The 115,343-nt window shown below is 54.2% G+C and carries 98 protein-coding genes (1 of these 98 running past the window's edge); 36 read left to right on the top strand and 62 right to left on the bottom strand.

Features of this window, described 5'->3' with window-relative positions; all coding sequences use genetic code 11:
- Positions 1-55: 55 nt before the first annotated feature.
- From P8T57_RS00040 to P8T57_RS00050, 3 genes are all read right to left on the bottom strand, one after another.
- A complete protein-coding gene (locus P8T57_RS00040; protein WP_037988694.1) occupies positions 56-1,057 on the bottom strand; it encodes a 4-hydroxyproline epimerase in 1,002 nt (333 codons plus the stop codon).
- Positions 1,058-1,068: 11 nt separating this feature from the next.
- The gene (locus P8T57_RS00045; RefSeq protein WP_341364198.1) at positions 1,069-2,358 is read right to left on the bottom strand and encodes an FAD-binding oxidoreductase; all 1,290 of its coding nucleotides are present in this window, start codon (positions 2,356-2,358) and stop codon (positions 1,069-1,071) included.
- Between the two features lie 178 nt (positions 2,359-2,536).
- A complete protein-coding gene (locus tag P8T57_RS00050; RefSeq protein WP_341364199.1) occupies positions 2,537-3,433 on the bottom strand; it encodes a dihydrodipicolinate synthase family protein in 897 nt (298 codons plus the stop codon).
- Between the two features lie 264 nt (positions 3,434-3,697).
- Between P8T57_RS00050 and P8T57_RS00055 the strand changes: the two genes are divergently transcribed.
- Entirely contained in the window at positions 3,698-5,809 is a 2,112-nt protein-coding gene (locus tag P8T57_RS00055; protein WP_341364200.1) for a bi-domain-containing oxidoreductase, read from the top strand.
- Here the strand turns inward: P8T57_RS00055 and P8T57_RS00060 are convergent.
- Positions 5,791-6,732 (bottom strand): AEC family transporter, encoded by a 942-nt coding sequence (locus P8T57_RS00060; RefSeq protein WP_007091517.1) that lies wholly within the window; start codon positions 6,730-6,732, stop codon positions 5,791-5,793. The two genes, P8T57_RS00055 and P8T57_RS00060, sit on opposite strands and share 19 nt — an antisense overlap.
- Positions 6,733-6,920: 188 nt before the next feature.
- Positions 6,921-8,414, bottom strand: a complete 1,494-nt coding sequence (glpK, locus tag P8T57_RS00065) for a glycerol kinase GlpK (RefSeq protein ID WP_114095366.1) — start codon at positions 8,412-8,414, stop codon at positions 6,921-6,923.
- Between the two features lie 272 nt (positions 8,415-8,686).
- Between glpK and P8T57_RS00070 the strand changes: the two genes are divergently transcribed.
- A complete protein-coding gene (locus P8T57_RS00070) occupies positions 8,687-9,781 on the top strand; it encodes a UDP-N-acetylglucosamine 2-epimerase (protein WP_341364201.1) in 1,095 nt (364 codons plus the stop codon).
- Between the two features lie 88 nt (positions 9,782-9,869).
- The gene (locus tag P8T57_RS00075; RefSeq protein ID WP_341364202.1) at positions 9,870-10,382 is read left to right on the top strand and encodes a hypothetical protein; all 513 of its coding nucleotides are present in this window, start codon (positions 9,870-9,872) and stop codon (positions 10,380-10,382) included.
- Positions 10,383-10,459: 77 nt separating this feature from the next.
- On the opposite strand, the gene P8T57_RS00080 is transcribed toward P8T57_RS00075, so the two are convergent.
- Positions 10,460-11,920: an NAD-dependent succinate-semialdehyde dehydrogenase gene (locus tag P8T57_RS00080; protein ID WP_341364203.1), complete on the bottom strand. Its 1,461-nt coding sequence runs from the start codon at positions 11,918-11,920 to the stop codon at positions 10,460-10,462.
- A gap of 553 nt (positions 11,921-12,473) precedes the next feature.
- Between P8T57_RS00080 and glpD the strand changes: the two genes are divergently transcribed.
- From glpD to P8T57_RS00125, 9 genes are all read left to right on the top strand, one after another.
- Positions 12,474-14,015: a glycerol-3-phosphate dehydrogenase gene (gene glpD, locus P8T57_RS00085; RefSeq protein ID WP_341364204.1), complete on the top strand. Its 1,542-nt coding sequence runs from the start codon at positions 12,474-12,476 to the stop codon at positions 14,013-14,015.
- Positions 14,012-15,112 carry an ABC transporter ATP-binding protein gene (locus P8T57_RS00090; RefSeq protein WP_341364205.1) on the top strand — a complete coding sequence of 367 codons (1,101 nt, stop codon included), beginning with the start codon at positions 14,012-14,014 and terminating at the stop codon, positions 15,110-15,112. Before glpD ends, P8T57_RS00090 begins: the two co-directional genes overlap by 4 nt.
- 15 nt (positions 15,113-15,127) lie before the next feature.
- Positions 15,128-16,222 carry an ABC transporter ATP-binding protein gene (locus P8T57_RS00095; protein WP_063094670.1) on the top strand — a complete coding sequence of 365 codons (1,095 nt, stop codon included), beginning with the start codon at positions 15,128-15,130 and terminating at the stop codon, positions 16,220-16,222.
- Positions 16,223-16,235: 13 nt separating this feature from the next.
- Positions 16,236-17,108 carry a sugar ABC transporter permease gene (locus P8T57_RS00100; RefSeq protein WP_007091526.1) on the top strand — a complete coding sequence of 291 codons (873 nt, stop codon included), beginning with the start codon at positions 16,236-16,238 and terminating at the stop codon, positions 17,106-17,108.
- Position 17,109: 1 nt separating this feature from the next.
- The gene (locus tag P8T57_RS00105) at positions 17,110-17,913 is read left to right on the top strand and encodes a carbohydrate ABC transporter permease (protein ID WP_007091527.1); all 804 of its coding nucleotides are present in this window, start codon (positions 17,110-17,112) and stop codon (positions 17,911-17,913) included.
- Positions 17,914-17,938: 25 nt separating this feature from the next.
- Positions 17,939-18,211, top strand: coding sequence for a DUF2160 domain-containing protein (locus P8T57_RS00110; RefSeq protein ID WP_007091528.1), 273 nt, complete (start codon positions 17,939-17,941; stop codon positions 18,209-18,211).
- Positions 18,212-18,348: 137 nt separating this feature from the next.
- On the top strand, positions 18,349-20,100 hold the full coding sequence (locus P8T57_RS00115; protein ID WP_110252839.1) for an ABC transporter substrate-binding protein: 1,752 nt from the start codon (positions 18,349-18,351) through the stop codon (positions 20,098-20,100).
- Positions 20,101-20,361: 261 nt separating this feature from the next.
- A complete protein-coding gene (locus P8T57_RS00120) occupies positions 20,362-22,611 on the top strand; it encodes a methyl-accepting chemotaxis protein (RefSeq protein ID WP_341364206.1) in 2,250 nt (749 codons plus the stop codon).
- 112 nt (positions 22,612-22,723) lie between these two features.
- Entirely contained in the window at positions 22,724-23,572 is an 849-nt protein-coding gene (locus P8T57_RS00125; RefSeq protein WP_341364207.1) for a sel1 repeat family protein, read from the top strand.
- Positions 23,573-23,631: 59 nt separating this feature from the next.
- Here P8T57_RS00125 and P8T57_RS00130 read toward each other — a convergent pair whose 3' ends face one another.
- The 3 genes from P8T57_RS00130 to P8T57_RS00140 all read right to left on the bottom strand — a co-directional run bounded on the left by P8T57_RS00130 (position 23,632) and on the right by P8T57_RS00140 (position 25,896).
- Positions 23,632-24,102, bottom strand: coding sequence for an NfeD family protein (locus tag P8T57_RS00130; protein WP_341364208.1), 471 nt, complete (start codon positions 24,100-24,102; stop codon positions 23,632-23,634).
- A 21-nt stretch (positions 24,103-24,123) separates the two neighbouring features.
- Positions 24,124-25,050 (bottom strand): SPFH domain-containing protein, encoded by a 927-nt coding sequence (locus P8T57_RS00135; RefSeq protein WP_341364209.1) that lies wholly within the window; start codon positions 25,048-25,050, stop codon positions 24,124-24,126.
- Positions 25,051-25,245: 195 nt separating this feature from the next.
- A complete protein-coding gene (locus P8T57_RS00140; protein WP_341364210.1) occupies positions 25,246-25,896 on the bottom strand; it encodes an NTP transferase domain-containing protein in 651 nt (216 codons plus the stop codon).
- Positions 25,897-26,085: 189 nt separating this feature from the next.
- Here P8T57_RS00140 and sugE point away from each other — a divergent pair, with 189 nt between their 5' ends.
- Entirely contained in the window at positions 26,086-26,406 is a 321-nt protein-coding gene (sugE, locus tag P8T57_RS00145; RefSeq protein ID WP_341364211.1) for a quaternary ammonium compound efflux SMR transporter SugE, read from the top strand.
- Positions 26,407-26,474: 68 nt separating this feature from the next.
- On the opposite strand, the gene hydA is transcribed toward sugE, so the two are convergent.
- The 7 genes from hydA to P8T57_RS00180 form a co-directional block, all read right to left on the bottom strand.
- Positions 26,475-27,926: a dihydropyrimidinase gene (gene hydA, locus P8T57_RS00150; protein ID WP_341364212.1), complete on the bottom strand. Its 1,452-nt coding sequence runs from the start codon at positions 27,924-27,926 to the stop codon at positions 26,475-26,477.
- Positions 27,927-28,067: 141 nt separating this feature from the next.
- Positions 28,068-29,054, bottom strand: a complete 987-nt coding sequence (locus P8T57_RS00155) for an ABC transporter substrate-binding protein (protein ID WP_037988652.1) — start codon at positions 29,052-29,054, stop codon at positions 28,068-28,070.
- Between the two features lie 59 nt (positions 29,055-29,113).
- On the bottom strand, positions 29,114-30,271 hold the full coding sequence (locus tag P8T57_RS00160; RefSeq protein ID WP_341364213.1) for an ABC transporter permease: 1,158 nt from the start codon (positions 30,269-30,271) through the stop codon (positions 29,114-29,116).
- Positions 30,268-31,197, bottom strand: a complete 930-nt coding sequence (locus P8T57_RS00165; protein ID WP_051682156.1) for an ABC transporter permease — start codon at positions 31,195-31,197, stop codon at positions 30,268-30,270. The genes P8T57_RS00160 and P8T57_RS00165 overlap by 4 nt, the downstream gene beginning before the upstream one ends.
- The gene (locus P8T57_RS00170; protein ID WP_071240760.1) at positions 31,187-31,978 is read right to left on the bottom strand and encodes an ABC transporter ATP-binding protein; all 792 of its coding nucleotides are present in this window, start codon (positions 31,976-31,978) and stop codon (positions 31,187-31,189) included. Before P8T57_RS00170 ends, P8T57_RS00165 begins: the two co-directional genes overlap by 11 nt.
- A 195-nt stretch (positions 31,979-32,173) precedes the next feature.
- Entirely contained in the window at positions 32,174-33,040 is an 867-nt protein-coding gene (locus tag P8T57_RS00175) for a nitrilase-related carbon-nitrogen hydrolase (protein WP_341364214.1), read from the bottom strand.
- Between the two features lie 176 nt (positions 33,041-33,216).
- The gene (locus P8T57_RS00180; RefSeq protein WP_341364215.1) at positions 33,217-34,548 is read right to left on the bottom strand and encodes an aspartate aminotransferase family protein; all 1,332 of its coding nucleotides are present in this window, start codon (positions 34,546-34,548) and stop codon (positions 33,217-33,219) included.
- Between the two features lie 436 nt (positions 34,549-34,984).
- On the opposite strand from P8T57_RS00180, the gene P8T57_RS00185 reads away from it, so the two are divergent.
- Entirely contained in the window at positions 34,985-35,626 is a 642-nt protein-coding gene (locus tag P8T57_RS00185; protein ID WP_037988647.1) for a TetR/AcrR family transcriptional regulator, read from the top strand.
- 158 nt (positions 35,627-35,784) lie between these two features.
- Positions 35,785-36,555 carry a transporter substrate-binding domain-containing protein gene (locus tag P8T57_RS00190; protein ID WP_341364216.1) on the top strand — a complete coding sequence of 257 codons (771 nt, stop codon included), beginning with the start codon at positions 35,785-35,787 and terminating at the stop codon, positions 36,553-36,555.
- A 64-nt stretch (positions 36,556-36,619) separates the two neighbouring features.
- Here P8T57_RS00190 and P8T57_RS00195 read toward each other — a convergent pair whose 3' ends face one another.
- The 8 genes from P8T57_RS00195 to P8T57_RS00230 all read right to left on the bottom strand — a co-directional run bounded on the left by P8T57_RS00195 (position 36,620) and on the right by P8T57_RS00230 (position 45,613).
- Complete coding sequence (locus P8T57_RS00195) at positions 36,620-37,897, bottom strand: Zn-dependent hydrolase (protein ID WP_114093907.1); 1,278 nt, start codon at positions 37,895-37,897, stop codon at positions 36,620-36,622.
- Between the two features lie 35 nt (positions 37,898-37,932).
- Entirely contained in the window at positions 37,933-39,210 is a 1,278-nt protein-coding gene (gene preA, locus P8T57_RS00200; protein WP_063094646.1) for an NAD-dependent dihydropyrimidine dehydrogenase subunit PreA, read from the bottom strand.
- 20 nt (positions 39,211-39,230) lie between these two features.
- Entirely contained in the window at positions 39,231-40,595 is a 1,365-nt protein-coding gene (locus P8T57_RS00205) for an NAD(P)-dependent oxidoreductase (protein ID WP_037988639.1), read from the bottom strand.
- A gap of 380 nt (positions 40,596-40,975) precedes the next feature.
- The gene (locus P8T57_RS00210; protein ID WP_037988713.1) at positions 40,976-41,812 is read right to left on the bottom strand and encodes an ABC transporter permease subunit; all 837 of its coding nucleotides are present in this window, start codon (positions 41,810-41,812) and stop codon (positions 40,976-40,978) included.
- Between the two features lie 49 nt (positions 41,813-41,861).
- Positions 41,862-42,932 (bottom strand): extracellular solute-binding protein, encoded by a 1,071-nt coding sequence (locus tag P8T57_RS00215; RefSeq protein WP_063094642.1) that lies wholly within the window; start codon positions 42,930-42,932, stop codon positions 41,862-41,864.
- Between the two features lie 35 nt (positions 42,933-42,967).
- The gene (locus P8T57_RS00220) at positions 42,968-44,020 is read right to left on the bottom strand and encodes an ABC transporter ATP-binding protein (RefSeq protein WP_341364217.1); all 1,053 of its coding nucleotides are present in this window, start codon (positions 44,018-44,020) and stop codon (positions 42,968-42,970) included.
- Positions 44,017-44,802, bottom strand: coding sequence for an ABC transporter permease subunit (locus P8T57_RS00225; protein WP_037988631.1), 786 nt, complete (start codon positions 44,800-44,802; stop codon positions 44,017-44,019). The genes P8T57_RS00220 and P8T57_RS00225 overlap by 4 nt, the downstream gene beginning before the upstream one ends.
- Positions 44,803-44,959: 157 nt before the next feature.
- Positions 44,960-45,613 carry a TIGR00725 family protein gene (locus tag P8T57_RS00230; RefSeq protein WP_063094638.1) on the bottom strand — a complete coding sequence of 218 codons (654 nt, stop codon included), beginning with the start codon at positions 45,611-45,613 and terminating at the stop codon, positions 44,960-44,962.
- Positions 45,614-45,703: 90 nt separating this feature from the next.
- Here P8T57_RS00230 and P8T57_RS00235 point away from each other — a divergent pair, with 90 nt between their 5' ends.
- Both P8T57_RS00235 and P8T57_RS00240 read left to right on the top strand, forming a co-directional pair.
- On the top strand, positions 45,704-46,492 hold the full coding sequence (locus P8T57_RS00235; protein WP_341364218.1) for a DeoR/GlpR family DNA-binding transcription regulator: 789 nt from the start codon (positions 45,704-45,706) through the stop codon (positions 46,490-46,492).
- A 170-nt stretch (positions 46,493-46,662) separates the two neighbouring features.
- Positions 46,663-48,309, top strand: coding sequence for a U32 family peptidase (locus P8T57_RS00240; protein ID WP_341364219.1), 1,647 nt, complete (start codon positions 46,663-46,665; stop codon positions 48,307-48,309).
- Between the two features lie 148 nt (positions 48,310-48,457).
- Here the strand turns inward: P8T57_RS00240 and P8T57_RS00245 are convergent, their stop codons facing one another.
- The 4 genes from P8T57_RS00245 to P8T57_RS00260 form a co-directional block, all read right to left on the bottom strand.
- Complete coding sequence (locus P8T57_RS00245) at positions 48,458-49,051, bottom strand: VTT domain-containing protein (protein WP_341364220.1); 594 nt, start codon at positions 49,049-49,051, stop codon at positions 48,458-48,460.
- 93 nt (positions 49,052-49,144) lie between these two features.
- Positions 49,145-49,729 (bottom strand): hypothetical protein, encoded by a 585-nt coding sequence (locus P8T57_RS00250; RefSeq protein ID WP_341364221.1) that lies wholly within the window; start codon positions 49,727-49,729, stop codon positions 49,145-49,147.
- Between the two features lie 13 nt (positions 49,730-49,742).
- A complete protein-coding gene (locus tag P8T57_RS00255) occupies positions 49,743-50,156 on the bottom strand; it encodes a DUF3830 family protein (RefSeq protein ID WP_341364222.1) in 414 nt (137 codons plus the stop codon).
- An 11-nt stretch (positions 50,157-50,167) separates the two neighbouring features.
- Positions 50,168-51,394 carry an SLC13 family permease gene (locus P8T57_RS00260; RefSeq protein WP_341364223.1) on the bottom strand — a complete coding sequence of 409 codons (1,227 nt, stop codon included), beginning with the start codon at positions 51,392-51,394 and terminating at the stop codon, positions 50,168-50,170.
- Between the two features lie 600 nt (positions 51,395-51,994).
- On the opposite strand from P8T57_RS00260, the gene P8T57_RS00265 reads away from it, so the two are divergent.
- Together P8T57_RS00265 and P8T57_RS00270 are read left to right on the top strand one after the other, a co-directional pair.
- The gene (locus P8T57_RS00265; protein ID WP_341364224.1) at positions 51,995-53,128 is read left to right on the top strand and encodes a type III PLP-dependent enzyme; all 1,134 of its coding nucleotides are present in this window, start codon (positions 51,995-51,997) and stop codon (positions 53,126-53,128) included.
- 11 nt (positions 53,129-53,139) lie between these two features.
- A complete protein-coding gene (locus tag P8T57_RS00270) occupies positions 53,140-53,646 on the top strand; it encodes an N-acetyltransferase (RefSeq protein ID WP_063094624.1) in 507 nt (168 codons plus the stop codon).
- Positions 53,647-53,735: 89 nt separating this feature from the next.
- Here the strand turns inward: P8T57_RS00270 and P8T57_RS00275 are convergent, their stop codons facing one another.
- Positions 53,736-55,301: a YbaY family lipoprotein gene (locus P8T57_RS00275; RefSeq protein WP_341364225.1), complete on the bottom strand. Its 1,566-nt coding sequence runs from the start codon at positions 55,299-55,301 to the stop codon at positions 53,736-53,738.
- Positions 55,302-55,476: 175 nt separating this feature from the next.
- Positions 55,477-56,367, bottom strand: a complete 891-nt coding sequence (locus P8T57_RS00280; RefSeq protein ID WP_063094620.1) for an SMP-30/gluconolactonase/LRE family protein — start codon at positions 56,365-56,367, stop codon at positions 55,477-55,479.
- A gap of 297 nt (positions 56,368-56,664) precedes the next feature.
- Here P8T57_RS00280 and P8T57_RS00285 point away from each other — a divergent pair, with 297 nt between their 5' ends.
- From P8T57_RS00285 to fhuB, 4 genes are read left to right on the top strand one after another with little or no spacing between them, the layout of a single operon-like run.
- Positions 56,665-57,441 carry an ABC transporter ATP-binding protein gene (locus tag P8T57_RS00285; RefSeq protein WP_063094618.1) on the top strand — a complete coding sequence of 259 codons (777 nt, stop codon included), beginning with the start codon at positions 56,665-56,667 and terminating at the stop codon, positions 57,439-57,441.
- Positions 57,442-57,451: 10 nt separating this feature from the next.
- Entirely contained in the window at positions 57,452-58,399 is a 948-nt protein-coding gene (locus P8T57_RS00290; protein ID WP_341364226.1) for an iron-siderophore ABC transporter substrate-binding protein, read from the top strand.
- 6 nt (positions 58,400-58,405) lie between these two features.
- Complete coding sequence (locus tag P8T57_RS00295; protein ID WP_341364227.1) at positions 58,406-59,338, top strand: iron-siderophore ABC transporter substrate-binding protein; 933 nt, start codon at positions 58,406-58,408, stop codon at positions 59,336-59,338.
- Positions 59,339-59,370: 32 nt separating this feature from the next.
- The gene (gene fhuB / locus P8T57_RS00300) at positions 59,371-61,380 is read left to right on the top strand and encodes a Fe(3+)-hydroxamate ABC transporter permease FhuB (RefSeq protein WP_341364228.1); all 2,010 of its coding nucleotides are present in this window, start codon (positions 59,371-59,373) and stop codon (positions 61,378-61,380) included.
- On the opposite strand, the gene P8T57_RS00305 is transcribed toward fhuB, so the two are convergent.
- The 9 genes from P8T57_RS00305 to kdgD form a co-directional block, all read right to left on the bottom strand.
- Positions 61,377-61,760, bottom strand: a complete 384-nt coding sequence (locus P8T57_RS00305) for a hypothetical protein (protein ID WP_341364229.1) — start codon at positions 61,758-61,760, stop codon at positions 61,377-61,379. The two genes, fhuB and P8T57_RS00305, sit on opposite strands and share 4 nt — an antisense overlap.
- Positions 61,761-61,829: 69 nt before the next feature.
- A complete protein-coding gene (locus tag P8T57_RS00310) occupies positions 61,830-64,244 on the bottom strand; it encodes a TonB-dependent receptor (protein ID WP_341364230.1) in 2,415 nt (804 codons plus the stop codon).
- 83 nt (positions 64,245-64,327) lie between these two features.
- Positions 64,328-65,380 carry a FecR domain-containing protein gene (locus P8T57_RS00315; protein ID WP_341364231.1) on the bottom strand — a complete coding sequence of 351 codons (1,053 nt, stop codon included), beginning with the start codon at positions 65,378-65,380 and terminating at the stop codon, positions 64,328-64,330.
- 75 nt (positions 65,381-65,455) lie between these two features.
- Positions 65,456-65,980, bottom strand: a complete 525-nt coding sequence (locus P8T57_RS00320) for a sigma-70 family RNA polymerase sigma factor (protein WP_063094605.1) — start codon at positions 65,978-65,980, stop codon at positions 65,456-65,458.
- Positions 65,981-66,119: 139 nt separating this feature from the next.
- On the bottom strand, positions 66,120-66,914 hold the full coding sequence (locus P8T57_RS00325; protein WP_341364232.1) for an NAD(P)-dependent oxidoreductase: 795 nt from the start codon (positions 66,912-66,914) through the stop codon (positions 66,120-66,122).
- A gap of 33 nt (positions 66,915-66,947) precedes the next feature.
- Positions 66,948-68,237, bottom strand: coding sequence for a TRAP transporter large permease (locus P8T57_RS00330; protein WP_007091572.1), 1,290 nt, complete (start codon positions 68,235-68,237; stop codon positions 66,948-66,950).
- Positions 68,238-68,783, bottom strand: a complete 546-nt coding sequence (locus P8T57_RS00335; RefSeq protein ID WP_007091573.1) for a TRAP transporter small permease — start codon at positions 68,781-68,783, stop codon at positions 68,238-68,240. It lies immediately after the preceding gene.
- A gap of 94 nt (positions 68,784-68,877) precedes the next feature.
- Entirely contained in the window at positions 68,878-69,870 is a 993-nt protein-coding gene (locus tag P8T57_RS00340; RefSeq protein ID WP_007091574.1) for a TRAP transporter substrate-binding protein, read from the bottom strand.
- 202 nt (positions 69,871-70,072) lie between these two features.
- Complete coding sequence (gene kdgD, locus P8T57_RS00345) at positions 70,073-70,999, bottom strand: 5-dehydro-4-deoxyglucarate dehydratase (protein WP_341364233.1); 927 nt, start codon at positions 70,997-70,999, stop codon at positions 70,073-70,075.
- 289 nt (positions 71,000-71,288) lie between these two features.
- Between kdgD and P8T57_RS00350 the strand changes: the two genes are divergently transcribed.
- Positions 71,289-72,053, top strand: a complete 765-nt coding sequence (locus tag P8T57_RS00350) for a fumarylacetoacetate hydrolase family protein (protein ID WP_341364234.1) — start codon at positions 71,289-71,291, stop codon at positions 72,051-72,053.
- Between the two features lie 65 nt (positions 72,054-72,118).
- On the opposite strand, the gene P8T57_RS00355 is transcribed toward P8T57_RS00350, so the two are convergent.
- The 3 genes from P8T57_RS00355 to P8T57_RS00365 form a co-directional block, all read right to left on the bottom strand.
- Entirely contained in the window at positions 72,119-73,021 is a 903-nt protein-coding gene (locus P8T57_RS00355; RefSeq protein WP_341364235.1) for an SMP-30/gluconolactonase/LRE family protein, read from the bottom strand.
- 124 nt (positions 73,022-73,145) lie between these two features.
- On the bottom strand, positions 73,146-73,862 hold the full coding sequence (locus tag P8T57_RS00360) for a FadR/GntR family transcriptional regulator (RefSeq protein WP_007091578.1): 717 nt from the start codon (positions 73,860-73,862) through the stop codon (positions 73,146-73,148).
- An 85-nt stretch (positions 73,863-73,947) separates the two neighbouring features.
- Positions 73,948-74,931 carry an aldose 1-epimerase gene (locus P8T57_RS00365; protein ID WP_341364236.1) on the bottom strand — a complete coding sequence of 328 codons (984 nt, stop codon included), beginning with the start codon at positions 74,929-74,931 and terminating at the stop codon, positions 73,948-73,950.
- 133 nt (positions 74,932-75,064) lie between these two features.
- Here P8T57_RS00365 and P8T57_RS00370 point away from each other — a divergent pair, with 133 nt between their 5' ends.
- Positions 75,065-75,796: a FadR/GntR family transcriptional regulator gene (locus P8T57_RS00370; protein WP_037988586.1), complete on the top strand. Its 732-nt coding sequence runs from the start codon at positions 75,065-75,067 to the stop codon at positions 75,794-75,796.
- Between the two features lie 7 nt (positions 75,797-75,803).
- Here the strand turns inward: P8T57_RS00370 and P8T57_RS00375 are convergent, their stop codons facing one another.
- Complete coding sequence (locus P8T57_RS00375) at positions 75,804-76,538, bottom strand: HAD family phosphatase (RefSeq protein ID WP_341364237.1); 735 nt, start codon at positions 76,536-76,538, stop codon at positions 75,804-75,806.
- Positions 76,539-76,760: 222 nt separating this feature from the next.
- Here P8T57_RS00375 and P8T57_RS00380 point away from each other — a divergent pair, with 222 nt between their 5' ends.
- Complete coding sequence (locus P8T57_RS00380; RefSeq protein WP_341364238.1) at positions 76,761-78,350, top strand: FGGY-family carbohydrate kinase; 1,590 nt, start codon at positions 76,761-76,763, stop codon at positions 78,348-78,350.
- 60 nt (positions 78,351-78,410) lie between these two features.
- On the opposite strand, the gene P8T57_RS00385 is transcribed toward P8T57_RS00380, so the two are convergent.
- The 4 genes from P8T57_RS00385 to P8T57_RS00400 all read right to left on the bottom strand — a co-directional run bounded on the left by P8T57_RS00385 (position 78,411) and on the right by P8T57_RS00400 (position 83,203).
- The gene (locus P8T57_RS00385; RefSeq protein ID WP_341364239.1) at positions 78,411-79,253 is read right to left on the bottom strand and encodes a fumarylacetoacetate hydrolase family protein; all 843 of its coding nucleotides are present in this window, start codon (positions 79,251-79,253) and stop codon (positions 78,411-78,413) included.
- 137 nt (positions 79,254-79,390) lie between these two features.
- Positions 79,391-80,086 (bottom strand): dienelactone hydrolase family protein, encoded by a 696-nt coding sequence (locus P8T57_RS00390; RefSeq protein ID WP_341364240.1) that lies wholly within the window; start codon positions 80,084-80,086, stop codon positions 79,391-79,393.
- Between the two features lie 112 nt (positions 80,087-80,198).
- Positions 80,199-82,364 carry a dihydroxy-acid dehydratase gene (locus P8T57_RS00395; protein WP_341364241.1) on the bottom strand — a complete coding sequence of 722 codons (2,166 nt, stop codon included), beginning with the start codon at positions 82,362-82,364 and terminating at the stop codon, positions 80,199-80,201.
- Between the two features lie 77 nt (positions 82,365-82,441).
- A complete protein-coding gene (locus P8T57_RS00400) occupies positions 82,442-83,203 on the bottom strand; it encodes an SDR family NAD(P)-dependent oxidoreductase (protein WP_341364242.1) in 762 nt (253 codons plus the stop codon).
- Between the two features lie 244 nt (positions 83,204-83,447).
- On the opposite strand from P8T57_RS00400, the gene xylF reads away from it, so the two are divergent.
- The 5 genes from xylF to P8T57_RS00425 all read left to right on the top strand — a co-directional run bounded on the left by xylF (position 83,448) and on the right by P8T57_RS00425 (position 89,188).
- Positions 83,448-84,479: a D-xylose ABC transporter substrate-binding protein gene (gene xylF / locus P8T57_RS00405; RefSeq protein WP_114093878.1), complete on the top strand. Its 1,032-nt coding sequence runs from the start codon at positions 83,448-83,450 to the stop codon at positions 84,477-84,479.
- An 84-nt stretch (positions 84,480-84,563) separates the two neighbouring features.
- Entirely contained in the window at positions 84,564-85,829 is a 1,266-nt protein-coding gene (locus tag P8T57_RS00410) for a sugar ABC transporter permease (RefSeq protein WP_202965941.1), read from the top strand.
- Between the two features lie 12 nt (positions 85,830-85,841).
- Positions 85,842-86,660 (top strand): ATP-binding cassette domain-containing protein, encoded by an 819-nt coding sequence (locus P8T57_RS00415; RefSeq protein WP_071240612.1) that lies wholly within the window; start codon positions 85,842-85,844, stop codon positions 86,658-86,660.
- Complete coding sequence (locus P8T57_RS00420) at positions 86,657-87,838, top strand: fumarylacetoacetate hydrolase family protein (protein WP_071240613.1); 1,182 nt, start codon at positions 86,657-86,659, stop codon at positions 87,836-87,838. The genes P8T57_RS00415 and P8T57_RS00420 overlap by 4 nt, the downstream gene beginning before the upstream one ends.
- Positions 87,839-87,943: 105 nt before the next feature.
- Complete coding sequence (locus P8T57_RS00425; RefSeq protein WP_037988569.1) at positions 87,944-89,188, top strand: ROK family transcriptional regulator; 1,245 nt, start codon at positions 87,944-87,946, stop codon at positions 89,186-89,188.
- 84 nt (positions 89,189-89,272) lie between these two features.
- On the opposite strand, the gene P8T57_RS00430 is transcribed toward P8T57_RS00425, so the two are convergent.
- From P8T57_RS00430 to araD, 4 genes are all read right to left on the bottom strand, one after another.
- Positions 89,273-89,998: a ribonuclease activity regulator RraA gene (locus tag P8T57_RS00430; protein ID WP_071240614.1), complete on the bottom strand. Its 726-nt coding sequence runs from the start codon at positions 89,996-89,998 to the stop codon at positions 89,273-89,275.
- 59 nt (positions 89,999-90,057) lie between these two features.
- Complete coding sequence (locus tag P8T57_RS00435) at positions 90,058-91,572, bottom strand: aldehyde dehydrogenase (NADP(+)) (RefSeq protein WP_341364243.1); 1,515 nt, start codon at positions 91,570-91,572, stop codon at positions 90,058-90,060.
- Between the two features lie 33 nt (positions 91,573-91,605).
- The gene (locus tag P8T57_RS00440; protein ID WP_341364244.1) at positions 91,606-92,517 is read right to left on the bottom strand and encodes a dihydrodipicolinate synthase family protein; all 912 of its coding nucleotides are present in this window, start codon (positions 92,515-92,517) and stop codon (positions 91,606-91,608) included.
- Positions 92,518-92,607: 90 nt separating this feature from the next.
- Complete coding sequence (gene araD / locus P8T57_RS00445) at positions 92,608-94,353, bottom strand: L-arabinonate dehydratase (RefSeq protein ID WP_341364245.1); 1,746 nt, start codon at positions 94,351-94,353, stop codon at positions 92,608-92,610.
- A 346-nt stretch (positions 94,354-94,699) separates the two neighbouring features.
- On the opposite strand from araD, the gene P8T57_RS00450 reads away from it, so the two are divergent.
- The 4 genes from P8T57_RS00450 (at position 94,700) to P8T57_RS00465 (ending at position 98,986) form a co-directional block, all read left to right on the top strand.
- Entirely contained in the window at positions 94,700-95,746 is a 1,047-nt protein-coding gene (locus P8T57_RS00450) for a hypothetical protein (protein WP_341364246.1), read from the top strand.
- A gap of 138 nt (positions 95,747-95,884) precedes the next feature.
- The gene (locus P8T57_RS00455) at positions 95,885-96,310 is read left to right on the top strand and encodes a tripartite tricarboxylate transporter TctB family protein (protein ID WP_007090598.1); all 426 of its coding nucleotides are present in this window, start codon (positions 95,885-95,887) and stop codon (positions 96,308-96,310) included.
- 26 nt (positions 96,311-96,336) lie between these two features.
- Complete coding sequence (locus P8T57_RS00460) at positions 96,337-97,842, top strand: tripartite tricarboxylate transporter permease (protein WP_037992668.1); 1,506 nt, start codon at positions 96,337-96,339, stop codon at positions 97,840-97,842.
- A 130-nt stretch (positions 97,843-97,972) separates the two neighbouring features.
- Positions 97,973-98,986 (top strand): LacI family DNA-binding transcriptional regulator, encoded by a 1,014-nt coding sequence (locus P8T57_RS00465; RefSeq protein WP_341364247.1) that lies wholly within the window; start codon positions 97,973-97,975, stop codon positions 98,984-98,986.
- Positions 98,987-98,992: 6 nt separating this feature from the next.
- Here P8T57_RS00465 and fdhD read toward each other — a convergent pair whose 3' ends face one another.
- The 11 genes from fdhD to fhuF form a co-directional block, all read right to left on the bottom strand.
- Positions 98,993-99,793, bottom strand: coding sequence for a formate dehydrogenase accessory sulfurtransferase FdhD (fdhD, locus tag P8T57_RS00470; RefSeq protein ID WP_341364248.1), 801 nt, complete (start codon positions 99,791-99,793; stop codon positions 98,993-98,995).
- Between the two features lie 8 nt (positions 99,794-99,801).
- The gene (locus tag P8T57_RS00475; RefSeq protein ID WP_037992672.1) at positions 99,802-100,026 is read right to left on the bottom strand and encodes a formate dehydrogenase subunit delta; all 225 of its coding nucleotides are present in this window, start codon (positions 100,024-100,026) and stop codon (positions 99,802-99,804) included.
- Positions 100,027-100,122: 96 nt separating this feature from the next.
- Positions 100,123-103,002: a formate dehydrogenase subunit alpha gene (gene fdhF / locus P8T57_RS00480; RefSeq protein ID WP_341364249.1), complete on the bottom strand. Its 2,880-nt coding sequence runs from the start codon at positions 103,000-103,002 to the stop codon at positions 100,123-100,125.
- A gap of 5 nt (positions 103,003-103,007) precedes the next feature.
- Positions 103,008-104,564, bottom strand: a complete 1,557-nt coding sequence (locus P8T57_RS00485) for an NADH-quinone oxidoreductase subunit NuoF (RefSeq protein WP_037992673.1) — start codon at positions 104,562-104,564, stop codon at positions 103,008-103,010.
- Complete coding sequence (locus tag P8T57_RS00490) at positions 104,561-105,040, bottom strand: formate dehydrogenase subunit gamma (RefSeq protein ID WP_007090605.1); 480 nt, start codon at positions 105,038-105,040, stop codon at positions 104,561-104,563. Before P8T57_RS00490 ends, P8T57_RS00485 begins: the two co-directional genes overlap by 4 nt.
- Positions 105,041-105,162: 122 nt before the next feature.
- On the bottom strand, positions 105,163-106,056 hold the full coding sequence (locus tag P8T57_RS00495; RefSeq protein ID WP_007090606.1) for a LysR family transcriptional regulator: 894 nt from the start codon (positions 106,054-106,056) through the stop codon (positions 105,163-105,165).
- Positions 106,057-106,310: 254 nt separating this feature from the next.
- Complete coding sequence (locus P8T57_RS00500; RefSeq protein WP_007090607.1) at positions 106,311-108,053, bottom strand: OFA family MFS transporter; 1,743 nt, start codon at positions 108,051-108,053, stop codon at positions 106,311-106,313.
- 259 nt (positions 108,054-108,312) lie between these two features.
- Positions 108,313-110,340 (bottom strand): cache domain-containing protein, encoded by a 2,028-nt coding sequence (locus tag P8T57_RS00505; RefSeq protein WP_341364250.1) that lies wholly within the window; start codon positions 110,338-110,340, stop codon positions 108,313-108,315.
- Positions 110,340-111,767 carry a sigma-54 dependent transcriptional regulator gene (locus P8T57_RS00510; RefSeq protein WP_341364251.1) on the bottom strand — a complete coding sequence of 476 codons (1,428 nt, stop codon included), beginning with the start codon at positions 111,765-111,767 and terminating at the stop codon, positions 110,340-110,342. Before P8T57_RS00510 ends, P8T57_RS00505 begins: the two co-directional genes overlap by 1 nt.
- 203 nt (positions 111,768-111,970) lie before the next feature.
- Positions 111,971-114,046, bottom strand: coding sequence for a TonB-dependent receptor (locus P8T57_RS00515; protein WP_341364252.1), 2,076 nt, complete (start codon positions 114,044-114,046; stop codon positions 111,971-111,973).
- Between the two features lie 260 nt (positions 114,047-114,306).
- Entirely contained in the window at positions 114,307-114,963 is a 657-nt protein-coding gene (gene fhuF / locus P8T57_RS00520; RefSeq protein WP_007090611.1) for a siderophore-iron reductase FhuF, read from the bottom strand.
- A 233-nt stretch (positions 114,964-115,196) separates the two neighbouring features.
- Between fhuF and P8T57_RS00525 the strand changes: the two genes are divergently transcribed.
- Positions 115,197-115,343, top strand: partial view of an ABC transporter ATP-binding protein/permease gene (locus P8T57_RS00525; RefSeq protein WP_063093459.1) — the 5' portion only. 1,563 nt of this gene lie beyond the right edge of the window; only the first 147 of its 1,710 coding nucleotides appear in the window; its start codon is at positions 115,197-115,199; its stop codon lies off the right edge, out of view.

Below are 115,343 nucleotides of genomic sequence, written 5' to 3' on the forward strand. Positions count from 1 at the left end.
TCACGCCGCTACGGTATCAGGAGCTTGAGAACAGAAACCGGCCCCGATCAAACGCCTATTTCACGATAAATCCATGCGCGTAAGGATCACGGTCATCAATGAAAATCGTGTTGTAACCATGCTTGCGTGCCCAGCCCTCGATCCCGGGCACGACCGCGTCATAGTCGCCGACCTTTGTCTGTTCGACGACGGAGACACGGAACTGCGATCCGATAATGCTTTCATGAACCAGCTCATGCGCTGGGTCCCACTGCCCCTTGCCAACCAATTGTGCCAGACGCGCAGAAGAGCCCGTCCCGCAGGGAGATCGATCAATCCCCTTATCACCGTAAAACACTGCATTGCGATGGGTGCTGTCAGGCTGGGTCGGTTTTCCAGTCCACTGGATATGTGACAGGCCCTTGATATCCGGGTGAAGTGGGTGAATGAACTCGCCAACCTCGTTCAGGCGACGACGAAGTTCCGGACTGATGCGCTGAAAATCGCCAACCGCGTATTCGGCCATGTCAAGGAAGTTTTCCTGTGGCTCGACAATCGCATAGAAATTGCCGCCATAAGCAACATCAACCTTGATCGGGCCAAGATCGGGACAATCGACCTCGATATCCGTTTTATACAGGAAGGACGGTACATTGGTCAGCTTGACCGATTCCACGTAATCGCCAACCTGTTTGTATTCGGCAATCACCAGCCCGGCAGGCGTTTCAAGACGCAGTACTCCCGGGGTTTTCGGCTTTACCAGACCTTCCTCGATTGCCATGGTGACCGTCCCAATTGTGCCGTGACCGCACATCGGTAGGCAGCCAGACGTCTCGATAAACAGGATGGCTACATCGCAATCATCGCGGGTCGGTTCATAAAGGATCGAGCCCGACATGATGTCATGGCCACGCGGCTCGAACATCAGTCCGGTTCGTATCCAGTCATATTCCGCCAGAAAATGCGCACGCTTTTCAAGCATATTTGCACCTTCAAGCTTTGGTCCGCCACCGGCAACCACACGCACCGGATTACCGCAGGTATGTCCATCAATACAGAAGAAGCTGTGTTTTGCCATTTGGGGCGGCCTTATCCTTGGAAACGATCAATACGATACGGGGTCATGTTAATAGGCGGAGTCGCTTCACTCATCAGGTCGGCGATCAGCCGTCCGGTGGTGGCCGCCATGGTCAGGCCAAGATGGCCGTGACCGAATGCGAAGAAGACATTTTCATGTTTGGGGCTTGCCGAAATCACAGGCTTGGAATCCGGCATTGAGGGGCGGAATCCCATCCATTCTGTACCCCCTTCTGCACTGAGTTTCGGAAGAACTTCCTTGCCTTTGGCAAACAGGGCCTTGGCGCGATCATAATTGGGGGCAGCAACCAGACCGCCAAGCTCAACCGCCCCGCCCACACGAATACCCATTTCCATCGGCGTCAGAACAAAGCTGTCATCGGCACAAATAATCATGCGTGATAGTTTCACACCATTATAAGGGACTGTTGTGTTATACCCCCGTTCGGTATCAAGAGGCACCGATGAACCAAGTCGCGTGGCCAGCGTTTTTGACCATGCACCGCATGCAACAACAACCTTGTCGAAGGTAATCTGTTCACCTTGTGCCGTCATCGCGGCACGCGGTTTGCCATCGCGGTAAACGAAATCGATAACCTCGGCATTCTGAAACTTCCCACCGCGTTCCAGAAAATGCTTGTAAAGGCCGTTAACAATTCTGAACGGATCCAGAACCCGGCCCCAATCCTCCTCCATCACACCACACGTGAAGATCGGGGCCAGATCGGGCTCAATATCCCTGACCTCATCCTTGGTCAGATCACGAATTTTGACCCCGTTACGACGGCGAAGATCAATTCCGTATTCGGCATCCCGGCGTGTTTTCTCGCTGCGATAAACACCCATAGCGCCTTCTTTTTTAAACACCGCACCGGAAAGGCCTGCTTCTGCGATCACCGGATCGTAATCTTCCCAAGCGCGGTTGAGGATGGCTGCTAATTCGGTTGCAATCTGCTCTACCCGGCTTTTCGAACTGGCGGCCAGGAAACGGATCAGCCACGGCATCATTTTGGGCAAATAGGACCAGCGCACCGAAAGCGGCCCCAGCGGATCCATCAGCCAGCCTGGCACATTTGTCCAGACCCCCGGCATGGCAATAGGCGCGCATTCCGTGACGGCAATTCCCCCAGCATTACCAAAGGATGCCCCCATCCCCGGTTCTCCGCGATCCAGAAGGGTGACGTCATAGCCCTTCTTCAAAAGAGCCAAACCGACATTGACCCCGACTATCCCGGAGCCGACAACGACGGCATGCTGTTTTGACTGTGAGGGGGACTTTGAAGCGGAAGAAGGTTTTGGCATGTTCCGGGCCCTGACTGCTTTGGTGTGCGCGTTTTATCTTGATCTCTCGTCTCGTGCCAGATGGCAGCAAACTCCCCTGCGAAAATCACAGGAGAGCTCACACTTGCCATCAAATCATACGCAAATGCAATCACGCCTTACGGAGCTGATGCGATGAATGCGTTGATTGCAAAGCGAATTAAAGTTTCGGGCGTGTGTCGATGGCTTTCTGGATGGTTGCGCGGATGCGTTCCATCTCCTCGCCAACCAGCGGAAGACGCGGAGCACGGACATGGGCCTTACCCACGCCGGTCATCTCCTGTGCCAGTTTGATATACTGAACAAGCTTGGCATGAACATCCATATGCAGGACCGGGGTAAACCAGCGATAGATTTCAAGCGCTTCCTTGTATTTCCCCTCAGACAGCAGCTTCCAAAGTGCGACCGATTCCTGCGGGAAAGCATCGGTAAAGCCCGAAATCCAGCCAACCGCACCCAGAACCTGGGTTTCCATGACAAGGTCATCCATGCCGCAGAACAGAACGAAACGATCACCACAGGCATTATAGATGTCGGTAATACGGCGCGGGTCGCCGGAGCTTTCCTTGATCGCAACCAGGTTCTTCACATCGGCAAGCTGGTTGAATTCTTCAGGCTTGATATCGATGCGATAGGCACCGGGGTTGTTATAGATCATGATCGGTAGCTTGGTCTTGGCAGCAACCGACCGGAAATGCTCGATATTTTCGCGCGGATCGGCGGTATAGATCATGCCCGGCAGAAGCATCAGGCCATCAGCGCCAAGTTCTTCGCATTTCTGCACGTAGCGAATGGCAGCCTGGGTCGAGTTTTCGGCAACGCCCGACAGAACCGGTATGCGACCGTTGGTAACTTCGACAGCAAGCTTGAGAACCGCGATTTTTTCTTCCGGCTCAAGGGCTGCGTTCTCGCCGACCGAGCCCAGCATGACAAGGCCGTCAACACCGGCCTTGATCAGGGCTTCGATCTGATGAGCGGTCATATCGAAATCGATTGAACCATCTTCATTCATCTGGGTGGCAACGGCGGGGAATACGCCAGTCCAGTTCACCTGCATGGAAAGTAACCTCCTGATTTGGTCGCGCGCCCATTAGTGGGTTAGACCGCTTAATCGTTAAAACCCGGATATTTTCGAGCCTAAATTACTTATATGTATATTGTATACAAATTTTAGAATTCGATAGCAACAACAAATTTGAAGCGAAGCCCAAAGGCACCTAACCAGTTTAAGACACCACTTCAACAGTATCGACCTGCACATACTGATATGATTTAATTCCTGTTCCATATTTCATCCATAACGTGCATCAAGGACGATATCATGACGGATATGCGGGCATTATTAAGGTTTCCCGGTGAAAGACGGCTTGCCGTGGCCAATTGCCCCGTTCCCGCCCTATTGCCCGGTACCATTCTGGTCCGCACAGAGATATCTGTCATCAGCAATGGCACGGAAAGACAGCAATCTAGCGAAACCAAAGCGTCCCTTATTAGAAAGGCATGGCAGCGGCCGGATCTGGTAGCGTTGACAATTGAAAAGTTTCGGCGCGACGGCGCGCAGGCAACCCTCACTGCCGTTAAAGGACGCCTTGGCAGACCAATGGCGACCGGATACGCCAATTGCGGAACTGTCGAGGCAATGGCCCCGGATGTCACCGACTTTGATATTGGTCAGCGCGTTGCCTGTGCGGGTATGGAGCATGCCAATCATGCAGAATATAACATTGTCCCACGCAATCTGGCTTGCCCCGTCCCCAACACTGTATCAGACGAGATGGCAGCCTTTGCCACCCTTTACGCCATCGGACTTCATGCCGCCCACCAAGGAGAACTTGAGATCGGGCAGAAGGTCGCCGTGATTGGATGCGGCCTAATCGGTCAAATAGTCACTCAAATCACAATCGCAGCCGGTGCGATTGTGACCGTGATTGAACCGTTTTCAGAGCGCAGAAAAAAAGCAGAAGAAAGCGGGGTAAAGTATGCTTATGCAGATATCAGCACCGCCCCTGTTGATCAGTTCGATGCTGTGCTTGTTTGCAGTAACAATAACAAAGAAGCACGCACCGTGATTGAATCGGCCGCAAAGCTTTGCCGTGACCGTGGCATCATTGTCTGCGTTGGAGACGTTGCTGTAAACGCACCGCGCAATATCCTGTATCGCAAGGAAATTACCATCCGGCAGGTGCGGTCCTATGGACCGGGCCGTTATGACACGAACTACGAGCAACTGGGACAGGACTACCCGATCGGCCATGCCCGATGGACGGTAAAACGGAACATGGCGGCAGCACTATCCCTGATGGAAAGTGGAAAGCTCGACCCGGCCTCGCTTATCTCCCATCGGGTTAACCTGCACGAAGCTTCTGATTTTCTATCAGGAGGTGATGACCCGACCATAATGGCGACGGTCATTAAATATCATCGAACCGATAGCAAACCGCAACCACCAGCCCCAGTCAAAAAGATCAGCAAGCCTAATGTCATGCCGGTCCGGATCGGATTGATAGGCGCGGGAAATTACATGAACAGCGTTTTGCTCCCTCGATTAAAGCTGCGCAAAAAGGTCGCATTGAATGCGGCCGTCTCGGGCAAAGGTCTTTCGGCACTGGCCATCTGCCGGCATATGCCGGATATAACTACCGCGTCCGATCCGGATGAAATTCTGTCAAATCACGATATCAATACGGTGTTTATTGCCACCCGGCACGATAGCCATGCGGACCTCGCCAGTAAGGCCTTGGGCGCAGGGAAACATGTCTGGCTGGAGAAGCCGCTTTGCATCCATCCGAAACAGATCGGCGCACTCAAACAGGCCGTAGGATTGAGTCAAACACAGGTATTCATGGTTGGACATAATCGTCGCTTTGCGCCGATGACAGCCCGCCTGAAACAGCATCTAGTCAAAGGCAAAAAGCAATTCCGCTATCAGGTACGTCCCAATCCACTCCCTTCCGATCACTGGCTGTACCGTCCTGATCAAGGTGGCAGAACAATCGGAGAAATCAGTCATTTCATTGATCTGATTGGCTATCTGACAGGAGCTGAAATGATCAGCCTTTCATGTGACTGGATTGATCGCAAGGCCGGTGACAGCGTTTGGTACATGCACTTTGCCGACGGATCACGAGGCGAAGTTTCTTACATGCATGCCGCCCGACGCAATATGCCAAAGGAAACTCTTGAGGTCCTTGCACCGGGATTTTCTGCCACGATCCAAGATTGGCGGAAGCTTGTGATCAATGGCAACACTGTCATGCGAAAAGGCATTTTTAAAAGCCCTGACAAAGGGCATGACAACGCCATTGATTGCTTCATTGATGCCCTAAGCTCAGGCATCCACGACCATCGAATGCAAGGGATCGCAGCAGAAATAAGCTTGATGGACCAAATTCTGTCCGCGGCCGAAGGCAGCCGTCATGATGCCCCGGCATAAAGCACAATAAGCGGCAAAGTGATCACACTGATCAGCGTCGTGATCAGAATGGTCGTGGAAGACCGATCGATACAAACACTGTAGCTACCAGCAATGATTGCCACATTCGCCCCCGCAGGAAGAGCTGCAATCAGAACCACGATGGTCAACCACAGCGGTTGCAAGTCAAAAATAAAATGAGCGATCAGGAACACAAGAACCGGCTGCACAAACATTTTCGCAACAGTGCACAGCATGCTTGCGGACATATTGCCACGAACGGACTGCCCATAAAGCCCAGCCCCGACCAGAAGCAACGCGATTGTGGGCCCTGCCGTCCGAAACCGTTCGAGTGTTCCATCAATCATTTCGGGCAATCGAAGATCAATCAGGGACGCCAGTACACCAAGGATAATCGCAATGATAATCGGATTGCGCAAAACCCGAATGACACTGCGAACGACATTGGGCAACCAATGCCCGCCGCCAGAACGCGAACCTTCCACGATCATCACCGTAAGCCCCAACAAGGTCAGCGGATGGATCGACAGGATAATCAGAAGCGGTACCAGACCTTCTTCACCGTATACCGCCTGAACCAGAGGAATACCGAGCAGCACAATATTGGAGAAAACCCCGCCCATGGCGGTTACAGCCGCCTCGTCCGTTCTCGCCTTAAGCCACGCCCGTGCCACCATAAACACCAGTAAAAAGTTCAGAAGTGCGCCCGCATAGTAGCTACCCCACAAGCGCAAATCGAAATGCGCACTGATGTCGGATTGCGACAGGGTTTGAAACAACATAGCCGGAATAAAGGCATTCATCGCAAGGCGGGCAAGGAACGGAATGCCTTCGCGGCTGATAACGCGGAAACGGGTTAAAAGATAACCACACAGGATCGTCAAAAAAACAGGTCCAACTTTTCCAACGATCAGATCAAGCATCTTCCCCCCTGGCCGCCCGGTGACGGCCCCCAAACGGTCGCACCCTGTATCCAATAGCAGCAGTTCTATGAAAATACGGACGAATATCCGCAAAAAGAAAGGACGGTACCACGTGGTACCGTCCCGATCTTACAAAGCAATTTATGCGATGACCAGTCTGTAAAGCCATCGGACAACAGCGAAACTATTCAGCCCTGCTCTGTCATGGTTCGCTTGACCGCACTCTTCCAGCCGCCCAAAAGATGTTTCCGGCGACCAGCTTCAAGTTCTGGTTTGAATTCAGCATCCATATGCCAGTTTTCGGCGATATGATGGAGGTCGCGGTAAACCCCCGCCTGCAACCCCGCAAGATAGGCGGCACCAAGTGCAGTTGTTTCCGTCACAACCGGGCGCTGAACCGGAATATCGAGAATATCTGAAAGGTTCTGACACAACCAGTCATTGGCAACCATACCACCGTCAACCCGAACGGCCTTGGGCGAAACACCGTCTGCCGCCATCGCTTCGAATAGATCAAAGGTCTGATAACAAACGCTTTCAAGTGCGGCACGAACGAATTCACGTGGCCCCGTGTCACGGGTCAATCCGAAAATGGCACCGCGCGCATCCGGGTCCCAATAAGGCGCACCAAGTCCGGTAAAGGCCGGAACAAGATAAACGCCGTGATTATCGTCAAGCGATTTGGCCAAACCTTCGCTTTCGGCGGCCGATTTGATGATGCCAAGACCATCCCGCAGCCACTGCACCGCCGCTCCGGCAACAAAAATCGCCCCTTCAATGGCATAGCTGGTTTTGCCATTCAAACGATAACCGATCGTGGTCAGCAAACGATGTTGCGATGTCACAGCATCATCCCCGGTATTGAGAATCACAAAACAACCGGTGCCATAGGTGCTTTTGATGTCGCCTGGCTCAAAGCAGCACTGACCGAATGCGGCTGCTTGCTGGTCGCCTGCCATACCCAGGACAGGAATTTCACGCCCAAAGATATCGGCATCCACCATTCCGAAATCGGCAGCACAATCCTTGACTTCCGGCAACATGCGCTTGGGAACACGGAAGATTTCGCACAACCTGTCATCCCAGACATTGTCGCGAATATTGAAAAGATTGGTGCGTGCGGCATTTGTGGCATCCGTCGCGTGCGATTTTCCGCCGGTCAAACGCCACAGCAGGAATGAGTCGACCGTACCAAACGCTAGGTCACCCTGTTCGGCCAGCGCCCGTGCACCGGTGACATGATCGAGTATCCACGCAGCCTTGGTTGCCGAGAAATACGGATCGATCAAAAGCCCGCTTCGATTATTGACATCAGTTTCAAGGTCCGGATCACGCTTTTTCAAATCATGGCACAAAGCCGCAGTCCGACGATCCTGCCAAACGATGGCATTATAAACGGCTTTGCCCGTCTTGCGGTCCCAAACCACGGTGGTTTCACGCTGGTTGGTGATGCCTATTGCCACAACGTTGGCAATATCGATCCGCGACAATGCTTCGCGACAAACCGCAACAACCGTTTCCCAAAGGTCTTCAGGATCATGTTCCACCCAGCCACTATTGGGAAAATGTTGGGGAAATTCCTGTTGCGCGACCGCCACGGATCGGCCGGTGGCATCGAAAACGATGGCGCGTGAGCTGGTCGTACCCTGATCAATTGCCAGAATGTAACGTGTATCGGTCATTTCTGTTTCCTCCCGAGCCGACAGTTGGTCTGCCGTACCGTTCCGGTCCTTTGCGGCGGCTGATTTTTACCGTGCATCCGACTGGTTCAACTGATTTTCTGTTTCTATTTAGAAAAGAATCATACCAAAAAACAATTCGTTTTCGAAAATTTTATCACATTTATTGACAAACCACCTATCCCGTTTGGCAGCTGATCAGCCAAAATGATATAAAAGACAACACGTTATCATACGCTCATCCAGCTTGAGCATTCATCAGGAAAAACGCCGCAATGATCATCGATCTGGTCTATGGCACCCGCCCCAACCTGATCAAGGCTGCCGCCCTCTATCTGACGTGGTGGGAAAGGCGCGATGATTTACCTTTTACCCTTCGTCTGATCGATACCGGCCAACACTGGGACCCGGCCCTTTCCGAAGGTTTGCGTTTTTCGCTTGGCATACCTGCTCCTGAAATCCGACTTGGAATCGGGCAACCGGGAAATAACCGGAGCACACTCGTTCAGAATGCAGACGATGCCTATTGCCGGGTGCTAGACCAATCACTGCCGCAGGCAACGATCGTCATCGGTGATGTTAACGGCTCTTTGGGTGTCGCGCGCGCGGCAAGAAGACATTCGATTTTTCTGATCCACCTCGAAGCCGGCTTGCGAGGCGGGTTTGATGCCGTCGCCGAAGAAGCCAACCGGACTGAAATTGACATCCTTTGCGACATGCATTGGGCCCCGGATGAAACTGCGGCCAACAACCTGCGCAAAGAAGGCATCGACGCAAAGGGAATCCAAAATGTCGGTAATATCATAATTGATGCGATGCTCCGCTTTGGTGGAACGAGCATACCAATTGATCCTTCTTCGCCCGGTACCGGGCCTGTATTACTGACACTACATCGGGCTGAAAATATTGATAACCTTGTTCGACTATCATCAATCGTGAATGCGATTGTTGACCTTGCCCGGGAAACTCAAATCGTCTGGCCGCTTCACCACCGCGCACAAGAATCCCTTGTAAAAAGCGGTCTTTGGCGCCGTATTCGGGATGCCGAAAACATCAAGGTCACATCCCCCATGCTCTATCCCGATTTCCTGTCAGTTCTTTTTCACGCCCGCTATGTGATAACGGATTCTGGCGGTATGATTGATGAATGCTCCTGGCTTGGAAAAGCTGGATGTATTTTGCGACCGACAACAGAACGTCCGACTGCATTGAGTGCTTCCGCACTGGAAATTTGTGAACCGGAAGACCTGGTCAAAAAAGCCGCCAGCCTGTTCGAGGTAAAAATGCCCCCGTCCCCTTTCCGGCCTGCCGGCTGGGATGGCAAGGCAGCCGGGCGAATGCTTGATACGCTAATTCCGTTTGTTCGGTGAAGCTTACCGATAAATCGCGGCACGGGATTTGCAACCTTAAGTCCCATGACAGGATTTTACCGGCATTATTTTCCCATGGAGGATCGGGATGGCAATATATGACACCCTGATGAGCATCACCAACACGGCGTCCAACGTCAAAAGCACCTATGCGGCGGCAAAAACCATTGCGTCGAACAGTCGACCGCTGCCCGAAGAGAACAAGGAAAAAAATGCCGATATCGCGTATATCAAGGAACACGGCTTCACGACTTATGTGAAGGAGCTTGAAGAACGCAAGATCGAAGAGATGCGCCGCAAGATCCTTCAATCGATGGGCCTTGATGAGGAAAGTCTGGCCAAGATGGGCGCAACCGAACGTCAAGCCATCGAAAAAGCGATTGCTGATGCGATCGAGGAAAAGCTGAACGGCGCGTCACTCGCCAACAAGCAAAACAACGACGATGAAACACCGTCAGAACGACGTGATCGCATGCAGGCTGAAATTGCATTCAACCCGAATATGTTCGACGTTTTCACAGCACTTCAGTCTGAACTTTCGGATGGCTCGGTCCAGTCGATCACATCCGATAACAAGAAAAAGAACGAGAACGCAGCATAACATTGTGATTGCGTGTAAAAACCAAAGGCGCTGTCATTTCGACAGCGCCTTTTTCGTTTCGGAAGTCCGAAAATGCCTTAATCGTCAATGCCTGCCATGCAGACATATTTGACTTCAAGGTAATCCTCTACCCCGTATTTTGAACCTTCGCGGCCGACACCGGATTGCTTGTAGCCGCCAAACGGGGCAACTTCGGTTGCGATCACACCAGCATTGACACCGACCAGACCGGTTTCAAGGCCCTCGGCCAGCTTCCAAATGCGGCTAATGTCGCGTGAATAGAAGTAAGAGGCCAGACCGAACTCTGAATCATTGGCCATTTCCAGCACTTCATCATCACTGTGGAAGCGGATCAGCGGTGCCATCGGACCGAAAGTTTCCTCGCGGAAGACCAGCATATCCCGGTTGGCATCGGCAATCACGGTTGGCTCAAAGAAGCTGCCGCCTTTTGCGTGGCGCTTGCCACCGGTCAGAACCCGGCCACCTTTGGAAACGGCGTCGGCAATCTGGTTTTCAACCTTCTCGACAGCCTTTTCCGTGATCAGCGGGCCAAGGACAACACCTTCTTCGGTGCCATCGCCAACTTTCATCGCCGATGCCTTTGCGGCATATTTTTCGGCAAATTCGTCATAGACAGCATCATGAACAAAGATACGGTTTGCGCAAACACAGGTCTGGCCACTGTTGCGGTATTTCGAGGCAATCGCCCCTTCGACTGCGGCATCAATATCGGCATCTTCACAGACAATGAACGGAGCATTACCACCGAGCTCGAGGCTGATTTTTTTGACCGTGTCGGCACATTGACGCATCAGCAAACGTCCAACTGCGGTTGAACCGGTAAAAGTCAATTTGCGAACCGTCGGGTTTTCGGTCATTTCGGCACCGATGGTTTTGGCATCACCGGTCACAATAGATAGAAGCCCCTTTGGCAAACCGGCGCGTTCGGCCAGAACTGCCATGGCCAGAGCCGAATATGGAGTTTCTATTGCCGGTTTGACGACCATCGCACAGCCCACTGCCAAAGCCGGTGCCGCCTTGCGCGTGATCATCGCGGTGGGGAAGTTCCACGGCGTGATTGCCGCACAAACGCCAACCGGCTCTTTCAGAACAACAACCCGGCGCCCCTGTGCAAAAGTCGGAATAACATCGCCATAGATGCGTTTGCCTTCCTCGGCAAACCATTGGAGGAAAGACGACGCATAGGCTATTTCACCGCGCGCCTCTGCAAGCGGCTTGCCCTGTTCGGCCGTCATCAGGCGTGCCAGGTCTTCCTGATTTTCCATCATTAGGTCGTACCATTTCATCAAAATGGTCGAGCGTTCCTTGGCAGTCCGTTTCTTCCACTGCTTTTGCGCCTTTTCGGCGACTTCAATCGCGTGGGCAACGACATCGCGGCCCAAAACAGGCACAGTGCCAAGCACTTCGCCATTCGCGGGATTGGTGACCTGTTCGGTTTTGCCGTCTGGGGCGTCGACCCATTCACCGCCAATATAGGCTTGCTGGGTGAACAAGGACGGGTCTTTTAAAGAAATCATAGGAATGCCTCCGGAGTTTTGCTTTGGGATCGAAGCATGAAAGTCATGAACATCATCTAGTTCGATCCGTGGTGGTTGCCACATCTTCGCAAGTTAAAAGACCATTTGGCAATCGCAAACACCTCGACCGCCGCGCTTTGCAACAAGATTGCGTTGCCCATCAGCCATGGCTGGCATTTTCGCATAGTGGGCTGGCAAAACCGTAAGCTTCCGCGCCCGGGGGCAAATTGCACCGGGGTGACGTTGCAATCTTATGCAATTAGGGAACAGGTGATCTGTTTTATTTTTTTCGGATTCAAACGATTCTGATCAACTTTCCAGATCAAACCGGATCATCCCGTCATCGAACGGAAAGCCGAAACAAATCGTGCAGAATCGAAGATCTCAATTATAACAATACACTACAACCCCACATTCTTATTTCGTTATCGAAAATTAAAATTCTTCATAATTTTCGCTTGCAATTATTTTGGGTGGTTCGTAACGTTTTTGACATAACAGAATGACAGTTGAGAACATCTGTCACAAATCAGGGCAATCAGGGAGGAAGCGGTTGCTCACTTCAGAAACATACGACATTGCCATTATCGGCGGTGGCATCAACGGTGCAGGCATTGCGCGCGATGCGTCCGGCCGCGGCCTTAAAGTCTTTCTTTGCGAGAAGAACGACCTTGCAAGTGCGACTTCATCGGCCAGCACAAAGCTGATCCATGGCGGGTTGCGTTATCTGGAACATTACGAATTCCGTCTGGTGCGAGAGGCCCTGATCGAGCGCGAAGTGCTTTTGAACGCTGCCCCGCACATCATCTGGCCGCTTCGCTTTGTTCTCCCCCACGTTAAAGGATTACGTCCGGCCTGGATGATTCGACTGGGCCTGTTCCTGTATGATCATCTGGGGGGGCGCGAAAAACTTCCTGGCTCCGAAGGCATCCACCTTGATCATCATGTCGCCGGTGCCCCACTGGTAACTGGCATGAAAAAGGCGTTCATCTATTCCGATTGCTGGGTGCAGGATGCGCGCCTTGTTGTGCTTAATGCCATGGATGCCCGAAATCGCGGCGCAGTTATCCGTGTCGGCACCGAATGCGTATCGGCACGTCGCGAGGGCCATCTTTGGTCTGTTGCGGTTCGCGACAGTGCGGGTGAACACACGATCAAGGCCCGCTCGCTGGTCAATGCTGCCGGTCCATGGTGTGCCGAAATCCTTGAAAAACGCGTCGAAGCGAAAAAGAAGCAAGGTATCCGCATGGTGCAGGGCAGTCACATCGTGGTGCCAAAACTGTTTGACCATGATTACTGCTATATCTTCCAGAATCCCGATGGCCGCATCGTATTTGCCATCCCCTATGAACAGGATTTTACTCTGATCGGCACTACGGACCGCGATTACGAAGGCGACCCGTCCAAAGTCGCGATCAGCAGCGATGAAATCAGCTATCTGTGCGAATTGGCCAACACCTATTTCGCTCACAAGATCGCACCGGCCGATGTCGTCTGGTCCTATTCCGGTGTTCGCCCGCTTTATGGCGATGGCTCCGAAGACGCATCCCAGGTCACGCGCGACTACGTTCTTGAAATCGATAATGGTGACAAAGGTGCGCCACTTCTGAACATTTACGGCGGCAAAATCACCACCTATCGCAAACTGGCCGAATCAGCGATGAGCAAACTTTCGCCCTATTTCGGGTTTGCGGATGATCGCTGGACCGATAACGCTCCCCTTCCAGAGGGCGACATGCCTAATGGCGATTTCGAAAGCTATCTTGCTGCAACGCAAAAGAAATTTCCGTGGATTCCGGCGGCTCAACTCTACCGCTATGTGCGAAACTACGGCACACTGACCCACACCATCATTGGCGATGCATCCGACCTTTCGGGGCTGGGCACGCATCTTGGCGATGATATTTACGAATGCGAACTGCGCTATCTGGCGGCTCAGGAATGGGCGCGTACTGCCGATGACGTTCTGTGGCGCCGATCCAAACTCGGCCTGCATCTGTCAAAGGACACCCAGACCGCCATTGCGCAATGGTTTGCGACTGAAACCAAATCGAATAACGCCGTGAAAACGGGCGAAGGAACAAATGTGAAATGACCCTTACGCTTGAAAACATAACCAAGACCGTGGAAGGGGAAACCCACGTCGACGATGTGTCGATGTCGCTGGAGCCGGGATCATTTAACGTCCTGCTCGGGCGGACACTGGCTGGCAAAACGACGCTTATGCGCATTATGGCCGGTCTTGAACCACCAACCGGCGGACGCATTCTGGTCAATGGCAAGGATGTCACCGGCATGCCGGTTCAGAAACGCAACGTCGCCATGGTCTATCAGCAGTTCATCAACTACCCGTCGATGAGCGTCTATGACAATATCGCATCACCGCTTAAATTGCAGGGCGTTGATGCTGCTGAAATTGAACGCCGTGTGAAATCCACCGCCGAACTGATGCATATCGAACATCTGCTAGATCGACTGCCACAGGAACTGTCGGGTGGTCAGCAGCAGCGCACCGCCATGGCGCGCGCCATGGTCAAGGATTGCACTCTGCTGCTGCTTGATGAACCACTGGTCAACCTTGACTATAAACTGCGCGAAGAACTGCGCGAAGAAATCCCGAACCTTCTGGCGAAACGCGACACAATTGTCGTTTACGCCACCACCGAGCCGATGGAGGCCCTTTTGCTGGGCGGCAAATGCGCGGTGATGCATGAAGGTCGCGTAACCCAGTTCGGCCCGACGACGCAGGTCTATCACAACCCGGCATTTGTCGAGACGGGTCTGATCTTTTCCGATCCGCCGATCAATCTGGTCAAGGCCGAAGTCAGCGATGGCGCACTTTATCTGGCAAGCGGCCATCAGGTCCCGCTGACCGGCCATCTTTCGGTACTCGCGAATGGCCAATACACCATCGGGGTTCGTGCCAATCATTTGTCGGTCGATCAGACCAGTACGGAATGCGTTGCGATGCAGGGCCAGGTTGAACTTGCTGAAATCACTGGCTCCGAGACTTTTGTCCATGTCCATTTCAATGATGTTTCCTGGGTGATCCAGGAAGAAGGTGTGCACAACCCGCGGCTTGGCGAGGCAGCCACCTTCTATGTCGATCCCAAACGTCTGTTTGCCTATGACGCCAATGATCGCCTTGTGGCGGCACCGCCCGTTGAAATTCAAAACGGCAAGGCCGCCTGAGGTTGGAGAATTAAAATGGCACGTATCGATCTTAAAAGCCTTGCGCACTCTTATTTCCCAGACCCGAAAGGGGACGAGGACTACGCCCTTCGCCGCATGGAACATGTTTGGGAAGATGGCGGGGCCTATGCCCTTCTTGGCCCGTCGGGCTGTGGCAAGACCACTTTGCTTAACATCATTTCCGGTCTTCTAACCCCGTCCGAGGGACAGGTCCTTTTTGATGGCAAGGACGTCACCAGACTGGCCCCGGAAGAACGCAATATTGCGCAGGTTTTCCAGTTCCCGGTAATTTACGACACCATGACCGTTTACGAAAACCTTGCCTTCCCGCTGCGCAATCGTGGCGTTGATTCAAAACGGGTTGACGAACGTGTTCGCGAAATTGCCGGAATGCTCGACCTGACCGGCAAGCTAAAGCAAAAAGCACGCGGTCTGGGTGCGGACGAAAAACAGACGATTTCGCTTGGCCGCGGACTGGTTCGCGACGATGTTTCGGCGATCCTGTTTGACGAACCGCTAACCGTGATTGACCCGCATCTGAAATGGGTCCTGCGTCGCAAGCTTAAGGAAATTCACAACAAACTGCGCCCCACCATGGTCTATGTGACCCATGACCAGGTCGAAGCCCTGACTTTCGCCGACAAAGTCGTTGTCATGTATGGCGGCAAGGTCGTGCAGCTTGGAACCCCGCAGGAACTGTTTGAAAATCCGGCCCATACCTTTGTCGGTTACTTCATCGGAAGCCCCGGCATGAACATCATGCCCTGCAATATCGATGCAGGTGCGGCATGGATTGATGGCAAACGCATCGCGCTTTCGGATCGCCACATCGAAGCCGTTGCCAAGGCATCAGGCCCGATTGAACTTGGCATCCGTCCCGAATTCCTGCGCATCGAAACCGGAAACGGTTCCGAAGGCGACAACGGGATCGAGGTCAATATCGTCAAGGTCGAAGACCTTGGCCAATACAAGATCGCAACCACCCGTTTCGGATCATCCGAAATGAAGGTCAAGGTTAGCGAAGATCAGCAGATCACAGGCCAAAGTGGCATCCTCCGGTTTGCACCGGAATGGACCAAGCTTTACGCCGACAGTCAGCTGGTCGCGTGAGGGGGATGGGGAAATGAACAAGATTACCAACAATAAGGCATGGTTCCTCGTCCTGCCGGTCTTCTTTATCGTCGCCATCAGCGCGATCATTCCTTTGATGACGGTCGTGAACTATTCGGTTCAGGATATTTTTGATCCGCAAACCCGTTTCTTTGTCGGTGCCGACTGGTTCCGTCAGGTCCTTGAAGACAGCCGTCTGCATGATGCCCTGATCCGCCAGATCATTTATACCGGCAGCGTGCTGTTCATCGAAATTCCGCTGGGTATCGGCATTGCGTTAACCCTGCCACGCAAAGGCTGGGGTGTTTCGGCCTGCATGGTTCTTCTGGCTTTGCCATTGCTTATTCCATGGAACGTGGTTGGCACCATCTGGCAGATTTTTGGCCGTGCCGATATCGGTCTTGGTGGTTATGCGCTTAACATGATTGGCATGGACTACAACTACAGCCAGAACCCGATGGATGCGTGGGTGACCGTCCTTGTGATGGATATCTGGCACTGGACCAGCCTGATTGTTCTGCTGTGCTATGCCGGTCTTCGGTCGATCCCGGATGCCTATTATCAGGCCGCCAAGATTGACGGTGCTTCGAACTGGGCCGTGTTCCGGTTTATCCAGCTTCCGAAAATGCAGTCGGTCCTCGTGATCGGTGTCCTGCTGCGCTTCATGGACAGTTTCATGATCTATACCGAACCCTTCGTGCTTACGGGCGGCGGGCCCGGTACGGCCACCACATTCCTCAGCCAGTTTCTGGTCACGATTGCAGTGGGTCAGTTCGACCTTGGTCCGGCTGCGGCATTCTCGCTGATCTACTTCCTGATCATTCTGCTGGTTTGCTGGGTTTTCTATACCGTCGTAATGAACGCCGGAAAGCGGGAGGAACAATAAAATGCGGTTCCAGAAACGTCATATCGCACTTCTTCTTTATATCGTGTTCCTGTTGCTGCCGATTTATTGGCTGTTCAACATGTCGATCAAGACCAATTCGGAAATCCTGGGCGCAATGACCCTGTTCCCGGATAATCCGACGCTGGCGAACTATGCGACCATCCTGACCGATCCGGCATGGTATTCTGGCTATATCAACTCGATGATCTATGTCGGGATCAACGTCGTGATCTCGCTTCTGGTTGCTCTGCCTGCGGCATATGCTTTTTCCCGCTATAACTTTACCGGTGACAAGCATCTGTTCTTCTGGCTCCTAACCAACCGCATGGCACCGCCTGCCGTGTTCCTGCTGCCGTTCTTCCAACTTTATTCAAGTGTTGGCCTGTTTGACACACACATTGCTGTGGCACTTGCACACTGCCTGTTCAACGTGCCGCTGGCCGTCTGGATACTCGAAGGTTTCATGTCGGGCATTCCAAAGGAAATCGACGAAACCGCCTATATCGACGGTTATTCCTTCCCGCGCTTCTTCACCACGATCTTCATTCCGCTGATCCGTTCGGGTATCGGTGTGACGGCCTTCTTCTGCTTCATGTTCAGCTGGGTTGAATTGTTGCTGGCCCGCACCCTGACGTCGGTCGATGCCAAACCGATCGTGGCCACCATGACCCGTACCGTTTCGGCATCGGGGCTTGATTGGGGGGTTCTGGCGGCGGCGGGTGTTTTGACAATCGTGCCGGGCGCTTTGGTGATCTGGTTCGTTCGCAACTACATCGCCAAGGGCTTCGCGATGGGCCGCGTGTAATCGGAAAACAGGAAGGAATAAAACAATGACTTGGATGGCCTGGACCCCGATTACCGCCGTGTTCTTTTCCTGCATCATTTTGATGCTGATCGGAATGGGAATATGGCAGGCGGTTTCACCAACCGTTCCGCGCCGTGGCTTCCTGCCACTCGAAACAACCCGCGGGGATCGCCTTTTCATCAGTTTGCTTGGTGCAGCCTACATCCATCTCGGCTTTATGGCATTTAGCGATGCCGCCATCTGGATCGCATCAATCGTTGCCCTTTTCTGGCTCATCATCGTGATGCGATGGGGCTGAACAATCCGGAACGGGTACTGTTTCCTGCAACGGTGCCGTTCCTGTCGTCATTCATCGCGGCGGGTACTGTCTTCCCCCGTCACGGGTGAACCGGATTTTTCCGGAAGTGCAATGGAAGACAACCAGGGAGGAACGACATGATCGTCAAAGCCAAAGGCTCCTCTGCCATTCTTAAAGGCAGTGCAGTTGCGGTCGCACTCGGTCTTGCGGTATTTGCCAATCCGGCAGCAGCAGACCAGTACACCGACGCGGCAAAAAAATGGATCGATAGCGAATTCCAGCCGTCGAGCCTTGATAAAGATGCCCAGATGGCCGAACTTGAATGGTTCATCAAAGCAGCCGAGCCGTTCCGCGGCATGGAAATCAACGTGGTATCCGAAACCATCACCACGCACGAATATGAATCAAAGGTTCTGGCCAAAGCCTTCTCGGAAATCACCGGGATCAAGCTGACCCATGACCTGATCGGTGAAGGCGACGTGATCGAAAAACTGCAGACCCAAATGCAGTCCGGTCGTAACATTTATGACGCCTACATCAATGACTCCGACCTGATCGGTACGCATTCGCGTTACGATGCGGTCGTTCCGCTGACCGACTTCATGGCAGGCGAAGGCAAGGACGTTACCTCGCCGACGCTCGACCTTGAAGACTTCATCGGCCTGTCCTTCACCACCGGTCCGGATGGCAAACTTTACCAGCTTCCCGACCAGCAGTTCGCGAACCTTTACTGGTTCCGCTATGACTGGTTCCAGCGCGAAGACCTGCAAAAGCAGTTCAAGGACAAATACGGCTATGACCTGGGTGTTCCGGTCAACTGGTCGGCATACGAAGACATCGCCGAATTCTTCACCAACGACGTGAAGGAAATCGACGGTAAAAAAGTCTATGGTCACATGGACTACGGCAAAAAAGACCCGTCTCTGGGTTGGCGCTTCACCGACGCATGGCTTTCGATGGCTGGCGCTGGTGACAAGGGCATCCCGAACGGTCTTCCGGTTGATGAATGGGGTATCCGCGTTGAAGGCTGCGCACCTGCAGGCTCCAGCGTCACCCGTGGTGGTGCGGCCAACGGCCCGGCGGCTGTTTACGCTCTGACCAAATACATCGACTGGCTTAAAGCCTATGCTCCGGCAGAAGCCGCTGGCATGACCTTTGGCGAAGCCGGTCCGGTTCCGGCACAGGGCCAGATCGCCCAGCAGATATTCTGGTACACCGCCTTCACCGCCGATATGGCGAAAAAAGGCACCCCGGTAGTGAACGAAGATGGCACGCCGAAATGGCGTATGGCACCTTCGCCGCACGGCCCGTACTGGGAAGAAGGCATGAAGCTTGGTTATCAGGATGTGGGTTCCTGGACCTTGATGAAGTCCACCCCGCCTGAGCGTCGTAAAGCTGCATGGCTTTATGCGCAGTTCGTCACGGCGAAAACCACCTCGCTCAAAAAGACCCTTACCGGTCTGACTCCGATCCGTCAGTCTGACCTTGATACCCAGGCGATGACCGACATCGCACCGAACTGGGGTGGTCTGGTTGAATTCTATCGTTCCCCGGCTCGCGTCCAGTGGTCGCCGACCGGCACCAACGTTCCGGATTACCCGAAACTGGCTCAGCTCTGGTGGCAGAACGTTGCCGAAGCTGTAACCGGCGAACGCACCCCGCAGGAAGCAATGGATAACCTTGCAACCGCGATGGACCGTGTTTTGGAACGTCTGGAACGTGCAGGTATCGGTGGCGAATGCGCACCGAAACTGAACGAGGAACAGGATGCCCAGTACTGGTTCGACCAGCCCGGTGCTCCGAAACCGAAACTTGATAACGAAAAACCGCAGGGTGAGACCGTCAAATACGACGATCTGATCGCGGAATGGAGTGCGGCCCAGAAATAATCCAGGCCTCACAACTGGGGGTGCCGGGGGTGATTTATCATCCCCGGCCGTCCCAACAATTTCTCTAACAACTTATTTGTTCGTACCGATTTCAAAACACGATCCGGCTTTTATGGATCGATAAAAACCGAAGACATCCGGCAAACCGGATGCAAGGTCCCATACAGGGAATGTCTGGCTCATGGCGGGCACGACAGGGAGGAAACAGTGAATACCGCGATTAAAAAACGTCGCGCTGGCCTTGGTATTCAAGGTCGGCTCATGGCTTCTTTTGCCCTGATTCTGGTGCTGGCCGGTATTTCATCGGTGGTTTCCTGGATCTCGTTTGGCAACAGTCGGGCGCTTGTCGCCGACATAACTAATGATAGCCTACCCTCGATCATCCGGCAGATGGAACTTGCCATGGATGGTGTCGGACTGGCGGCTCAGGCACCGGCACTGGCAACATCGCGCAATGCCGATGAACTGGCTGAAACCGAGGCACGCCTTGATGCCCTGATAGGCGATGCCCGCACCCGGCTTGGCGAAATTGCCGCGACCAATCCGGAACCTTTGATGTTGCCGGTTGCCCCGACCAATTCCGAAACGAACGCAAATGCGGGTGACGCCGAAACACCGGATCAGGTACCGGACCAGACCGTGGAACCGGAACAAACCGTTGCTGTCGACGCAATTGAAACCCTGACCGCACAGCTTGACGATATTGTTGCACGCCGCAACACACTGCATGAATTGACCATGCAGCGGCTTGAACTTGAAAAGCAGCGCGGTGATCTGACCCTTGATATGGTCTTTGCCTATAGCGATCTTTCAGAATTCATCAATCCGCTGGTCGAGGTTGTTGATATCGATGTCTCGCGCGGTATATCGCGTGTTGTAGATGGCAATAGCGATACGGTGGCTGAGCTGGAAGAAGCCATCAGATTTTCCCAACTGATTTCCGAAATCCGCGCCAACATGAATCTTGCATTTGGCATGTTGACCGCCGCCATCGCCGTGCCAGAAGGCGATGCCATGGACGAGGTCCGCAATCAATGGAGTTGGGCGGAACTTCGCATTTCAGACGCGCTGGAAAAATTGCCCAATAACAACGATGGCACCCAGATAAAAAAACTGGCCGAGGCATTGCTGGTTTATGGCGCAGGTAAAGACAGCGTTTTTGATCTTCGCGAAACCGAATGGGACAATCAGTACAAGACAGAACAAACTCTTGATGCGACCCTGACCAGCGCCGAAGCACTGAGTACATCCATCACACAACTCGTTGACACCAAACGTCTTGAGGTTGACGACAGTGCAGCCAATGCGCTGACACAGGTGGTCCGTGATCAGCAGCTAATTGCCCTGATTGGTGTTACGGTGCTGGTGATCTCGCTTCTGATCCTGATTTTCTATGTCCGTGGTAACCTTATCAAACGCCTGCTGCATGTGATTGACGGTATGCGTCGTGTTGCAAACGGCGATCTTTCGACAGAAGTTCGCGATACTGGCCGCGATGAAATCGGTCGCATGGCCGAAATTCTAGGACAGTTCCGCGAGACCAGCCTTGCCGCCCAGCGGGCCGAGGAAAATGTCGCCCGCGAACGCGAGACTGCCGAAACCGAACGCCGCCGCGCCATGCTGGAACTGGCCGACGCGTTCGAAGCATCGGTAATGCAGGTTGCAAAGGATGTCTCACGCGAGGCCGAAAACATCCAGATAACCTCCAATCAGGTGCGCGAGCAGGCCGAAGTCGCATCCAGTAACGCCACAGGCGTTGCCGGTGCGTCCGAGGAAATATCGATCAATATGGCATCTGTTTCCGATGCGGCAAAGTCGCTGTCTGAGCGAGTCCGTGATACAGGCCTTCGCGCCCAGCAATCCGTGAATGCCGCCACCAACGCGGTCGATGCCGCCCGCCAGACCAGCGAAACCATACACGAACTAGAAACCGGTGCGCAGGAAATCGGCGAAATCCTTAACCTTATTCAGGATATCGCCGCCCAGACCAACCTTCTGGCTCTGAATGCAACAATCGAAGCCGCCCGTGCAGGCGACGCAGGCAAAGGCTTTGCAGTTGTCGCGCAAGAAGTCAAAAACCTTGCCAATCAGACCGGCACGGCAACCGACCGGATTGCCCAGCGCATCACCGGGATCCAGACAACAACCGGTATCGCGGTACAAGCCATTGCCACCATCCGCGACAGCATCACCGGCATTCACGAAACGGTCGGCGAAATGTCGGCAGCAGTTGACGAACAACAGGAATTCGTCGCCGAAATCGCCAGCAACGTCGAACAATCCGCCATCGCCGCCAACGAAATGAACACAACAATTGCACAGGTCAGCACAGCAGCAGATGACAATCTAAAGGCCGTCGATGGCCTGCGACAGGCAACAGATCGTCTGCGCCATCAATCCGACGATCTCGGAAAGCGCGTGCGTGATTTCCTTGCCTCCATCCGGTCCGAGCAAGCAACGACAACCCGCCAGCAAAACAACAAAACCATAGATGAAGCCTCCCTCCCGTGAGAGCACTTGTCTGGGGCCCGATGAGGATGCCCTTCCCCCGAACGTCACAGTCGGGTCCCGGATTTTTCACCCGGTTTCGTTGGTTGGCAAAAAGCGATACACAGGAAACAGCATGAAAAATCCAATCGCACATATCCTGAAATCCTCGACCGTGACGGCAGGCATCACGCTTTGCCTGATGGCGACGGCAACCGCCGCATCCCCGCTTGATGAAGGGATAAATTCGTATCGTCACGGCAATTTCGAAGCCTCGGCCAAAACATTTGCGCCGCTTGCCGAACAGGGCAACGCCACCGCGCAGTACCTTCTGGCCTGTCAGATGATTAACGGGTTTGGCGTCAATGCCGATGAAAAACGTGGCTGGGAGTTGATGAAAGCATCAGCCGACAATCACAATCCGGATGCCAGCATGGTCATCGCCCGAAGACTGGAAGTAACCGGTGCGAAAACCGACAATATCAGACCGCTTTATCGACAGGCTGCAGATCAGAACCAGACACAGGCAATGCTGTGGCTTGCCCTTGATGCCATGGATCAGGGCAAGCCTAATCAGGCAAAACAGCATCTGGGCACTGCATGGGAAGCTGGCGATCCGCGGGCGGCAACCTTGCTTGCCAATCGATTTGCAGACAGTGACACCGCCCGTTATCAATATCTGCGTCAAGCCGCCGAACGTGGTGAAATGCGTGCAGCTGCCTATCTTGCTGAAGAAGCCCGCACCCTTGGTGACCCCGTCGAAGCTATTGGTTGGTGCGCCATCGCGACAGGCCTTCCAGGCCATGATCAGCATGCGGACTGGAAATCGATTGGCGATGCCGTAGAAAAAAACTGCAGTCAGTATGACAAGGATCTCTCCTCAGCTGACCGCGCCACAAACCGCGAAAAGGTCGATCAGTTCCTTGCAAGATTCTTTGACGGCTACAAACCCTGGAAGCCATGGCGACCCTGCGCCGTGAACTAGCCAAATGAAAAAATCCCCGATCTTGCTGATAGGGGATTTTAACTTGCAGGCCACATTAATTAATCTGGATCGTCGGCTTTGACCGCCTCGACAAGAAGCGTACTTCCTTCAATCCCGCAGACACGGACTTTCTGACCTTCAACAAGTTCCTCATCCGACTTCAGGACCCAGCTTGATCCATAGACGTTTTGACGAACGCGGCCATTGGTCGTCTTTTCAGTCAGAACAGTCGTTTTTCCGAGCAGCGATGACCGCGTGCTGCTGACATCTTCCTCTTGCGCCCCCGAACGCGCGGGGCGAAAGAACCGCCGCCCGATTACAAATGACAGCACACTGAACACGCCAAATGCGATCAGTTGTAGTTCCACCGAGACATCGGGAACCAACAGAACAACAAAACCCGCTGCTGCTGCCGCAACTGACAACCACAGGAAAATGATCCCCGGCAGCAACATTTCAAGCACCAGCATAAGGCAGGCCAGAATCCACCAATGCCAGAACTCGATGCCCAGTTCAGAAAATAAATTCATTTTGGCAATCCCGAGATCGTTTTAGCTTTTGTCTGTCTGAGAAATCGTTTTGATCAATTCGGTTACACCGCCAATCGATCCAACAATACCAGACGCATCCAGCGGCATGAAGACAAGTTTGCTGTTAGGGCTTGATGCGATCTGGCCAAGCGATTCAACATATTTCTGGGCAACAAAGTAGTTGATTGCCTGAACATCGCCTTCGCGGATGGCCTTGGAAACCGTTTCGGTTGCTTTGGCTTCTGCCTCGGCGGTGCGTTCGCGTGCCCGCGCATCAAGCTCGGCAGCGGCCATGCGTCCTTCGGCAGCCAGGATCGCCGCAGATTTTTCACCTTCGGCGCGCTTGATGTTGGCTTCTCTTTCGCCATCGGCCTCAAGGATCAGCGCGCGCTTCTCGCGCTCGGCCTTCATCTGACGGTTCATCGCTTCCGTAAGATCCTCGGGCGGCTGTACATCCTTGATTTCAACCCGGGTGATCTTAACCCCCCAATCACTGGTCGCTTCATCAAGAACAGCCAGAAGCAGCAGGCTGATTTTCTCCCGATTTGACAGCATTTCATCAAGTTCCATGGAACCAAGAACACTGCGCAAATTGGTCATGGCCAAATTCTGTACGGCATAATCAAGGCGCTCGACCTTATAGGCGGCATCTTTGGTATTGGTTACCCGGATAAAGACCACACCGTCGACCACAACGGATGCGTTATCGCGCGAAATCACTTCCTGGCTGGGGATATCAAGCACACGTTCCATGAGGCTCATGCGCTGTCCGACACGATCAAAAACCGGGATCAGGATATGCATTCCAGGATCAAGTGTCCGCAAATACCGACCAAGCCGTTCGACGGTAATTTCGTAACCCTGCGGCACGATCTTGACGCTCAAAAACGTCAGAACAACAGCCAGAAAGACAAAAGCGACAGAAAATATTGCAAAGGTCGAATGCATGATAAGCCCTAATTATTTAAGCTGGACGCCGAATAAACGGCATCAACAAGGTACGTTTTATTCAAAACCTCAGCGAAGCGATACGTTTAAAACAAAACAGATTTAATCATAGGGATAATATGCATTTGCTATGCAAGAAAATTGTGTGAATGCCTTATCGTAAAACCACCAGATACTTGCAGTACACGTCGAAACTCAAAGACGCTTTTCATCGATATATCCCGACAGCATTTCATCAAGCGCACTGAGATCTTCGGGCGCGTTGACATTGACAAACGGAACCATGTCGCCAGACCGCACCGGAAACGCCACATTCGCGGCCGCCATCGCACGCAGGGCCCCGCCAACGCGACGGTCTTCATCACGAAGTTGGTTGCCAATGATACCAGCCCCGGCGCGATGCCAGATAGCAGACAGGTAGTGATCCCGTCCGGCATGGCTGGCAAAGGCTGCTTTTTTACCGCCCTCTGTCGCCGCCTTAAGCAATTGGACGACCATATCATCGGGTACAATCGGGCAATCGACGGGAAAGGAAACCAGCCAGTCGACACCATCGGGCAAGCTCAATAGTCCGCCCAGAATCCCGCCCAACGGCCCCAGCCCCGATTGGGGACTGTCTGGAACGACCGGCAGATTGAATTCAGCAAAAAATGCCCCGCCTTCGTTGCTGGAAATCAACAGGTGATTGCATTGCGCGGATGCCGCGCTGATCACATGCGCAATCAAGGGTTTGCCTGCCAGTTCACGAAACGGCTTGTTTCCACCCATACGTCGCCCCTCGCCCCCGGCAAGAATCAATCCGGCGACTTTGGGATGATCGGACAGGCTGTTTGCATTGGCTGACATCGGCAGGATAACGTCCGTTTATTTTGATCAGGATGGCATGGCAGCATTGCTGGGCAGGCATTTGCCAGTGGGGCATTTTGCCCCTATATCAAGGTAGAAGGCAATGACAGCGTGCTGTCACGTGATCGGACGACCGAATACGCTTGATGATGACGACCGGGGACGGCCCCTTTGAACAAGGAGGCCGTTATGGCTTGGGTTGCATTACTTTTGGCCGGAATTCTGGAAGTTTGCTGGGCTGCGGGCCTTAAATATTCCAACGGTTTTACCAATCCTCTTCCGACAATTTTCACCGTGACGACCATGACCGGAAGTTTCTGGCTGTTGACCTTTGCCATGCGCAGCATCCCGCTTGGTACCGCCTATGCGATCTGGACCGGTATCGGTGCGGTTGGTGCGGTGATATTTGGCGTGGTGGCACTTGGTGAAATGCTGAGTGTCGCAAGGATATTGTCCATTTCCCTGATCCTTGCCGGAATTGTCGGACTTAAGCTTTTCAGTCCGGCATGATCACTATCAAATGGAAACGGGCGATCCCAAAACACCCGTTTCCCTGATTTTATTTGAATGAGGATAAATCACACCCCGGCAGGAATACCGCTGCGCTCTACTTTACGCGGAGACGTCAGCTCTTTCCATTTCGAAAGCGCCTTGTTCACTGCTGGATAAGCATCCCGCCGCACGAATTCACCATCGCCGCATTTGCCAATCACGACGCCTTCTTCAGCGGCAATCCGACCGCGGCTGATGGTGTAGCGTGGCAATCCGGTGACTTCATGGCCTTCGAACACGTTGTAATCAATTGCCGATTGCTGATGTTCGGCGGTGATGGTTTTCGATGCCTTCGGGTCCCAGACCACAAGGTCCGCATCCGCACCGACAAGAACCGCGCCCTTGCGGGGATAGACGTTCAGGATTTTGGCGATATTGGTCGAGGTCACGGCAACGAATTCGTTCATCGTCAAACGACCGGTATTGACCCCATAGGTCCACAGCAGCGGCATGCGGTCTTCAAGACCGCCGGTGCCGTTCGGGATTTTGGTAAAATCACCAACTCCCATGCGTTTCTGCTTTGTCGTGAAAGCACAATGGTCGGTCGCAACAACCTGCAAGCTGCCCGATGCCAGACCATTCCAAAGACCGTCCTGATGCAGTTTGCTGCGGAAAGGCGGCGACATGACGCGATGGGCCGCGTGATCCCAGTCCGCGTTGGCATATTCACTTTCATCCAGAATCAGATGCTGAATCAGCGGCTCACCAAACACGCGTTTGCCATTGGCACGCGCACGGCGGATGGCTTCGTGCGCCGGTTCGCAGGACACATGCACGATATAAAGCGGCACATTGGCCATATCTGCAATCATGATCGCACGGTTACACGCCTCGCCCTCGACATCGACAGGCCGGGAATAGGCATGTGCTTCGGGCCCGTTATTACCAGCATCAAGCAAACGTTGCTGAAGTGTCGCGACCACATCGCCGTTTTCGGCATGAACCAGCGGCATCGCGCCGAGTTCCGAACAGCGAGAGAAGGATGCAAACATTTCATCATCATCGACCATCAACGCGCCCTTATAGGCCATGAAATGCTTGAAGGTGTTGATGCCCTTTTCCTCGACAACGATTTTCATCTCGTCAAAGACCTGCTCGCCCCACCATGTGATCGCCATGTGGAAAGAATAATCGCAAACCGCCTTGGTCGATTTGTTGTCCCACGCCTGAAGCGCTTCAAGCAGCGACTGATTGGGGGCAGGCAGGCAGAAATCGACAACCATCGTTGTGCCACCTGCAACGGCGGCCTTGGTGCCGCTTTCAAAATCGTCTTCGGAATAGGTGCCCATAAAAGGCATTTCAAGATGGGTGTGCGGGTCAATCCCACCGGGCATGACATAGCAGCCGTCGGCATCAACAACCTTGTCCCCGGTCAGGTTCTGACCGATCGCGGCAATCTTGCCATCTTCAATCAGGATATCGGATTTATATGTCAGATCGGCGGTAACGATTGTTCCGCCACGAATAACCATGGACATGGGTGGCTCCTTGTCTGTCAGTCTATCGTAAGGCCCGGAAAGTTGCGGGAAAGCCCCGGCATCCCTGCCCGTTTTCAGTTTCGTAAGATGGCTTGTCACCCGGCAGGTCAGTTACACCTGTCGGGTGACAGGATCGGATCGTTACATCGACGCCTTGTCGGTAACGGCGTGGCTCCACGCACCCTCCGGCTTTTTGGTGATAACCGGGTCGGAACCGCCCGACAGAAGGCTATCAACGGTGCGCTGATAGGCCGCTTCGTCAAGCTTTCCGTCGTCATCCAGCAGCTTGGCAATTTCCTGCATCATGCGTATCTGATGCTTTTCTGTCTGGGCACCGGTTGCGTCGTTATCCAGAACGATCATTGCGGCGTCTTCCGGGTTTTCCTTTGCCCACTGCCAGCCTTTCATGCTCGCAGCAACGAAGCGGCCCATCTTCTCGACAAATGCCTCGTCCTTCAGATTGTCTTCAAGAACATAAAGGCCGTCTTCAAGCGTCGCGACACCCTGATCTTCGTATTTGAAGACGTTCAACTGATCTTCGGTGATACCGGCATCAATGACCTGCCAGTATTCGTTATAGGTCATTGTTGAAATGCAATCGGCCTGCTTTTGCAACAGCGGATCAACGTTAAAGCCCTGTTTCAGAACCGTAACACCCTTTTCGCTGCCATCGGTCGGAATGCCAAGCTTCGACATCCAGCTCAGGAACGGATATTCGTTGCCAAAGAACCAGACGCCAAGCGTACGACCCGGGAAATCATCCGGGCTTTCAACACCGGTCTCCTTAAGGCAGGTCAGCATCATGCCTGACTTGGCAAAGGGCTGCGCAATGTTGACCAATGCAACACCCTTTTCTCGCGACGCCAGTGCGGATGGCATCCAGTCGACGATCACATCGGCACCACCACCGGCAATAACCTGTGGCGGGGCAATGTCCGGGCCGCCCGGATTGATCGTGACGTCAAGACCGGCTTCTTCATAGAACCCCTTGTCCTGCGCCACATAGTAACCGGCGAACTGTGCCTGGGTTACCCATTTAAGCTGCAGGGTGACTTCGTCCGCTGCCATCGCCGAAAACGATGCCATACCGACACTTAACCCTAACGCAGTCGCAAATATTTTCTTCATTCGTCGATGTCTCCTCAGGTTATTGTCAAGTCCTCCCGACGGGCCGTCTTTTGATGCCTTTAATGGCGACGTACCCGAAATGACGGATGCCATGACGTCGCCTTTCTTTCGACGTAGGCCACAGCTCCGTAAAAGGCGGTCCCCGCCAGGGCCGCCAATGCAATTTCCGCCCAGACCATATCGACATTCATCCGCCCGACTTCTGTCGATATCCGGAATCCCATGCCTACAATCGGGGTGCCGAAAAATTCGGCAACGATGGCGCCAATCAGCGCCAGCGTGGAGTTGATTTTAAGTGCATTAAAGACAAACGGCATTGCGGCCGGTAGCCGCAACCGAAACAGGGTCGACCAGTAACCCGACGCATAAGTCGCCATCAGGTCCTTCTCAAGCGCGCCTGCAGCATTCAACCCGGTCACGGTATTCACCAGCATCGGGAAAAACGTCATGATCACGATCACTGCCGCCTTGGATTGCCAGTCAAACCCGAACCACATCACCATGATCGGTGCCACACCGATGATCGGCAGGGCAGACACCATATTGCCCAGCGGCAAAAGCCCCCGTTTCAGAAACGGTACCCGATCCACCGCAATCGCCACGATAAAGGCACTGCCGCAACCGATCACATAGCCGCTGATCACGGCCTTGATGAAGGTCTGATGGAAATCGGCAGCCAGAATGTCGGTCGAATTGACAAAGCGAACGCCAATGGCACTTGGCGCAGGCAGCAAAACCTGCGGCACGCCAAAACCGGCCACGATCACTTCCCAAAGGAACAGCAACCAGACACCAAACGCGATTGGCACCAGAATATTCGCCGATTGCTGTTTGGCAGTTTCAAGGCTGCGATAGCGCGCAACAACATCAATCCCCCGCCAGACAAACGCCCAAAGCGACAGGATAAACAACCAGAACCCGGTTCCAGCATGACCGGCAATACCATAATCATAAAGTGCTTCAATCGCCTGCCAGCAGCCAAACACCGCCACCGCAAGAATGATCGCCGCATACTGAATGTGCCCCACACCAAGCCACGTAAATGCAGCACCGGCAATCACGCATAGTGCCATCGCCACCGCAATACCGGAAATGTCGCTGACAAAGGCGATCTGTTTGCCGCTTTCCGGATCAACCCCGCTCAGCGGAAAGATCAAAGCCAGCAAAGCCGCGATTGCCGCAACCAGACAGAATTTATCAAGTTTCACGTCGGTCATCCGCGTACTCCCATCCGGGCAAGAACGCGACGTTCACACCAGCCGACCAACACCACCATAATCGCGGCAACAAAGGCCGCCGTCAGTAATGCCGACCAGATCTGGATCGTCTGCCCGTAGTAGGACCCGGCCAAAAGGCGTGCGCCCAGCCCTGCCTGTGCCCCCGTCGGCAATTCACCGACAATTGCCCCCACCAGACTGATCGCAATCGCGACCTTCAGGCTGGCAAACAGATAGGGCATCGCCGATGGCAATCGCAACGCCCAGAAGGTCTGCCATTTCGAGGCATTATAGGTACGCATCAGATCAAGCTGGATCACCTGAGGCGACCGCAGTCCCTTGACCATGCTGATCGTCACCGGGAAGAAACACAGATAGGTCGAAATAATCGCCTTTGGCACCAGTCCCTTAAGGCCAATCGCACCCAGCACAACCACAATCATCGGTGCGATGGCAAGGATCGGAATGGTCTGGGATGAAATCACCCACGGCATCAGACTTTTTTCAAGTGTGATCACATGAACAATTCCGACCGCCAGCAGAATGCCAAGTGCGGTTCCGATCACAAACCCCAGCAGAGTCGATGAAAGCGTCACCCAGGTATGGTAAACCAGCGACCGTTTCGACGTGATCGCAGTCGCAAAAATGGTTTTATACATTTCCTGCGCGACCTGATGCGGGGCCGGAAGGATCGGTCGTTCCTGCGCCAGTGTATCTTCGATCAAACGCGTCGTTGTCCAGGTTTCCCCGGCACGGTTATAGCGGTCAATCTGGGTCGGCGCGTTCATGAACACCGCCCCGATATACCAGATGACAAACAGCGCAATCAGCACCACTGTCACCGGACCAGCCTGCCCGGACATCAAACGCGACCACAGCGATTCTCCGCCAATCGCGCCATTCATCGTTGCGGCATTACTCGTCATAGCTATGCCCCGCCCGCAGCCCTTCGCGCACACGATGGGCGACTTCCAAGAATTCTGGCGTTTCGCGGATGTCAAGGCCTCGATCCTTCGGGAAATCGGTTTTGATCACATCAATGATCCGGCCCGGCCTTGGCGACATCACAACGATCTTGGTCGACAGGTAAACCGCCTCGGGGATCGAATGGGTGACAAAGGCCACCGTCTTGTTGGTCCGCGCCCACAATTTCAGAAGCTGTTCGTTCAGATGATCGCGCACAATCTCATCCAGCGCCCCGAACGGCTCATCCATCAGAAGCAGATCGGCATCGAAGCTCAGCGCACGCGCAATTGATGCACGTTGCTGCATCCCGCCCGAAAGTTGCCACGGGAATTTCTTTTCAAACCCGTTCAGTTCGACAAGTTTAAGTGCCTCGTGCCCCCGCTTGATGCGTTCTTCGCGGGGAATTTCCATAATTTCCAGCGGCAGGGTCACATTGCGTTCAATCGAGCGCCACGGCAGCAATGCCGGTGCCTGAAACACATAGCCATAGGCACGATTTTCACGCGCTTCCTGCGGGGAAACGCCATTGATCGAAATATCGCCACCCGTGGCCTTTTCCAGATCGGCAATCACACGTAACAGCGTGGTCTTGCCGCAGCCCGACGGGCCGATAAAGGAAACGAACTCGCCGCGTTCGATTTTCAGATCAACATCAGACAGGGCATAGACCGGCCCGTCAGCGGTTTGAAAAGTCAACGACAGTTTTTGAATATCAACAACTGCGTCGGCGGATGCGGGCATTTGCGCCACATTATTGACGACTGCTTTTAACGTCATGGGGTATCCCCTGATCGAATGTCTCTCTAAAGCCTCCCTCAGGGTCGTTGCCCTGAACCTTGCCGACTTGTCTTTTGCCCGGTCATTTGGCGCCGGAATATAAAATGTCGGTCAAAGCAAAACGGCGAGCGGATTAAGTGCTCCGTTAGCCGTTAAATCTCAGTTGCCGTCGGTCAGGCGGGTATAGGTCGAAGGCCGACGGTCGCGGAAAAACTGCCATGTGTTCCGCACTTCACGTACCATGGACATATCCATGTCATGCACGATCAGTTCGTCCTGATCGCGCGATGCTTCCTTTTCAATCACGCCACGCGGATTGACAAAATAGCTCTGGCCGTAAAACTCGCCAATGTTCCACGGCATTTCCCGGCCAACCCGGTTGATCGCCCCGATATAACATCCGTTGGCAACTGCCGATGCGGGTTGTTCCAGCTTCCACAGATGTTCCGAAAGCCCGGCCACCGTTGCCGACGGATTGACGATATATTCCGCACCATTTAACGCCAGCGCACGCCAACCTTCCGGGAAGTGTCGGTCATAGCAGATATAAACGCCAAGCTTGCAATATTGGGTATCAAAAACCGGCCAGTCCGAAACGCCGGGCTTGAAGAAAAACTTCTCCCAGAAACCGGCAACCTGCGGGATATGGGTTTTGCGATATTTGCCAAGATAGGTCCCGTCGGCATCAATCACGGCGGCGGTGTTGTAATATACACCGGTAATTTCCTGCTCGTAGATCGGAACGACGATGACCATTTTATGCTTTTTGGCCAGTTCGCACATCAACTGCGTGGTCGGGCCATTCGGGATTTCTTCGGCCGCGGCGTACCATTTCGCATCCTGGCTCGGACAGAAATAGGGTTGTGTGAAAACTTCCTGAAAACACAAAACCTGCACGCCCTTTCGCCCTGCCTCTTCGATATAGGGCAGATGCGCGTCGATCATGGCCTGACGAATTTCGTCTGGCGACTGTTCGGTTGAACCCTTAAGGCTCATCTGAATCAGTCCGCCTCTCAGCATAGACATCCGAGATACCTCCTTGATCTGATATGTGCCATATGCCGGCTTTTGCCGATCTTGTGGCTTAGTCCGGTTTGCGTCCCCAATTCCCATGATGGGACGCAAACCGGCAAATAGTGAAACGTAACGTCTCCCTCGGGCTTTCGCACACCCTGCCCGCAGCGGGACAGGGAAAAAAATCCCTAGTCGATTTCTTTCAGCACATCGCGCAGCGTGCCAAACAGCTGATCGATATGTGATTTTTCAATGATCAGCGGCGGCGAAAGCGCAATGATATCGCCCGTCGTGCGGATCAGAATGCCCTTCTCGAACGCCTTCAGGAACGCGCTGAAGGCGCGCTTGGTCGGGAAGCCTTCGATCCCTTCAAGCTCGATCGCGCCGATCAGGCCAAGGTTACGGATATCCTTGACCTTCGGCAGATCAATCAGGCTGTGAACCGCATCTTCCCAATATTGACCAAGTTCCTGCCCTCTGGTGTAAAGGCCGTCCTCTTCATAGGTCTCAAGCGTCGCAAGGCCCGCCGCACAGGCAACCGGATTGCCCGAATAGGTGTAACCATGGAACAGCTCGATCATGTTTTCCGGGCCGGACATAAAGGTATCATGGATGTCGTCGGTCGCGAAAACAGCCCCCATCGGGATTGTCCCGTTGGTAAGCCCCTTTGCCGTTGTCACCAGATCCGGCTGAACACCGAAATAATCAACGGCAAACGGCGCGCCAAGACGACCAAAACCGGTAATGACTTCATCAAAGATAAGAAGAATACCATGCTTGGTGCAAATCTCGCGCAGGCGTTCCAGATAGCCTTTTGGCGGGATCAGAACACCGGTCGACCCAGCAACCGGTTCGACAATCACAGCCGCGATGGTCGACGGATCATGAAGCGCGCAAATACGTTCCAGATCATCGGCCAGAAACGCACCATGTTCCGGCTGGCCACGGGTAACACCATTTTCATCAGGCAGATAGGTATGACGGATATGATCAACCCCGCCCAGCATCTGGCCAAAGGTCTTGCGGTTGCCCGAAATACCACCAACCGAAATACCGCCAAAGTTAACACCGTGATAGCCGCGTTCACGACCGATCAAACGGGTCCGCTGCCCATCCCCGCGTGCCCGGTGATAGGCAATCGCGATCTTAAGCGCGGTTTCAACCGATTCAGAACCGGAATTGGTATAAAAAACATGGTTCAAATCGCCCGGCATAAGCTGCGCCAGACGGCTGGCAAGCTCGAACGCCTTGGGATGGCCCATCTGGAATGCCGGGGCATAGTCCAGCTCGTCCATCTGTGCCTTGACCGCCTCGACGATCTTGCGACGCTTGTGACCTGCGTTGCAGCACCAAAGCCCGGCAGTACCGTCCAGAATCTGGCGGTTGTCATCGGTCTGGTAATACATGCCTTCAGCACTGACAAGCATGCGTGGGGCCTGCTTGAACTGACGGTTTGCCGTAAACGGCATCCAGAATGCCGAAAGATCGTTCGGCCGGCTGATTTTCGTGGTGGCTGTCATAAAAAGGTCTCCCGTACCTTTCTTGTGCTTCCCTGACATCGTTCTGACGGACAGAATCCGTGACCAAACCAATGTCCGACTTTATTTAATATCCCTCACACCCCGGATGCGTGATATGTCGCACACAGGATGATCAGAACTGCACCGCATGGCGGCACAGGAAAAAATCGTTAGCACGGGAATCTCCCATGCACTAGCGCTTTAAAGTCACCGGGAACTGGTTTCGAATTTTCGACTGCCAAATGCCATTTCAGCGACCCTGATTTTTGTTTACGGCACCGAATTTCTGTTTATCTTTCACCGGAGTTGTTCAAAATTCTGGACACCTCTGGTTGGCTCGGCGCGTATTTTAGACTTGCTTTTTAGTATCTAAAGTAGAGATTATTTTAACCTGACCAAACGGTCAAGATAAATGACGCAATTTCGGGGAACGTCGATGAGTGCAGTCAAATCCGGGCAAAACGGCGCACATAAAGCCGCCATTCGCCAGGAAAACGAAGAGCAAATTCTTGCCGCTGCCGAGCTGGTTTTTGCCGATTACGGCTTCAAGGGCGCAACCACCGCGCGGATTGCCGAAATTGCCAAAGTGCCCAAGGCCAATGTGCATTACTATTTCAGCACCAAGGAAGCCCTTTATCGCAGGATCATGGAAGACATTTGCGATCATTGGCTTGAAGCGGCAATGACATTTGAAAACAGTTCCGACCCGGCCGAAATTCTGCGCGGCTATATCGAAGCCAAGATGGATCTGTCGCGTGCCCGCCCGCACGGTTCGCGCGTCTGGGCGCACGAAATCATCCGTGGTGCAAAGTTCTCGTCCGACTACATTTCAACCACAGTCAAAAACTGGCTTGATAGCCGCGTGGTGGTAATCAATCGCTGGATCACAGAAGGCAAGATGGACAAGGTCGAACCCTACTCGCTAATGTATATGATCTTTGCCACAACCCAGCATTACGCCGACTTTGCCCGTCAGATCGAAATCTTCAATAACGATCACCCGTTATCGGATACCCAATTCGCCGAGGCCAAGGAAAATGTCGTGCGCATCATCCTGAAAGGCGTCGGGCTGTCTTAAAGACAACCACCGCAACAAAGCTGCCTGCCCCACACTAACGAATAGTTGAAAAAGATACCCATCCCCCAAATTTGAAATCGACAAACACTGATCTATTTTCAACGGGGGCCAGCATGCATTTTCAACGCGTATTCATGTACGCGATCGGATTTGGCATCATGCCTATGCTTATTCTGACGTGCCTGGTCCTGTCCGCAATCACTAATCATGCCCATGCCGCATCTGATACCTGCAAACAGATTGTCGTTGGTGGTGCGGCAGGATGGGAACCGATTTCTTACTTCGACAACAATGGCCATGCACAAGGCATTTCGATTGATATCCTGCGTCGATACACGCAGGAAAACAATATCAGTCTGAAAGTACATTTTGAAATCCCGTGGAACCGGTCGATCCAGATGCTAGAAGCCGGTGAAATCGATGTGATGGCAGGCGCCTATTCCACGGCCGAACGGGCGATGACTTTCATCTATTCCCTTCCGTATGCATCCGATGATGTCATGGTCTTTCAGCATGTTGACCGACAATTTTCCGTGCAAAACATAGAAAGCCTGATCGGTCACAGCGGTGCCCGTCCCCAAGGCGGAAGCTATGGCGATTTCATTGACCGGTATGCCAATGATCGGCTCGACATGATTTATTCACCAACCGGCAACCGCATATTCGATATCCTGATGAACGGGCGGGTCGAATATGTGTTGCTCGGGCGGTATGACGGCATGGCCAATGTCGCGATTGATGGTATCGAGCAACAGGTGATTGCCATTGAACCACCACTGGCAGTGAATGAAGTTCAATTCATGTTTTCGCGCAGCAGCCCGTGCGTTCCACACATCGCCCGGATCAACGACTTGATCACGGAACTGGACAGAAACGGGCAACTTTCCGAATGGGTCGCCCTTCACCTGCCCAAATCCAACAGCAACTGACAAAAAAAGACCGGCACAAAGGCCGGTCCAGTCTGGAGTATTCAGGGGAGGTTCTCGATATCGCTTAAACCGACTGTGTCATGACCGTTTCATCGGCTTTGGCCAGAACGGCATGCAGCAAAACCTGCCCGCCTGCATCCGACCAGTGCTTATGAACTTCTTCAATCTCGTTATGTGAAATGCCATCAACACACGGGATAAAGATCATCGCCGTCGGAGTCACTTGCGCCAGGTAGCACGCATCATGACCGGCACCCGACACAATCTCGCGCGCGGAATATCCGCCGATTTCGACCGCATTGCGGACCGCATCGACACAGGTTTTGTCAAACGGGACCGGGGCGTAATAGAAAATCTGTTCCAACTCGGTTTTCAGGCCGATGTCGGATGCGATTTTCTCCACCCCTTCGCGAAGCGCCTTATCCATATCGGCCAGGACCGCGTCGTCAGGATGGCGAAAATCGACAGTAAAGAACACCTCGCCCGGGATCACGTTGCGTGAATTGGGGTGAATCTGCATCATCCCAACCGTCGCACAGGCAAGCGGCGAACGATCCAGACCGATCCTGTTGACCAGATCAACCACCCGTGCTGCCCCCAGCAACGCATCCTTGCGGGTTTTCATCGGTGTCGGTCCGGCATGGGCCTCAACACCGGTGAACTTGATTTCATACCAGCGCTGCCCCTGTGCATCGGTGACTATACCGATATCCTTGCCTTCATCCTCAAGGATCGGGCCCTGTTCGATATGTGCCTCGAAATACGCGCCCATCGGATGGGCATCAATTGTTGCCTCGTCATCGCCAAGATAGCCGATGCGTTTCAATTCCTCGCCCATCGTCTTGCCATCGACATCAGCACGCGAATGGCCGTAATCAAGATCGAACACCTTGGCAAAAACGCCTGATGCAACCATCGCCGGGGCAAAGCGCGATCCTTCTTCGTTGGTCCAGCAAACGACTTCAAGCGGTGCTTCGGTTTCATATTTGGCTTCATTGAGCGTCCGGATCACTTCAAGGCCCGAAAGCACACCATAAACGCCATCATATTTTCCACCCGTCGGCTGACTATCAAGGTGGCTTCCCATAACGACAGGGGGCAGTTCAGGATTACGACCTTCACGGCGAGCAAAGATATTGCCCATCTTGTCGATACGGATAGTGCATCCCTCGGCCTTGCACCATTTGATGAACAAATCGCGGCTTTCACGATCCAGATCGGTCAGCGCCAATCGGCAAACGCCATCCTTGGCAGTTTTGCCAATCTTTGCCATCTCCATCAGGCTGCCCCAAAGCCGGTCGCCATTGATCGACAGATTACGCACACTTGGTTGAACGGTCATGTAGATATCCTTTTGTCTGTCTTTCGGCTTTGGCGTTATTCGGCTGCCTGTCGCATCGGGTTTAACGGATGTTCCGGCCAGGTCATGTAAGGCTTGTCGGTTTTGACCGGCTCCATGGTGATGCAATCAGGGACCGGACAAATATGATAGCAAAGGTTGCAACCAACACATTCCTCGTCGATGACAACAAACTCACGGTGCCCGTCTTCCTTGACATTCATCGCAATCGCCTGGTGCGATGTATCCTCGCATGCAATATGGCAGCGACCACATTCGATACAATTGTCGGGGTTGATCACCGCCTTGGTATCGAAATTCATGTTAAGCTCGTTCCAATTCGCGACCTGCGGCACGGCCGCACGCGTGAACTGTTCGACACTGGTGTAACCCTTGTCATCCATCCACTGGCTCATGCCGTCGATCAGATCATCAACAACCCGGAAACCATAGATCATCGCGGCCGTGCAGACCTGCACCGCATTTGATCCCAGCGCCATGAATTCAACGGCGTCTTTCCATGTGGTAATGCCACCGATGCCGGAAATATGCAGATCGCGGGTTTCCGGCGTACGGGCAATTTCGGCGACCATGTTAAGGGCAATCGGCTTGACGGCCGACCCGCAGTAACCGCCATGCGTCCCCTTGCCATCAACCATCGGCTCGGGAACCATACTGTCCAGATCGACCGAAATGATCGAGTTAACAGTGTTAATCAGCGACACGGCATCCGCCCCGCCTTTTAACGCGGCCTCCGCCGACCACAGGATGTTGGTGATGTTTGGCGTCAGTTTGGTAAAGACCGGAATATCAACCGCATCCTTGACCCAGCGCGTGACCTGTTCGACCATTTCAGGAACCTGCCCGATGGCCGATCCCATGCCGCGTTCGCACATGCCGTGCGGGCAGCCAAGGTTAAGCTCGATCCCGTGCACACCGCTTTCGGCGATCTGCTGAGCCAAATCCTTCCATGCCCGTTCTTCAATCGGGGCCATCATCGATCCGATAATCACATGATCGGGATATTCTTTACGGCATTCACGGATTTCCTGAAGGTTGACCGAAAGCGGCCTGTCGGAAATCAGTTCGATATTGTTGATACCAAGCAAACGGCGGTTCTGGTCATGATGCGCGCCATAGCGCGACGATACGTTAACCACCGGCGGGTCAATCCCCAGTGTCTTCCAGACAACGCCGCCCCATCCGGCTTCGAATGCGCGAACAACGTTGTATTTCTTGTCGGTCGGCGGTGCGGAGGCCAGCCAGAACGGGTTCAGTGAATCGATCCCGGCAATTTTGCAGCTTAGATCAGCCATTTTCTCTCTCCCTTTCTGGCTTATGCGGTTTTAAGGAACGCGTCGATGGCAATCGCGGCCTGCTTGCCGTCTTCGACCGACTGAACTGTCAGGTCCTCGCCACTTTTGATGCAATCCCCACCAGCAAAGATGCCAGATGCGGTTGTCTGGTAATTTTCATCGACCACGATCTTGCCACCGGCGATCTCCATTCCGGCAAGATCATCTGTTTTAATTTTCTGCCCGATGGCCTTCAGGATCTGGTCGGCGCGAATTTCAAATTTCTCACCGGTGCCGACAAGCTTGCCGTCATGAAGTTCCGTTTTCTCGAACTCCATGCCGATCAACTTGCCATTGGCCTTGATCGCGACCGGCTTGGCCCAGTGGCGCACGACAACGCCATTGATCTTGGCCAGTTCCTGTTCATATTCTGTGGCCGACATATGTTCAGCCCCGCGACGATAGACCAATGTGACTTCGTCCGCGCCAAGGCGTTTGGCCTGGATCGCGGCATCAACTGCAGTGTTGCCACCGCCGATCACGATCACATTATTGCCAACCGGCATGTCGGATTTCGGTTCGGTCTGGCGAAGTTGCTCGATAAAGGCAATCGCGTCATCGACACCATCAAATGCCTCTCCCGGCAGGCCAAGTTCGTTGGTCGCGCCAAGCCCGACCCCAACAAACACCGCATCATATCCGTCACGCAAAGCCCCAAGACTGATGTCACGGCCAAGCGCCTTGCCATACTCGATCCGGATGCCGCCAATGCCCAAAAGGAATTCAACCTCGCGCTGGGCGAAATCATTGGTCATTTTGTACGCCGCAAGACCATATTCATTAAGCCCGCCCGGCTTTGCCTTGGCCTCAAACACCGTCACATCATGGCCCAGCATCGCCGCGCGATGCGCGCATGAAAGCCCCGCCGGACCGGCACCGACCACCGCAATCTGTTTACCGGTCAGGGGGGCCCGTTTGAACGGATGGGGCAATTCATCGCGCGCCATCAGGTGATCAACCGCAAAACGCTGCAGACTGCCGATTTCAACCGCGACATCTTCGGACACATTGCGCACACAGGCTTGTTCGCACAGCACTTCTGTCGGACAGGCGCGCGCACAGGTGCCCCCCATGATATTGGCCGACAGGATGGTTTTGGCTGCCCCATCAGGGTTGCCGGTGCTGATTTTGCGGATGAAGCCCGGAATATCGATTGATGTCGGGCATGCCGTAACGCATGGCGCGTCATAGCAATACAGGCAGCGATTGCTTTCGGCCATGGCCTGCAAGGTGGAATAGGCCGGATGCAGATCGGAAAATCCGTCATCGGGATCATTATGGCCGATATGTCCCGAGCCGTGGATAGCACCTGATTTCGAAACTTGCTTGCCCTGCAAGATGGTCATGTTTTGTCTCCCTGCCAAAAAGGCGTCCTCTCCTGGCGTCAGCGAGAGACAAAACAAGAATGGCATTCTCAAAAAACCAGCCGCCCTTGGAAGCCTAAAAAAGCTCCGGATGGATTTATGGCGTATGCGGACGGGCGGGCCCGACCAACTCTGGGTCTTCAGTCAATGACATTCTTGGCGTATCCGTCCGGCTTATTGCCGGACTGTTTCCCAGTATTCGATCTGTCGCGCCTTTTTTTGAATTTCGGGTTATTCCCGGTTGATAGCGCGTACAGATGCCTCTCTCTGACCCATACAGCATGTCCAATCCTGATCATTTGGTCAAGATTAAAATTCAACACAGGATTGCAAGATGTGTAAGACATTAAAATCGCGCCTTGCTATGCATCCATGCGCGCAGGCTTCCTTTCTGTAGTGACCGTTTCCGCGACCGAAATCACCAGTACACAAATCGACATCAAAACAACTGAAATCGCCGATGCAGCAGGCAAATCACTGCCCGTTTCCGCAATTTTGGAGTAGAGCACCAGAGGCAGGATATTTACTTGTGTCCCAACCAGAGCCAACGCCGTACCGTACGCACCAAACGCCACCGCCGATGTAAGACAGAATGCCGAGACAAAACCCGGTACAAGTTGGGGCACCAAAACATCAACATGCGCCCGAAAACCCGACGCCCCCATAGTCTTTGCAGCCTGGATCTGGCTTCGGTCAAAATTTATAAGTGGTGGCAACAAGATCATCACTACCCGCGGTATCAGATAGTATGAGTAGGCAAATCCCAAGCCGATTGGCGAGAAAATAAATCCGCCAACAACAGAAGGCTCAGCCCCGACTTCCGCCAAAAGCATTGTAACAAATCCCGCCCTGCCAAAGGTCAGAATAAATCCATAAGCAATAATCAGCCCGGAAAACGTCAGCGGCAGCGAGATCAGAAACATCAAAGCTGAGCGAAACCGTTCTGATTTTTGCGACAGATGCAAAGAGACGAAATAGCCCACGATCAAAGAAAAGAGCGGTGCCGCCAATCCGATCACCAGACTGCCACGTAACCCGGCCCAGAAAACGGGATCGGAGGCGACCCTGCCATAGGCAGAGCCACCATCCGAGAGCGAGTCAGCAACAACGAAAACCAGCGGCAAAATGAAGAACGCACCGAGAAACACCGTTGCCGGTAATGCAAGCCAGAGCAAAGTGCTCTTGTGACGTCCAACCATTATCTTCATTCTCCGCTTTTCAGGTCTTTTTATTGCGTTAAAAACTCAGTCAATCACCAAGAACGGCCTTGGACCAACCGGTATCAATATCCGCCTTCAGCGCAGTCGCCTTGACGATATCAATCGGGCGAATCTGAGGGGCGTCTGGCATTTTATCAGCCACTTCCGGAGACAGCTTGACACCTGGAACCGACGGACGGACATATCCTTCGGCAAAGGTGGCCTGGCCCTCATCTGTCATGATGTAGTTGAGCCAAAGCTTTGCAGACGAAGGGTTCGGACCGTTTTTAACCATGCTGATCGCATAAGGCGCAGCCGCCGATGCTTCTTTCGGGATGACGACATCTATGTCATCCCCCATGCCGTCCTTGTATTTCGCTTTCAAGCCATCATTTTCATATCCAATCCAGATCGGAATTTCGCCTTTGAGGAACTGCGCATAGGGCGTCGTCCCGACGGTGCGCAGGACATTGCCGCTGTTATGCAGACGCGCAAGGTAATCGATACCCGGCTGAATGTTATCCATATCGCCGCCGTTGCCAAATGCTGCACCAAAAACAACAACCTGCCCCTGACCAGTCGAGCGCGGATCAAGATAGACAATCGAATTCTTGTATTCGGATTTCAGAAGATCAGCCCAGCTTTCCGGCGTTTCTTTGACCAGCTTTTTGTTTACCAGAAATGCAATATTGAGCTTGTGAACGGTAAACCATTTTCCGTCTTTCTCACGAAGCTCATCCGGCAGCTTGTCAAAATTGACAGGCTCAAACGGCGCAACAACATCCTTGGCAACCGCATCAAGTGCAGAACCGGCAAAGTAATAGGCAGTATCGGCTTGAGGACGATTGCGCGACTTGTCCAGCGCAACAACAGTCGCAGCCGAGCCTAGATCGTTATAGACCATTTCAACCCCCGGATAGCGGGCCTTGAAATTCTTGAATTGTGATGACCAGTTTGCCCAGGTCGGCCCGGTATCAAATGATACAATAAGACCTTCTTCCTGCGCTTTTTCATAAAGGGCCTGTTCACCATCATAAAGCTCAGGGCCGTCAAAGGCGCTGGCGGTAAACGGCGCAAGAGATAGAGCAGCAACCAGCGCCGCCTTGAACTTGAAATTCATCGAATGTCTCCTTGAGGGGGGGATATAGGAATGGACTATGAGCGAAGAATCCGAACCTGGTCCGGAGCAATCGAGACACCCGCAACAGTGCCACGATATCCTGTTTCACCAGTTATGATCTGGTCTCCAAGGGCAATGTCGTATCGACGTACTGCGCCAAGGAACCTGTCCTGAACAAGATCACCTTGGAAATAATTTACGCTATGATCCGTCCCACCCTCTGCGGCGGAGGGCGCACCGATCACCGGCATAACGGCTTCGGGGCGAACAAGCAGCGTCACGGATGCGCCGACTTGCCAATCCTCTGCGTTACAGACGACTTCGCCAAGCTCGGTCAACACCCGGTTGGGGCACAGCACTTTCCCCGGCCACAGATTGGCCTTGCCGACAAAGGCGGCGACTGTTTTATCAACTGGATTGTCGTAAAGATCACGCGGCGCGGCAAGCTGAAGCAAACTGCCTTCATGAATGACGGCGACCCTGTCTGCCATGGACAAGGCTTCTTCCTGATCATGGGTAACAAGGATCGCGGCGATGTTGGCCGTGCGCTGGATATGGGTAATCAGATCACGCATCTCGCCACGCAAAGAAGCATCAAGCGCTGACAACGGTTCATCAAGCAAAAGCGCCTTTGGCTGATAGACAAGCGCACGTGCAAGCGCAACACGCTGCTGCTGCCCTCCAGAAAGGGTCGCGGGCAGGCGATCAACGGCATGAGCCAGACCGACCTCCTGCAAGGCTTTGCGTGCGCGCTCAATTCGTTCATCGCGTGCAACACGGCGAAGCTGAAGCGGGTAGGCTATGTTTTCAAGCACCGTCATATGCGGGAACAGGGCGTAGGACTGAAACACAATACCAAGATCACGATGCCGTGCAGCAACACCTTTCATATCGCGACCGCTGATCTCGATGCGTCCCTGCTGCGGGTCCATAAATCCGGCGAGAAGCTTCAAAAGCGTACTCTTCCCGGAACCGGAGGGACCGATCACCGCCAGCAGTTCTCCGGTTTTGACATCAAAATTGATATCAGTAAGACCGCCTTTGCCATCCGCATAACGATAGGTGACATTTTCAAAACGGATGGTCATGGGCGTGCCTTTTGACGAAAATGTGAGAAATGCGCCCCGGCAGCACTGGCACATGCCGCCATCAAGGCAAGAAAGATCAAAACCACCGTGGCCGCACAAGCCAACCCGGTCGCACCATAAAATGCCTGCAACAGGACAACCGGATAGGTTCGCGAAAGAAAGCCCGCCACAAGGTTGGAAATCTGGAATTCACCAATGGAAATCGCTGTAACCATCATCAGACCGGACAAGAGGCTGTAGCGGAGCGAGGGGATAACGATATCGCGAAAACGCTGCCAGAAACCTGCACCAAGCGTTTCGGCGACCCTTTCCATTCCAGCAATACCAAGCCGATCCATATCCCCAAGGAGTGTTCCCACCAGATATGGCAGCGTCAACACCACATGCGCACAGACCAGAAGCCAGGTCGTACCGAGCCAAGGGGTATAATTGCTTGAAAATACGATAATAAATCCAAAGCCCAAGACAAGCTCAGGTACAGCAACGGGCAATAAGGTGAAAATACGCGCGGCCAGTCGAATGCCACGGTTAGCTGCCGAAAACACAGCGTAAGCAAACGGCACCCCAAGCAGAACGTTGATAACACATGTAGCAACAACGACCTGCAAACTGGTCAGAAAGGCTCGCTGAAAACTGGAATCCCCGGCGACCTCAAGGTACCAATCGAATGTCATACCGCTGGGCAGCAGGCTGTTGGTCCAGCTCGTGCCAAATGACCCTACCACCAACAGAAGAATCGGTGTCACCAGATACAAACAATATAAAAAAGTCACCAGACCCATAAAAAAAATTCCAGAGTGGCAAGATTAGAAGGGAAACGATATCGCGGCCAAAAAAATGGCCCACCGAACATCGTCCGAGGGCCAAGCTATGCGAGTCTGAAAATTTACACAAATGTAAGTTTAATGACATTTGCGAACACAAAAATCGCCGCGCCTATCAATTCACACCCAGCCCCAAAAATGCACTGGCGATCTTTGACAAAACAGCATCGACATCCTCGCAACGCACGACGCCGGGCACAACAGGCGCACTGGGCAGAGCGAAAACAGGACGATCATAATGCAGTCCATAAGCCATTTCCGTGATCGTGCCATATCCACCGCCCACAGCAATCAAAAGCCGTGCGGACCTTGCAATAACGGAATTACGCGTCGGACCAATACCGGTTGCCAACGGGATTGTGACATATGGATTTGCCGTCTCGAACTCATCACCGGGCAACAGACCAAGGACCAGCCCCCCCGCCTCATAAGCCCCGCGTGACGCGGCTTCCATAACACCAGTGCGCCCGCCAGTCAGCAGGGTATAGCCAATTTCAGCCAACCCCTTCCCAAGCGCTTCGGCATCCGCGCACTCAGCGTCACTAGCAATCTTTGCGCCAATGACCGCAACCGGAACCTGACGCACTTTTTGATTCTGAAACAACCAGCGCACAGCCTCTTGTGGGGTAACCGCCTGTAAGTTCACCTCGGATATCGCAACCAAACCGGCGACCTCATAGTCCCGAGCTTTCCAGCAAAGTGTCCAAGGATCAAATACTTTGCCCGCACAGCGCAGGACAGAGTTTCCCGTATCAATATGCAATTGCATGTTGCAATATCCTTTTTCCATCGCAATAAACTGGCCCGTTATGTAAACTAATTTACAATTCGAAACCAGAAAAGATTACAAGGCAGAAGAATGACATCGCCGACGACGCACGATATTCCAGTCGATCTGAGCCCCAGACAAAATGAAATCCTTCACATCATCCGTGATCAGGGATTTGCAACTCTTGAAGCTTTGGCCGACATTTTTGACGTGTCGACACAAACCATTCGTCGCGATGTCATCGATCTCAGCAAACAGGGATTTTTGCAACGTTTTCATGGCGGCGCAGGCCTGCCCAACAGCATGGTCCGTCTGGGGCATGAACAGAAAAACCGCCTTTCGCCAGAAGCCAAACAACGTATCGGAGAGTGCGCAGCACGCATGATCCCGAACGGGGCATCTGTATTTCTTGATGTCGGCACCACGGTCGAAGCCCTTGCTCGTGCCCTTGGTAAACATCGTAACCTGCGACTGGTGACCAACAGCTTGCTGTGCGCTTCAATCGCCTCGGCGCAATCGCATCAGGAGATTCACGTTATCGGTGGCCTTATATATGGCAGCGACGGATCCTTGGTCAGCAACGACGCCCCCGCAGCCATTCGACGCTTTGCCTTTGATTACTGCGTGATCGGGTGTTCGGGTTTTGATAAAAATGGCACCCCGCTCGATCATGACAGGCAAAAAGTCGCGATCAAGAATGCAGCGATCCGCTCGTCACGGCACAGCATCCTGATTGCGGATCAATCGAAATTCCAAGCCCATCCCTTCATGCGAATTGCCGAAACCACGGATTTCAGTGATTTCGTTACCGACATGATCCCACCGCCCCACATCAATGATGCCTTTGAACAGGCAGGGGTCTGCATCACCGTCGCCTGATAGAGAGTGACAGCAACACTGCGTAATGCAAGGACATGGCTGTTGCGCAGCAATGCTCCTATGCAACATAGCGCAAATATGCGATTTTAATCGGCACAAGCAGCAGGCTGTGATAGAAGCCGCAGCACAAGATTTCCCGCAGACGACAAAATAGAAAAGACCCGCAAGTGATGAGTAATCAATCGCGCCGTTCCGAATTGCTGATGCCCGCTGGCTCGCTCGAAAAACTGAAAGTCGCCGTCCTTTATGGGGCTGACGCGGTTTACATGGGCACGCCGGACCTCTCACTTCGGGTCAAAAGCCAGATGTCGCTTGATGATGTGGTCGAAGGGATCGACTTCGCCCATGAACATGGCGTTCGCGTTTACCTGACGCTGAACCTGTTCTCGCACAACAAGGATATCGACAAGCTGCCGGAATATGTCGACACCGTGCGCAAGGTCCGCCCCGACGGGCTGATCGTTGCCGATCCCGGTGTTTTCATGTTTGTCCGTGAACATGCACCGGAACTTGATCTGCATGTTTCGACCCAGGCCAATGTCTGTTCTTGGCAATCGGTCAAATTCTGGCAAAGCATCGGTGCCAAACTGGTCGTTCTAGGCCGCGAGGTTTCCTACGAGGAACTGACCGAAATCCGCGCCAAATGCCAGGACATCAAGATCGAGGCCTTCGTGCATGGCTCGATGTGCATGACCTATTCCGGGCGTTGCCTGTTGTCGAACTTCATGGCCGAACGCGGCGCAAATCAGGGTGCATGTGCCAATTCGTGCCGCTGGAAATACAAAGTCCACATGAAGCTCAAGGACGGAACGGTCAAGGAACTCAAACTGACCGAAGAAAACCTCGAAATGTTTGACTTCTTCCTTGAAGAAGACATGCGTCCGGGCGAACTGATGGAAATTCAGGAAGACGAACGTGGTTCTTATATCCTGAATTCGCGCGATCTTTGCATCATGCCGAAACTTGAAGATTACCTGAAAATCGGTGTCGATAGCCTCAAGGTAGAAGGCCGCGGCAAAAGCCCCTATTACGCTGGCCTCGTTGCACGTGCCTATCGCATGGCGATTGATGACTGGTACAAAGATCCTGAAAACTGGTCTGCCGAAGACTATATGAAGGAACTGGCGACCATCCCGAACCGCGGCTATACGCTTGCATTCCATGACGGCCGCCTGACCAATTATGCACATGGCTATGACAGCAACACCAATGTGTCCGATTGGGAATTTGCCGGGATGATCGAGGAAGTCGAAGACGACGCCTTCATCATGTCGGTCAAAAACCGCATGCTGCCCGGCGATGTGATCGAAATCGTACCACCGCGCTCGCGCCAGACCATTTTCATCCGCATGTATGAATTCATTGATGCTGCCACCGGTAAGGTCGGCGAAGCAGTTCATGCCAACATCCATCCACGCATCCGCCTGCCGTTCTCCCTGTTTGAACAGGAAGACCCGGAATTCCTGAAGCGCGAAATCCTGCCGATGACCATCGTGCGCAAGGAAAAGGCCCTGTCCGAAGACGAATGGCAACGCCTGAAACTTGATCAGGAAGGCCACAAGATCGAAATGGGCAAAGGCAATGAAGAACGCTATGACGCCAAACGCGAAGCGCTTCAGACCGCCCTTGATGACCGCCAGAAAGAACGCTCTTTCAGAACACCGCGCGTCGGCACCAAGGGATGCTGCGGCCGTGGCTGCAACGGTTGCCTGATCTTCTGGCACGATGAAAGCTACGCCAAGGCGCGTGAAATTCTTGCCAAACGCAAACAGGGCGAAATGCTGGAAAAAGACGGCAAGACGATTGCGGCTGAATAAGCCATCGCGCCCAAACCGTCTTTCCCGCGAAGGCGGGAATCCATGGCGCCACACTCGGTCAAAGATTGCGGGTCCGCGCTTCGCTCCGCCCGGAATGATTAGTACAGAAACGGCAGCGTTCCATTTGGAAGTTGCCGTTTTCTTTTGGCTATTCGGTGGCTTTCAGCGCCCGTTCTTCAAGCTTGTCTATCCGTTTGAGCCCGAACCAGCCAAGCACGACAAACACCAGCAACAAGACCGGACCAAACAGCATCAGGTTATGTTCCAGAAGTTCGGACATGCTTGCACCAAGCGTATAGCCAAGCACAAAATAAACACCGACCCAAAGCAACAGCGACAGGATACTCAGCGGCAAGAACCGCACCAAGGACATCGAACTCATGCCCACCGGCAGCATGCCGATCATGCGCACCGTATTGGGATAGCGGCACAACAGGATATAGGCGACGCCATAATGCTCGAACAGGCGCATGGTCTTGCCCAGCCAGCCCGCGAAGGATTTTGGCATTTTGGTCACGATGGCATCACCATATCGCCGACCCAGCCCGAACCGGATCATATCCCCGACAAACCCGCCAGCAATCATCGCAGTCAGGGACGGCACCAGCAGCAAACTTTCCGATGCCACCAGCATCCCGGCAAATACCGGCAGGATGCTGGATTTGCTGACGCAATAGGAAAAGATCAGGACATAGACCAGTTGCTGATGATCCTGAATCCATAGATTAATCGTCTCAAACACGGCAAAACCCGACTGCACTATTCGATGATGGCATGCCTTCTAGGCCAAACCGCACATAGGTGAAAGTGTGCCCGATCACAGAGGTAAGCTATCCTAGTTGTCGATTTCGCGCCTTCCTGGAAAATCGATCCCGAGCGAGGTCACTATTTCCATTACTTGAATGGAGGTTTCTGCGACGTCTTTTTGTATTTCCCGGAGGTCATTGGCATCCACTGGCATTGCGAAAACCCGGACTTCCCTGTCAACATAGCGAGGAAGAGATTTCCCTTTTTCATCAGGAACCTGCCACGAGCCGTGACAAAGGGCATTTCGATACTTCGAATGTGCCTTAATCCTACTGACAAGCTCGGAGACTTTTTGCTTATCCAAGCCATAGTAGGCCTTCGCTTCCTTTTGAAGCATGTCGGAGAGCTTCACAAGAGTCCCAGTTAGCGCACCTTCCAACTTCGAGCGCAGTTTTTGGTTCGAAAGATCCAGTTTTTCAACGGTACGGTCCTTGCTATCCGGAACCGCCAGCGCAAAAATGGCCCTACCGATAACGTCCTCAAGAAATCCATATGAAGCAACGACCCTTCCGAGGCACTCCCAAAACTCGTCACTATGACGGTGCGTTGGAAATGATTTCGGCAATTTGTCCATGTCAAAGTATCGTGGCTTAGGATTATCTTTCGCGCTCACCTATTTCTCCCTTTTACGCTAACTCGAACTTAATCGGTTGCGCACCTTCCCACAGGGTCATCTTGCCGAGCTTATCAAGGTCCTCAAGATTGCTGGTGACCGTGATGAAATGGTTTCCGGCAAGCTGGCCGACCTTGGATGCGAAATGCACACCGCCATAGGCCAGCAGGATTTCGGTTTCGCTGATCCCGCCGGGATAGAGCATGATCTGGCCCGGAGCCGGAAAACTGGTATGGTTTTCGTAACCGACACCAAACTGATAATCGCCAAGCGGCATCCACACACCCTCGCCGCTCCATCGGACATGGACGGCTTTGCTCTCAAACGGCATGCGATCCATGAACGCCTTGCAGGTTTGCGGCGCCTTGTCGATTTCAAGCACCCCGTCAAAGGTAAAAGGGCCAGCGGTGATTTTAATCTCGGTCATGATAAATCCATTCAAACAAATAGCATGATCCAGCCCCACGCAAACGCAAGGCTGATCAGGGTAACCGGGATGCCGATGCGGGCATAATCGCCAAAGCCGATGGTAATACCGGCGGCACGGGCCTGTTCGACCGCAATGATATTGGCAACCGAACCGACAATTAAAAAGTTGCCCGACAATGTGCTGAAAACCGCAAGCCCATGCAACAGCTCCGGCGTCCAGTCCGGGCCAAGCGACAGCAACATCATGACCAACGGCACATTGCCAATCGTGTTACTGCCCGCAAGCGAAAGGGGTGCCAGCACCGCCGGATTATCAATCCGAAGCCCGGATAAAGCATCACGGAAAAACGCGGCAATCGCATCATCCCCGGCCATTGCCCCGGTAACGATGAACAGTCCGCAAAACAGGGCCAGCAAATGCCAGTCGACTCTGCCCAGCACTTGATCAGTGCCAAGCCTTCGGCTGAGCAACAGCACGGCCACAATCAGCAGTGACCAAAGGGCGCGGTCCTCGACAAAGATAAAAATCGCAATTACCGCAAGGGTCGCCGCCACCGCCTTGATCAGCATCGGCCGGTCAAGGATGATCGCTGTGCCTTCGTCCAGCGCCGAGCCGTTTGGCACCGGATCAAACGCGGCCCGTGTCATCGGCCCGAAGCCAATCACGCCATAGACAATTAAAAGCCCGATCAGGGCAGGCACTCCGCACGCCAAAAGGAAGGCGGTAAAATCAAGCTGCCCGAATTCGGCAATCATCAGGTTCTGCGGATTGCCGATCAATGTCGCGGCCGATCCGGCATTGGCCGCACACGCCACCGCAATCACATAAGGACGCGGATCAAGCCTGCGTGCCATCACCGCCTGTATCAGGATCGGCGTCACCGCCCAGACGACAACATCGTTGGTCATCACCGCTGACAACCCGCCGCAGATCGCAATCACCCCGGCCAGAAGCCCGCGCGGGGTCAGGTCAAGATGGGTAATCCGGTTGCCGATCCAGTCAAAGAAACCGCTTGCAGCGTATTGAGATGACAACACCATCAATGTCAGCAAAACCGAAAGTGTCGCGAAATCGACCGATGCGAGTGCCGCATCCCCATCAACCGCGCCGCTTAACAAAAGCACCAGCGCCCCGATCAGCGCAATCCCCGTGCGATTGATCGCAAGCCCCGGCCAACGCCCCAGCGCCATGCCGATGTAGACTCCGCCAAATACGGCAACAACCAGCCAGTCCAATCCGTTCCATCCTGTTTAAATTCGGCGCGCAATAGCAGCCTGTTATTTACCGCTACTCTGGTAATCGGACGCGGTCAATCACATCTCGGGCAGGCTGCGGGATATGCACAAATTGCAATGCCCTATGTTGAAATCCGATAAATCACCTTCCTTGCCAATCCAAAAACCGGCCTTTCGCGCCATTTTGTGCGAAGCAACATGCTTTGTTCGACGTTTCTGCGGTTGTTCCATGACAAAACGCCATAAAATTTCACTTGCACGTGGGGGTTAACAGGCGTACATCGCGACTTGCCCAAAGTCGCACGTGCCTGTGGTGGTCCTGCTTATAGAACCCTGTAGGACTTACTTAAAGCAACGACGGTGTAGGGCTTTTTTGGTCTCAGGTGGTTGTCCAAATACCACCGACACTGAAGAGGCACACCATCATTGCCCTACGTGCGGACGGGAAACTCCCATCCATAGCGAGGCAAAAAGTTTCGCAAGTTCCGGTAGGCACCGGAGCTTATCAGCCTGTCGGTAGTCCGCGTTACTGCGCCTCCACCGCGCCTAAACGCATCAGGTACCGCAAGCTGCCATATCGTGGAATGGGAGAACGCCCCAATGGCAACGCAGCGTATTATCGATTTTCTCGCCCAGAACCGACCGGAAGGTCCGTGCCTGGTCGTCGACCTTGACGTGGTTCAGCGTAACTACGAAACCTTCACCCGTGCCCTGCCGGATTCCCGCATTTTCTATGCGGTCAAGGCAAACCCGGCACCGGAAGTTCTCAGCCTGCTTGCTGATCTAGGTAGCAACTTCGACACTGCATCCGTGCCCGAAATCGAAATGGCGATGGCCGCAGGTGCGAGCCCAGAGCGTATTTCGTTTGGCAACACCATCAAGAAAGAACGCGACATTGCGCGTGCCTACGAAATGGGTGTTCGTCTGTTCGCCGTTGATTGCGTGGAAGAAGTCGAAAAGATTGCCCGTGTTGCGCCGGCTTCGCGTGTGTTCTGCCGTATCCTGACCGACGGCGAAGGTGCCGAATGGCCGCTGTCGCGCAAATTCGGTTGCGCGCCGAGCATGGCGCTTGAAGTACTCGAACATGCCCATCACATGGGTCTGGACGCCTATGGCGTTTCCTTCCATGTCGGATCGCAGCAGTGCAATCTTGATGCTTGGAACATCGCCCTTGCAGAAGCTTCTTCGATTTTCCGCAACCTGGCCGAAAAGGGCATCGTCCTTCGCATGGTCAATATGGGCGGCGGTTTCCCGACCCGTTATCTGCGCGACGTTCCGGCAACCGAAGCCTATGGCTCGGCGATCATTGATGCGCTTCACAACCATTTCGGCAATCACATGCCTGAAACCATCATCGAACCGGGCCGTGGCATGGTTGGCGATGCAGGCGTGATCAAAGCTGAAGTCGTTCTGATTTCGCGCAAACATGCCGATGACGATGTACGTTGGGTTTACCTTGATATCGGTAAATTCGGCGGCCTTGCCGAAACCATGGACGAGGCAATCCGTTATCCGATCACCACGATCCATGACGGCGGCGATGTTGCACCGTGCGTTCTTGCCGGTCCGACCTGTGATTCGGCCGACGTACTCTACGAAAAGAAACCCTACGACCTGCCGGTTGCACTGACAATCGGTGACGAGGTTCTGATCGAAGCAACCGGTGCTTATACCACCACTTATGCCTCGGTGGCGTTCAACGGTTTCGCACCGCTGACCGCCTATGTGATCTAGGGATCGCATCAATGATCGTGATTGATCGCGAAAACAGCCTTTCGCACGTTGAACGTGAAAAGCTGCTTGATCGCGTCATGGGTCCGGCGCGCTTTCAGAAATCGTCTGAATTGCTGCGTCGTGGCCGCCTTCCGGCTGACGGTCTGGCGTTTGTCGCCTTTGATGGCAAACACATGATCGGAACTGTCCGGTTGTGGAATGTCAAAGCCGGTGACAGCGGATCTTCGCTGTTGCTGGGGCCGCTTGCGGTTGAAAAGGCCTATAACGGCTCGGGCGTTGGTGCGGGTTTGATGTATGCGGCGCTCAATGCTGCACAGTCAGCCGGGCACCAGTCAGTTCTGCTGGTCGGCGACCCGGATTATTACGCGCGCTTCGGCTTCAATGCGGCCCCTGCCAACGGGCTTCTGATGCCCGGACATTTTGATCGCCACCGGTTCCTTGGCATCAATCTTGGCAATGGCGATGCCCTTTCAGGTTCCACGGGCATCCTTCGGGCCACTGGCCAGATGACACATTAAGATGGCACATTGATAAAACCGACCTTAATCTGATAAAAAAGCCCCGCAGCCGATGCTGCGGGGCTTTTCTGTTACGGGCTTTTCGATCATCAACTAGTGCAGTTGTTGCGCGACAGCCAGCCGATAAAGATACCGTTATGTTCAAGCCGCTGATGGCTGAAACATTCGCCGCCGGGATAGGCCCCGCTTGCCGGAGTAAAGCGCACGGTTCCCTCGCCTGGCAGACGGTTGGTATTGGCCTCGACCAGTTCGGTATGAACCTCGCCAAGTCCATCTGTTGGCGCAAGACAGTCATAGCGCCCGCCATTATTATTGATCGTGCGAACGCCGACCATGCCATGGTTCAACGGCCAGGCTTTCAGAACCGATGTCAGATCACCGCTTGATACGGCAAGGCAGGAATTGATTGCTGGCATCAGTTCGTTGATCAAGCGTGTCCATTCCAGATTGTCGGGCTTTTCAAGTTCCTCGATATCGACGACCGGGAAATCGCCGGGGGCAAGTGCAAGCCCGGTAATTTCGGCCGAAACCGCACATTTGGTCGAACCACTCGGCCCGGTCCAGATCGCTTCCTGCCCTTTGCCACGAATTGAATATATCTCGTTGGCATATTCGTATCCCGACCCGGTCCGCTTGATGTTCAGAATCAGGGGTTCCCGGCCAAGGAATTCCACGACCGCCTCGTCCTTGCGGCCTTCAAATGTTGCATAGAACCGGCTTTTATCCTCGCAGACAAAGGTCTGGCGTCCGGTAACCGGGGCCATTGCCGCCTCGCCCAGGGCGGCTTCGATCCGGCTTAATGCAACCTTGCTTTGTGCCATCGCACCGCTGACTTCATGTTCATCCGGGGTACCCGGTGTGCCATCGACGGTTTTTGATCCACCGGCAAACCGTCCCATCGCAAAATCAAGATTCAGGGTAAAGTTCAATGTCTCGCCATCGCTGCTGCCGCCAAAATTGATACGCTTGGCATCTTCGGTGAAGCGCAGCAATGTGCCATTACGGTAATAGAATTTGATATCCGAACTGCCATAATCGCCAAGGTCACGATGTTCCTCGACATAGACCGGCTCACCGTCTGTCGTGACATAGGCCTTGAATGTCGTCTTGCTGTCCCCAGCACTATAACTGCCCGGGATCACGCGCAGGTCGGGCAATTGCGCCTTGATGGCCGCTACATCGCGATCAACATCGGAGCTGCCGCCATTCCGTGCGGCGGCGGCGGATTCCGGTCCGGCCCGCTTGACCAGAACCGCGACATCATCGGGCGCATCATTGGTCAGCACGGGATATGCCTGATCATTGCGAAACAGAAGATCGCCATTCTTGGTCTCGATCTTTGCCTCGATCACATAACGATGGCGTGGATCAATCTGTTTGGCGTCATAGGGCAGGATAAATACCATCGGCGGATTGGTCGCCGGATGGGTGATGGATGCAATTTCCATCGACGGCGCATCGGCTTTTGATACATCAAGAAGTCGCACGACAAGGTTCGCACTGTTTGGTGCCAGCGCAATCCTTTCGCGGAAAACGACGGTGCCGGTAACCCGGTCCTGATTGGATTGTAGTCCGGTACAGCCCGTGACCAGGGCCAAAAGCCCGATCATCAATACCGCCTGCAACCTTCCCCAAATCCATGAAGAGAGTTTCATTATGGCCTCAGTTTGCTCGTGTTTTTATCGGGTGTAGTCCCCCACCCCTAATCGTGAACGCAAACAACAAGAAAACCAAGGCCAAAAAGCGGCAAAATTACTGATTAAAGTTATGTTATTTCATCACGGCACTCAGGCGGCAAAACCGCCTGACACCATGGAACCCAGTACCTGCCTAACCGGCAAAGCGGGTGCAAACCTGCCCCGCCACATCGGTTTCAATCGACAACAAAGCACCTTCAAGATCGTTGCCATTGCCGTCCAGCCCGACGGATGCTGACGTGATATAAAGCGTCTTGAGATCCGGGCCACCAAAAACACAACTGGTCGGCTGGGTCACCGGCAATTCGACTATACGATCCACCGATCCATCGGGTGCAAACCGGATCAGGCAACTTCCCCCCCAACGCGCGTTCCAGATATAGCCATCCGCATCCATTGCCGATCCATCCATATTCCCGCGCGCGTGCGGACCAAAGAACAGTTTCGGGTTTGAAGGCACACCGGTCGCCATATCGAAATCATAGACATCAAGCGTGTTCCTGATCGTGTCGCCAAAGAACATCTTTGTGCCATCGGCCGACCACAGCAACGTATTGGAAATCCCGATATCGGCAACAAAGCGTTTGATATCGCCATTCGGCTCGACCCGGTTCAAAGTTCCCGTCGATACCGTCACGGGCAGGTCTTCGCCATTCGGGCCAATATTGTTTTGCATGCTCCCGTGCCAGAACCGCCCTGCCGGATCGACACGCGCCTCGTTCGACCGATTGCCGGGGTGATCTGCATCTGGGGCAACAAACGGCGTGGTCTGTCCACTTTCGGCATCCAGAAACGCCAAACCGTCGGCCAAGGCCACCAACAGCCCGCCAATCGTGCGTGGTACGATGGCCGATACTGGCTGATTGAAAGTCCAGCTGCGCGATCCGCCATCGCTCGGGCGCAAGGCGAATGCGGTTTTACCGACAATGTCGACCCAATAAAGGACACCATCCTCGACATCCCAATGCGGTCCTTCGCCCAGCGTACAGCGCAGATTTGGCAGAACCGTTTTAACTTTGGACATAATATCTCCCTGATATTCTGGCGGGTTTTCCCCGTTTTAACCTGTCCCCTTAATGCAAACCAGTCGGCCATCAAGCCACGATCCGGCGCAGGGAAATCATTATGTCTATTGCTATCGCGAAAGGGAGAAACTGAAAAGTCATTTTGTATGATGATTGACTTAAACCATGGATCTCAATCGCAACTCGGTTGCATTTTCATTTGGTTATTGATAGGCATTCTCATATTCAGTTGCCTGCGTTGCCGGATATAATCCGTCATTTCGCATCGGCACCGACTTCTTGCGAGTTTCCGCCCAATGTTCGATCTGAAAAATGTCTCCTTCCAAAGCGAAGGCAAGAACCCGAAAACGCTGCTTGGCGATATATCGGTGTGCTTCCCGACAGGCGAATTCAGCGCGATTGTCGGACATAACGGATCGGGCAAAAGCACGCTTTTGAAATTGCTCGCCCGCAAAAACAAACCGGCATCCGGCCAGATTACGCTAGATACGCAAATCCTTGATAGCCACAGCACACGCGATTTCGCCCGCAAGGTCGCCTATCTGCCGCAAAGCCCGATTGTCCCAGCCCATCTCAGTGTCCGTGAACTGGTTGCCTTTGGCCGATATCCGTGGCGCGGCGCCTTTGGCCGATATCGCGCGGAAGATCACGAAAAAATCGACCGTGCCATGGAAATGACCCACGTCACCGAATTTGCCGACCGCTTTGTCGCAAGTCTTTCGGGTGGGGAACGCCAACGTGTCTGGCTCGCCATGCTGCTTGCCCAGGATGCCCCGGTTCTGTTGCTTGATGAACCGACATCCGCCCTTGATGTCGGTCATCAACGCGACATCCTGCAACTTGTCGCCAATCTTAAATCCGAAATCGGCCTTACCGTGATTGCCGTTCTGCACGATATCGACATGGTCGGGCGGTTTGCCGATCATATCCTCGCCCTTCGCGGCGGCCGAACGTGCTGGCAGGGCACAGCAGCCGACTTCATGCAGGCCGATACGCTTCGCGATATTTTCCAAACCGAAATAGGTGTGATCCGCTTGCCGGAATCCACTCATTATGTCAGTTACATAGCCTAGGACCCTGACCATGCGAAACCGTCTGATCGCTTCAATTGCCTGTTCCTGCATGATTGCAACCGGCATCCTTGCACCGACCATCGCCCCGACAATCGCATTGGCTGAAACCTATCGCCATGAAATGGGAACGGTAAATTTCGCAACACCCCCGACCCGGATTGCCGTATCGAACTGGTCACTGACGGAAACGGTTCTGGCCCTTGGTCTTGATCCGGTCGCCATCCCGGAGGCCGACGGATATCGCGCATGGGTCGTCGAACCTGCCCTACCCGCTGAATTTGCCGATCTTGGCGAACGCAGATCCCCTAACCTCGAAGTTCTGCGCGATAGTCGCCCCGACGTCATCCTGATCAGTAACGAAGTCGCCATGGCCTATGACAAGCTATCGGCTCTTGCCCCAACCATGGTCTATTCGATCTATAACAGCGATCAGTCCGCCCTTGAAAAGGCCGAGGAGCTCACGCGCAATATCGGTAAACTGACCGGGCGCAGCGACAAGGCCGAGGAAATCATCGCGTCGGCCAATCAACGGATCGCCGCCGCCGCCGACCGCATCCGCAAGGCCGTTGGTGATGATGCCAAATTCTCGGTCGTACGCATCCTTGATGGTGCCCATTTCCGCATTCACGGCACTACATCGCTTTTCGGATCGACACTGGCGCGGATGGGATTTGCCAATGCATGGACCGGCCCGCTTAATGGCTGGGGCTTCAGCAATGGCGAAATTGGCGATCTTGCCAAACTCGGCCCGGCTCATGTCGCCTATATCGAACCCACCCCCGATCCGGTAAAGGCCAAACTTTTTGCCTCTCCGGTCTGGAAGGCGCTGCCGTTCAACCGGCAAAACACCGTCTATGAAGTCCCTGCAAGCTGGACATTTGGCGGGCTTTTGTCGGCAGCACGTTTTGCAGAACAGCTTGCTGATGCCGTGACCAATACCACCGCACAGGGATCGTAGACCGATATGATCAGACACCTGTTTCTTCGCCTGTTCGTGATCGCCGGTTTAACCGCACCACTTACGCCCCAAATGGCCCACGCCGATCCGATAACCATTGAACATGAGCGCGGCACCCTAAAGCTTGATGCCCCGGCTAAACGCATTGCCGTGACCAATTGGGCGACAACCGAAACCGTCATTGCACTGGGGTTGGCCCCGGTCGCAATTGCCGATCCCGACGATTACCTTGACTGGGTTGCCAAGCCGGACCTTCCCGAGAACTTCACCGATATTGGCCAGCGCGCCGCCCCCAATATGGAAGCCCTGCGCGCGGCCAAGCCCGACCTGATCGTGATCAGCAAGAACCTTGAAATGGCATATGACAGTTTCAATGCCATCGCCCCAACCATCGTATTATCGGTCTATAACAACAATCGCGATGCCCTGCCCGAGGCGCAAAAACTTCTCGAAACCCTCGCCAAGGCCACCGATCGTCAAGCCGAAGCCAAAGCATGGCTTGACGATGCCGATGTCAAATTCGCTGAATATGGCGATCGTGTCCGGGCCGCCATGCCGCCGGGTCGCGCCCTTGCCATTACCCAGTTCGTCTCCGAAAGTCATATCGGACTTTATGGCAAATCATCTCTGCCCGGCACGGTACTTGCAAAAATGGACCTGCCGCTGGCCTATCAGGGGCCTGTCAATAATTGGGGCTTTGCCAAGGGTGGCGTCGAGATTCTTGGCCCCCGCGCGCAGGATACACTGGTGTATCTGAACCCGGTGCCCGACGTGATCCGTGAAAAAGTCTGGGCATCCCCGGTCTGGAAAATCCTTGATTTCGTTAAGAATGACCGGGTCTATGAATTGCCCGTCGTATGGGCCTATGGCGGCATGCCATCGGCCTTGCGCTTTGCCCGGCTTCTTGCCGAAAGTATGGAAAGCGGCCCGGTTAAATGAGCGGCCAAAAGTCCTGTGAAGCGAACCCTGCAATGACACGCGCCATCAATAGTGACATGAACCGCTTTTTCCATCGCGGCCCGGCGATCCTGTGCCTTGTCCTTGCGATCTGTTCCGTTGCCATCCTGATCAACGACCTTTGGCCGTTCCTGCAAAACGGCGCCGGGATGAATGTGCTGTTTCATCCCGACGAAACCGATTTCGACCAAATCCTGTTTCATTTCAGCACCCTGCCCCGTATCGCGATGGCCTTTATCTGCGGGGCCGGTCTGGCCTTGGCTGGGGCGGCGATCCAGACGGTATTGCGCAACCCCTTGGCATCGCCGACCACCCTTGGGGTTGGTGCCGGTGTTGAATTTGCCCTGACGGTTTTCCTGCTTCTGGCCCCTGCGGCCTCGGCCCCGTTCAAGGAAGCCGCTGCCCTTGCAGGTGGCATGATCGCCCTTGGCGCGGTTTATCTGATTGCATCGCGGCGCGCCAATGCGACACTGTGGCTGATCCTGGCCGGGATGATCATCAATCTGATGCTGCAATCGGGCACGCAGATTTTCCTGCTGTTTAACGAACAATATCTGCAATCGGTCTTCATGTGGGGGGCAGGAGATCTCGCGCAAAATGGCTGGGACTCAACGCAGTTTGTTTTGCCCCGCCTGCTGGTTGGTGTTGCGGTTGTGCTGTTGCTGTCACGCCCGCTTGATCTTCTTGCCCTTGGTGACGACACCGCAAGCTCGCTTGGTGCGCGTGTAACCATCCTGCGACTGCTGATTCTGGGCTTTGCCGTCTTCATTACCGCATCGGTCATTTCGGCCGCCGGATTGATCGGTTTTATCGGTCTGGCGGTTCCAGCCGCCCTGCGCATTGCCGGTCTGACGCGTTCGCGCGATCTGATGATCTATTCGCTGTTGACCGGGGGCTTTGCATTGCTGTGCATCGACTTCCTTGTCCGGCAGATGAATGGGCTTGGCGGTGACATCGTTCCGACAGGTGCGGCCACCGCATTGATCGGTGCCCCCTTCATCATTCTGATCCTGCGCAAGGCACGGATCATGCCCGGCCAGCAAAGCGAGGACCACCACCCCGATCAGCAGATTGTCTCGAAAAATGTGCTGAGCCTGGTACTGGTATTAGGGTTGGTTACAGGCCTCGGCTTATCTTTGTTTGTATCGTTTAACGGCCATGATTTTGTGCTTCTGACCGGCGGTGAAAGCTTCCATGACATCCTCCTCCAGCGTTCCGAACGCACCTTTGCCGCGATCATTTGTGGTGCGGCACTGGCGGTTTCAGGCACGTTAATTCAACGCGTTGGTCGCAATCCTTTGGCTAGCCCTGAAATTACGGGCGTCAGTTCTGCTACCGCACTTGCCATGATCATCGCCCTTGTCTTCTTTGGCTTCGGGCAACGCGCCGATCTGATGTTTGTCGGGGCGGTCGGCGGGATCATTTCGCTGATCATTTTATTACTTCTATGCCGAAAATTCACCCACGCCCCGCATTACCTATTACTCAACGGCCTTGCTTTAACCGCCATTTTGGGTGCCATTGTACGGATTGCTTTGACCCGCAGCGGCACACAGACCTCAATGCTGATTTCATGGCTGGCTGGCACCACATATTTTACCAGCATGGACGAAGTCCTCATCGTCGCGGGGGTTACAGTAGCCTTGCTGATTGTGGTGATTGCGGTCCGTCGTCCGCTTGAACTGGCATCATTTGGCAATGATCAGGCCACCTCGCTAGGCCTTGGCATTTCAGGCTTTCAGTTCTTCATCATGCTGCTTGCTGCCATCCTTGCCGCCAGTGCCACCCTGCTTGTCGGGCCGCTTAGTTTTGTCGGACTGATGGCACCGCATTTGGCGCGTATTGCCGGGTATCGGCTTGCAGGCGCCCATTTGCTTGGTGCGGTTCTGATCGGGGCGAATGTAATGATGGTGGCCGAATGGATGGCCAGAAACCTGCTTTATCCGCAACAACTGCCAACCGGCCTGATCGCGGCACTGATCGGAACGGCCTATTTCCTGTTTCTGGCAATCCGAAAAAGTTAGCGCTTTGGCCAGTTCTCAGCCATCGCATAAGCCTTTTCAAGGCTATCAGCATGTTTAATCGGAAATGGCAGCATCTTTGCAAAGTTGCTGCTCTCCAATTCTTCTGTATGACCTTCGTGGTCGTGGTCATCGACCCGGATCACGCCATACAGAAACGCCGATAACCTGTCACGATTTTGCTTAAACCAAAGGGCGGCCTGTTTGCGGGTTTCGTGATCCTGATCAGTATGGCCCTGAACCGTCATGATCAGAAGCACCGGTTGTGTTCGGACCGAAAGCGCATGAAGGGCGGTGATATAGGCAGCCCCGTCCGCTTCGCTTTGGGCATCTTTCATTTCAAACATGACAATCCCGTGACGCGGTTCCGAACTTGTAAACATTCCGTCTCCTGAACACCGAAACACCCGGCGGGACGACCCGCCGGGTTGCTATGCTGCTATGCCGCCAGATCAGAATTCTCGACGGAATCCGATCAGAATCGTCCGGCCAAGTCCGGCAATGGAATATCCGCGAAGGGCGGTTGCTGCCGGGTTTTCATAGCTGGTATCCAGAATATTCTCGATGCCAAGCCGCGCCGTTCCGCCCATCACCGGGTAATTGGCCGACAGGTTGAAAACCAGACTTGGTTTGATTGTCTCGTCTTTGATACGGTTACGTTGGGCGGTATATGTGCCATCAAACCGAACATTCAGATCATCCCAGACATAACTGTCGACATAGCCCGTGAACCGGAAGGGCGATGGAATGCGGTTGTTGGGCAGCCAGCTTTCCAGATCGCCGTCTTTATCTTTGTCATATTTTCCTTCAACATAAGACGCCAAAGCCCCGACATAGGTATTTTCGGTCAGATCATATTCTGCACTCAGCTCCGCACCGATGATGCGTTCTTTTTCCTGACTGAGCGCATTGGTCGCAGGGTCAAAATTGTTACCGTGTTCGTTGGTACTCATATATACCGCCCCAGACGTCCGGAAATTACGCGTGTCATAACTTGCGGCAAGTTCATATGTCTTGACCTTGGATGCTTCGACATCGATCTGCGAGAAATTCAGTGGTACCCCTTGGGTCCCGGCACGACGGGTGTAGGCACCAACATCGGGAACGGCAAAACCTTCGCTATAGCTCAGTGATGTATCAAACTGATCGGTCCAGTGAACCACCGCAGATGCGTTATAGGTAACGGCATCATAGGTCGTGCTGCCGCCGGTAAATTGCGCTGCAGGGAAATAGGCACTCGCGACGCCACCGACATAGCGCATATAGTTAGGCCGCAGGAAATCATCGACCGTCAGATCATATGTCTCATAACGAACGCCGCCAGAAACATCGACAAAACGCGTGATCGGCGCACTTAATTGGGCAAAAACCGCCTTGCCGTCCTGATCCATTGGTGCGCCGATGTCGCGTCCACTAACGGTGCGATACTTGATCTCATCAAATGTCAGATCCCCACCCCAGCTAAGTGTCAGTCCGTCATACAAATCGTCAATTCCGGTATCGGTTGAAAGTTTGACCCCATATTTCTGCGCATCAATAACCGACTGTCCCAGCGGATCCTCAACAGCGGGGCTGCCCGGTAATGCGACCAGTGCAAAATTATAGGTCGCATCATACTGTGCCCGCGACGCCTGCTTGTAGGTGTCATTGTAAAAAAGTTTAAGATCGCCACGGCCCAAAGCCCCCAGATCAAACTCGTATCCAGCAGTCAAATATTCGCTTTCTTCCTCAAGCGGCTGCCCGTCATATGGGGCCAAAAAATTCACTGCCGCAGGATTGGCCCGCACGTCGGGATAGTAATCCGGCTTCTGACTGAACCGGACGATTTCGGTCGAAAGCGAAACCCGGTGTCCTTCAAGAAAACCATAGCCGAGCTTGCCAAACAGGTTCAGATTCTCGGCATTGTCAAAACTACCCTGCCCCATCATCGGGTCGGACGGCATTTGTTTCCCATAGCCGCTATACTGGTTTTCGGATGTTGATCCGGTAACACTTGCAGCATAGTCGAATTTCCCCACGCCACCGCTGCCGGAAAGCGTAAGCGACGGCGCAAGGCTGTCACCGATATCCTGAGTGAATGCTTTTACATGGGTATCGACAACAAAGATGTTCCCCCCCGGTGTCCCGGTCTTGGTTACGATATTGACCGTCGCCCCGGTTGCACCCTCTCCGTTCAGGGCGCTTGAACCCGGAATAACTTCGATGCTTTCGATCAGTTCCGGATCAATCATTGACAGAATGCGGCTGGAATTACGTAGCGGCGTATTGCGACCAATCCCGTCAACAAGCACCTGTATGTCGCGCCCTCGGAAAGTTTCCGTGCTGCTGGTCAGGGTTTGCGCATCGAACATAAAGCCGGGAACAGCATCCCGCAAAAGGGTCGAAAGACTGTTGGACTTTGCGAGCTGCGCCTCAATCTGGTCGCGGCCAATTACCACCACTGACGGAGACATGCTTTTTATTGAGCGTTTCGAACGACTTGCCGAAACCACAATATCCTGCAGGATGATCTCGCCACTATCCGACTTTGCCGCCGGAATGATTTTTACGCTGTCAGCCCCGATAAACTCAAAATCATATCCGCTACCTGCCAGCAGGGTTCGCAATGCTTCCGTCGCGGTTACATCCCCTGCAAACGGCGTTGCAACCACCCCTGCAAGATCGCCCTGTACAATCAACTGCAAACCAAACTCGGTCGCCAGTTGATCAAGTGCCGCGCGAAGATCTTGCGTTTCAATGCGGATTGTATGGACCGTATTAGCGTCCTGTGCCTGCACCATTCCGGTACTGCAGATCATCAGGACAGACACAAGTGCGCTTGTTCCAAGCAGGCGCATCATCGCGCTTCGTTCGTGTTTCAAGATCATTCCCCCCATATCTGAAAGATAATAATGCAAATCACTATTACCCTCATGACGAATGGCTCGCGGGAATGAGGAGGTCATTTTGTTTATTTTTTTGAAATCAGATGAAAACCACCCGGATAGGCTTTATTTTCAAGGTCATAGGTTGCCATCAGAGCATTCATCGCACTGTGGGGTTTTGCCAGATCGAAATTTCCGGTAACGAAAATATCGCCCATACGCGGATCAAGGATAAAGTTCTGCCCCGGCAAAAGCGGCGAAATCCGTGCGATCAATTCCTCAAGCGACATCTCGTTAACCATCCAGCGACCAGTCCGCCATCTGGCAATGCGATCCACATCGCGCGTTCCATAACGCATGTCACCCGTTGGCACCTGCCACGCGGCACGCCCGGCGGAAAGCTTTGCCAAACGTATGTTGCCGTCACTCTGGCGCAGATCGACCAAACCTTCGCTGACTTCCACCCGGGCGAGCCCCCCCCATTTCGAAGCCACAAAGGCGGTGCCGACGGCCTGGGCGGTAATATCATTCAGACGAACCCGTAAAGGCCGGGATTTGTCAGGAGCAACTTCAATATAAATGCCACCTTCAAGAACCGTAATATCGCGCCCGGTATCATCATATTTGACCGCAAGCCGTGTTCCCGGTTCCATCCAGACCCGTGAACCATCTGTCAGTTCGTGAATTTCGCGGACCGCACTGGCATCGTTGGCCGCGATCAGATCCGGATCGCGACGAAGCCCACCCAGCACAAACAGACCGACGAGGACCAATCCGATAGCTGCCGCCAGCTTCGGCCGAAACCGGCGTTTGCCGGATTGCATTCCCGGCAATCGCCCCTGCCTGCCTTCAAGTGCGCCAAGACGTTCAAGATCGGCGCGGATGCCGTCAAGATCGACGGGTTGTCTTTCAGTATTTTCCTGCGCTACTCGCGGACTATCCGTTACGGCCATTTCCATGCTGCGCCATGTCTGGCGTGCCCGCATCAAAAGCCGCACATTGCCTGAATTTTCAGCCTGCCAGTTCTCAAAAGCCGTCTGCTCACATCGATCCAGATCCCCCTGGTCAAGGCGGATTGCCCAAAAATCGGCAATGTCTTCATTGCTTTGGCAGTCGTCGGGATAGCGAAACTCTGTCATGGCAATGGCGGGATCCGGCAATTGATCGAATAGCTTGATATGTAAAAGACGAATGGCAATGCACAAAGAGGATATTCAGTTTTCATATCGCGCCAGCACCGTTCGACAATGTTTAAGAGCATGACGCAAGTGTTTTTCGACCATATTGCGACTGATGCCAAGGGTTTCTGCGGCCTCCGCCGGGCTGAGATGGTCGCGCTTGCACAGCAGGAAAGCATCCCGGCAGCGCGGCGGCAATCCATCAATCGCCCGACCGACAATAGCGATACGTTGCCGGTCTGCACTTATTTGTTCTGGTGTCACACTATCCCCGATTGCATCGGGTATATCGGCAAGGTCGGCGGGATCGGTAAAATCAAGCGGATTTCGATTGCGACGGCGCAGCGTATCAATCGCCAGATTGGTTGCCATTCGCATCAGATAGGCAGGCGGATTGTCAACTTCGCGCGGGTCGACGGCACGTTTGCGAAGTTGGATATAAAGGTCTTGCAACACATCATGGCTTTCCTCGCCAGCGGGCAGATATTTCTGCACCTGACGCAACAGGCGCCCGTGGTATTGTTGATATATCCCATCCCAGAAACGGTCCCTGACCGTCATGTCTCTCACCGGCTTAGTCAGCAATGATAACGGTTATCATTTTCATCAATGCTTATACAGCGCACGGTTTCAGGGTCAATCCCAAAAGCAAAAGGCCCGCTTGCGCAGACCTTTGACTTTAAAGTGAGCAGTGATTTGATCAGTCTTCAAAGTGACCTTTGGCAGCAAAACCACCGCCCTGATAGATCACAGCCGGGTCGTGACGGTCTTCGACCGGGAGGGCTGCCTCGATTTCTGCGCGGAAGATCTCGGAACTATCCTGCGGCTGCCAGCCGATCAGTTCGGCATGATCGTTGCTCCACCATTTGGTGCGGTTGTTCGAAACCCCATACATCACCAGATGGCCGGTCATCGGTGCATCAAACACTGCCTTCATCAGGGAAATGAAGTCACGCGGGCTCATCCAGGTCGACAACATCCGGCGATCACGTGGCTTTTCAAAACATGACCCGATACGAAGCGAGACGGTTTCAACATCGAACTTGTCGAAATAGTAACTCGCCAAGGCCTCGCCGTAGCATTTGGTGACGCCATACAGACTGTCAGGGCGCAGTTCGGATTTGTCATCAAGCTTGGTCGTGCGCTTGTGGAACCCGATGGCGTGGTTCGAACTGGCAAACAGGATGCGTGGCTTGCCGTTTTTGCGGGCACCTTCATACAGGTTATAGGTGCCAAGGAAATTGGCCTGCAGCAGGTCATCAAATGCGGCTTCCACCGAAATCCCGCCCAGATGAATGATCCCGTCGCAATCCTTGGTCAATTCATGGACAGCCGAACGATCCGAAAGATCGCACGGCACAACTTCCTCGCCCGGACCAGCCGGCTCCATCGGGGCGATATCCGAAAGGCGCAGCACATCGGCATAGCCTTTAAGCCCCTCGCGCAGGATTTTCCCAAGGTTGCCAGCAGCACCGGTAATCAGCAAACGTTTCATTGTCTTCCTCTTTGAAGTCATCTTGACCCGCGATCAGCCACCACCAAACACAAGGTTCGGCAACGTCAGCGAAATCGCAGGCACATAGGTTGTCAGCATAAGCGCCGTCAGGATCGCCAGATAAAACGGCCAGATCGTCATGACGGCCTTTTCAATCTTCACCCCGCCAATCGCACAACCGACAAACAGGCAGGAACCCACCGGCGGCGTACAAAGGCCAAGGCCCAAATTCATCATCAAAACCATGCCAAACTGGATCGGATCCATGCCAAATTGGGTCGCCAGCGGCAGGAAGATCGGCGTACAGATCAGGATCAATGCCGCCATATCCATGATCATGCCCGCCACCAGCAACATAAGATTGATCAGCAACAGAACCATGATCGGATTATCGGTGATCGATGTAATCGCATGGGCCAGTGCATCGGGCACCTGATAGAAGGCCAGCATATAGCCATAGGCCGATGCACACCCGACCAGCAACATGACAAGAGCCGTCGTTTTAGCCGATTGCTTGACCGCAGCAACAAAGCCCGCCCAATTGAGTTCACGATAAACAATCCCGGTAATGATCAACGCATAAGCCACGCCAATCGCACCGGATTCTGTCACGGTAAAGATACCGCTCAGAACGCCGCCGACGATAATGACCGCCGTGAAAAATCCGGGGATGGCACGAATGGCCGTAACCCCGACAACGCGCCATCCCGGAAACGGAACCGACGGGTAACCGTGTTTTATCGCTACCAGCCACGTGGCAAGCCCAAGCAACAGACACATGATGATACCCGGCACCAGACCGGCCATGAACAGCTTGGAAATCGAAATCCCGCCACCGGCCGCGACAGCATACAGGATCATGTTATGGCTAGGCGGGATCATGATACCCGCAATCGAAGAGGTCACCGTGACGTTGACCGCATAATCCGCACGGTAGCCTTCCTTTTTCATCACCGGAATAAGGATCGAGCCAAGCGCGGAGGTATCGGCAACAGCAGACCCGGAAATGCCGCCAAACAGCATCGATGAAAATACGTTTACAATGCCAAGTCCGCCACGGCGGCTGCCGACAAGGGCGGTTGCGAACTGCACCAGCCGGTTGGCGATCCCGCCATGCAGCATCAGTTCACCGGCAAAGATAAAGAACGGAATGGCCAGAAGCGAAAAGGCACTGATCCCCGAACCGATGCGCTGAAATGCGATCAGGGTTGGCAGACCTTCGAAGAAGAAAGTCGCAAGGGCAGCAACGCCAAGTGCAAGGGCAACGGGCATACCAATGACAATGCCAATGGCAAACAGGCCCAAAAGAATGGTCATGCCCATTTATTCGGTGTCCTTATCAAGCAATTCGTCACTGTAAAAACGGCTTTGTGCGATGGTGTTCCAGCCACTGAGGATTTTAAGGATATGGACAACGCTGTAAAAAGCGATGCCTGCCCCGCAAACCATCATCGGGATCGACCGCATGCCATCGGGGATGTGAATGATCGGCATTTTCTTGGCCCAGTTAAATACAACAAGATCATACCCGCCGATAAACATGTAATAACCAAACACTACCATTGCGGCATAGCTGATCAGTGCCATGACCGCCGCCGCCTTGGGCGGCAATGCATCGCGGAAAAACGATACCGAAAGATGGCTGTTGTCGCGAATACAGGCAGCCGCAACCGGAAAGGTTATCAGAACGATCAGGATAAGAGAAAGCTGCTCGACCCAGGTCGGGGTTTCATTGAGCACATAGCGCCCGAAAACCAGCCAGGCAAAAGCGGGAATAAGCGCTACCAGCGCAATTCCGCCGATCAGATTAAGGATTTTGGCAAGTCTGCCACCCAAACGGTCAAGCATCCCGGTGAGTTGAGAAAACATTCGCACGCCGCCAGAAATGGATTAACAAAAAAGACTGGATACAAGCGTAAAGAAGGGCGGCGAGAATGTCGCCGCCCTTCCATGGCTTGATCATTTATTTCTGGGCGTCCTGGATCGCCTTGACCAGACCGGCCAGATCCGGGTTGGCTTTGATGAAGTTGTCATAGACAGGCTTCATCGCATCCTGGAACGCGGCCTTGTCAGCGATTTCGTTCACTTCGATACCGGCAGCAACAACTTTCTCTTTGGACTGTTCTGCACGTTCTGCCCAGGCAGCGCGCTGAACCTTGACCGACTCATCGGCTGCTTCCTGAAGGATTTTCTTTTCGTCATCCGACAGACCGTCATACAGCGCCTTGTTGACGCACAGGCATTCCGGAAGGATCAGGTGCTGGGTCACGGAATAGTATTTCGCCGCTTCGAAATGGCCCGAGCTGTCATAAGACGGATAGTTATTTTCCGCACCGTCGATCACACCGGTTTTCAGCGACTGGTAAACTTCGCCATACGGCATCGGGGTTGCGTTACCGCCTAGGGCACCAACCATCTGCACATACAGATCGTTGCTCATCACGCGAAATTTAAGCCCCTTGAGGTCCTCTGGCGTGTTGATCGGGTGCTTGGTGTTATAGAAGGAACGCGCACCTGAATCGTACCAGCCAAGTGCCTGAAGGCCCGCATTTGCAAGGCCGTCTGCGATCTGCTGACCTGCCGGACCATCCATGACGTCATGCATGGCATCGACGTTTTTAAAGATGAAAGGCAGCGAGACAACGTTGGCCTCGGGTGCGACTTCACCCAACGGACCAAGGTTGAAAACAGCCCAGTCCAGACCGCCAAGGCGAACCTGCTGGATGGCATCGGGCTGATCGCCCAGAACGCCGCCGTGATAAACCTTGGCTTCAAGGTTTCCACCGGATTTTTCATTGATCAGGCGGGCGAATTCTTCCATCCCGGTCGAAACAGGATAGTCTGCCGGATGGATATTCCAGCCGCGCCATTCACGTGCTTGCGCACCGGCAACAAAAGCAACCGACATTGCCGCTGCGGCAAGTGTCAGCGTCGTGGTTTTCATAAACTTGTTCATTGATATTCCTCCCGTGACTTTATGTCGTTTAACGTTAAAGTCTTGTTTTCCCTGATGGGACCAGTTGTTGTCAGAAAACCTTACATCTTGTTACTTGTAACAACAAGTAATGGTTTTTCTGACAACCGAATTTTGCGCGCTATTTGCTTTTGCAGCGTCGCAGAGGTAGTCCCGGCAGAAGCCACCTGCCGGTTCGTACAGCTTAGGCGACCTTCAATACGTCCTCGCCGAACGCCTTGCAGATAACTTCAGCCAGCATGTCATGTTCTTCTGCACTCAGATCAGTAAGCGGGCTGCGCACCGGGCCGGTATCGCGCCCGATAACCCGCATGCCGGCCTTGACGATTGATACGGCATAACCTGTGCCGCGATCACGGACCGCCAGATACGGATAGAAGAATTCGGTCAGGATGCGGTTCATCGTTGCATCGTCGTCATTCGTCAACGCGTCATAGAATTCCAGCGCCTGCTTGGGCAGAAAGTTGAATATTGCCGACGAATAGGTGGTCACACCCGCCGCCTTATAAGCCTTGGCAAAAACTTCGGCCGTCGGCATGCCACCGATATAGGAAAGACGATCGCCCATCGTAACACAAACGCGCGTGACCAGTTCGATATCGCCGTGACCATCCTTGAAACCGACAAGGTTCGGGCATTCATCACACAATTTAGAAAGCGTTTCGGCAGACAGGATCGCATTGTCGCGGTTGTAAACAATCACACCAATCTTGACCGCATTGCAGACCGCCTTGACGCGTTCATACATACCTTCCTGCTTGGCACCGATCAGATATTGCGGCAGCAAAAGCAGGCCATCGGCACCGGCTTTTTCGCATTCACGGGCCAGTTCGACGGCCATGGCGGTGCCATAACCGCAACCAGCAATGATCGGGGTATCACCAGCAACTTCTTTCGCGACACGGACGGTTTCAACAACTTCCGCCGGGGTCAGCGAGAAAAATTCACCCGTACCACCAGCCGCAAACAGTGCCGCTGCCGGATACTGGGCCAGCCAGGCAACATGCGTACGGTAGGTATTCATATCCAGAGAACCATCCGCCCTGAACGGAGTGACCGGGAAAGACAGAAGACCGGCACCAATTGCCGTTTTCAGATCCTGATAATGCATAAAACGTCCTTCAATTCACAAGTCAGCGACATAATCTATGATGATTCTATAAATTCATCATATCATTGTGTCAATCATATTACTTATCGACTTTAGTCTGGGTGTAAAACCGCCACTTTCCGGGATTATTCACCGTTATCGCCTTTATCGAAAATCATCATACAAACGCGGCCTACATCAAAAAGAGACGACTCCCGGAAATTGATATGATGACTTCATCCAAATGCTCCGCTAGGCTGCTGAGAACGCCACGAAAAACATTCCAAAAACAGAAGGATAGGCACAGGGAATGACCGACATCACCAAGGCAAGCCGAATTCTGGCCGATGCTTTCACCCAAAACATCCTGATCGATCCCCTGCCCGACGGTGCCAACCCGACCGACTTCGAAACGGCGTACAAGGTTCAGCAGGCAACCCTTGCCCTGACAGGTGCGAAACAAACCGGCTGGAAGCTCTCGGTGGCAACACGTGCCGCACAGGCGGGGCTTGGGCTTGACGGGCCGTTGATCGGGCCACTGCTTGATGGCCGGATCATTGCCGACGGAGCCACCATCACCACAAATGATGTCCATTTCCCGAATATCGAGGCCGAGATTGCCGTGGTCATGGCGAGCACTCCTGGTGCCAATGCTACCGCCAAAGCGATCCTTGATCACATCAAAAGCGTGCATCTGGCGATAGAGATCGCAGATCGCCGGTTTACCAAAAAACAGGGACCGGTCTCGACATTGGCCGATTTGAATTCCACCGGCTATCTGGTACTTGGCCCGGAAATTGCCGATTGGCGCGATATGGCGTTTCTGAATGGCCCGGTAGAAACACGGTCCGATGACAAGGTTCTGGCGCAAAACAGCGACCCCGCCGCATGGCCTGATCCGTTTGGCGGATTGGCCTATCTGGTGCGGTTCCTCACCAAACGCGGTCAGCACTTAAAAGCAGGCGATGTCATCACCACCGGGGCCTGCGCCCCGCCGACCTTGACCAAACATGGCCGTATCGAAGCGATTTTTGAAGGTGTCGGCACCGTGCGCACCGAAATCAAAACCGCCTGAAAACGTACAGAAAATGGCAAAGGGGCCTTGCGCTGCAAACCGCACGGCCCTTTTGTTTTCAGTATCTATACATCTTCGCGGAACCGGTTGACCGGCACCCCCGCGACATCGACACGCAGCATGACAAGTTTGCCCGCATCGGGGAATTCGGCGCGGTTATCAGCCGGGTAATTTTCCATGTGACTGGTGACATAAAGCGTTTTCATATCCACCCCGCCAAAGCACGGCATGGTCGGATTTGGCATCGGCATATCAATTGATAGCAACAAGGTACCATCAGGGGCAAAACGGTTCAGTTTGCCCGCCGAAACGCCTGCACTCCAATAACAGCCTTCCATATCAACCGCCGCACCATCCGGGCGTCCGACCGTGTCGTTAAGGTCAAGGAAAAGCTCGCAATTACTGATCGCGCCGGTCTTGGCATCAAAATCCCAGCGATTGACCCAAGGCCCACGAGAATCCGAATGATACATAATGCGACCATCGGGCGACCATGCCAGACCGTTGGAAATCTTGATCCCGCCGACCTTGTGTTCGACTTCCCCCGATCCGGTCACGCGATAAAGCGATGCCACAGGCTGCTTGTCGGCATTCTGATCCATGGTGCCGACCCAGAATGCCCCGTCCGGGCCGATTTTGCCGTCGTTAGTGCGGCTCATGTCATTATCGCCTTCGACCGCGGCAAGCTTTTCGCGCACCCCGGTTTTCGGATCAAACAGGATAATGTCACTTTTCAGCGCCACGACCAGACGCCCCTGATCGGTCAGACCGAAACAGCCGACTTCGCTTTCAAATGACCAGCTATGGCGCTGCCCGGTTTCGATATCAAGCGCATGGATTTTCTGACCGATGATATCGGCCCAGTAAAGGCGGTTATTGTCGCCGTCCCAGTTCGGGCATTCGCCCAGTTCAAACCGTTCCTCCAGCAGAATGCGGGGCTGCTGTGCGGCTGAAATATCACCTGACATGATCCGTTCCTGTATTCTTTCCGACGCAATTCGTCATATGACTTGTGTGCAGGCGCACAGGGGCACTTGTCAACAAATTTGCGTGGAAACTTTACAGGATGTTCTGTGCGTGGAAGTGGCGACGTTACATATCACGCGCATGGTCGGTTACCCGCTGGCGGGCTTGATGCAGGTGATAGCGCATCAGCAATTCCGCGCTTTCGCCGTCCTGTCCACGGATCGCGTCATAAATCTGACGATGTTCCAAAAGAACCTTTTTTACCCTTTCGGCCGATCCGGTGCGCGTGATGTTCAAGGCGACATTCATGGTTTTGGCAATCACGCCATGTAGGGACGTCAGCATGGTGACAAAGATATCATTGCCGCTGGCGCGTGCGATTGACATGTGGAATTCAAAATCCGCCTGATCGGCTATATCACCGGCTGCAATACCTTCTTCAAGCATCTTAAGCGCACGTTCGATGTCGCGATGATGACGCAGTGTGGCGCGTTCGGCGGCCATGCGCGCGGTTGCCCCCTCGATCGCAATGCGGGCTTCAAAACAGCGCAGTAACCCGGCCACATCATTGATCCCGCCAAACTCGATCAACCCTTGTGGTGGTCGTTTCTTGACGAATGATCCAACGCCCTGTCGGGCATAGACCAACCCGTCAGACTGCAATTTGCGCAGGGCTTCGCGCACCACGGGTCGCGACACACCAAAGGATGCACATATTTCATTTTCAGAGGGCAGCTTGGCCCCTTCGGACAGATTGCCCGATACAATCTGCTCAAGTATCTGCCCGTAAAGCTGATCCGCAAGCTTTTCACGCTTCTGGATTTTAAGTTGCAAGCCGGTCATTTCCCCAATCCCCGTCAACTTGTCATCTTGTCATTCTTACTTGTAAGTTTTATCGGCAAATACTTGCAGGGTAAAGGGGAAGCAATCAGTCGACGAGTGAATAATCGCGCCTGCCAATCTGCTCTTCATCCTGATCGACAAGACCATGACCCGATCCGGTCAAAAGGCTTGGCGTCAGCGTCATGACACCCGAAAGCGTATCGTTATAGCCAAGCACCCTGACATCGCCGAATTCCTTGAATTCCGGACGGTTATGAACGTTTGGTACATGCGACACCGGCTCGACACAGAATGTCTGACCGTTTTCCGGGATATAGAATTGCAGATTCGACAAAGTGTCACTGGTTTCCAGAAGCAGGCTTAACTGCCGGTCTGCCCAGACCATTTCCGCCTGTTTGTTCCAGCCGATATAATGAACATCAAGCCCCTTGTGATGGCGGATCATCTTGCCATCGGCAAAGTCACGCCCAAGATCAATCACCGTTCGCGTGGTCGGCAATTTTCCCTCATCCGTGCTAAAACAGTCGGTCGCAACAAACTGCACCCATGCGTTTTCGCCGCCGGGGAACCATGGATGCAACCCGATCCCGTATGGCATCGGGTCCTTGCCAAGATGGCGCACACCGATTTCGATTGAAATGGTATCGTTTGCGACCTTGATCTGCTGCCAGGCGACATAACAAAAACCGGTCTGCGGATCATCATGTTTGTGATTGAACCGGATGGTATCAACCGTTGGACGTTCGATCTCCCAGATACTTGAAATACCAAATCCGTGAATGGCATGCGGATCCGGTGCACGGTTGGCTGGGACATTGATGGTTTTGCCATCGAATTCGAACTGGGCATAACCCAGCCGGTTGGCAAAGGGTACCATCGGAAAACATCCAAGATGCGAAGGATTGCCAGATGTCAGGGAATACTCGTCAACCGGACGCAACAGGTTGATCACCCCGTTACCATCGGGACGCACCCAGTCGATGCGCGAAATGGCCCCGCCGCGGGGCACAATTCCGACCCTGAACGGGCCACTGTTCCAGCGATATTCCGGTTCGGCCGATTTGGCCATTTTCCTTGCCTCATCACTATATCAAAATCATATGATGACTTTCCGTCACCAACATCGTAGGACTATTTCAGGATGTTAGATTCATCACTATTAACATCCGGTTCCGATCATAGCGGATTTGCAGAGCAAGAAAATGAGCAACAACTCCGCGCAGAACGCGCCACGAAAAGTTTCGCTAACCGAAAAGGTCATTGCAAGCCTGCGTCACGAAATTGAAAGCGGCATGCGCACGCCCGGCAGCAAACTTCCGACCGAGCCGGTTTTGACCGAACAGTTCGGCGTCAGCCGCACGGTGGTCCGCGAAGCCATTGCAGCCCTTAAGGCCGATGGCCTGCTCGAACCGCGCCAAGGAGCAGGCGTGTTTGTGCTGGCTCCCAGTCCGCGCAAACTAGGCAGTACGATCTTTGCCGTCGATTCCGCGCAGATTTCCGATGTCCTGGAAATTCTTGAACTGCGCATGGCCGTCGAGATCGAGGCCGCCGGTCTTGCCTGTGCACGAAGCTCTGCCGCCCAGCAGGCCAAAATATACGAAGCCCTGCAGGAAATGACCGACTGCTTTGAACGCGGCAATCCGACCGAAAAGGCCGATTTCGAATTCCATCGCGCGATTGCCGATGCGACCAATAACCGGCGTTATGTCGAGTTTCTCGAACATCTGGGCGATAAAACCATCCCGCGCGCGCAATTGCGCCGCCGCCCTCCCGAGGTCGAAGACCAGAAAAACTATATGCAGAAAATTCTGGCCGAACACCATCGCATCTTTGATGCGATTGCATCGCGTGATGCCGAAACGGCCCGTACCGCAATGCGCGAACATCTCAGCCAAAGTCAGGCCCGCTATCAAAGCCTGCTGCGGCAGCGCTAGGCAGACTCTAGCTCTGCTCGATCAGGGTGACGATATCACGCATGTCATCGAAAACAATATCGGCCCCGGCGTCATAAAGCCGGGTCGATGCATCTTCACGCTGCCCGGCATAATGCCCGCCCCCGATATAACCGATGCAGGTCATGCCTGCTGCCACGGCGGCCTTCACCCCGGCAATCGAATCCTCGATCACGATTGCCTGATCCGGACGAAACCCCATTTTATCAGCGGCATATAAAAACAGATCCGGTGCCGGTTTACCCTTCAGGACGAAATCGGCGCTGTAAATATCGCTTCCGAACCAATGGCCCAGTCCCGTCACCTTCATTGTCCGTTCAAGCCGCTGCACCGAACTGCTAGATGAAATGCAAAACGCGATCTTGCGTTTTTTAAGCGCGGCAAGGACCGTATCGATTGCGTCTGTTTTACGAAGTTCAACGTCATAGCGGGCAAACAGGCGCTCATAAAAGAACGACTTGAATTCGAGGGCGATGTCGCGTCCGGTTTCAAGGCGGATATGTTCGATCGGGGCGGCACTTGATCGCCCGGTAAAGCGTGCTGCAACTTCTGCCAGACTTAGCGGTGCACCGTAATGATCAAGCACATCGACAAGTGTCGCCAAGGAGATCGGTTCGCTGTCGACCAGGACACCGTCACAATCAAAAAGAACGACACCCTTACCGGTCATGATCGGTGCCAGTGTCTGGGTACGGGCGTTATCTTGGACATTTCCGGGGGCCATGTTGAACCTGGCTTCATTGGGTTTGATGACAAAAGCCTATACAAATGCGAATATCACCGTCAACCAAAATGAGCATTTGACCAAACGATGCACTTTTGCTCAATTACGCATCATGTAAATTTATTGCGGACAAAAAGATACGCGGAAATCGCTTGAAATCAGGGTCGGATTTGCGCTCAAAACGCATCACACTACCAATCGGCCCCGCGGGAGGAAGATCAAATGAGCCCTAAAGATAAGTTCATCATCGGTGTGGATGTTGGCACCGGAAGCGCACGCGCTGGCGTGTTTAGCGTCGATGGAAAGTTGCTTGGCAGCGCCGCCCATGCCATCGCCATGAACAAGCCAAAACCTGATTTTGTCGAACAGGACTCGGAAAATATCTGGCAATCGGTTTGCCAGTCGGTTCGCGATGCGCTGGCAAAATCAAATATTGCCGCCGATCAGGTCGCAGCCATCGGATTTGATGCCACCTGTTCGCTCGTGATCCGCGATACCGATAACCGTCCGCTTGGCGTAACACCGGGTGGTGCGGATAACTGGGATGTTATTGTCTGGATGGATCACCGTGCCATCCGCGAAGCCGAAGAATGCACCAAAACCGGCGCCAAGGTGCTAGAATATATCGGCGGCACCATGTCCCCCGAAATGGAATTGCCCAAACTGATGTGGCTGAAACGCCATCATCGTCAGAACTGGGATAAAATGGGCGCGGCATATGACCTTGCCGATTTCCTGTCTTTCCGCGCAACCGGCAGCAACGACCGGTCCTGCTGCACGATCACCTGTAAATGGACTTATCTGGCTCACCAGAAATATCCTTGGGATCGCGCGTTTCTTGATCAGATCGGCCTGGAAGATTTCCCTGCCAAGGCCGGAATTGACCGCAAGGCATTGGGTGTTGGTGATCTGATCGGCAATCTGTCAGATCGGGGGGCCGCCGAACTTGGCCTGACCACCGATTGCGTCGTGGGGGCAGGCTTGATTGATGCTCATGCAGGTGCCCTTGGTACGCTTGGCGAATATCTGGATGGCAATCTTGATGAACGCTTTGCCATGATTGCCGGAACATCCACTTGCCATATGGCTCTATCCTCCGAACCGCGTTTCATTAAAGGTGTCTGGGGGCCCTATTTCGGGGCGATTGCGCCGGGTCTTTGGCTCAACGAAGGCGGTCAGTCTGCAACCGGTGCGCTGCTTGATCATATCGTGGCCATGCATCCGTTTTCGCATGACATGGGCCGTGATGCGCACAAACTTGCAGGGGAAAAACTTTTGCCCCGGATGATGGAAACACCCGATCTTGCGCCCCGACTGCATGTTCTGCCCGATTTTCATGGCAATCGGTCGCCACTTGCCGACTCAGAAGCACTCGGCGTGATTTCAGGTCTCAGCCTTGATCAAAGCGAGGAAAGCTTCCTTGACCTTTACTGGGCAACTGCCTGCGCGATTGCCTATGGCACACGCCATATCATCGATGCGCTGAACGCGACGGGTTATGACATCAAACACATCCATCTCAGCGGCGGACACACCGCAAGCCCGCTTCTGGTCAAGCTTTATGCCGATGTTACCGGATGCAATGTCGTGATGTCCGATTGCACCGAACCGGTCCTACTGGGTTCCGCCATGCTTGGTGCTGCGGCCCTTGATCCCGAAGGCGGTCTTGCCCTTGCATCGCGCCGGATGGCTGGCAAGGAAACCATCCTCGCCCCGGACCAAACCGCAAAGGACGCCCATGATCGGCGCTATGCCATTTTTCACAAGCTTCATGCCCACCGGCAGGAACTTGATGCCATGGCCGTAGGCTGATTCATCAAAAAAGCCCCGCAACATACACTGCGGGGCTTTTCATTTTGTTCACAAGCCTCATCAGGCCTGAACGGTTTTCTGACGCTGGCTTCCCAGCCCTTCGACGCCTAGTTGCATGACATCTGCGGGTTTCAGGAAGCGTTGCGGCGTCATGCCCATGCCAACACCGGGCGGGGTGCCGGTCGTGATGATGTCGCCCGGTTGCAGGGTCATGAATTTCGACAGATAGCTGATCAGATGGGCAACGCCGTAAACCATGGTTGCCGTGCTGCCATTCTGAACGCGTTCGCCGTTCAGCTCCAGCCAAAGGCGAAGGTTCTGCGGATCAGCAACCTCGTCACGTGTCACCAGCCACGGGCCAATCGGACCAAAGGTATCGTGGCTTTTGCCCTTTACCCATTGACCTGCATGTTCAAGCTGAAACGCACGTTCGGACACATCATTGACCACGCAATAACCGGCAACATGGCCAAGCGCCTCCGCCTCGGTCACGTATTTGGCTTGCTTGCCGATCACGATGCCCAGCTCAACCTCCCAGTCAGATTTTTCCGACCCACGCGGGATTTCGACATCATCATTCGGGCCGCAAATCGCCGATGTTGCCTTGAAAAAGATGATCGGCTCGGGCGGCACCTGCATGCCCGCCTCGGCGGCATGATCGGAATAGTTCAAACCGATGCAAATGAACTTGCCCGGTTTGGCAACACAGGCACCAATTCGCGGATTGCCAGAAACTGCCGGAAGGTTTTTGGGATCAAGGGCTGCGATTTTAGCAAAGGTCGCATCGGAAATGGTATCGGGATTGAAATCCTCGATCACAGCTGAAAGATCGCGGATTACACCATCCGGATCAAGAAGCCCGGGCTTTTCCACACCGGCAGCTCCAAAACGCAGAAGTTTCATTTGGTTATTCCTCCCATGAATGGTTTATTTGTATGAGGAATACAAATAAACCATTCCTTGGTCCAGCAACGATCATTGATCTTGTAAATTAAAAGGACCGCAGATTTGCGGCCCTCGTTGGGATCACGTTGTGGCGATCACACAAGATTGGCTTGGAAAAACTCGGCCGTCCGCGCATTGGCGGTTTCTGCATCCTTCTCGTCGTAATGCGCCCCGCCCTTGCGCGCAAACGCATGATCGCGACCGGGATAGAAATGAAGCTCGGTCAACGGATGGTCATCAAGCGCGTCCTTGATAACGGCCTGTGCATCGGCGGGGATATATTCATCATTCCCGGCTAGGTGAACGATCACCGGCTGTTTTATCTTCCCGGCTTCGCCGACATAATTGTTCATGCCGCCGCCGTAATAGACTGCAAAGGCATCGCCATCAGTGCGCGCCGCCGACAGGAAGGTCAAAAGCCCGCCAAGGCAGAAACCGACAACACCGGCCTTGCCATTTGCACCATCAATCTTGCGTGCTGCCGTCAGGGTTGCCGCAATATCCTCGACACCCTTATCGACATTGAATGCCTGATAATAGCCAAATGCCTGTTTCCATTCTTCTTCGGTCTTGTCGGTGATTTCGATCCCCGGCTCGATCCGCCAGAACAGATCAGGACAAACCGCGATATAGCCCTGTTTGGCATAATCATCGGCAATGCCGCGCATGACGGCATTCACACCAAAGATTTCCTGAATAACCACCACCACCGGTGCCGGTAATTTGGCCGGCATGGCGACATAGGCATCGAAATTTCCGTCCGGCGTCTGCACGGTCAGCTTGCTGGTCATGATGGTCCTCCTTGTCGATATCAGATTTTCCGGCGACGCCGGTTCTTTCCCTGATGAGGTATTGGATCATACTGATTTCGCAAGGGCGTGGCAGAAATCCCTACCCCTCAGATCAGCTTCGCCACGGATTGACCGCACGACGATCCACCACACCGGGGACAATCCCGCGTGCCGCGTTCGATACATGATCCATCACGTTGCTGGCTGCGATATCGTATTGACGTGCGATCATGCGTTTTTGCCGTTCAGCAAATAACGACGCACGATCCGCCAGATCAATCGGGCTTCCGGCCGTTTCCGTCCCTGCAAGGAACGCATCGCGATCCAGCCAGTCCAGTGTATTTTTTGTCAGATCAAGACGCAGCACATCCCCGTCGCGCAGATGACCGATGCCGCCACCCACGAATGCCTCGGGCACCATATGGCCGATACACGCGCCCTTGGTCACGCCGGAATAACGGCCATCAGTGATCAGCATGCTTGACGCTTCAAGGATGCGATGGTGGCGCAGGTTCTGGGACGGTGAAAACATTTCCGGCATGCCATAGGCTTCCGGCCCCTGCCCGCCAATCACAAAGGCAAAGGACAAATGCCCCTGTGCCAGCATATCCTTGGGGGCGTCCATATCAACCCGGTTGCCACCATTGCGCCGCACCACGGCAGCAATCAGTTCTTCGTCCACGCCATCGGTTTCAATCAGGCGCGTCACCAGATCGGGCGAGGCAAAATCAGCGTTACAGACATGCTCATTTTCATAATATCGCACGATGAAAACGTGATTGTCGAAATGTTCGATCAGATGGTCGCTCATGCCCGATGTCTTGACCGCACAATTTTCAAAGAAGCTGCCGGTCAGAACATCCACGCCGGACCGCTTGCGTACAGGAGTCGCCCGGATAACCGATTTATCCCCCAGCGACAAATCAACGGGGTTTTCAAGATTGGCAATCCGTTCGCCCCATGTTTTGCCAAGAACCGTCGGCGCATCCAGATCCATCGCCACACCAAGATCGGCAAGAACGCGATAGATACTTTCCATCCCACGGTTTTTGCCTTCGGCCATTTGCTGCGCCAGAACAAAGGTATCGCGGTTTTCGGTCAGGCTATGAGCAAAGATTTCCGGCACCGGCGTTTTAAGACGCACATCCTGATAATCATCAATCGTCACATCAAACCCGGCATAGCGCATCATGAAGGGCAGATGCAGCAGCATGTTGCTGCTTGACCCCGTGGCATTATGAATGCGCACGAAATTGGCAAAGTTGCGTTTCAACAGATTGCTGATCGCGTATTCAGGTTTGTTGAAGACCCCAAACAGCGCATCAATCCCGGCCGCCACCGCAGCATAGGGCGGCACATCCGTCAGCAATTCCAGTTCGGGCGGTGTCAGGCCAAAGGCTGCCAGCATGGTCCGCGATGAATTGCCCGTGCCGTTAAAGGCGCAAATTCCCCCCTTGGAATCACAGGTCGCCCCGGCAAGCTCATCAAGAACCCGGCGTTCCATCTTGCAATCGATAATGCCCAATAACCGCGCCCGGTCCAGCAACCCGGCAAAGGCTTCGTCAGACGTGCATTGCAGGATATAGCGCATGTTTTCTCGAATATCCGAACCAAGGTCATCATGCCCCGCCCGGTCCGCATCATCGGCAATTTTATCCAGCAACCGGCGGGTTCCATCTGGGATTTCTCCGCCCTTCAGGACATGGGATGGCGCAAACACCGCCCAGACCGGGGCCTGATCACCGCGATATTTGCGCGCCAGATCGGCGGCCGCCAAACCGGCCACCACCGCGGCGGGGGACTTGTCACACCCGGCAATGACGTAGGCCGCATGATAGCTGTGGCCTTCAAAGGTAATATTGACCGCCGCCGCCGTATGGTTCCGCGATGCCAGGGAATAGCTTTGGCCGATATTATTCTGCGCGGTGCCATCACAAATCACTGGCACATGAAACAGAAACGGCACCCCGCCCATTTCCCAGATACGGATCGCCGCCATCAAGGCCTGTGGCCGATCCAGCAAATGTGCCGGATGATCCGGGGCCCCGCCAATAATCGCAATGCGTGGCCGGTTTTCCACCAAACGCCCGACTACATCGCGGATTTCGGGCACATTGAATTTCCGGTCGCTGGCAACAACCGGGTTTTCATTCACCGCATCACGCAATAGTCGCACAACAGTAATCGGCTGATTGGCCAGCCCCTGAATGCAGTCGCGATAGGGATTGGCTTTTTCGTCAATGGTGATGGCATTGGGAAGGGATCGGGATTGGGGCATAATGGACTCTGGCTGCGGGATGGCGAAACGGAATGATGGACGTTACGGCGTTTGTTTATTCGATTGGTGACAGACTATCAGACAAGTCCACCATCGACGATAAAGCTTTGTGACGAACATGCCGATGATACGTCAGATGCTAGGAAAAGTACCATCTGCGCAACATCATCCCCGACAAGACGGCGTTTGACGCATTGCTGTTCCTGAATGCGTTCCTCGTCCGCGGGGCTGATCCAAAGATCAAGCTGGCGCTGGGTAATAATACAGCCCGGAATCACGGTATTGACCCGAATGCCATCCGCACCCCAGTCACGTGCCAAGGCGCGTGTCATGCCGACAATGCCAGCCTTGGCGGTTTCATAACCGACCAGATCGGGCAACCCCATCAAGTAACTTACCGAACTGAAATTAATGATGCTGCCACGGCCCTTTTCGGCCATGCCCTTTGCCACGGCACGCGAACAGAAAAACTGATGTGACAGATTGACATCAAGCTTCTCACGCCATTCATCCGGCCCGGTTTCTTCTGGACTGTGGCGGTCATCGCGGGCGGCATTATTGACCAGCACATCAATCACACCGATTTTCGATGCCATTTCGGTAACGGCCTTGGGAATCCGAACCTGATCACGCAGATCAAGCGACATATAATGCGGGCGCACGCCCAGATCGTTTTCGATTTCGGCACACAGTTTTTCCGCGGCAGCATCATCGATATCAAAAAAGCCGACCCGCGCACCCTGCGCACAAAAGGCCCGGACGATAGACGCCCCAATGCCCGACGCGCCACCGGTCACCAGAACCGATTTGCCCTCTATGTCGTGATAACTCGCTGTCATGACGTTCCCTGACTTGTTTTCATCTTTTATTTTTCACTATCAAATTAAATGCTGCGCCGCACCAACTCAAATCCGCCTGAAATCAACCAATGATGCGGATCAACGGCGGACTTGAGCGTAAGAAGCGAGATTTTTAATTTATTCATTAAAAAAAATTTGACAGGACGGATCGAAGGCGTCAACATTTTTTCGACAACAAAAATAAATGTCACTGCAAGACACATATCATTCAGGGAAGAAACAGATGAAAAAACTCCTCTCCTCGGTCGCACTGGCCGGTGCCGTGCTGTTTTCCGCTAACGCCTTTGCCGACGATCTGATCGTTGGTGTCAGCTGGTCGAACTTCCAGGAAGAACGCTGGAAAACCGACGAAGCCGCCATTGTGAAGGCGCTTGAAGCAGCTGGCGCACAATATATCAGCGCCGACGCCCAAAGCTCGCCCTCCAAACAGCTTTCCGATATCGAAAGCCTGATTTCGCGTGGTGCAGATGCCTTGATCGTTCTGGCACAGGATTCCTCATCCATTGGTGCTGCAGTCACGCAGGCAATCAATGAAGGCATTCCGGTGGTTGGCTACGACCGCCTGATCGAAGACCCGAACGCCTATTACATTACGTTCAACAACAAGGAAGTCGGCCGTCTTCAGGCCGAAGCCGTGTTTGCCCAGCAGCCGAAAGGCAATTACGTCTTCATCAAAGGCGCACCGACCGACCCGAACGCCAATATCCTGCATGAAGGCCAGCTTGAAATCCTTCAGGCAGCAATCGATAGCGGCGATATCAAGGTTGTCGGCGAAGCCTATACCGATAGCTGGCAGCCAGCCATCGCCCAGCGCAACATGGAACAGTTCCTGACTGCTGCCGATAACAAGGTTGACGCCGTTGTCGCCTCGAATGACGGCACGGCGGGTGGCGTTGTGGCCGCCCTTTCCGCACAGGGCATGCAAGGCATTCCGGTTTCCGGTCAGGATGGCGATCACGCCGCCCTTAACCGTGTTGCGCTTGGCACCCAGACGGTTTCGGTCTGGAAAGATGCCCGCCTTCTGGGACAGCGCGCGGCCGAAATCGCGGTTGAACTGGCAAAAGGCACCAAACTGGGTGACGTCGAAGGAACCCAGGATTGGAACAGCCCGAACGGTGTCACCATGAAGTCCTACTTCCTTGATCCGGTCGCGATCACCCAGAACAAGCTTGATCTTGTGATCGACGCGGGCTGGGTATCCAAGGACGTCGTCTGCAAAGGGGTTGAAAGCGGCAAGGTCGCTGCCTGTAACTAGGCAGGTTTCCTCCCTCCGACCTTGTTAAACCCCGGGGCCGGCCGCATCTGATCGACCGGCCCCGCTGCCTGACGAGCATTTTACATGACAAGACTACTTGCCAAGATGGAAGTCGACCGCCGCCTTGTGGGGCTCGCCGTTGTGCTTCTGGTTATCTGGATCGGCTTTGACATCGCATCCGGCGGACGCTTCATCACCCCGCGCAATATCTTTAACCTGTCGGTTCAGACGGCATCCGTTGCCGTGATGGCGTGCGGGATGGTGCTGATTATCGTCACCCGCCATATCGACCTTTCGGTCGGTGCGATACTGGGTGTTCTTGCGATGATCATGGGTGTCGTGCAATCCGACATCCTGCCGCAATTCCTTGAATACAACCACCCGATGACATGGATCATCACCCTTCTTGTCGGGTTGGTGATCGGGGCGACAATTGGTGGCATACAGGGGCTTGCCGTTGGTTATCTTGGCGTTCCGGCCTTTATCGTGACCCTGGGCGGGCTTCTGGTCTGGCGCGGGGCGGCATGGTGGGTCACGCAAGGGCGTACTGTTGCCCCGCTTGATCACAATTTCATGCTGCTGGGCGGCGGGATCGAAGGCACGATTGGCGCAACCTGGAGCTGGATTGTCGCAGCCATCTCCATTGTCGCCATCATCTATGCCGCCATCATGGAACGTCGCCGCAGGCTTTCCTTCCAGTTCCCGGTCAAACCGATCTGGGCGGAATATACCAATACACTGATCAAGGCCGGGCTGGTTCTGGTGGCGATCATCACATTGAACGCCTATCATCTACCCGAACGTGCAGCCGAACGCATTCTTGAAGATCGCGGTATTCCGGTGACGCCGGAAAACCTTATGATTTCGCACGGCATTCCGATTCCGCTTCTGATTGTTGCCCTTGTGGCGATTGTTCTGACCATCGTTGCCAAACGCACCCGGTTCGGGCGCTACGTTTTCGCCATGGGCGGCAACCCACAGGCCGCCGAACTGGCAGGCATTAACGTCAAACGCATGACGGTTGCGGTTTTTGCCCTGATGGGAGTTCTGTGCGCGATCAGTGCGGCGATTTCATCGGCACGCCTGCAATCGGCGGGCAATGACCTTGGCACGCTTGACGAATTGCGCGTGATTGCCGCGGTTGTGATCGGCGGAACGTCGCTGGCCGGCGGTGTCGGCACCATCTATGGCGCACTGATCGGTGCCCTTGTGATGCAAAGCCTGCAAAGCGGCATGGCGCTTCTGGGTGTTGATACATCACTGCAAAGCATCGTCATCGGCCTTGTGCTTGTCCTTGCCGTGTTCAGCGACAAATATTTCCATCGTCGTTATAGCGACCCGACCAGTTAGGAGTATGGGGAAATGAACGATATCAAAACCGGTCAAAGCCCGCTGGTCGAAATGCGCGACATCCATATCAGCTTTGGCGGGGTCAAGGCGGTCGATGGGGTTTCCATTGATCTTTATCCCGGCGAAGTCGTCGGCGTTCTGGGTCATAATGGCGCTGGCAAATCAACCCTGATCAAGGTGCTTTCGGGTGCATATAAGGCCGACACCGGCCAGATCATTGTTGATGGCCGCGAAGCCAAGATTGAAAACGCCCGCGATGCGCGCGACAACAATATCGAAACCATCTATCAGAACCTTGCCCTTGCCGATAATCTTGATGCCGCGCAGAACCTGTTTCTCGGCCGTGAAATCGTTGATAAATTTGGCTTTCTTGACGATGCCGCGATGGAACACAAGGCGCGTGAAGTGCTTCATCGCCTGAACCCGAATTTCCATAAATTCACATCCCCCGTTTCTGCACTTTCGGGCGGGCAACGGCAATCGGTGGCAATTGCGCGTGCCCTTTTGTTCGAAGCCCGCGTTCTGATCATGGATGAGCCCTGTGCCGCCCTTGGCGTGCATGAAACCCGCATGGTCGGTGAACTGATTGATCAGCTAAAACGTGACGGTCTCGGTATTTTGTTGATCAGTCACGATCTTCATGATGTGTTTGATTTGTCTGATCGTTTGCATGTTATGAAGAACGGCAAGCTGGTCGGCACCGTCCCGACCAAAGATGTTACCCATGATGACGTTCTTGGAATGATCATTCTGGGCAAAATGCCCGATCATCTTTTGCATCTTGCCGGACCGGGTGCCACCAACGCCCCGAACAAAGAGGCCCTTCAATGACTATCGACTTCACAAATACCGCAAGCGACATCCTGCCCGACGATCATGGCAATGCCATTCTGGTTGGTCGCGTCTGGGACCCGCGCGTTTCCGGCCCAACCCCGGTTGTTGTCGATCAGGGCAACCTTCGCGATATCAGCAAACTGGCCCCAACCATAAGTCAGCTTCTTGAACGCGACGACCTGGTATCGCAGCTTCGCAATCCGTCCGGTTTCCCGCTGGTGGGTACTTTGGATGACATTGTTGCCGCATCAAAACCCGGTGCAGGATCGCAAACCCTTCATCTGCTCAGCCCCAATGACCTTCAGGCGATCAAAGCCAGTGGCGTGACATTTGTCGCAAGCCTTCTGGAACGTGTGATCGAAGAACAGGCGCGTGGGGACGCCAGCAAGGCCGATCTGATTCGCACCGAAATCACCGGCATCATCGGCGATGACCTGTCGCAAATCGAACCGGGATCGAAAAAGGCCGCCGACATCAAGGAAGTCCTGATCGCCAAAGGCGCATGGTCGCAATATCTTGAAGTCGGGATTGGCCCGGATGCGGAAATCTTTACCAAATCCCCGCCGATGTCCGCCGTCGGTCATGGCGCGCATGTCGGCCTGCATCCGATTTCAAACTGGAACAACCCGGAACCCGAAGTGGTTCTGGCTGTCAGCTCAAAGGGCAAAATCGTCGGCGCCACCCTTGGCAATGATGTCAATCTGCGCGACGTCGAAGGCCGCTCCGCCCTGCTTCTGGGCAAGGCAAAGGACAATAACGGCTCCTGCGCCATCGGGCCGTTCATCCGCATTTTTGATGGTAATTTCACGCTTGAAACCGTCAAGCAGGCCGATCTTAAAATGGCGGTCGACGGGCAGGATGGCTATCACCTTGATGCTGGATCCTCCATGAGCCAGATCAGCCGTTCACCCGAAAGCCTCGCCGCACAGGCATGCGGCAAACATCATCAATATCCGGATGGCTTCATGCTGTTTCTGGGCACCATGTTTGCGCCCACCGATGATCGTGGTGGTGCTGGCAAGGGCTTCACCCACGAAATGGGCGATCTCGTTACCATTTCGACCCCCTGCCTCGGCAAGCTTTGCAATCAGGTCGAGCGGTCCGATACCATTGCGCCATGGACCTTTGGCATTACGGCACTGATGACCAATCTGGCCGCACGTGGATTGCTTTAACCCGCCGCATCACCAGCTTGCCAAAACGATAAAAAACATGCCCTTATCCGGAACCGGGTTTGCCCCCGGTTCCGATCCCGCCTTGCAGAATAACAGGCCCCGCCGATGAGCCGTCGAACCGATCACGATACCCCACGCCAGCCATCCCAGATTGCCATTCTGCGTTTTCTGCGTATTCATGGCCCTGCCGCCCGTATCGATATCGGCAACGCCACCGGATTAAGCCCGGCGACAGTAACATCGCTGACCGCCGATCTGATTGCCCAGGGGCTGGTAAAGGAAACACAAGGCGCACCAAACGGCACAAATGGCAATAACGGCCAAAGCGCTACACGCGGCCGCCCCAAGGTTCTACTTGATCTTGTGCCCGGCGCGGCCTGTGTGGTTGGCGTTAAACTAACGATCAATCTGGTTGAAATCGCACTGGGCAATTTCAAGGGCGAGATTGAACGCAGCATCCAGCACAGCATCAACACACGTGATCTTGATGAAACATCGCTGGTGACAACACTTTGCGATCTGATTGATCAGTTCATTTCCGATAACCGCGACATTGCACCAAACCCGCCCATCGGGATCGGTATCGCCATTCAGGGCGTTGCCGACAGCAACAGCGGCGAAATCATCTGGTCACCGGCCCTTCGCAATCGACATATCGCAATCACCAAACCGTTGCGCGAACGCTTTGGCGGCATTGTACAGATGTCAAACGATGCTAACTGCATTGCAACTGCCATCACCCAGAATAACGATCTTGGCGGCAATGGTGATTTTGCCGTCATCATGCTAGGCTACGGCGTCGGCATGGGGCTTGTCCTGAACGGGGCGGTGTATAATGGCCATTTTGGCGCTGCCGCCGAATTCGGTCACATGAAATATCAACCCGATGGCCCGCTTTGCAATTGCGGACGACGCGGTTGTATCGAAGCCTATATCGGGGATTACGCCATTCTGCGCGATGCCAGTGGCCTGATTGATATGCCCGATGCCAACAACCTGCATCCCAGCGAAAAACAGATGATGGATCTGGTCAAACGGGCACGTGACGGCCACGAAGATCTTGCCGATCTGTTCCGCCACGCCGGAAAGGTACTCGGATATGGCATTGCCAATCTGATCGCCCTTCTGGGACCGGAACGCATCCTGATCACCGGTTCCGGCGCACGGGCCTACGATCTGATGGAACCCGAAATCGAACGTGGCCTTCGCGAGGCACAGGTGCCGGAACTGCGTAACGGGCCCAAGATCATCCACCTGCCGTGGGACAAGGATCTGGCATTGCAGGGTGCAATCGGCCAAAGCCTTTTGCGCCATGACGAAAGCATGTTCGCCAATCCACCGGCAAACTGACCGGATCACTTGGCTAGACCCGAAATGCAAAAAGCCGCCCGAGACGGGGCGGCTTTACGCGATATTCAGCAAAGCATAACGGGATCAGCGACCCGTTTTTTTGCGCCATGCCTCATAATTGGCTTTGGTTTCGTCCTTGGTCGCCGGATAAAGGCCGATGATCGGCTTGCCGGCCAGAACTTCTTGCAGAACGAAGTCCTCGAAGCTCTCCATGCCTGCGCATTCTTCGGCCAGTTCGTCGGCAAGATGGGCCGGAATGACAACAACGCCATCCTTATCCCCGACCAGAACATCCCCCGGGAAAACCGGCGCATCGCCACACCCGATCGGCACGTTAAGGTCATAGGCCTCGTGCAGGGTCAGGTTGGTCGGGGCCGACGGACGGTTGTGATAGGCGTGAATATCAAGTTTGCCAATACCCTCCGCATCGCGGAAACCACCATCGGTAACGATACCGACAACGCCGCGCTTCACCAGACGGGTTACAAGGATCGAGCCCGCCGATGCCGCCCGGGCATCCTTGCGGCTATCCATCACCAGAACATGACCAGCCGGGCATTGCTCAACCGCTACACGTTGCGGATGGTTAGGATCGCGGAAAACCTCGATCGGGTTGCGGTCTTCACGTGCCGGGATATAGCGCAGGGTATAGGCCTGCCCGACCATGTTCTCGCCTTTTGGCGCAACCGGGCCAACCTCCTGAATAAACTGGTTCCGAAGGCCGCGTTTAAAAAGGGCGGTGCAAAGCGATGCCGTGCTGACCCGTTTAAGCTTCTCGCGCGTTGCGTCACCAAGGACATAATCGCTCATTATCTGAACTCCGTAGGTACGCCGGGGTGCAATCACCCCGGCAAATCAATGAAAGGCGATCAGGCCAAATCAGTCGGCAGGACATCCGCCGGGATGTTCTGATAGCAGACCGGACGCAGGAAACGACGGATCGACATCGTGCCGACCGACGTCGCCCCGAAATTGGTCGATGCCGGGTATGGCCCGCCATGCACCATGGTGTCGCAAACCTCAACCCCGGTCGGGAAACCATTGGCCAGAATACGACCCGCCTTGCGTTCCAGGATCGGCAACAGCGAACGCGCATCTGCCGCATCCCCGCCATCCATATGGATCGTACAGGTCAGCTGACCTTCAAGCGCCCTGGCAATCGCCTGCATTTCGGCAATGTCCTTCACCCGGACAACAAGCCCAAGCGGCCCAAACACTTCCTCGCCCAGCACATGATTGGCCAGCCAGTTTTCACCGGTGGTCTCAAACAGATACGGCGTCGCATTGCGAAGATCACATGACGTGGTCAGGACTTCCTTGACGCCCGACGTCGCAGCAATACGTTTCGCCCCACTGCGATACGCATCAGCCATGCCATCGGTCAGCATGGTCTGTGCCGCCACATCGCCAAGGCCCGCCTTGGCGGTTGCGACAAACGCATCGGCATCCGGACCATCAAGGACAACCGCAATCCCCGGATTGGTACAGAACTGCCCTGCCCCCATGGTCAGCGACCCGACCCAGCCCCTGGCGAGTTCTTCGGTGCGCGCGCTCATGGCCTTCGGCAGCAGGAACATCGGGTTGACCGAGCCCAACTCGCCAAAGAACGGGATTGGCTCCGGACGCTGCGCGCACAGATCGAACAACGCACGACCACCGCCCAACGACCCGGTAAAGCCGACCGCCTTGATCAGCGGATGCTGCACAAGGCTCTGGCCAACATCACGTTTGCCACCCTGGATCAGGCTGAACACGCCCGGATGAATGCCGCATGCCTTGACCGCAACATCAATCGCCTGGGCCACAATCTCCCCCGTGCCCGGATGGGCCGAATGGCCCTTGACCACGACCGGGCAACCGGCTGCAAGGGCGGCCGCGGTATCACCACCGGCGACCGAGAAGGCCAGCGGGAAGTTCGACGCACCAAACACCGCCACCGGGCCAATCGGGCGCTGCATCAGACGCAGGTCCGGACGCGGCAGGGGTGCACGATCCGGAAGCGCTTCGTCATGACGGCGATCAAGATAATCACCGGCAAGGATATGGCTGGCAAACAGGCGAAGCTGGCCAACGGTACGGCCACGTTCCCCATTCAGGCGCGCTTCCGGCAGGCCGGTTTCCTGGGTACCGATTTCGGTGATTTCCGCACCACGGACGTCGATTTCATCGGCGATCCTATTCAGGAACTTCGCCCGTTCTTCGCGGGTGGAATAGCCATAGGACCAGAATGCGTCTTCGGCAGCCTTGGCAGCCTGATCGACCATGGCCGGGGTGCCGACCGGGAAGGTATTGGCCGGGCCATGGGCCGGTTCGGACTGGAAGGTCTGCTCGCCCGCCACCCATTGGCCGGCAATCAGATGTTTTCCTGTCAGGTTATAGGACATTGGTGCCTCCTTTACGCGGGGATATCCCGGCGCTTATTTCACGAGTTTGTTTTCGCGCATGAATACGACAAGCTTGTCATGCTGCGCAGGCGTCAGGGGCCAAGCTGATGGCGGGCGCGTCGGTCCGCAATCGTTGCCCAGAACCTGCAACGCGGATTTAACTCCGGTCACGTTGGTACCGTTCATTTCTTCGGCTCGGACATCTTCAAATGCCCGCATTTCCGAAATCAGTTTGCGTGCGGTTTCGTAATCGCCGCCTTCAAGGGCCGCATGGATCGCCATCGAACGTTCCGGCCACACATTGATCAGACCCGACGTAAAGCCGCGCGCGCCCACCGCATAGAAGGTCGGCGCCCAGACTTCGGCAAGCCCGCCAACCCAGACGATATCAGGATCGCAGGCTGAAATCGCCTCGGCCAGCTTCATCGGATTTGGCGTCGCCCATTTGACACCGGCAACACCTTCAACTGCACATAGGTCGGCAATCGCCTTGGTGCCAATCGTATCGTTGCGAAGATACAGCATCATCGGCAAACCATCCGACGCATCGGCAATGCGTTTAAGATAGTCGACAACACCTCGTGGTGCGACAAAGGGATCTGGCGGCTGATGGATCATAAGCGCCTCGGCACCGGCGTCCGCCGATGCCTTTGCCAATGCAACCGCATCGCGAATGCCACGCCCGACACCTGCCAGCATCGGCACGCGACCATCAAGCATTTCGGCAACCGATCTGGCCATGGTGATGGCCTCGTCCGTGGTCAGCGCATAAAATTCGCCGGTATTGCCGTTTACCACCGGAAAATGGACACCCGCGGCCAGCGCACGATCAATGATCGGGGAGAGTTTTTTCGGCGCGACATCGCCGTTTTCATCATAAGGCGTAACAAGAATGCCGGAAATCCCGGACAGCACGCCACGCAAATCGGCTTTGGAAAGTGCCATTGGTCAAAGTCCCTGAATTCTGTTGGTGGTGGCGCGATGGGTGCGCCACCAGTTTGTCATCGATCATTGCCGGATCAACCAACCGGCTAATCAGAAGATATCCGGCTCACCGGCGGTTTTGCCGAAGTCGGGCGACAGGAAGTCGAAATCACAGCCTTCATTGGCCTGGGTGACATGCTTGCCAAACATCCAGCCATAACCGCGCTGATAGCGATCCTCGGGCTTTTTCCAAGCCGCGCGACGCCGTTCGAGTTCATCTTCATCCACCAGCATGTCCAGACGACGGTTATCAAGATCAAGCTTCACGATATCGCCGGTTTTCAAAAGGGCGAGCGGCCCGCCGATATAGCTTTCCGGCGCAACATGAAGCACACACGCCCCATAAGACGTGCCCGACATACGCGCATCCGAAATGCGCAACATGTCACGATGCCCCTGCTTGATCAGCGCTTTCGGGATCGGCAGCATCCCCCATTCCGGGAATCCCGGCCCGCCAAGCGGCCCGGCATTGCGTAGAACCATCACATGATCGGGCGTGATATCAAGATTTTCGTCATCAACCGCCTTTTTCATTTCCGGGTAGCTGTCAAATACAAGTGCAGGCCCCTGATGATTGCGGAACCGTTCATCACAGGCGGCCGGCTTGATCACCGCCCCGTCCGGGCACAGATTGCCGCGCAGCACGGCAAGCGATCCTTCGTGATAGACCGGGTTGGACAGCGGACGAATGACATCGTCGTTATAAACCGTCGCGCCCTCAAGGGTTTCTCCAAGCGTCTTGCCGGTCACCGTCGTAACGCTTGTATCAAGCTTGTCGCCAAGTTCCGCCATCAGAGCGCGCAGACCACCGGCATAGAAGAAATCTTCCATCAGGTAATCCCCCTTGCCCGACGGCCGGATATTGGCAATCAGCGGCGTGGTACGGCCAAGAGCGTCAAGATCATCAAGATCAAGCTTGATGCTGGCCCGGCGCGCCATCGCCAGAAGATGCACCACCGCATTGGTCGAACAACCGGTCGCCATCGCAACAACGGCAGAGTTTCTTACCGACGCCGGGGTGACGATTTTTTCAGGCGTCAGATCTTCCCAGACCATATCAACGATGCGACGACCACACTGGGTCGACATACGGATATGACCGGCATCCGGTGCCGGGATCGACGACGCGCCAGGAAGGCAAAGCCCCATGGCTTCGGCAATCGCGGTCATGGTCGATGCCGTGCCCATGGTCATGCAGTGACCATAAGAACGTGCGATGCCGCCTTCGACCCCCACCCATTCCTCGTCACTGATGTTACCCGCACGGCGTTCATCCCAGTATTTCCATGCATCCGACCCAGAGCCAAGGATTTTACCGGCATAATTCCCGCGCAGCATCGGGCCAGCCGGAAGATAGATCATCGGCACACCCGCCGAAATCGCACCCATGACAAGACCCGGCGTGGTTTTGTCGCAACCGCCCATCAAAACCACACCATCGAGCGGATGCGAACGGATCAGCTCTTCTGCCTCCATCGCCAGCAGATTGCGATACAGCATCGAGGTCGGCTTGGTGAAAGATTCATCAACCGAAATCGCCGGAAGTTCGACCGGGAAACCACCCGCCTGATGCACGCCTTTTTTGACATCACCGGAACGTTCGCGGAAATGAGCGTGGCACGGGTTCAATTCCGACCAGGTATTCAGAATTCCGATGACCGGGCGACCTGTCCAGTCTTCCGGATCAAGCCCCATCTGCATCAGACGCGAACGGTGACCAAACGAACGCAGATCGTCGGGCGCAAACCAGCGCGCGCTTCTAAGGTCTTCGGCAGATTTTTTTTGTTTTTCGGACATTGCGTTCCTCCCGTGTATCTGCCCTGCCGGGTGACTATGCACATGCAAACCCGACAGAACAATGCAATTTCATTTATGATGCCATGTATGCGCATACACATCAATGTTGTCAAGTTATCTTACATGTATTTTCCCGTGTGAAGCTTATACAAAAAGACCAAATATTCCGGGATTGACAGAAGTTAAATCGACTTGTATGAATTTATGTATGCGCTTTCATTACGCTTGGAATTTTACAGGCAACAATAACAAGAACAAGCAAAGCGCAGGCCTATCGGGAACCACCCCGGCCGGGCATCTCGGGCAAGGAGCCCTTATTCAGGATCGCGTCATTCGGGAGGAAACAATGACCGGACTTTTCAAAACCCTCGCCACTGCCGTCGGGCTTGCAGCCATACTCGCAGCACCGTCTCTTGCCAACGCAGCCGACCTGCCAAGCAACGTTCGACTGGTCATCGGTTCGAAGTCAACCGGTGGCGACACCTATCAGAACAGCGCAATCATCGCCGAAGCACTTTCGAAAAAACTCGATATCAACGTCAAGGTTGATGCCGTTGGTGTGAGCGAAGCCTTCAAGGCACTTGATCGCGATTCACGTGGCACGACGCTTATGATGTTCCATGACGGTGCCTATATGGGCAACCTTTATGGCGTTCGCGGTTACGACAATATTTTTGAAAAATACAATGTCGGTGCCACCGTCTCGATCAATCCGGGCAACGCATACCTTGTTGCAAAAGACTCTCCGTTCAAATCAATGGAAGACGTCTTTGCCGCTGCGGCTGCCGGACAGCGCATTCGCGTCGCCATTCAGGCTGGTGGCGTTTCGGAAATCGGTCTTTCTGCTATGAAAAACGCAGCAAAAATCATGTATCCGGGCGCTGAAGAAAACATCGTCGCCGTCAATACCGGTTCGCAGGCAGATAAAAACCAGCTTCTGTTTGATCGTCAGGCCGATGTGATCAACGGCTCCGTACAGGCAAACGAACAGTTCACCCAGCTTCCGCAGGACGACCAGAAAGCGATGCGTTTCATCTGGGTAACAGCCCGTGAAAAAACCATCAAACAGGCAAATCCGGAAGGCATGGGCAACACGACCAGCGAAGAATTGCTCGGCTACACCACACCGAATGTAAGCGTCACGATGGACGGCACGAACGACTTCACCTTTGATAAAGAGTTCTTCTTCCTCTTCAACAAAGACATGGATCCGGCAATCGTCGAAACCATCGACAATGCCCTTGCCGAAATCTATGCCGAAGGCAAAATTCAGGAAACCCAGAAGAATTCCTTCTTCATTCCGAACTTCCTGCCATCGAAAGAAGCCTCTGCCTATCTTGAAGGTAAAAGCGAAACCATCCGGAAAATCATCTCTTCGATTTCGACGAACTAGCCATTCCCTGTTGGCCCGGCCATCTGCCGGGCCAACAGGAACATCGACAGATGAAGACTATCCCGACAACCGTGCCCGCCGCTAAAACCGACACGTTTTCAGCACATTGGGCAGCGCGGGATAAGAAGGAGATACTTCATGTCACTGGAATCGCTTTTATCAGTGTCCATTGATTTCGATACATCGCACACGGTATTTCCAACCATCGTTGCCATTGTGCTTGGCATTTTACTGGTTGCGATACTGGCAACGCGCAGTCGCGCGATTTTGGCAACGGTTGGCTCTGTCCCCTGGTGGCCGGCCAAAATTGACCATATGCGTTTTTTCGGAACCCTCGCCGGTACCGTTCTTTATTTCATCGCCATGCCATGGGTGGGCGACTTTTATCCGAATACCGGCCTCGGGTTTTATATCTGTTCGATCCCCTACCTGTTTGCCATGAGCGTGCTTTACCTGCAGCAGCGCGATAAGCGGCATCTGCTGATCGCGGGCCTGAATGCCCTGATAGCACCAAGCGTTGTCTGGTACCTGCTGTCGGAACTTTTCAACATATCGCTTCCTTAAGCCAAGAACGACACGAGAGATTTGATATGGATTTTCTTTCCATTTTAACGCCGTTCTTCTTTACCCTGGTTGCATCCGGCACGGTGATCGGCATCATTTTTGGTGCGATCCCCGGAATGACGGCAACCATGGCGGTCGCGGTGTGTTTACCCCTGACCTATTCCCTTGGTCTGGAAAACGGTCTGGCCCTTTTGCTGGGTCTTTATGTTGGCGGCATTTCGGGCGGACTTGTTCCGGCTATTCTTTTGAATATCCCGGGAACGCCATCCTCAATCGCCACCACATTTGACGGCTACCCCATGACCCAAAAGGGCGACGGTGAAAGCGCCCTTCGGATCGCAGTCATTTCATCTTTTGTCGGCGGCATCATCAGTCTGGCGGCACTCTTCTTCTTTGCCCCCGCACTTGCCGACTTTGCGATCAAATTTTCATATGTTGAAAAATTCCTGATCATCTTCTTTGCGCTGACCGTTATGGCAGCACTTAGCAGCAACATGCTCGTTGGCGTTTTCAGTGGCGTGCTTGGTATCTTCCTTAGCCTGATCGGTGCCTACGATATTTCGCGCGGCGGCAACGGCGAATTGCGTCTGGTACCTGAATTTCTGGAATATTACCTTGAAGGTGGCTTCTCGCTGCTGCCGGTACTGATCGGCATCTTTGGCCTGTCGACCATCCTGATCGAAGCCGAAAGTGGCATGAAGGACGAAAAAGGTCTTTCATCGGTCAAGATCGGCAAAGGCAAACGTTTCGATTTTTCCGTCTTCAAAGGTCAGTTCGTCAACCTGATACGATCTTCAGGGATTGGTACTTTTGTGGGAATTTTGCCCGGTGTCGGCGGCAGTGCCGCATCGATCCTGGCCTATAGCCAGCAAAAAAACTTTTCAAAAAATCCGGAACGCTTTGGCAAAGGCGAACCTTCCGGCGTCATGGCATCGGAAAGTGCGAATAACGGCCTGACCGGCGGCGCGCTGGTACCGTTGCTTTCGCTTGGCATTCCCGGTGATTCCACAACCGCCATCCTGATCGGTGCCTTCACCTTGCAGGGCATTCAGGTCGGCCCCCTGTTTATCGGCAACAATCCGGTAACCTGGGATGCGATGATTGTTGCCATGCTTGCAGCAAACATCGTGATGCTGATTGTCATGATCTTTGCCATCCGGCACATCGCCAAGGTGGTGATGATCCCGAAAAACATCCTGTTTCCGATCATCTTGATGATGTGCGTTGTTGGCGCATACACCATCAATTACGGCGTGATGTTTGATGTCTGGACGTTGTTGATATTCGGTTTGTTTGGCTACTTTGCCCATAAAATCGGCTTGGAAATCGCCCCCTTCATCATCGGTTTTATCCTTGGTCCGTCGGCGGAAATCTATTTCGTCAAAAGCATTGAATCGTTTGGCACGCTCTCGATCTTCTTCACCAAAAGCTGGATCGCGGTTCTGTTGTGGATACTGATTGCACTTTCCGTCTGGTTCTCGGTTGCAATTTCTCGCAAAAAGAAACGGGACCTGACGACATCTGGCAATTAAGATAAAACGCGATTGCCATCCAGTGATGCCAATGTGAAGGTGCCCTCGGATCAAGCCGATGCCAAGGGCGCCTTCACAAAATGACTTCAACAGAGAAACCGTTTTGCCGAAAAACGAAACACCGCACACAATGTCTCAGAACAAAGAACACCATTCGGGCACCGTAACGATGGAATCTGTGGGGCGACTTGCCGGTGTGTCGCAGGTGACGGTTTCGCGTGCCCTTAACGATCCGTCCAAAGTCTCCGCAAAGACACTTCAACGCATCAAAGATGCAATCGAACTGACCGGCTATGTACCAAACATGGTCGCCGGGGCCCTGGCATCCAAGCGAAGTCACCTGATTGTTGCCCTGATCCCGTCCATCACCAACTTCGCCTATTCCGAATTCATCAAGCATTTCATTCAGGTGATGCGCGGGCATGGCTATCATGTTCTGACTGCTGAAACCGGCCTTTCGATGGAAGAAGAAGAATCGGTCCTCGCAACCATGCTAAGCCGCCGTCCCGATGGCATCATGATGACCGGGATCAATCATTCGGCAAAATGCAAACGGATGCTTCTGGGCTCCGGAATTCCGGTGGTTGAAATCTGGGACATGACGGAATCCCCGATTGATACCTGTGTTGGCTTTTCACATGCAAAATCGGGCGAGGAAACCGCGAAGTTCGCGCATAAAAAGGGCTATCGCAATGCGCTGGCCATTTCGGCCGCCGACGAACGTGCGCTGCGACGTAAGGATGCTTTCTCCGAAACCTTTCGCAAGCTAGGCAACAATCCCGTCAAAGAGATATGCCTAGATAGTCCCGCCAGTCTGGAACTGGGACGAAAGTCACTTGCACAGGCTATTGATGAGGGCTTCAAGAACGGCGTTGTCATGTGCAGCTCCGACCTGCTGGCGCATGGGGTCATCATCGAAGCACAGACACGCAATCTGCGCATCCCCGAAGACATTGCAGTGATCGGCTTTGGGAACCAGAATTTTGCCGCTTTCACAGTACCAAGTTTGACATCGCTTCACGTTGACCGGGCTTATCTGGGCTCTCAGGCGGCGACAGCCTTAATGGCACGCATAGACAAAAAGCCGCTGCAAAAGAACTGCATCGATATCGGATTTGAAATTGTCGAACGGGATTCCGCCTGATTTGGCTTAGGCAAAACGCCGGAACAACCCGCGCCGTTCGCGGCAGATCATTGTCAATCCCGCCTGTCGCGCCAGATTGACCGCGGTTAATGTCGGCCCCGAAAGGGTTACAAGTCCGCCCACCCCGCATTGCACGGTTTTGGTGACGATTTCATATGAACAGCGGCTGGTCATAAGGATGAAACCACCGGCTTTATCAACCCCCTGTCGCACCACCGCACCAAGAACCTTGTCGAGCGCATTATGACGCCCGATATCCTCGCGCACGATACGGATGGCGCCGGTCGCATCGACAAACGCACTGGCATGCAAAAGCCCACCGCCTTGGCGGTTACGTGTCTGATGTTCAGGAAGGGCATCAATCGCCCGCAAAACAACATCCTGCGGCATATTCGCCGGCACAACGGTGCCGATCCTGTCCATCGCAACCGCCTCAAGCGATTGCACACCGCAAAGCCCGCAGCCCGAACGCCCTTCAAGGGTACGTTGGCGTACTTCAAGCCGGTCAAGAATATCTTCGTCCAGATCCGCCTCGATCACATAACCCTGCAAGGTTTTCCGCACATCACGCAAATTGATCTGCCCGGCATGATCGGCAATGCCTTCGGACAGGGCAAACCCGATCATGAAATCTTCAAGATCGTGCGGCGACACCATCATTACCGCGTGGGACGTGCCATTGAACGTCAGTGCCGCCGGGATTTCCGGCTGCAGGATCATCGGTGCATCACCAGTGCCATCGCCGCGCGTCACGGCACGCGCCGGATCATGGTCACGGCCATCAATGATGCGATTTGCCGATGTCATTTTTGCTGTCACGCCGGTTGTTTGACCTTGCGGATCAATGGGGCGGCTTCGATCACCAGCGGATGGAAACCGCCATTGCCTCTTTCGATCATGTCAAAAAGCTGCTTGCGCATGCGCGGTTCCCAGAAATCGCTGATATGCCCGGCCACCCCCTCGACCCCTTCGGCGTGGGGTTTTGATGTGAAAAAGGTCGCGATCTGATTGGCCATGTAGACGAGTTTGTCAGGTTCCATTAACGTTTAATCTCCCGCCGGAATTCTTGATTTTACGGACGAAAACACCCGGTTTCATGACACGATCCTATCATGAAACCGGGCAACATTTCGCGCCTATTCGGCCGCATCGACACGTGGAAGGATCCGGCGTGACTGTTCAGCCTGCTTGTCATACTCCACCTGCCATTCGGTCGGTCCGTTACTCGGCGTGACCTGAACCGCGGTAACCTTGTATTCCGGGCAGTTGGTCGCCCAGTCGGTATAATCGGTGGTGATCACGTTGGCCTGTGTGCCCGGATGGTGGAAGGTCGTGTAAACCACCCCCGGTGCAACCCGGTCGGTAATCGTTGCTCGCAACGACGTTTCACCCGACCGTGAGGCCAGACGGATCCAGTCCCCTTCGCGAATGCCACGCTGTTCGGCATCATGGGGATGGATTTCAAGCAGGTCTTCCTTGTGCCATGCAGTGTTTTGCGTACGACGGGTCTGTGCCCCAACGTTATATTGGCTAAGGATGCGCCCCGTCGTCAGCAACAGCGGGAAGCGCGGTCCGGTACGCTCGTCGGTTGCAACATATTCGGTCACAACAAACTTGCCCTTGCCGCGCACAAAGCCGTCGATATGCATCACCGGCGTCCCCAGCGGCGCCTTTTCATTGCATGGCCACTGGATCGATCCTTCGCGTTCCAGAAGGTCATAATTGACCCCGGCAAAGCTTGGCGTGGTGCGGGCAATTTCATCCATGATCTGTGATGGATGGTTATAGCTCCAATCAAGCCCCATCGCACGCGCCAGATTCTGGGTCACTTCCCAATCGGCAAAGCCGTTTTTCGGGCTCATCACCTTGCGAACACGGTTGATACGACGTTCCGCATTGGTAAATGTCCCATCTTTCTCAAGGAAGGTCGAACCGGGCAGGAACACATGCGCATGATTTGCTGTTTCGTTCAAAAACAGGTCATGAACCACAACGCATTCCATCGCCGCAAGACCGGCGGCGACATGCTTGGTATCCGGGTCCGATTGCAGGATGTCTTCACCCTGAATATAGATGCCCTTGAACGTGCCTTCGACCGCGGCATCAAGCATGTTGGGAATGCGAAGACCCGGTTCGCCATCGAGTTTGACGCCCCAGATTTTTTCAAACACGTCGCGCGTCGCATCATCGCTAATATGGCGATAACCCGGTAATTCATGCGGGAACGATCCCATATCACACGAACCCTGCACGTTGTTCTGCCCACGAAGCGGGTTCACACCCACACCCGGACGCCCGATATTACCCGTCGCCATCGCAAGGTTGGCAATCGCCATTACCGTGGTTGATCCCTGGCTGTGTTCGGTCACGCCAAGCCCGTAATAGATCGCGCCATTGCCACCGCGCGCAAAAATACGCGCCGCCTTGCGCACGGTTTCCGCCGGAACCCCCGACAGGCGTTCGACCTCTTCCGGGCTGTTTTGCGGATCGGACACAAACGCCGCCCAATCCTGGAATTCATCCCAGTCGCACCGTTCGCGAATGAATGCCTCGTCAAACAGGCCTTCGGTCACAATCACATGCGCAAGCGACGTCAGAACCGCAACATTGGTACCCGGACGCAATGCCAGATGGGCGGCGGCCTTGATATGCGGTGACTGCACCAGATCAATGCGACGCGGATCAATCACGATCAGCTCCGCCCCCTGACGCAACCGCTTTTTAAGGCGCGATGCAAAAACAGGATGCCCGTCCGTCGGATTGGCCCCGATCAGGATCACCACATCGGTATGTTCGACACTGTCAAAATCCTGCGTCCCGGCCGATGTCCCGAATGTGGTTTTAAGGCCATAACCGGTCGGCGAATGACAGACACGCGCGCACGTATCAACGTTGTTATTGCCAAACCCGGCCCGGATCAGCTTCTGCACAAGGAAGGTTTCCTCGTTCGTGCAACGCGATGACGTAATCCCGCCAATCGCGGCCTTGCCGTATTTTGCCTGAATCGAACGGAACTTGTCCGCCGTGTATCTAAGGGCTTCTTCCCAACTGACTTCGCGCCACGGATCAGACGTGTTTTCGCGGATCATCGGGTTCAGGATACGGTCCTTATGGCTGGCATAGCCATAAGCAAACCGCCCCTTAACGCACGAATGCCCGCGGTTGGCTTTGCCATCCTTGTAAGGCACCATGCGCACCAACTCATCGCCGCGCATTTCCGCCTTGAACGAACAGCCGACCCCGCAATAGGCACAGGTGGTAACGACCGAATGTTCCGGCTGACCGATTTCGATCACCGATTTTTCCTGAAGCGTTGCCGTCGGGCAGGCCTGAACACAGGCACCACACGACACGCATTCTGAATCCAGGAAGTTTTCATGCATGCCCGGCGACACCCGGCTTTCAAACCCGCGCCCCTCAATGGTCAGGGCAAAAGTCCCCTGCACTTCCTCGCACGCCCGCACACACCGCGAACAGACGATACATTTCGACGGGTCATAGGTGAAATACGGGTTGCTCTCGTCCTTGGCCATATAGCGCGGGTTTTCCTCGCCATTCTGGCGGGTCTTGACGTGGTTGCCCCCATCATAACCATAACGCACATCGCGCAGGCCAACCGCACCGGCCATATCCTGCAATTCGCAGTCACCATTCGCCGCACAGGTCAGGCAATCCAGCGGGTGATCGGAAATATAAAGTTCCATCACGCCTTTGCGGATTTTCTTCAATCTTTCGGTCTGGGTATGAACCACCATGCCATCCGCGACCGGGGTCGTGCAGGATGACGGGGTGCCATTCCGGCCTTCGATTTCCACCAGACACAGGCGGCATGAACCGAACGCATCGACCATGTCGGTCGCGCATAGTTTCGGCACCTGAATGCCCGCCTCCATTGAGGCCCGCATGATCGACGTGCCTTCGGGCACGGTCACATCAAATCCGTCGACATTAATTGTCACGGTCTTTTCGGATTTCACGGCGGGGGTTCCGTAGTCGACTTCTTGTATCAAGGACATCGTTCTCACTCCGCAGCTATGTCAAGCGCATGGGGCTTGAAATCATCAGGGAAATGGGTCAGCGCGCTCATCACCGGATAGGGCGTAAACCCGCCCAGCGCACATAGCGACCCGAACTTCATCGTTTCACACAGATCGGCCAGAAGTTCCTTTTGCATTTCGGGATCTTCGCCGCGCGCGATTTTATCCACAACTTCGGTGCCGCGTGTTGATCCGATGCGGCATGGCGTGCATTTGCCACAGGATTCAATCGCACAGAATTCCATGGCAAAGCGGGCCTGTTTCATCATGTCGACACTGTCGTCAAACACGACGACACCGGCATGACCGATCAAACCGTCTGCCTTGGCGAATGCCTCGTAATCAAACGGCGTGTCAAACAATTCGCGCGGGAAATATGCGCCCAGCGGGCCACCAACCTGAACCGCCTTGACCGGGCGACCACTTGCAGTACCCCCACCGATCTGATCAACGATTTCACCCAGTGTCAGGCCAAAGGCCGTTTCATAAAGGCCGCCATGTTTGACATTGCCAGCGATCTGGATCGGGATGGTCCCGCGCGAACGGCCCATGCCGAAATCGCGGTAATATTCCGCACCCTTTTCAAGGATTACCGGCACCGAACACAACGAGATAACGTTGTTAACAACCGTCGGCCGTGCCATGAAGCCCTCAAGTGCTGGAAGCGGCGGCTTGGCGCGAACAACGCCCCGTTTGCCTTCCATGCTGTTCAAAAGCGAGGTTTCCTCGCCACAGACATAGGCACCCGCCCCCATGCGGACTTCCATGTCGAACGCGTAATCCGATCCCAGAACCTTAGGCCCCAGCAGCTTGTTTGCCCGTGCGACTTCTATTGCTTCGTTCATGATGCGGATCGCATCAGGATATTCCGACCTTGTATAGACATATCCCTTGGTCGCCCCGGTCGCCAGACCGGCAATGATCATGCCTTCGATCAGGACGAATGGCTCGCCCTCCATGATCATGCGGTCGGCAAATGTACCACTGTCGCCTTCGTCGGCGTTACAGACGATGTATTTCTGATCACCCGGCGCCTGCCGGACCGTATTCCATTTTATACCCGTCGGGAAACCGGCACCACCGCGCCCGCGAAGACCTGAATCCGTCACTGCCTTGACGATATCCTCGGACGTCATCTTAAGGGCATTTTCAAGCCCCTTGAGCCCGTCATTGGCACGGTAATCGTCAAGCGACACCGGATCGATAATCCCGCACCGCTGGAAGGTCAGGCGCGTCTGCGCCTTCAGGAACGGGATATCCTGCGTATGGCCAAGGTAACGTTTATGATCACTACCGTTCAGGAAACCGGCATCAAACAGGCTATCGACATCTTCGACCGCGACCGGGCCATAGGCCAGACGACCGCGCGATGTTTCGACCTCGACCATCGGCTCCAGCCAGTACATGCCAAACGAACCGTTACGCACGATCTGAACATCTTCGCCGCGTTTCGCCGCCGTCGCGGCAATGGCAGTTGCGACTTCGTCCGCACCAAGGGCAACGGAACCTGAGTCAAGCGGGACGTAAATCTTGACTGTCATGATTCCACCTCGCTCAGGATGCGATCAAGGCGATCCTTGCTGACCCGTCCGATGACCTTGCCATCCACCATGGCGGCCGGCGCACAGGCACAAAGCCCAAGACAGAAAACCGGTTCAAGCGTCACATTCTGGTCGCTGGTCGTTTCCGACCAGTCGACTTTCAGTTTGCGCTTCGCATGATCGCTCAGATCATCCGCGCCCATCGACTGGCACGCCTCGGCGCGGCAGATCTTGATCACGTGTCTGCCCGGCTTTTCTTCACGGAAATCATGATAAAAACTGGCAACCCCGTGGACTTCCGCCCGGCTGAGATTGAGCTTCTTGGCAATGGTCTGAAGGGCACCTTCGGGAATAAAGCCAAATTCTTCCTGCACTTCATGCAGAATCGGCAAAAGCGGTCCTTCAAGTCCGGCCAGACCATCACAAATGGTACCAACCCGGACGGATATTTCCTCGGTCGTCTCTGTTGCAGACATGCAAGCCTCTCTCACTTAGCAGTCTATTGAATTCTTTGTTATTCTTCACAGTGTCGGTGATTGCCAACGCCTGTTCAATAAAGCCATCCCGTTACGCGATAGCGAAAACCTATCAAGCCCTCTCAGGCGGGCTCCAGTTCAGAAATATTCTTTGCCTCTTTCAGCAACGCCGACACAACCGGTGTTGCCGGTTCGCGCTTTGCCGCGATCATACCCACCAGATGAGACGCATCAGGATCAACAATCGGGATCGATTTGACCCGGTCGCGCATACTGAATTCCTTGACCATCTTGACCGGCATGATGCTGGCCCAGTTACCGGTATGCACATGGGTAAAAAGCGCAATCATCGAATCACTTTCCAGCGTCGGGCTGATACGCGCGCCCGCCTCGTTCAGATGCTGATTGATAATCCGCCGGTTCTGCATATCGGGTGTCAGCAAACATAACGGAAATTCTGCCGCCTCACGCCACGTGATGCTTTCGCGGTCACCGATATCATCGAAATTCGATGTCACAAGATGATAGCGCTCATAATAAAGCGGGATCGATGTCACACGGCCAAGCGGCTCATTATCCAGATAGGTAATCCCGACATCGATTTGAAGATTATCAAGCAGCGCCTGAATTTCTGTCGAAGTCCGCGACAGTACCGCAAAGGTCACATCCGGATGCTTTTCGCGAAACGGCGTGGTCAATTCATGCACCATCGAAAGTGCTGTCGGAATAACCGCAATCTGCACCTGCCCGGTCAGACCGAACCGCATCGCGCGCATTTCATCACGCATCGAACGCGAACTTCCGACAATATGGCGCGCCCATTCCAGAACCCGCTCGCCTTCTGGCGTCAGCCCCTGATAGCGCGAACCACGACGCACCAGAACCACACCAAGATGGTCTTCAAGCTGGCGAAGGGCACTGGAAAGGGTCGGCTGCGTCACACCGCATTCCTCGGCGGCGTGACCAAAATGCTGCTCTCTGGCAAGCACGATAAACATTTCGAGTTTGTCGATCATGGCGTATCCGGCGCCTTTCGGGGAAACCCCGTCTGGTGGCGCACTTTATGTGATTGATGGACACCATTTGCGGGGCGGGTGTCCTGATTGCAGGATAACCCGAATGGCCATAAAAGCCGAAGGGTTAATCCTGCAACAGGACCGGACATGACATTGATGCACTATCATGTCCAGGCGGGTCCGGGGACAGACGAACATACCCGGGCCCAGTGGTACCGGTCAGGGCCAAAGCCGACCGGCACCGGGGTTCGGCTTTACGCCTCAGACGTTGCCTCGCGGCCGGTCGGGGTCGGTTTGGCCGGGTCCGCTGCGGTTTCCATGTAATGCTTGTCATGGATCGGCTTGACCAGCGCGTTGGCAATCAGGCCAATCACCAGCAGGGCCGCCATGGCATACATGGTGGTGTTATAAAGGCTTGGCGTCGGATCAACCGTCCCGGCCGGGGCGATTTCCATCAGACGGCCAATCGTCACGGTTTTGGCCGCAATCAGCTGATCAAGCTGTTCCATACCCGCACCGAACTTTGCCTGAAACGCTGCCGGATCGATCTTGGCAGCCAGTTCCTTGATCGAATTGCCGACCGATGTCTGACGCAGCTGGGTGATGGCAAGCGGGCCAAGCACGCCCGCGACACTCCATGCGGTCAGAAGACGACCATGGATGCCACCGACATATTTGGTTCCGAAAACATCTGCCAGGTAGGCCGGAATGGTCGCAAAACCGCCACCATACATCGTGAAGATGATCATGGTTGCGCCATAGAACATCACAAGCCATGTCACCACCGGGTTCACACTGACCTGCCCCGCAGCATACGGGATCGACAGATACAGGATGATGCCAAGGATGAAGAAGCAGTAGTAGGTGTTCTTGCGTCCGATATAGTCCGAAATCGACGCCCAGAAGAACCGGCCACACATGTTAAAGACCGAAATCATGAACACATAAGTCGCGGCAAAGCCGGAATTGACCACCAGCGGCAGGGTGCTGCCGAAAATCTCGCTCATCATGGTTTTGGCAACGCCAATCACCCCGATGCCTGCCGTCACGTTAAAGCACAGCACGATCCAAAGCATATAGAATTGCGGGGTTTTCAGGGCCTGATCGATATGAACGTTGTTCTGGGTGATCATGCGCTTGGATGCAGTATCTGCGGTCGGCGGTGTCCAGCCAGCCGGGAGCCATCCTTCGCGCGGTACACGATACGAAAACGCCGCAATGACCATGACGATGAAATAGGCAATGCCAAGCGTAAAGAAGGTCGCCGCCGCACCGGTATTGCCCGTGCCAGCAACATATACGCCCTGCTCGATCGTCACCGGCGCCGACGCAACCTGTGCCGCACCGGCCACAACAACCTCGACCATCTGGCCACCGACTTCGGCCATACGCTTGCCGCCTTCGGTGACAAGGTTCACGGCACTTTCCGGGCCAAGATATTCCGGCACCTTATAGAAGAATGAAAGCAGGCTTTCCTTGATCGGCGTTGCGATCATCGCACCACCGCCAAAGCCCATGATCGCCATACCGGTTGCCATGCCGCGACGGTCCGGGAACCAGCGGATCAGGGTTGATACCGGCGATACATAGCCAAGCCCAAGGCCACAACCGCCAAGCGCGCCATAACCCAGATAAACCAGCCAAAGCTGATGGGTCGCAATGCCCATGCCACCGATGATGAAACCACCGCCCCAGCAAAATGCGGCAACAACACCCACCATACGAGGGCCGACTTCTTCAAGCCATTTGCCGCCGAATGCCGCGGCCAGCCCCAGAAATACAATCGCGACCGAGAAAATCCAGACAACAGATTGCAGGCCCCAGTCACCAGAGCTTGACGCAACCACGCCGAATTCCTTGATCAGTGGCGGGTTGAAAATCGACCAAGCATAGACAGAGCCGATGCAAAGATGAATGGCGATGGATGCTGGCGGAACTTTCCAGCGATTGAAATCGTCCCCTGCGACGATATGTTCTTTTTTAAGGCGATCAAACATTTGTGTTTTTCCTCCCGGTATTATGTTCATCCGGCGGCCCCATCCCCCCAAATCGGCTGAATGCTGCAAGGCCATATCGGTAAGACCCGGAAAACACACTTTCGCAATCGCTATGCCATTCAGCCTGTTGCCTGATTTTCTGGAAGTTTTTGAAAGACAATCATCATATTGCAGCGCACGCGGGTGGACAAAATGTCCAACAAATTTTTACTGTGCAATGCACCATCCGGACAAAATGTCCAACCTAATGGCAGAACAATCAATCCGCTTCAGGCAACCAGATGGTGAATAACGTGCCCTTGCCCGGCTCGCTCTCAACCGCCATGGCCCCGCCCTGCCGGTCAATCAGGGTTTTGCTGATCGATAAGCCCAACCCCGTGCCTTCGCGGCGCTTGGTCGTATAGAAAGGATCGAAAATACGCCCCAGTATGTCGGACGACATCCCCGTTCCCGTATCGCGGATCGAAATGCGAATGCCAGGTTTTCCGTTTCGATCAAAATCCTCGTCAATCAGGGTCAGGGTGCCACTTCCGAGCATGGCATGCAGGGCATTGACCATCAGATTGACCACCACCTGCTGCAATTCCGTCCGGTTCATCAGAATAAGCCGTCTGGCCCGGCTCTCGCGCGCAACCTCGATATCGGCCTTGTTCAACAGATGCTGCACCAGCGGCAGGCAGTCACCAATCACCTCGCCTGGCGAATGGCGTTCGACAAATCCGGCATATTCTTCGGGTTTGGCAAATTGCAGAAGCTTGGTGACAATCAGGTTGATACGGCTGACCTGTTCGTCAATCAGGCGGAATTCGGTTTCGGCAATTCGCACATTTTCGCCCAGTAAATCACGCACCACATCAAGGTTCCCCTGAAGCACCGCCACCGGATTGTTGATTTCATGGGCCACACCGGCGGTAATTTCACCGATGGCTGCCAGTTTCTCGGACATGATCAATTGCTTGGTCGTCGCTTCAAGCTGGCGGTTGGCTTCGCGCAGTTCGCTGGTGCGCGCATCCACCCGCGCGTTCAGTTCCTCGTTCCAGGCGCGCAAACGTTTGTCACGTTCCTGCACCTGATCAAGCAGATCATCAAGATGTTCCGCCACCAGCGATATTTCATCCTGCACCTGATCAATATGGGTTCGCGCGCCAAAGTCTCCGCTCTCGACCCGTGCAATCGTCTGGGTCATACGTTCAAGCGGCTTGAAAATACCGCGCGCCCATCGCAGGAAGATTGGAACGCTCAGCGTCGCGACAAACAGAAACGCCGCAATGATGATCAGCAGGCTTTCATATTTCGTCTGGGCAAACGGCGCCTCAAGGAACCCGACATACAGCATCCCGACACGGTCGCCAAAGCTGTCCACAATCGGCTCATAGGCTGAAATGTACCAGTCATTGACGACAAACGCGCTATCAAGCCACACCTTGCCGTCTTCCAGAACATTCTGGCGCACCGCACTCGAAACACGGGTGCCCAGCGCACGTCGCCCTTCAAACAGACGCACATTGGTGCTGATTCGCACATCATCAAGAAAAAGCGTCGCCGTCCCCTGACTGCCTTCCGGAAGGCTGCTTTCGCGGTAAACCAGATCATTGATCGTATCAATGAACACAAGGTTCTGGTTTAACAATATGCCCCCGACCAGCGCGCCATCAATGTCCTCCGGCCCCACCATCGGCAGGGAAACATGACTTGCCGAATGCACAACCATGCCGCGCGTTTCGGCATCGCGCGTGGTTGGCACTGCATTGGGTGTCGGCACCAGATCAAGCCGCGCGCGTGCCGCCAGATCGGGCGAAATCGCCGCCAGATCGGCATTGTCAAAGATGTCCACCCCGGTCAAGGACGCCCCCGAAAGGGCTGTTGCAATCACCGGCCAGTCGGCATCAAGGCGCGGGGTGGCCTGCCGGGGGGACGCCCCTGAAACAATCCCCTGCCGATTGGCGATATACAGGAAATCAAGACCAAGCTTGGCCCGCTTTGCCGCCAACAGATCATCGATCCGCGCCCGGTCCCCCGATGTCAGAACATCACGAAACGTCACTGATTGGCCAAGGGCTTCGATCTGTTCGCCGGTGGTTTCAAGGATATGAGTAAAATACTGATGGGCAATCGTCAGGTCGCCATTGACCTTTGATGTCAAAAGCGCGTCAAACTTGCTGTTCCAACGTACCATCATCACGCCCAGCAAAAGCGGCAGGATGACCAGTGTTGGCAATAACGCAATTGCCAGCAATTTGAACCGCACAGACCGGGTGCGTTTGGTGCGGCGGCCCGGCCACTGCATCAGTCGGCCCAATCGGCAAATTTGCGGTCAATTGTCTTGCGCGAAATGCCCAGACGCCGTGCGGCTTCATTACGATTGCCGTCGGTCTTGTGCACCATCGCCATAATGTGACGGCGCTCCATTTCCTCCAACGTTTCGTCATGGTCGGCATGTCCTTCGGCACCGGCCTGTTCATCACGAAACTCGGCCGGGAACCGCCCAAGGATCAGGGTGCGCTCGACAAGGTTGCGCAATTCGCGCACATTCCCAGGCCAGTCATATCGCGTCAATCCGGCCCGCACCGCCCCATCCATCGCCACTTGCGGCACGCCAAGCTGCTTGGAAAGTTTGCTCATGAACAGGCTGGCCAGTTCCAGCACATCATCCCCGCGCTCCCGCAACGGCGGCATGGCGATATGCATGACATTGATCCGGTAAAACAGATCGGCACGGAACCGGCCCGCTTCGACCTCTGCCTCCAGATCGGCATTGGTGGCAAAGACAAACCGCAAGTCGACCGGTGCCTCGCGCTCCGACCCTACCGGGCGGATACGGCGACTTTCAATCGCGCGCAAAAGCTTGCTTTGCGTCGCCAGCGACAATTCCCCGACCTCATCCAGAAACAATGTGCCACCCTGCGCATGCATGAAAAGCCCGTCGCGCGTTGTTTGCGCCCCGGTAAAGGCCCCTTTCAGATGCCCGAACAATTCCGCTTCGATCATCTCGGATGGAATGGCCGCACAATTGATTGGCACAAACGGCTTTTCGGCCCGGTCGGACAACGCGTGTAACGAGCGCGCGGTCACTTCCTTGCCCGTGCCGCTTTCCCCGGAAATCAGGATCGATGTCGGAAGGGGTGCTACCCTTGCAATGGTTTCACGGATTTCCTGGATTTGCGCCGAATAACCAATCAGCTTGTCGCGCAACAACACATGATCGGATGTCGCGCGCAATTCATGGCGTAAAACATGGTTTTCGCGCCGCAACCGCATCCGGTCAAGGCAGCGCGCCACCGCATTCAAAATCTGGTTGGACCGAAACGGTTTCAGGACAAAATCAACCGCCCCGGCCCGCAATGCCTTGATCGCGGTATCCAGATCGGCATAGGCCGTCATCAGGATCGCATCGGAAAAGAAACCGATTTCGCGCTGCTCGGTCAGCCACTCGACCCCGGACTTGCCCGGCATGATGTTATCAAGGATCACGACATCAAAATGATGCTGATCGAGAAGCTTTGTCGCTTCCTCGCAATCAGCGGCTTCCTCGACCCGTTTGGCGCGCGGTCCCAATGTGCGCACAAGGAAATTGCGCATCCCCGGTTCGTCATCGACGATCAGGATCGATGCTTTCTCCAGCCACGGCCCGAATTCCGGCCCCGGCTTGCCATCCGGTTGCGCTGCGGGTGATGGTGCCGCCAACTCCGGCGCACCCATTGCCGTCGATCTCATTGATATTCCTCCGCCGATCTTCCCGGTCATTTTGTTTTTATTTTTTCGAAGATTAGATCAGCAGCACATGAAAAGCAAAACCGTTGGTCGCATTCCTCAAAGTTCTTCGCGCAAGCACAATAAAAACCGGGCGGGAAACCAATGTTCCCCGCCCTATGAATTCTGAAATATTTTGGGCACTACGCCCCAGATAAAACGACGTTCTAGAACTCGTAACGCGCTGCCACCCCGAAAGTCAAAGGTGCGCCAACATCGACGACTGTATCGCTCTGATTGGCTGTAACGTAACGCTCGTTAAACAGGTTTTTGACATAGCCGGTAAATGTCATGCTGCCAACGGCATATTCCGCATTCAGATTCACCAGCGTCACCGGATCGCTACGCCGTTCACCGACGACAGTCGAACCGCTAGTGATAAAGTTGGAAATGCTGTCATCCTGATAGACAACATTGGTTCCGATCATAAGACCGTTATCAAAGGTGTAATTGGCCCCGACGGATGCCTGATATTTCGGCGCAAACATGAATTCGTGGCCGCTATAATCAACACCGTCCGATACAAAAGAATTGTACTTGGTATCACTGTAAGACGCACCGGCATGCACAGAAAGTTGCGATGTGACCAGATATTGCGCCGAAAGTTCCGCTCCGGCCATCCGGCTATCAGCCGCATTGGCCACCTGGCGGTTGCCACTACTATCACGGAACGTAACCTGCTGATCGGTCCAGTCGGTGTAATAAATGTTGGCATTGGTCCGCAAACGACGGTTCAGCCAATTGCCACGCCAAGCCAGTTCATAAGTATCGGTAAATTCAGGATCATAAGGTGTATGAAGGGCAAGTGATCGAAGATTCACCCCCCCACTGCGATAGCCGCGCTGCCACGTAACCCCGACAAGATGGTTCTCCGTCACGTCATAACTCAGGCCCAGTTTCGGCAGCAAAACACTGGAAGTGATATTTTCGTTTGCAGAAGGGTCCGTCGCCAAATTAAGCGTATCAACCGTGTAGTCAATCCGGGTGTGGTTTTCCTCATGGTCCCAGCGAAGACCAGTAATCAGGGTCCAGTCATTAACGAACTCCCAGTTTGCCTCGCCAAACAGAGCATAACTGTCAATTTCAACCTTGCCCTTTTCATTCATGACGGTTGTCCCGCTTACGGCAAGCTTGTCGTCAATATCACTGGTCGTCCGGCCAAGATAGGCACCAAAGAACCCGGTAAGATTTTCATAATCATAACCAAGCCGAACTTCCTGACTGGCAAGGGTCTGTTCATGCTCGCGAAGAGCCGCCTGCGACGTTGTTGGCGTCCTGTCGAAATCAAGGGCAGCACTATAATCAACAAGTGTCGCCGAACTGATGCTGGTCAATGTCCATTCACCATCCAGATACCAGTCGAGCTTGCCCGTTACCGCATTCTGATCAAACTTGTGATAGGTTTCGGTATTCTCGTATACATTGAAGTAATCTGGCACACCGTCATTTGCATCAACCGCATTAAGTCCGGCACGCTGATCATTATGCGAAAAAGTCAGCAGCACATCGACATCATCCGACGGCAGGAACAATAGCTTCCCGCGCACATTGGCCGACCGCAAAGGATTGGCATCATCGCCCAATGTCGGGTTATTGATGTATCCATCCTCGGTTTGATAATCGACGGCCAACCGTCCCGCCAACCTGTCTTCAATCAGTGCACCATTGGCAAGTGCCGATGAACCCTTTTCACCATAGCGGCCAAGATTTCCCTGTACGGCGAATTCGGGGGTAAATGTCGGGTCTTTGGTTTTCATCACCACCGCACCGGCAAGCGAGTTACGCCCTTGTGTGGTCGATTGCGCTCCGCGATAAACTTCAACCTGCTCAACATCCCAGACCGAGAGCGGATTGGCCGTCAGCAGACGGTTACTTTGGATCGCATCGTCAACATAAACCGAAATCGCACCGTTAAGGGCGGCTGCCCCCTGTTCGTCAAACCCTTGGATCGGAACACCGCGAATACCCCAGTTTTCGTTGCCGGACTGAGTATAGACGCCGGGCGTACCACTCAGCACATCCTGAAGGGTCTTCGCTCCTTCTTTGCGGATATCTTCGCTGGTGCTGACCGCAACACTCGAAAGTGTCCTGTCCTGACTGCGCTGGATTTTTTCTCCTGTGACGATAACTTCTTCTAGCTGAATAACTTCCTGCGGCACTTCCTCGTCCGCAAATACCGGCGTGATACCCAGCGCGCTGGAAGCCACCGCCAGCGCCAAAGAGTTTTTACTGAAAACTTGCATTACCTTGCTTCCCATTCAGAACCACATTTTTTCAAGCGTTGCGGTAAAGAAGTCAGAAGGTTCACACTGTCCGTTTCCCGCCTTCCCCCGCTCCCTGAAACATCTGTTGCGAATGATTAAGCACGATCAATTGCAAATGACAATAGTTATTATTCGCTATAATAAGCACGTATTTTCAGTGAATTAGTTTTTTTGAGGAGAAGCACACAGAAGATGCAGATACATACCACCCAGACCGAGCCGATAAGTCGCACCTCAATTCAGCCATGCTCATGGTAAATGGACCGCAGATAGCTCTCCTGTTCGGCCAACGGCTGCCTGTGCAATCGCGGACATGCTTCGCATAAAACCTCCGGCTTTCCGACAACCGGCGTATGAAGCAGATAATGCAGACAGCAATGCTTCCTTAACGGGATGCTTGAACAAATATCCGGGACAGGCGAAGCAACAATACGTTGCAAGCTTCTAATCTTTAACCGGCCATCGGCAACAACCGGCGTCTCCATCCATTGATGGGCCTTGGAAAAGGTTTCGGGGTCCAGCGCATCGCGCAATCTGTCAAACGCCCCGTCCCAGACCGCGATAACGTTTCCCCACAGCACTTTGGTCGATACACCACCCCACGCGGAAATCGTCGCAAACAACGGGTCCAGATGGTCGTTTAACACGCGCTCCCAATAGCCTGCGATCTGGTCGGATGAAAATGACGGAAGCCGTTCCATGACCTTTAATGCCACAGGGCGGGCGTCATCATGCAAAAGTTCGACATCCCCCTCCCAAACCCGAATTTCCAAATTTCGGGCCAATATTCCCGCCAATACCGCCGGGAACAGAACACTAAGGTAATTCATTGACCACTGGGACGCGATGGGTGGTCGCTTTGCTGCCGAATAGACCAAGGCGAACCGATCAAGCATCGGAAACAGAACGTCTTCCCGTGGAAGCTGCTGCAGCCTGACGGAAGAAAACCCGCAATGATCTGTCCGGATGACTTGACGGATGGGGGGCCATGTTTGGCAAAGCCAGTCTGGTAATTCCATAGCAAGCCCCTGCTAAAAAATGAGAACGCCAATCAGTATTATTAGCATTGCGACCATAACGAGCTGCCTCTATAAACTCAATCTGATTTATCCCGATCAGTTGAGGCATCATGAATACTTTGCAGGGCTTCTGGCGACTTGCGCGCCCTTTCTGGACATCGTCTGAAAAAATCCCTGCCCTGTTGTTACTGGCTGCGACCATCCTCATGAATCTCGGGCTTGTCGGGGTCAACATCCTGAACAATTTCTGGAATCTG

The sequence above is a fragment of the Thalassospira sp. SN3W genome (genome assembly GCF_038070535.1).
In the GTDB taxonomy this organism is placed as follows: domain Bacteria; phylum Pseudomonadota; class Alphaproteobacteria; order Rhodospirillales; family Thalassospiraceae; genus Thalassospira; species Thalassospira xiamenensis.

What these genes read in the sequence shown, in the direction of transcription:
- P8T57_RS00040 (WP_037988694.1), bottom strand. Translation starts at nt 1,057, where the DNA reads ATGGCAAAACACAGCTTCTTCTGTATTGATGGACATACCTGCGGTAAT.
- P8T57_RS00045 (WP_341364198.1), bottom strand. Translation starts at nt 2,358, where the DNA reads ATGCCAAAACCTTCTTCCGCTTCAAAGTCCCCCTCACAGTCAAAACAG.
- P8T57_RS00050 (WP_341364199.1), bottom strand. Translation starts at nt 3,433, where the DNA reads ATGCAGGTGAACTGGACTGGCGTATTCCCCGCCGTTGCCACCCAGATG.
- P8T57_RS00055 (WP_341364200.1), top strand. Translation starts at nt 3,698, where the DNA reads ATGACGGATATGCGGGCATTATTAAGGTTTCCCGGTGAAAGACGGCTT.
- P8T57_RS00060 (WP_007091517.1), bottom strand. Translation starts at nt 6,732, where the DNA reads ATGCTTGATCTGATCGTTGGAAAAGTTGGACCTGTTTTTTTGACGATC.
- glpK (WP_114095366.1), bottom strand. Translation starts at nt 8,414, where the DNA reads ATGACCGATACACGTTACATTCTGGCAATTGATCAGGGTACGACCAGC.
- P8T57_RS00070 (WP_341364201.1), top strand. Translation starts at nt 8,687, where the DNA reads ATGATCATCGATCTGGTCTATGGCACCCGCCCCAACCTGATCAAGGCT.
- P8T57_RS00075 (WP_341364202.1), top strand. Translation starts at nt 9,870, where the DNA reads ATGGCAATATATGACACCCTGATGAGCATCACCAACACGGCGTCCAAC.
- P8T57_RS00080 (WP_341364203.1), bottom strand. Translation starts at nt 11,920, where the DNA reads ATGATTTCTTTAAAAGACCCGTCCTTGTTCACCCAGCAAGCCTATATT.
- P8T57_RS00090 (WP_341364205.1), top strand. Translation starts at nt 14,012, where the DNA reads ATGACCCTTACGCTTGAAAACATAACCAAGACCGTGGAAGGGGAAACC.
- P8T57_RS00095 (WP_063094670.1), top strand. Translation starts at nt 15,128, where the DNA reads ATGGCACGTATCGATCTTAAAAGCCTTGCGCACTCTTATTTCCCAGAC.
- P8T57_RS00100 (WP_007091526.1), top strand. Translation starts at nt 16,236, where the DNA reads ATGAACAAGATTACCAACAATAAGGCATGGTTCCTCGTCCTGCCGGTC.
- P8T57_RS00105 (WP_007091527.1), top strand. Translation starts at nt 17,110, where the DNA reads ATGCGGTTCCAGAAACGTCATATCGCACTTCTTCTTTATATCGTGTTC.
- P8T57_RS00110 (WP_007091528.1), top strand. Translation starts at nt 17,939, where the DNA reads ATGACTTGGATGGCCTGGACCCCGATTACCGCCGTGTTCTTTTCCTGC.
- P8T57_RS00115 (WP_110252839.1), top strand. Translation starts at nt 18,349, where the DNA reads ATGATCGTCAAAGCCAAAGGCTCCTCTGCCATTCTTAAAGGCAGTGCA.
- P8T57_RS00120 (WP_341364206.1), top strand. Translation starts at nt 20,362, where the DNA reads ATGGCTTCTTTTGCCCTGATTCTGGTGCTGGCCGGTATTTCATCGGTG.
- P8T57_RS00125 (WP_341364207.1), top strand. Translation starts at nt 22,724, where the DNA reads ATGAAAAATCCAATCGCACATATCCTGAAATCCTCGACCGTGACGGCA.
- P8T57_RS00130 (WP_341364208.1), bottom strand. Translation starts at nt 24,102, where the DNA reads ATGAATTTATTTTCTGAACTGGGCATCGAGTTCTGGCATTGGTGGATT.
- P8T57_RS00135 (WP_341364209.1), bottom strand. Translation starts at nt 25,050, where the DNA reads ATGCATTCGACCTTTGCAATATTTTCTGTCGCTTTTGTCTTTCTGGCT.
- P8T57_RS00140 (WP_341364210.1), bottom strand. Translation starts at nt 25,896, where the DNA reads ATGTCAGCCAATGCAAACAGCCTGTCCGATCATCCCAAAGTCGCCGGA.
- sugE (WP_341364211.1), top strand. Translation starts at nt 26,086, where the DNA reads ATGGCTTGGGTTGCATTACTTTTGGCCGGAATTCTGGAAGTTTGCTGG.
- hydA (WP_341364212.1), bottom strand. Translation starts at nt 27,926, where the DNA reads ATGTCCATGGTTATTCGTGGCGGAACAATCGTTACCGCCGATCTGACA.
- P8T57_RS00155 (WP_037988652.1), bottom strand. Translation starts at nt 29,054, where the DNA reads ATGAAGAAAATATTTGCGACTGCGTTAGGGTTAAGTGTCGGTATGGCA.
- P8T57_RS00160 (WP_341364213.1), bottom strand. Translation starts at nt 30,271, where the DNA reads ATGACCGACGTGAAACTTGATAAATTCTGTCTGGTTGCGGCAATCGCG.
- P8T57_RS00165 (WP_051682156.1), bottom strand. Translation starts at nt 31,197, where the DNA reads ATGACGAGTAATGCCGCAACGATGAATGGCGCGATTGGCGGAGAATCG.
- P8T57_RS00170 (WP_071240760.1), bottom strand. Translation starts at nt 31,978, where the DNA reads ATGCCCGCATCCGCCGACGCAGTTGTTGATATTCAAAAACTGTCGTTG.
- P8T57_RS00175 (WP_341364214.1), bottom strand. Translation starts at nt 33,040, where the DNA reads ATGTCTATGCTGAGAGGCGGACTGATTCAGATGAGCCTTAAGGGTTCA.
- P8T57_RS00180 (WP_341364215.1), bottom strand. Translation starts at nt 34,548, where the DNA reads ATGACAGCCACCACGAAAATCAGCCGGCCGAACGATCTTTCGGCATTC.
- P8T57_RS00185 (WP_037988647.1), top strand. Translation starts at nt 34,985, where the DNA reads ATGAGTGCAGTCAAATCCGGGCAAAACGGCGCACATAAAGCCGCCATT.
- P8T57_RS00190 (WP_341364216.1), top strand. Translation starts at nt 35,785, where the DNA reads ATGCCTATGCTTATTCTGACGTGCCTGGTCCTGTCCGCAATCACTAAT.
- P8T57_RS00195 (WP_114093907.1), bottom strand. Translation starts at nt 37,897, where the DNA reads ATGACCGTTCAACCAAGTGTGCGTAATCTGTCGATCAATGGCGACCGG.
- preA (WP_063094646.1), bottom strand. Translation starts at nt 39,210, where the DNA reads ATGGCTGATCTAAGCTGCAAAATTGCCGGGATCGATTCACTGAACCCG.
- P8T57_RS00205 (WP_037988639.1), bottom strand. Translation starts at nt 40,595, where the DNA reads ATGACCATCTTGCAGGGCAAGCAAGTTTCGAAATCAGGTGCTATCCAC.
- P8T57_RS00210 (WP_037988713.1), bottom strand. Translation starts at nt 41,812, where the DNA reads ATGGTTGGACGTCACAAGAGCACTTTGCTCTGGCTTGCATTACCGGCA.
- P8T57_RS00215 (WP_063094642.1), bottom strand. Translation starts at nt 42,932, where the DNA reads ATGAATTTCAAGTTCAAGGCGGCGCTGGTTGCTGCTCTATCTCTTGCG.
- P8T57_RS00220 (WP_341364217.1), bottom strand. Translation starts at nt 44,020, where the DNA reads ATGACCATCCGTTTTGAAAATGTCACCTATCGTTATGCGGATGGCAAA.
- P8T57_RS00225 (WP_037988631.1), bottom strand. Translation starts at nt 44,802, where the DNA reads ATGGGTCTGGTGACTTTTTTATATTGTTTGTATCTGGTGACACCGATT.
- P8T57_RS00230 (WP_063094638.1), bottom strand. Translation starts at nt 45,613, where the DNA reads ATGCAATTGCATATTGATACGGGAAACTCTGTCCTGCGCTGTGCGGGC.
- P8T57_RS00235 (WP_341364218.1), top strand. Translation starts at nt 45,704, where the DNA reads ATGACATCGCCGACGACGCACGATATTCCAGTCGATCTGAGCCCCAGA.
- P8T57_RS00240 (WP_341364219.1), top strand. Translation starts at nt 46,663, where the DNA reads ATGAGTAATCAATCGCGCCGTTCCGAATTGCTGATGCCCGCTGGCTCG.
- P8T57_RS00255 (WP_341364222.1), bottom strand. Translation starts at nt 50,156, where the DNA reads ATGACCGAGATTAAAATCACCGCTGGCCCTTTTACCTTTGACGGGGTG.
- P8T57_RS00265 (WP_341364224.1), top strand. Translation starts at nt 51,995, where the DNA reads ATGGCAACGCAGCGTATTATCGATTTTCTCGCCCAGAACCGACCGGAA.
- P8T57_RS00270 (WP_063094624.1), top strand. Translation starts at nt 53,140, where the DNA reads ATGATCGTGATTGATCGCGAAAACAGCCTTTCGCACGTTGAACGTGAA.
- P8T57_RS00275 (WP_341364225.1), bottom strand. Translation starts at nt 55,301, where the DNA reads ATGAAACTCTCTTCATGGATTTGGGGAAGGTTGCAGGCGGTATTGATG.
- P8T57_RS00280 (WP_063094620.1), bottom strand. Translation starts at nt 56,367, where the DNA reads ATGTCCAAAGTTAAAACGGTTCTGCCAAATCTGCGCTGTACGCTGGGC.
- P8T57_RS00285 (WP_063094618.1), top strand. Translation starts at nt 56,665, where the DNA reads ATGTTCGATCTGAAAAATGTCTCCTTCCAAAGCGAAGGCAAGAACCCG.
- P8T57_RS00290 (WP_341364226.1), top strand. Translation starts at nt 57,452, where the DNA reads ATGCGAAACCGTCTGATCGCTTCAATTGCCTGTTCCTGCATGATTGCA.
- P8T57_RS00295 (WP_341364227.1), top strand. Translation starts at nt 58,406, where the DNA reads ATGATCAGACACCTGTTTCTTCGCCTGTTCGTGATCGCCGGTTTAACC.
- fhuB (WP_341364228.1), top strand. Translation starts at nt 59,371, where the DNA reads ATGACACGCGCCATCAATAGTGACATGAACCGCTTTTTCCATCGCGGC.
- P8T57_RS00305 (WP_341364229.1), bottom strand. Translation starts at nt 61,760, where the DNA reads ATGTTTACAAGTTCGGAACCGCGTCACGGGATTGTCATGTTTGAAATG.
- P8T57_RS00310 (WP_341364230.1), bottom strand. Translation starts at nt 64,244, where the DNA reads ATGATCTTGAAACACGAACGAAGCGCGATGATGCGCCTGCTTGGAACA.
- P8T57_RS00315 (WP_341364231.1), bottom strand. Translation starts at nt 65,380, where the DNA reads ATGACAGAGTTTCGCTATCCCGACGACTGCCAAAGCAATGAAGACATT.
- P8T57_RS00320 (WP_063094605.1), bottom strand. Translation starts at nt 65,980, where the DNA reads ATGACGGTCAGGGACCGTTTCTGGGATGGGATATATCAACAATACCAC.
- P8T57_RS00325 (WP_341364232.1), bottom strand. Translation starts at nt 66,914, where the DNA reads ATGAAACGTTTGCTGATTACCGGTGCTGCTGGCAACCTTGGGAAAATC.
- P8T57_RS00330 (WP_007091572.1), bottom strand. Translation starts at nt 68,237, where the DNA reads ATGGGCATGACCATTCTTTTGGGCCTGTTTGCCATTGGCATTGTCATT.
- P8T57_RS00335 (WP_007091573.1), bottom strand. Translation starts at nt 68,783, where the DNA reads ATGTTTTCTCAACTCACCGGGATGCTTGACCGTTTGGGTGGCAGACTT.
- P8T57_RS00340 (WP_007091574.1), bottom strand. Translation starts at nt 69,870, where the DNA reads ATGAACAAGTTTATGAAAACCACGACGCTGACACTTGCCGCAGCGGCA.
- kdgD (WP_341364233.1), bottom strand. Translation starts at nt 70,999, where the DNA reads ATGCATTATCAGGATCTGAAAACGGCAATTGGTGCCGGTCTTCTGTCT.
- P8T57_RS00350 (WP_341364234.1), top strand. Translation starts at nt 71,289, where the DNA reads ATGACCGACATCACCAAGGCAAGCCGAATTCTGGCCGATGCTTTCACC.
- P8T57_RS00355 (WP_341364235.1), bottom strand. Translation starts at nt 73,021, where the DNA reads ATGTCAGGTGATATTTCAGCCGCACAGCAGCCCCGCATTCTGCTGGAG.
- P8T57_RS00360 (WP_007091578.1), bottom strand. Translation starts at nt 73,862, where the DNA reads ATGACCGGCTTGCAACTTAAAATCCAGAAGCGTGAAAAGCTTGCGGAT.
- P8T57_RS00365 (WP_341364236.1), bottom strand. Translation starts at nt 74,931, where the DNA reads ATGGCCAAATCGGCCGAACCGGAATATCGCTGGAACAGTGGCCCGTTC.
- P8T57_RS00370 (WP_037988586.1), top strand. Translation starts at nt 75,065, where the DNA reads ATGAGCAACAACTCCGCGCAGAACGCGCCACGAAAAGTTTCGCTAACC.
- P8T57_RS00375 (WP_341364237.1), bottom strand. Translation starts at nt 76,538, where the DNA reads ATGGCCCCCGGAAATGTCCAAGATAACGCCCGTACCCAGACACTGGCA.
- P8T57_RS00380 (WP_341364238.1), top strand. Translation starts at nt 76,761, where the DNA reads ATGAGCCCTAAAGATAAGTTCATCATCGGTGTGGATGTTGGCACCGGA.
- P8T57_RS00385 (WP_341364239.1), bottom strand. Translation starts at nt 79,253, where the DNA reads ATGAAACTTCTGCGTTTTGGAGCTGCCGGTGTGGAAAAGCCCGGGCTT.
- P8T57_RS00390 (WP_341364240.1), bottom strand. Translation starts at nt 80,086, where the DNA reads ATGACCAGCAAGCTGACCGTGCAGACGCCGGACGGAAATTTCGATGCC.
- P8T57_RS00395 (WP_341364241.1), bottom strand. Translation starts at nt 82,364, where the DNA reads ATGCCCCAATCCCGATCCCTTCCCAATGCCATCACCATTGACGAAAAA.
- P8T57_RS00400 (WP_341364242.1), bottom strand. Translation starts at nt 83,203, where the DNA reads ATGACAGCGAGTTATCACGACATAGAGGGCAAATCGGTTCTGGTGACC.
- xylF (WP_114093878.1), top strand. Translation starts at nt 83,448, where the DNA reads ATGAAAAAACTCCTCTCCTCGGTCGCACTGGCCGGTGCCGTGCTGTTT.
- P8T57_RS00410 (WP_202965941.1), top strand. Translation starts at nt 84,564, where the DNA reads ATGACAAGACTACTTGCCAAGATGGAAGTCGACCGCCGCCTTGTGGGG.
- P8T57_RS00415 (WP_071240612.1), top strand. Translation starts at nt 85,842, where the DNA reads ATGAACGATATCAAAACCGGTCAAAGCCCGCTGGTCGAAATGCGCGAC.
- P8T57_RS00420 (WP_071240613.1), top strand. Translation starts at nt 86,657, where the DNA reads ATGACTATCGACTTCACAAATACCGCAAGCGACATCCTGCCCGACGAT.
- P8T57_RS00425 (WP_037988569.1), top strand. Translation starts at nt 87,944, where the DNA reads ATGAGCCGTCGAACCGATCACGATACCCCACGCCAGCCATCCCAGATT.
- P8T57_RS00430 (WP_071240614.1), bottom strand. Translation starts at nt 89,998, where the DNA reads ATGAGCGATTATGTCCTTGGTGACGCAACGCGCGAGAAGCTTAAACGG.
- P8T57_RS00435 (WP_341364243.1), bottom strand. Translation starts at nt 91,572, where the DNA reads ATGTCCTATAACCTGACAGGAAAACATCTGATTGCCGGCCAATGGGTG.
- P8T57_RS00440 (WP_341364244.1), bottom strand. Translation starts at nt 92,517, where the DNA reads ATGGCACTTTCCAAAGCCGATTTGCGTGGCGTGCTGTCCGGGATTTCC.
- araD (WP_341364245.1), bottom strand. Translation starts at nt 94,353, where the DNA reads ATGTCCGAAAAACAAAAAAAATCTGCCGAAGACCTTAGAAGCGCGCGC.
- P8T57_RS00450 (WP_341364246.1), top strand. Translation starts at nt 94,700, where the DNA reads ATGACCGGACTTTTCAAAACCCTCGCCACTGCCGTCGGGCTTGCAGCC.
- P8T57_RS00455 (WP_007090598.1), top strand. Translation starts at nt 95,885, where the DNA reads ATGTCACTGGAATCGCTTTTATCAGTGTCCATTGATTTCGATACATCG.
- P8T57_RS00460 (WP_037992668.1), top strand. Translation starts at nt 96,337, where the DNA reads ATGGATTTTCTTTCCATTTTAACGCCGTTCTTCTTTACCCTGGTTGCA.
- P8T57_RS00465 (WP_341364247.1), top strand. Translation starts at nt 97,973, where the DNA reads ATGTCTCAGAACAAAGAACACCATTCGGGCACCGTAACGATGGAATCT.
- fdhD (WP_341364248.1), bottom strand. Translation starts at nt 99,793, where the DNA reads ATGACATCGGCAAATCGCATCATTGATGGCCGTGACCATGATCCGGCG.
- P8T57_RS00475 (WP_037992672.1), bottom strand. Translation starts at nt 100,026, where the DNA reads ATGGAACCTGACAAACTCGTCTACATGGCCAATCAGATCGCGACCTTT.
- fdhF (WP_341364249.1), bottom strand. Translation starts at nt 103,002, where the DNA reads ATGTCCTTGATACAAGAAGTCGACTACGGAACCCCCGCCGTGAAATCC.
- P8T57_RS00485 (WP_037992673.1), bottom strand. Translation starts at nt 104,564, where the DNA reads ATGACAGTCAAGATTTACGTCCCGCTTGACTCAGGTTCCGTTGCCCTT.
- P8T57_RS00490 (WP_007090605.1), bottom strand. Translation starts at nt 105,040, where the DNA reads ATGTCTGCAACAGAGACGACCGAGGAAATATCCGTCCGGGTTGGTACC.
- P8T57_RS00495 (WP_007090606.1), bottom strand. Translation starts at nt 106,056, where the DNA reads ATGATCGACAAACTCGAAATGTTTATCGTGCTTGCCAGAGAGCAGCAT.
- P8T57_RS00500 (WP_007090607.1), bottom strand. Translation starts at nt 108,053, where the DNA reads ATGTTTGATCGCCTTAAAAAAGAACATATCGTCGCAGGGGACGATTTC.
- P8T57_RS00505 (WP_341364250.1), bottom strand. Translation starts at nt 110,340, where the DNA reads ATGCAGTGGCCGGGCCGCCGCACCAAACGCACCCGGTCTGTGCGGTTC.
- P8T57_RS00510 (WP_341364251.1), bottom strand. Translation starts at nt 111,767, where the DNA reads ATGAGATCGACGGCAATGGGTGCGCCGGAGTTGGCGGCACCATCACCC.
- P8T57_RS00515 (WP_341364252.1), bottom strand. Translation starts at nt 114,046, where the DNA reads ATGCAAGTTTTCAGTAAAAACTCTTTGGCGCTGGCGGTGGCTTCCAGC.
- fhuF (WP_007090611.1), bottom strand. Translation starts at nt 114,963, where the DNA reads ATGCTTGATCGGTTCGCCTTGGTCTATTCGGCAGCAAAGCGACCACCC.